General features: G+C 63.3%; 112 protein-coding genes, 1 tRNA gene and 1 pseudogene (2 of these 114 cut by a window edge). 66 read left to right on the forward strand and 48 right to left on the reverse strand.

Going from position 1 to position 112,337, the window contains the following annotated elements; translation table 11 throughout:
- Positions 1-795 carry the 3' end of an ABC transporter substrate-binding protein gene (locus RFM52_RS14160; RefSeq protein ID WP_320295740.1) on the forward strand. 930 nt of this gene lie to the left of the window's left edge, so only the last 795 of its 1,725 coding nucleotides appear in the window; its start codon lies off the left edge, out of view; the stop codon is at positions 793-795.
- 94 nt (positions 796-889) lie between these two features.
- Complete coding sequence (gene glpK / locus RFM52_RS14165) at positions 890-2,383, forward strand: glycerol kinase GlpK (protein ID WP_320295739.1); 1,494 nt, start codon at positions 890-892, stop codon at positions 2,381-2,383.
- A 74-nt stretch (positions 2,384-2,457) separates the two neighbouring features.
- On the opposite strand, the gene RFM52_RS14170 is transcribed toward glpK, so the two are convergent.
- Complete coding sequence (locus RFM52_RS14170; RefSeq protein ID WP_320295738.1) at positions 2,458-2,919, reverse strand: BA14K family protein; 462 nt, start codon at positions 2,917-2,919, stop codon at positions 2,458-2,460.
- Positions 2,920-3,210: 291 nt separating this feature from the next.
- On the opposite strand from RFM52_RS14170, the gene RFM52_RS14175 reads away from it, so the two are divergent.
- The 3 genes from RFM52_RS14175 (at position 3,211) to RFM52_RS14185 (ending at position 4,893) form a co-directional block, all read left to right on the forward strand.
- Positions 3,211-3,286 (forward strand) — tRNA-Lys (locus RFM52_RS14175).
- A complete protein-coding gene (locus tag RFM52_RS14180; protein WP_320295737.1) occupies positions 3,259-3,651 on the forward strand; it encodes a hypothetical protein in 393 nt (130 codons plus the stop codon). Before RFM52_RS14175 ends, RFM52_RS14180 begins: the two co-directional genes overlap by 28 nt.
- Positions 3,652-3,747: 96 nt before the next feature.
- Positions 3,748-4,893, forward strand: a complete 1,146-nt coding sequence (locus tag RFM52_RS14185) for a hypothetical protein (protein ID WP_320295736.1) — start codon at positions 3,748-3,750, stop codon at positions 4,891-4,893.
- Positions 4,894-4,924: 31 nt separating this feature from the next.
- Here RFM52_RS14185 and dprA read toward each other — a convergent pair whose 3' ends face one another.
- From dprA to RFM52_RS14205, 4 genes are all read right to left on the reverse strand, one after another.
- Positions 4,925-6,052 (reverse strand): DNA-processing protein DprA, encoded by a 1,128-nt coding sequence (dprA, locus tag RFM52_RS14190; RefSeq protein ID WP_320295735.1) that lies wholly within the window; start codon positions 6,050-6,052, stop codon positions 4,925-4,927.
- Positions 6,049-6,630, reverse strand: a complete 582-nt coding sequence (plsY, locus tag RFM52_RS14195; RefSeq protein WP_320295734.1) for a glycerol-3-phosphate 1-O-acyltransferase PlsY — start codon at positions 6,628-6,630, stop codon at positions 6,049-6,051. Before plsY ends, dprA begins: the two co-directional genes overlap by 4 nt.
- A 285-nt stretch (positions 6,631-6,915) precedes the next feature.
- Positions 6,916-8,202 (reverse strand): dihydroorotase, encoded by a 1,287-nt coding sequence (locus RFM52_RS14200; RefSeq protein ID WP_320295733.1) that lies wholly within the window; start codon positions 8,200-8,202, stop codon positions 6,916-6,918.
- Positions 8,199-9,164, reverse strand: a complete 966-nt coding sequence (locus RFM52_RS14205) for an aspartate carbamoyltransferase catalytic subunit (protein ID WP_126082627.1) — start codon at positions 9,162-9,164, stop codon at positions 8,199-8,201. The genes RFM52_RS14200 and RFM52_RS14205 overlap by 4 nt, the downstream gene beginning before the upstream one ends.
- Before the next feature lie 175 nt (positions 9,165-9,339).
- Here RFM52_RS14205 and RFM52_RS14210 point away from each other — a divergent pair, with 175 nt between their 5' ends.
- From RFM52_RS14210 to RFM52_RS14220, 3 genes are all read left to right on the forward strand, one after another.
- On the forward strand, positions 9,340-10,968 hold the full coding sequence (locus tag RFM52_RS14210) for a DNA alkylation response protein (protein WP_320295732.1): 1,629 nt from the start codon (positions 9,340-9,342) through the stop codon (positions 10,966-10,968).
- A gap of 212 nt (positions 10,969-11,180) precedes the next feature.
- Complete coding sequence (locus RFM52_RS14215; RefSeq protein WP_320295731.1) at positions 11,181-11,738, forward strand: hypothetical protein; 558 nt, start codon at positions 11,181-11,183, stop codon at positions 11,736-11,738.
- Positions 11,738-12,079, forward strand: coding sequence for a DUF6105 family protein (locus RFM52_RS14220; RefSeq protein WP_201410094.1), 342 nt, complete (start codon positions 11,738-11,740; stop codon positions 12,077-12,079). The genes RFM52_RS14215 and RFM52_RS14220 overlap by 1 nt, the downstream gene beginning before the upstream one ends.
- Here the strand turns inward: RFM52_RS14220 and ruvX are convergent.
- On the reverse strand, positions 12,021-12,503 hold the full coding sequence (ruvX, locus tag RFM52_RS14225; RefSeq protein ID WP_320295730.1) for a Holliday junction resolvase RuvX: 483 nt from the start codon (positions 12,501-12,503) through the stop codon (positions 12,021-12,023). The two genes, RFM52_RS14220 and ruvX, sit on opposite strands and share 59 nt — an antisense overlap.
- A gap of 115 nt (positions 12,504-12,618) precedes the next feature.
- Between ruvX and RFM52_RS14230 the strand changes: the two genes are divergently transcribed.
- From RFM52_RS14230 to RFM52_RS14255, 6 genes are all read left to right on the forward strand, one after another.
- A complete protein-coding gene (locus tag RFM52_RS14230) occupies positions 12,619-13,326 on the forward strand; it encodes a metal-dependent hydrolase (protein ID WP_320295729.1) in 708 nt (235 codons plus the stop codon).
- A 270-nt stretch (positions 13,327-13,596) separates the two neighbouring features.
- Entirely contained in the window at positions 13,597-14,178 is a 582-nt protein-coding gene (locus RFM52_RS14235) for a hypothetical protein (protein WP_320295728.1), read from the forward strand.
- Positions 14,179-14,272: 94 nt separating this feature from the next.
- Complete coding sequence (gatC, locus tag RFM52_RS14240) at positions 14,273-14,560, forward strand: Asp-tRNA(Asn)/Glu-tRNA(Gln) amidotransferase subunit GatC (protein ID WP_320295727.1); 288 nt, start codon at positions 14,273-14,275, stop codon at positions 14,558-14,560.
- A 3-nt stretch (positions 14,561-14,563) separates the two neighbouring features.
- Positions 14,564-15,022, forward strand: a complete 459-nt coding sequence (locus tag RFM52_RS14245) for a GNAT family N-acetyltransferase (RefSeq protein ID WP_320295726.1) — start codon at positions 14,564-14,566, stop codon at positions 15,020-15,022.
- Complete coding sequence (locus RFM52_RS14250; protein ID WP_320295725.1) at positions 15,022-16,587, forward strand: amidase; 1,566 nt, start codon at positions 15,022-15,024, stop codon at positions 16,585-16,587. The genes RFM52_RS14245 and RFM52_RS14250 overlap by 1 nt, the downstream gene beginning before the upstream one ends.
- 29 nt (positions 16,588-16,616) lie before the next feature.
- Positions 16,617-17,414 carry a YdcF family protein gene (locus RFM52_RS14255; RefSeq protein WP_320295724.1) on the forward strand — a complete coding sequence of 266 codons (798 nt, stop codon included), beginning with the start codon at positions 16,617-16,619 and terminating at the stop codon, positions 17,412-17,414.
- Here RFM52_RS14255 and RFM52_RS14260 read toward each other — a convergent pair.
- Positions 17,387-18,106 carry a DUF599 domain-containing protein gene (locus RFM52_RS14260; protein WP_320295723.1) on the reverse strand — a complete coding sequence of 240 codons (720 nt, stop codon included), beginning with the start codon at positions 18,104-18,106 and terminating at the stop codon, positions 17,387-17,389. The two genes, RFM52_RS14255 and RFM52_RS14260, sit on opposite strands and share 28 nt — an antisense overlap.
- Positions 18,107-18,284: 178 nt before the next feature.
- On the opposite strand from RFM52_RS14260, the gene RFM52_RS14265 reads away from it, so the two are divergent.
- From RFM52_RS14265 to RFM52_RS14275, 3 genes are all read left to right on the forward strand, one after another.
- On the forward strand, positions 18,285-19,688 hold the full coding sequence (locus RFM52_RS14265; RefSeq protein ID WP_320295722.1) for an L-serine ammonia-lyase: 1,404 nt from the start codon (positions 18,285-18,287) through the stop codon (positions 19,686-19,688).
- 84 nt (positions 19,689-19,772) lie between these two features.
- Entirely contained in the window at positions 19,773-20,210 is a 438-nt protein-coding gene (locus tag RFM52_RS14270; RefSeq protein WP_320295721.1) for a DUF1489 family protein, read from the forward strand.
- Between the two features lie 266 nt (positions 20,211-20,476).
- A complete protein-coding gene (locus RFM52_RS14275) occupies positions 20,477-21,175 on the forward strand; it encodes a J domain-containing protein (RefSeq protein WP_320295720.1) in 699 nt (232 codons plus the stop codon).
- Between the two features lie 43 nt (positions 21,176-21,218).
- Here RFM52_RS14275 and RFM52_RS14280 read toward each other — a convergent pair whose 3' ends face one another.
- A complete protein-coding gene (locus tag RFM52_RS14280) occupies positions 21,219-22,661 on the reverse strand; it encodes a D-alanyl-D-alanine carboxypeptidase (protein ID WP_320295719.1) in 1,443 nt (480 codons plus the stop codon).
- Positions 22,662-22,948: 287 nt separating this feature from the next.
- Here RFM52_RS14280 and RFM52_RS14285 point away from each other — a divergent pair, with 287 nt between their 5' ends.
- From RFM52_RS14285 to RFM52_RS14305, 5 genes are all read left to right on the forward strand, one after another.
- Positions 22,949-23,278: a phasin family protein gene (locus RFM52_RS14285; protein ID WP_320295718.1), complete on the forward strand. Its 330-nt coding sequence runs from the start codon at positions 22,949-22,951 to the stop codon at positions 23,276-23,278.
- Positions 23,279-23,554: 276 nt separating this feature from the next.
- The gene (gene clpS / locus RFM52_RS14290; protein WP_040972327.1) at positions 23,555-23,881 is read left to right on the forward strand and encodes an ATP-dependent Clp protease adapter ClpS; all 327 of its coding nucleotides are present in this window, start codon (positions 23,555-23,557) and stop codon (positions 23,879-23,881) included.
- Between the two features lie 6 nt (positions 23,882-23,887).
- On the forward strand, positions 23,888-26,353 hold the full coding sequence (gene clpA, locus RFM52_RS14295; RefSeq protein ID WP_320295717.1) for an ATP-dependent Clp protease ATP-binding subunit ClpA: 2,466 nt from the start codon (positions 23,888-23,890) through the stop codon (positions 26,351-26,353).
- 16 nt (positions 26,354-26,369) lie between these two features.
- The gene (locus tag RFM52_RS14300) at positions 26,370-27,296 is read left to right on the forward strand and encodes an AzlC family ABC transporter permease (RefSeq protein ID WP_320295716.1); all 927 of its coding nucleotides are present in this window, start codon (positions 26,370-26,372) and stop codon (positions 27,294-27,296) included.
- A 35-nt stretch (positions 27,297-27,331) separates the two neighbouring features.
- On the forward strand, positions 27,332-27,643 hold the full coding sequence (locus RFM52_RS14305) for an AzlD domain-containing protein (RefSeq protein ID WP_320295715.1): 312 nt from the start codon (positions 27,332-27,334) through the stop codon (positions 27,641-27,643).
- 12 nt (positions 27,644-27,655) lie between these two features.
- Here RFM52_RS14305 and RFM52_RS14310 read toward each other — a convergent pair whose 3' ends face one another.
- Together RFM52_RS14310 and RFM52_RS14320 are read right to left on the reverse strand one after the other, a co-directional pair.
- Positions 27,656-28,087, reverse strand: coding sequence for an HIT family protein (locus RFM52_RS14310; RefSeq protein ID WP_320295714.1), 432 nt, complete (start codon positions 28,085-28,087; stop codon positions 27,656-27,658).
- Between the two features lie 362 nt (positions 28,088-28,449).
- On the reverse strand, positions 28,450-29,142 hold the full coding sequence (locus RFM52_RS14320) for a helix-turn-helix transcriptional regulator (RefSeq protein ID WP_320295713.1): 693 nt from the start codon (positions 29,140-29,142) through the stop codon (positions 28,450-28,452).
- Positions 29,143-29,247: 105 nt separating this feature from the next.
- Here RFM52_RS14320 and RFM52_RS14325 point away from each other — a divergent pair, with 105 nt between their 5' ends.
- Together RFM52_RS14325 and RFM52_RS14330 are read left to right on the forward strand one after the other, a co-directional pair.
- Positions 29,248-29,715 (forward strand): YqfO family protein, encoded by a 468-nt coding sequence (locus tag RFM52_RS14325; protein WP_320295712.1) that lies wholly within the window; start codon positions 29,248-29,250, stop codon positions 29,713-29,715.
- A complete protein-coding gene (locus tag RFM52_RS14330; protein WP_320295711.1) occupies positions 29,712-30,590 on the forward strand; it encodes a DMT family transporter in 879 nt (292 codons plus the stop codon). The genes RFM52_RS14325 and RFM52_RS14330 overlap by 4 nt, the downstream gene beginning before the upstream one ends.
- Positions 30,591-30,842: 252 nt before the next feature.
- Here the strand turns inward: RFM52_RS14330 and RFM52_RS14335 are convergent, their stop codons facing one another.
- From RFM52_RS14335 to RFM52_RS14345, 3 genes are read right to left on the reverse strand one after another with little or no spacing between them, the layout of a single operon-like run.
- On the reverse strand, positions 30,843-32,057 hold the full coding sequence (locus RFM52_RS14335) for a GNAT family N-acetyltransferase (protein ID WP_320295710.1): 1,215 nt from the start codon (positions 32,055-32,057) through the stop codon (positions 30,843-30,845).
- A gap of 55 nt (positions 32,058-32,112) precedes the next feature.
- Positions 32,113-32,841, reverse strand: a complete 729-nt coding sequence (locus RFM52_RS14340) for a glycerophosphodiester phosphodiesterase (RefSeq protein ID WP_320295709.1) — start codon at positions 32,839-32,841, stop codon at positions 32,113-32,115.
- 8 nt (positions 32,842-32,849) lie between these two features.
- Complete coding sequence (locus RFM52_RS14345) at positions 32,850-33,314, reverse strand: RidA family protein (protein ID WP_320295708.1); 465 nt, start codon at positions 33,312-33,314, stop codon at positions 32,850-32,852.
- A 139-nt stretch (positions 33,315-33,453) separates the two neighbouring features.
- Here RFM52_RS14345 and RFM52_RS14350 point away from each other — a divergent pair, with 139 nt between their 5' ends.
- The 5 genes from RFM52_RS14350 (at position 33,454) to tsf (ending at position 37,239) form a co-directional block, all read left to right on the forward strand.
- On the forward strand, positions 33,454-34,284 hold the full coding sequence (locus RFM52_RS14350) for a cell envelope integrity EipB family protein (RefSeq protein WP_320295707.1): 831 nt from the start codon (positions 33,454-33,456) through the stop codon (positions 34,282-34,284).
- A 68-nt stretch (positions 34,285-34,352) separates the two neighbouring features.
- Positions 34,353-34,631 carry a DUF4031 domain-containing protein gene (locus tag RFM52_RS14355; protein WP_320295706.1) on the forward strand — a complete coding sequence of 93 codons (279 nt, stop codon included), beginning with the start codon at positions 34,353-34,355 and terminating at the stop codon, positions 34,629-34,631.
- Entirely contained in the window at positions 34,628-35,242 is a 615-nt protein-coding gene (locus tag RFM52_RS14360; RefSeq protein WP_320295705.1) for a LysE family translocator, read from the forward strand. The genes RFM52_RS14355 and RFM52_RS14360 overlap by 4 nt, the downstream gene beginning before the upstream one ends.
- A gap of 175 nt (positions 35,243-35,417) precedes the next feature.
- The gene (rpsB, locus tag RFM52_RS14365) at positions 35,418-36,197 is read left to right on the forward strand and encodes a 30S ribosomal protein S2 (protein ID WP_040994986.1); all 780 of its coding nucleotides are present in this window, start codon (positions 35,418-35,420) and stop codon (positions 36,195-36,197) included.
- 121 nt (positions 36,198-36,318) lie between these two features.
- Complete coding sequence (gene tsf, locus RFM52_RS14370) at positions 36,319-37,239, forward strand: translation elongation factor Ts (RefSeq protein WP_320295704.1); 921 nt, start codon at positions 36,319-36,321, stop codon at positions 37,237-37,239.
- Positions 37,240-37,293: 54 nt separating this feature from the next.
- On the opposite strand, the gene RFM52_RS14375 is transcribed toward tsf, so the two are convergent.
- Positions 37,294-38,220, reverse strand: coding sequence for a LysR family transcriptional regulator (locus RFM52_RS14375; protein WP_320295703.1), 927 nt, complete (start codon positions 38,218-38,220; stop codon positions 37,294-37,296).
- 114 nt (positions 38,221-38,334) lie between these two features.
- On the opposite strand from RFM52_RS14375, the gene RFM52_RS14380 reads away from it, so the two are divergent.
- The 13 genes from RFM52_RS14380 (at position 38,335) to lpxB (ending at position 51,468) form a co-directional block, all read left to right on the forward strand.
- Positions 38,335-38,862: a nuclear transport factor 2 family protein gene (locus RFM52_RS14380; protein ID WP_320295702.1), complete on the forward strand. Its 528-nt coding sequence runs from the start codon at positions 38,335-38,337 to the stop codon at positions 38,860-38,862.
- Positions 38,863-38,894: 32 nt separating this feature from the next.
- Positions 38,895-40,004: an aldo/keto reductase gene (locus RFM52_RS14385; RefSeq protein WP_320295701.1), complete on the forward strand. Its 1,110-nt coding sequence runs from the start codon at positions 38,895-38,897 to the stop codon at positions 40,002-40,004.
- A 166-nt stretch (positions 40,005-40,170) separates the two neighbouring features.
- Complete coding sequence (pyrH, locus tag RFM52_RS14390) at positions 40,171-40,893, forward strand: UMP kinase (RefSeq protein WP_040987265.1); 723 nt, start codon at positions 40,171-40,173, stop codon at positions 40,891-40,893.
- Positions 40,894-40,983: 90 nt separating this feature from the next.
- The gene (gene frr, locus RFM52_RS14395) at positions 40,984-41,538 is read left to right on the forward strand and encodes a ribosome recycling factor (protein ID WP_140642694.1); all 555 of its coding nucleotides are present in this window, start codon (positions 40,984-40,986) and stop codon (positions 41,536-41,538) included.
- A 31-nt stretch (positions 41,539-41,569) separates the two neighbouring features.
- Positions 41,570-42,289 carry an isoprenyl transferase gene (locus RFM52_RS14400; RefSeq protein WP_320295700.1) on the forward strand — a complete coding sequence of 240 codons (720 nt, stop codon included), beginning with the start codon at positions 41,570-41,572 and terminating at the stop codon, positions 42,287-42,289.
- 12 nt (positions 42,290-42,301) lie between these two features.
- Entirely contained in the window at positions 42,302-43,117 is an 816-nt protein-coding gene (locus RFM52_RS14405) for a phosphatidate cytidylyltransferase (protein WP_320295699.1), read from the forward strand.
- Between the two features lie 101 nt (positions 43,118-43,218).
- Positions 43,219-44,361, forward strand: a complete 1,143-nt coding sequence (gene rseP / locus RFM52_RS14410; protein WP_320295698.1) for an RIP metalloprotease RseP — start codon at positions 43,219-43,221, stop codon at positions 44,359-44,361.
- Between the two features lie 218 nt (positions 44,362-44,579).
- The gene (bamA, locus tag RFM52_RS14415) at positions 44,580-46,946 is read left to right on the forward strand and encodes an outer membrane protein assembly factor BamA (protein ID WP_320295697.1); all 2,367 of its coding nucleotides are present in this window, start codon (positions 44,580-44,582) and stop codon (positions 46,944-46,946) included.
- Between the two features lie 79 nt (positions 46,947-47,025).
- Positions 47,026-48,081, forward strand: coding sequence for a UDP-3-O-(3-hydroxymyristoyl)glucosamine N-acyltransferase (gene lpxD, locus RFM52_RS14420; RefSeq protein WP_320295696.1), 1,056 nt, complete (start codon positions 47,026-47,028; stop codon positions 48,079-48,081).
- A complete protein-coding gene (gene fabZ, locus RFM52_RS14425) occupies positions 48,074-48,535 on the forward strand; it encodes a 3-hydroxyacyl-ACP dehydratase FabZ (protein WP_320295695.1) in 462 nt (153 codons plus the stop codon). Before lpxD ends, fabZ begins: the two co-directional genes overlap by 8 nt.
- Before the next feature lie 15 nt (positions 48,536-48,550).
- Positions 48,551-49,387 (forward strand): acyl-ACP--UDP-N-acetylglucosamine O-acyltransferase, encoded by an 837-nt coding sequence (gene lpxA / locus RFM52_RS14430; RefSeq protein WP_320295694.1) that lies wholly within the window; start codon positions 48,551-48,553, stop codon positions 49,385-49,387.
- A complete protein-coding gene (locus RFM52_RS14435) occupies positions 49,374-50,291 on the forward strand; it encodes an LpxI family protein (RefSeq protein WP_320295693.1) in 918 nt (305 codons plus the stop codon). Before lpxA ends, RFM52_RS14435 begins: the two co-directional genes overlap by 14 nt.
- Entirely contained in the window at positions 50,281-51,468 is a 1,188-nt protein-coding gene (gene lpxB, locus RFM52_RS14440; protein ID WP_320295692.1) for a lipid-A-disaccharide synthase, read from the forward strand. The genes RFM52_RS14435 and lpxB overlap by 11 nt, the downstream gene beginning before the upstream one ends.
- Before the next feature lie 59 nt (positions 51,469-51,527).
- On the opposite strand, the gene gltA is transcribed toward lpxB, so the two are convergent.
- Both gltA and gltX read right to left on the reverse strand, forming a co-directional pair.
- A complete protein-coding gene (gene gltA, locus RFM52_RS14445) occupies positions 51,528-52,856 on the reverse strand; it encodes a citrate synthase (protein ID WP_320295691.1) in 1,329 nt (442 codons plus the stop codon).
- A gap of 183 nt (positions 52,857-53,039) precedes the next feature.
- On the reverse strand, positions 53,040-54,464 hold the full coding sequence (gene gltX / locus RFM52_RS14450) for a glutamate--tRNA ligase (RefSeq protein ID WP_320295690.1): 1,425 nt from the start codon (positions 54,462-54,464) through the stop codon (positions 53,040-53,042).
- A 101-nt stretch (positions 54,465-54,565) separates the two neighbouring features.
- Between gltX and RFM52_RS14455 the strand changes: the two genes are divergently transcribed.
- Positions 54,566-57,022: a ComEC/Rec2 family competence protein gene (locus RFM52_RS14455; RefSeq protein WP_320295689.1), complete on the forward strand. Its 2,457-nt coding sequence runs from the start codon at positions 54,566-54,568 to the stop codon at positions 57,020-57,022.
- A gap of 40 nt (positions 57,023-57,062) precedes the next feature.
- Here the strand turns inward: RFM52_RS14455 and lexA are convergent, their stop codons facing one another.
- Entirely contained in the window at positions 57,063-57,797 is a 735-nt protein-coding gene (lexA, locus tag RFM52_RS14460) for a transcriptional repressor LexA (protein WP_320295688.1), read from the reverse strand.
- 456 nt (positions 57,798-58,253) lie between these two features.
- On the opposite strand from lexA, the gene kynU reads away from it, so the two are divergent.
- Positions 58,254-59,501 carry a kynureninase gene (gene kynU, locus RFM52_RS14465; protein WP_320295687.1) on the forward strand — a complete coding sequence of 416 codons (1,248 nt, stop codon included), beginning with the start codon at positions 58,254-58,256 and terminating at the stop codon, positions 59,499-59,501.
- A gap of 15 nt (positions 59,502-59,516) precedes the next feature.
- Here the strand turns inward: kynU and RFM52_RS14470 are convergent, their stop codons facing one another.
- Positions 59,517-61,142 carry an AMP-binding protein gene (locus RFM52_RS14470; RefSeq protein ID WP_320295686.1) on the reverse strand — a complete coding sequence of 542 codons (1,626 nt, stop codon included), beginning with the start codon at positions 61,140-61,142 and terminating at the stop codon, positions 59,517-59,519.
- A gap of 247 nt (positions 61,143-61,389) precedes the next feature.
- On the opposite strand from RFM52_RS14470, the gene RFM52_RS14475 reads away from it, so the two are divergent.
- Positions 61,390-62,220, forward strand: a complete 831-nt coding sequence (locus tag RFM52_RS14475; RefSeq protein WP_320295685.1) for an alpha/beta hydrolase — start codon at positions 61,390-61,392, stop codon at positions 62,218-62,220.
- A gap of 73 nt (positions 62,221-62,293) precedes the next feature.
- Here RFM52_RS14475 and RFM52_RS14480 read toward each other — a convergent pair whose 3' ends face one another.
- Genes RFM52_RS14480 through RFM52_RS14500 form a run of 5 tightly spaced genes read right to left on the reverse strand, consistent with a single transcriptional unit; the run spans position 62,294 to position 67,701 of the window.
- Positions 62,294-63,499, reverse strand: a complete 1,206-nt coding sequence (locus tag RFM52_RS14480) for a molybdopterin molybdotransferase MoeA (RefSeq protein WP_320295684.1) — start codon at positions 63,497-63,499, stop codon at positions 62,294-62,296.
- Positions 63,499-63,978: a cyclic pyranopterin monophosphate synthase MoaC gene (moaC, locus tag RFM52_RS14485; protein ID WP_320295683.1), complete on the reverse strand. Its 480-nt coding sequence runs from the start codon at positions 63,976-63,978 to the stop codon at positions 63,499-63,501. The genes RFM52_RS14480 and moaC overlap by 1 nt, the downstream gene beginning before the upstream one ends.
- Positions 63,979-63,980: 2 nt before the next feature.
- Positions 63,981-64,793, reverse strand: a complete 813-nt coding sequence (gene trpC, locus RFM52_RS14490; protein WP_320295682.1) for an indole-3-glycerol phosphate synthase TrpC — start codon at positions 64,791-64,793, stop codon at positions 63,981-63,983.
- A 5-nt stretch (positions 64,794-64,798) separates the two neighbouring features.
- A complete protein-coding gene (gene trpD / locus RFM52_RS14495; protein ID WP_320295681.1) occupies positions 64,799-65,809 on the reverse strand; it encodes an anthranilate phosphoribosyltransferase in 1,011 nt (336 codons plus the stop codon).
- Positions 65,806-67,701, reverse strand: a complete 1,896-nt coding sequence (locus tag RFM52_RS14500; protein ID WP_320295680.1) for a peptidylprolyl isomerase — start codon at positions 67,699-67,701, stop codon at positions 65,806-65,808. Before RFM52_RS14500 ends, trpD begins: the two co-directional genes overlap by 4 nt.
- 143 nt (positions 67,702-67,844) lie before the next feature.
- On the opposite strand from RFM52_RS14500, the gene tpiA reads away from it, so the two are divergent.
- The 5 genes from tpiA to RFM52_RS14525 all read left to right on the forward strand — a co-directional run bounded on the left by tpiA (position 67,845) and on the right by RFM52_RS14525 (position 73,002).
- On the forward strand, positions 67,845-68,612 hold the full coding sequence (tpiA, locus tag RFM52_RS14505; RefSeq protein ID WP_320295679.1) for a triose-phosphate isomerase: 768 nt from the start codon (positions 67,845-67,847) through the stop codon (positions 68,610-68,612).
- 162 nt (positions 68,613-68,774) lie between these two features.
- Positions 68,775-69,266, forward strand: coding sequence for a preprotein translocase subunit SecG (gene secG / locus RFM52_RS14510; protein ID WP_320295678.1), 492 nt, complete (start codon positions 68,775-68,777; stop codon positions 69,264-69,266).
- 214 nt (positions 69,267-69,480) lie between these two features.
- On the forward strand, positions 69,481-70,611 hold the full coding sequence (locus tag RFM52_RS14515; RefSeq protein WP_320295677.1) for a L,D-transpeptidase: 1,131 nt from the start codon (positions 69,481-69,483) through the stop codon (positions 70,609-70,611).
- A 208-nt stretch (positions 70,612-70,819) separates the two neighbouring features.
- Complete coding sequence (pyrG, locus tag RFM52_RS14520) at positions 70,820-72,457, forward strand: CTP synthase (protein WP_140642644.1); 1,638 nt, start codon at positions 70,820-70,822, stop codon at positions 72,455-72,457.
- A complete protein-coding gene (locus RFM52_RS14525) occupies positions 72,457-73,002 on the forward strand; it encodes a DUF1697 domain-containing protein (RefSeq protein ID WP_320295676.1) in 546 nt (181 codons plus the stop codon). The genes pyrG and RFM52_RS14525 overlap by 1 nt, the downstream gene beginning before the upstream one ends.
- Positions 73,003-73,095: 93 nt before the next feature.
- Here RFM52_RS14525 and RFM52_RS14530 read toward each other — a convergent pair whose 3' ends face one another.
- A complete protein-coding gene (locus RFM52_RS14530) occupies positions 73,096-74,553 on the reverse strand; it encodes an NCS1 family nucleobase:cation symporter-1 (RefSeq protein ID WP_320295675.1) in 1,458 nt (485 codons plus the stop codon).
- 308 nt (positions 74,554-74,861) lie between these two features.
- Here RFM52_RS14530 and RFM52_RS14535 point away from each other — a divergent pair, with 308 nt between their 5' ends.
- Complete coding sequence (locus tag RFM52_RS14535; RefSeq protein WP_320295674.1) at positions 74,862-75,164, forward strand: DUF982 domain-containing protein; 303 nt, start codon at positions 74,862-74,864, stop codon at positions 75,162-75,164.
- A 553-nt stretch (positions 75,165-75,717) separates the two neighbouring features.
- Here the strand turns inward: RFM52_RS14535 and RFM52_RS14540 are convergent.
- Together RFM52_RS14540 and RFM52_RS14545 are read right to left on the reverse strand one after the other, a co-directional pair.
- A complete protein-coding gene (locus RFM52_RS14540) occupies positions 75,718-76,029 on the reverse strand; it encodes a DUF3303 domain-containing protein (RefSeq protein WP_320295673.1) in 312 nt (103 codons plus the stop codon).
- 79 nt (positions 76,030-76,108) lie between these two features.
- Positions 76,109-77,200: a helix-turn-helix transcriptional regulator gene (locus RFM52_RS14545; protein ID WP_320295672.1), complete on the reverse strand. Its 1,092-nt coding sequence runs from the start codon at positions 77,198-77,200 to the stop codon at positions 76,109-76,111.
- Between the two features lie 350 nt (positions 77,201-77,550).
- Here RFM52_RS14545 and RFM52_RS14550 point away from each other — a divergent pair, with 350 nt between their 5' ends.
- A complete protein-coding gene (locus RFM52_RS14550; protein ID WP_320295671.1) occupies positions 77,551-81,576 on the forward strand; it encodes a beta strand repeat-containing protein in 4,026 nt (1,341 codons plus the stop codon).
- Positions 81,577-81,821: 245 nt separating this feature from the next.
- Here RFM52_RS14550 and RFM52_RS14555 read toward each other — a convergent pair whose 3' ends face one another.
- Positions 81,822-82,142 (reverse strand): tyrosine-type recombinase/integrase, encoded by a 321-nt coding sequence (locus RFM52_RS14555; RefSeq protein WP_320327854.1) that lies wholly within the window; start codon positions 82,140-82,142, stop codon positions 81,822-81,824.
- On the opposite strand from RFM52_RS14555, the gene RFM52_RS14560 reads away from it, so the two are divergent.
- The gene (locus RFM52_RS14560) at positions 82,050-82,442 is read left to right on the forward strand and encodes a hypothetical protein (RefSeq protein WP_320295670.1); all 393 of its coding nucleotides are present in this window, start codon (positions 82,050-82,052) and stop codon (positions 82,440-82,442) included. The genes RFM52_RS14555 and RFM52_RS14560 overlap by 93 nt on opposite strands.
- Before the next feature lie 136 nt (positions 82,443-82,578).
- Positions 82,579-83,577, forward strand: coding sequence for a tRNA dihydrouridine(20/20a) synthase DusA (dusA, locus tag RFM52_RS14565; RefSeq protein ID WP_320295669.1), 999 nt, complete (start codon positions 82,579-82,581; stop codon positions 83,575-83,577).
- A gap of 89 nt (positions 83,578-83,666) precedes the next feature.
- Here the strand turns inward: dusA and RFM52_RS14570 are convergent, their stop codons facing one another.
- Both RFM52_RS14570 and RFM52_RS14575 read right to left on the reverse strand, forming a co-directional pair.
- Positions 83,667-84,371 carry a TIGR02281 family clan AA aspartic protease gene (locus tag RFM52_RS14570; protein WP_320295668.1) on the reverse strand — a complete coding sequence of 235 codons (705 nt, stop codon included), beginning with the start codon at positions 84,369-84,371 and terminating at the stop codon, positions 83,667-83,669.
- A 10-nt stretch (positions 84,372-84,381) separates the two neighbouring features.
- Positions 84,382-84,612, reverse strand: a complete 231-nt coding sequence (locus RFM52_RS14575) for a DUF1289 domain-containing protein (RefSeq protein WP_224667767.1) — start codon at positions 84,610-84,612, stop codon at positions 84,382-84,384.
- Between the two features lie 165 nt (positions 84,613-84,777).
- On the opposite strand from RFM52_RS14575, the gene RFM52_RS14580 reads away from it, so the two are divergent.
- Positions 84,778-85,773: a nicotinate-nucleotide--dimethylbenzimidazole phosphoribosyltransferase gene (locus RFM52_RS14580; RefSeq protein ID WP_320295667.1), complete on the forward strand. Its 996-nt coding sequence runs from the start codon at positions 84,778-84,780 to the stop codon at positions 85,771-85,773.
- Between the two features lie 17 nt (positions 85,774-85,790).
- Here the strand turns inward: RFM52_RS14580 and RFM52_RS14585 are convergent, their stop codons facing one another.
- Positions 85,791-87,314 carry a sensor histidine kinase gene (locus tag RFM52_RS14585; RefSeq protein ID WP_320295666.1) on the reverse strand — a complete coding sequence of 508 codons (1,524 nt, stop codon included), beginning with the start codon at positions 87,312-87,314 and terminating at the stop codon, positions 85,791-85,793.
- Between the two features lie 76 nt (positions 87,315-87,390).
- Between RFM52_RS14585 and RFM52_RS14590 the strand changes: the two genes are divergently transcribed.
- The 4 genes from RFM52_RS14590 (at position 87,391) to RFM52_RS14605 (ending at position 89,916) form a co-directional block, all read left to right on the forward strand.
- Positions 87,391-88,014 carry a thermonuclease family protein gene (locus RFM52_RS14590; protein ID WP_320295665.1) on the forward strand — a complete coding sequence of 208 codons (624 nt, stop codon included), beginning with the start codon at positions 87,391-87,393 and terminating at the stop codon, positions 88,012-88,014.
- Positions 88,015-88,058: 44 nt separating this feature from the next.
- Entirely contained in the window at positions 88,059-88,670 is a 612-nt protein-coding gene (locus tag RFM52_RS14595) for a glutathione S-transferase (protein WP_320295664.1), read from the forward strand.
- Positions 88,671-88,698: 28 nt separating this feature from the next.
- Positions 88,699-89,316 (forward strand): uracil-DNA glycosylase family protein, encoded by a 618-nt coding sequence (locus tag RFM52_RS14600; protein WP_320295663.1) that lies wholly within the window; start codon positions 88,699-88,701, stop codon positions 89,314-89,316.
- A gap of 108 nt (positions 89,317-89,424) precedes the next feature.
- Positions 89,425-89,916, forward strand: a complete 492-nt coding sequence (locus RFM52_RS14605) for an Lrp/AsnC family transcriptional regulator (protein ID WP_006205209.1) — start codon at positions 89,425-89,427, stop codon at positions 89,914-89,916.
- Positions 89,917-89,938: 22 nt separating this feature from the next.
- Here the strand turns inward: RFM52_RS14605 and RFM52_RS14610 are convergent, their stop codons facing one another.
- The 13 genes from RFM52_RS14610 to moaA form a co-directional block, all read right to left on the reverse strand.
- Positions 89,939-90,511 (reverse strand): DUF3299 domain-containing protein, encoded by a 573-nt coding sequence (locus RFM52_RS14610; protein WP_320295662.1) that lies wholly within the window; start codon positions 90,509-90,511, stop codon positions 89,939-89,941.
- A gap of 64 nt (positions 90,512-90,575) precedes the next feature.
- On the reverse strand, positions 90,576-91,154 hold the full coding sequence (locus RFM52_RS14615; protein ID WP_320295661.1) for a GNAT family N-acetyltransferase: 579 nt from the start codon (positions 91,152-91,154) through the stop codon (positions 90,576-90,578).
- A complete protein-coding gene (locus tag RFM52_RS14620; protein ID WP_320295660.1) occupies positions 91,114-91,818 on the reverse strand; it encodes a DNA alkylation repair protein in 705 nt (234 codons plus the stop codon). The genes RFM52_RS14615 and RFM52_RS14620 overlap by 41 nt, the downstream gene beginning before the upstream one ends.
- A 6-nt stretch (positions 91,819-91,824) precedes the next feature.
- Positions 91,825-92,694: an NAD(P)-dependent oxidoreductase gene (locus tag RFM52_RS14625; RefSeq protein WP_320295659.1), complete on the reverse strand. Its 870-nt coding sequence runs from the start codon at positions 92,692-92,694 to the stop codon at positions 91,825-91,827.
- Positions 92,695-92,873: 179 nt separating this feature from the next.
- Complete coding sequence (locus RFM52_RS14630) at positions 92,874-93,698, reverse strand: ABC transporter permease (RefSeq protein WP_320295658.1); 825 nt, start codon at positions 93,696-93,698, stop codon at positions 92,874-92,876.
- Positions 93,695-94,411 carry an ABC transporter permease gene (locus RFM52_RS14635; RefSeq protein ID WP_320295657.1) on the reverse strand — a complete coding sequence of 239 codons (717 nt, stop codon included), beginning with the start codon at positions 94,409-94,411 and terminating at the stop codon, positions 93,695-93,697. The genes RFM52_RS14630 and RFM52_RS14635 overlap by 4 nt, the downstream gene beginning before the upstream one ends.
- A gap of 77 nt (positions 94,412-94,488) precedes the next feature.
- Entirely contained in the window at positions 94,489-95,274 is a 786-nt protein-coding gene (locus RFM52_RS14640) for an ABC transporter substrate-binding protein (protein WP_320295656.1), read from the reverse strand.
- 151 nt (positions 95,275-95,425) lie between these two features.
- Positions 95,426-95,941: a molybdopterin-guanine dinucleotide biosynthesis protein B gene (gene mobB / locus RFM52_RS14645; RefSeq protein WP_320295655.1), complete on the reverse strand. Its 516-nt coding sequence runs from the start codon at positions 95,939-95,941 to the stop codon at positions 95,426-95,428.
- Positions 95,938-96,570, reverse strand: a complete 633-nt coding sequence (mobA, locus tag RFM52_RS14650; RefSeq protein WP_320295654.1) for a molybdenum cofactor guanylyltransferase MobA — start codon at positions 96,568-96,570, stop codon at positions 95,938-95,940. Before mobA ends, mobB begins: the two co-directional genes overlap by 4 nt.
- A 4-nt stretch (positions 96,571-96,574) precedes the next feature.
- Positions 96,575-97,495, reverse strand: coding sequence for a DMT family transporter (locus RFM52_RS14655; RefSeq protein WP_320295653.1), 921 nt, complete (start codon positions 97,493-97,495; stop codon positions 96,575-96,577).
- A gap of 119 nt (positions 97,496-97,614) precedes the next feature.
- On the reverse strand, positions 97,615-97,974 hold the full coding sequence (locus tag RFM52_RS14660) for a hypothetical protein (protein ID WP_320295652.1): 360 nt from the start codon (positions 97,972-97,974) through the stop codon (positions 97,615-97,617).
- Between the two features lie 88 nt (positions 97,975-98,062).
- Complete coding sequence (locus RFM52_RS14665) at positions 98,063-98,569, reverse strand: hypothetical protein (protein ID WP_320295651.1); 507 nt, start codon at positions 98,567-98,569, stop codon at positions 98,063-98,065.
- Between the two features lie 54 nt (positions 98,570-98,623).
- Positions 98,624-99,619, reverse strand: coding sequence for a GTP 3',8-cyclase MoaA (gene moaA, locus RFM52_RS14670; protein WP_320295650.1), 996 nt, complete (start codon positions 99,617-99,619; stop codon positions 98,624-98,626).
- A gap of 196 nt (positions 99,620-99,815) precedes the next feature.
- Here moaA and RFM52_RS14675 point away from each other — a divergent pair, with 196 nt between their 5' ends.
- Complete coding sequence (locus RFM52_RS14675; protein ID WP_320295649.1) at positions 99,816-100,169, forward strand: gamma-butyrobetaine hydroxylase family protein; 354 nt, start codon at positions 99,816-99,818, stop codon at positions 100,167-100,169.
- 94 nt (positions 100,170-100,263) lie between these two features.
- Positions 100,264-100,875 carry a pyridoxamine 5'-phosphate oxidase family protein gene (locus RFM52_RS14680; RefSeq protein WP_320295648.1) on the forward strand — a complete coding sequence of 204 codons (612 nt, stop codon included), beginning with the start codon at positions 100,264-100,266 and terminating at the stop codon, positions 100,873-100,875.
- A 290-nt stretch (positions 100,876-101,165) separates the two neighbouring features.
- Here the strand turns inward: RFM52_RS14680 and RFM52_RS14685 are convergent, their stop codons facing one another.
- Positions 101,166-101,618 (reverse strand): MarR family winged helix-turn-helix transcriptional regulator, encoded by a 453-nt coding sequence (locus RFM52_RS14685; RefSeq protein WP_320295647.1) that lies wholly within the window; start codon positions 101,616-101,618, stop codon positions 101,166-101,168.
- Between the two features lie 47 nt (positions 101,619-101,665).
- On the opposite strand from RFM52_RS14685, the gene RFM52_RS14690 reads away from it, so the two are divergent.
- A complete protein-coding gene (locus RFM52_RS14690) occupies positions 101,666-102,574 on the forward strand; it encodes an alpha/beta hydrolase (RefSeq protein WP_320295646.1) in 909 nt (302 codons plus the stop codon).
- Positions 102,575-102,582: 8 nt separating this feature from the next.
- On the opposite strand, the gene RFM52_RS14695 is transcribed toward RFM52_RS14690, so the two are convergent.
- On the reverse strand, positions 102,583-102,984 hold the full coding sequence (locus RFM52_RS14695; RefSeq protein ID WP_320295645.1) for a rhodanese-like domain-containing protein: 402 nt from the start codon (positions 102,982-102,984) through the stop codon (positions 102,583-102,585).
- Between the two features lie 205 nt (positions 102,985-103,189).
- On the opposite strand from RFM52_RS14695, the pseudogene RFM52_RS14700 reads away from it, so the two are divergent.
- Together RFM52_RS14700 and RFM52_RS14705 are read left to right on the forward strand one after the other, a co-directional pair.
- Positions 103,190-103,501 (forward strand): annotated as a pseudogene (locus RFM52_RS14700) (SDR family oxidoreductase); the annotation flags it as partial.
- Between the two features lie 220 nt (positions 103,502-103,721).
- Positions 103,722-105,605 (forward strand): L,D-transpeptidase family protein, encoded by a 1,884-nt coding sequence (locus tag RFM52_RS14705; RefSeq protein ID WP_320295643.1) that lies wholly within the window; start codon positions 103,722-103,724, stop codon positions 105,603-105,605.
- A gap of 64 nt (positions 105,606-105,669) precedes the next feature.
- On the opposite strand, the gene RFM52_RS14710 is transcribed toward RFM52_RS14705, so the two are convergent.
- The 3 genes from RFM52_RS14710 to RFM52_RS14720 all read right to left on the reverse strand — a co-directional run bounded on the left by RFM52_RS14710 (position 105,670) and on the right by RFM52_RS14720 (position 107,334).
- On the reverse strand, positions 105,670-106,119 hold the full coding sequence (locus RFM52_RS14710) for a hypothetical protein (protein ID WP_430699248.1): 450 nt from the start codon (positions 106,117-106,119) through the stop codon (positions 105,670-105,672).
- A gap of 137 nt (positions 106,120-106,256) precedes the next feature.
- Positions 106,257-106,985: a lysozyme inhibitor LprI family protein gene (locus RFM52_RS14715; protein WP_320295641.1), complete on the reverse strand. Its 729-nt coding sequence runs from the start codon at positions 106,983-106,985 to the stop codon at positions 106,257-106,259.
- A 91-nt stretch (positions 106,986-107,076) separates the two neighbouring features.
- A complete protein-coding gene (locus RFM52_RS14720) occupies positions 107,077-107,334 on the reverse strand; it encodes a PepSY domain-containing protein (protein WP_320295640.1) in 258 nt (85 codons plus the stop codon).
- Positions 107,335-107,754: 420 nt separating this feature from the next.
- Between RFM52_RS14720 and RFM52_RS14725 the strand changes: the two genes are divergently transcribed.
- Positions 107,755-109,536, forward strand: coding sequence for an adenylate/guanylate cyclase domain-containing protein (locus RFM52_RS14725; protein WP_320295639.1), 1,782 nt, complete (start codon positions 107,755-107,757; stop codon positions 109,534-109,536).
- 120 nt (positions 109,537-109,656) lie between these two features.
- Positions 109,657-112,337, forward strand: partial view of a cytochrome P450 gene (locus tag RFM52_RS14730; protein ID WP_320295638.1) — the 5' portion only. 1,546 nt of this gene lie beyond the right edge of the window; the window shows 2,681 of its 4,227 coding nt (coding positions 1-2,681); the start codon lies at positions 109,657-109,659; its stop codon lies beyond the right edge, outside the window.

Genomic DNA, 112,337 nt, shown 5'->3' on the forward strand with positions numbered 1-112,337 from the left:
AAATACCTCGACTGGTTGAAGGCCTATGCGCCGCCGGAAGCGCAAGGCATGACTTTCTCTGAATCGGGTCCGGTTCCGTCGCAGGGCAACGTCGCCCAGCAGATATTCTGGTACACCGCCTTCACCGCCGACATGGTCAAGCCCGGCCTGCCGGTGATGAATGACGACGGCACGCCGAAATGGCGTATGGCGCCGTCGCCGCACGGCTCCTACTGGAAGGACGGCATGAAGCTCGGCTACCAGGACGTCGGCTCGTGGACGTTGATGAAGTCGACGCCGACCGACCGCGCCAAGGCCGCCTGGCTTTATGCGCAGTTTGTTATCTCCAAGACCGTGGACGTGAAGAAGAGCCATGTCGGCCTGACCTTCATCCGCGACTCCACGATCCACGACAAGAGCTTCACCGAACGCGCTCCCAAGCTCGGCGGCTTGATCGAGTTCTACCGCTCGCCGGCGCGCGTGCAGTGGACCCCGACCGGCACCAACGTTCCGGACTATCCGAAGCTGGCGCAGCTCTGGTGGCAGAATATCGGTGACGCCTCGTCGGGCGCCAAGTCGCCGCAGGAAGCCATGAATGGCCTCTGCGCCGATCAGGAGAAGGTTCTCGAACGTATCGAGAAGTCGGGCGTCCAGGGCGATATCGGTCCGAAGATGGCCGAAGAGCATGACCTTGCCTACTGGAACGCCGACGCGGTCAAGAAGGGCAACCTCGCGCCGCAGCTGAAACTCGACAACGAGAAGGAAAAGCCGGTCACCATCAACTACGACGAGTTGGTGAAGAGCTGGCAGAAGTAACAACTGCATGACACGGGCGGGCGCGTCCGATTAGAAACTGTGGGGGAGGCGGCCTGCCGTCTCCCCCATTGCATGAATGGTGGAGGAAGTGGGAATGAGCGGTTTTGTGCTGGCCATCGACCAGGGAACGACCTCGACCCGGGCGATCCTGTTCGACGACAAGATGAAGGTCGCCGGCACCGGCCAGCAGGAATTCGCGCAGCATTATCCGGCTTCCGGCTGGGTCGAGCATGACCCGGAAGACATCTGGGCGAGCGTTCTCGTCACGGTGAAATCGGCGTTGAAGGCCGCCGGTCGCGCGGCATCGGATGTCGCCGCGATCGGCATCACCAACCAGCGCGAGACGGTCGTCATCTGGGACAAGGCGACCGGCAAGCCGATCCACAACGCGATCGTCTGGCAGGATCGGCGTACCGCGCCACTCTGCCAGAAGCTCAAGAAGCAGGGACTGGAAAAGACATTCGCGAAGAAGACCGGCCTGCTGCTCGATCCCTATTTCTCCGGCACCAAGATCGCCTGGATGCTGGACAAGGTGAAGGGCGCCAGGAAGCGCGCCGAGAAGGGCGAGTTGCTCGCCGGCACCATCGACAGTTTTCTCATCTGGCGGCTGACTGGCGGCCACGTACACGCCACCGACGCGACAAACGCCTCGCGCACGCTGGTCTACAACATCGAGAAGAATGTCTGGGACGACGAACTGCTTTCGATCCTGAAGATCCCGGCCGCGATCCTGCCGCAGGTGAAGGATTGCGCCGACGATTTCGGCGTCACCGAAAAGAGCCTGTTCGGGGCCGAAATGCGAATCCTCGGCGTGGCCGGCGACCAGCATGCGGCGACCATCGGCCAGGCGTGCTTCGAGCCCGGCATGATGAAATCGACCTACGGCACGGGCTGCTTCGCGCTGCTCAACACCGGCGCCGATCTGGTGCGCTCGAAGAATCGCCTGCTCACCACGATCGCCTACCGGCTCAACGGCAAGACCACCTATGCGCTGGAGGGCTCGATCTTCATCGCGGGCGCCGCCGTGCAGTGGCTGCGCGACGGCATCAAGGTGATCGGCAAGGCGGAGCAGAGCGGTGCCCTGGCCGCCGCCGCCGATCCGGCGCAAGCCGTCTATCTGGTGCCGGCCTTTGTCGGCCTCGGCGCGCCGCACTGGGACGCGGAAGCGCGGGGTGCCATCTTCGGCCTGACGCGCAATTCGGGCCCGGCCGAGCTCGCGCGCGCGGCATTGGAATCCGTCGCCTACCAGACGCGCGACCTGCTCGACGCCATGCGCAAGGACTGGAAAGGTGCTTCGGCCAAGACGGTGCTTCGCGTCGACGGCGGCATGGTGGCGTCCGACTGGACCATGCAGCGGCTCGCCGACATTCTCGATGCGCCGGTCGACCGTCCGACGATCCTGGAGACGACCGCGCTGGGCGCGGCGTGGCTCGCGGCATCGAAGGCGGGCGTGTGGCCGAAGGCAAAGGAATTCGCCAAGAGCTGGGCGCTGGAACGGCGTTTCAAGCCGGAGATGGACGCCGCGACGCGCGGCGCGAAACTCGCCGGATGGCGCGATGCGGTGCGCAGGACGCTGAGCACGACCTGAGATCGGAAAAGAGAGAGCCCGCGCCTCTCGAGGCGCGGGCTCAGTCAACGACCCTGGGTACTAACTGGAGGCCGTCAGTAGGGCGAGATGCACTGCTGACGCGGGCCGTTGTAAGGCTGGAAGGTGTTGTCCGAGGCGCGGTACGAACGGTAGCGGTCGTAGCACCACTCAACATGCGAGTTGCCGCGATACACGCGGTTGTTCTCGCTGTTGACGATCGCGCCGGTGATCAATGCGCCTGTCGCGAAAGCGGCAAGCGGGAACCAGTAATCGCCATGACGGCGATAGCCGTGGCGGTATTCGCGATAGCCGCGATGGCCATTCCAATACATGCCGTCATTGCGCGAAAAACGCTGACCGCCGCGCCAATGGTTATGCCGCCAGCGGAAATCGCGCTCGGCGACCGTCTGGACATCGGACGAAGCCGGCGAAGCCTGCGGGACGAACACCTGCGCGGCATTGGCGGGCACCGCCGCGGCGGCGGCAAACGAAACCGACAAGGTGGCGGCAAGCAAGCCCGACACGATCTTTTTCATGGATATTCTCCTTGAGAGGGTTGGTTTGACGTCCCTGTGCCGGAAAAACGGAAAATGATCGCGATGGTTCCCGTTTGATTCTCAAGCCGTTGTTATTTCAGCAACTTCTGAGATATCCGGGCGGTTGGAAACCGCTATCGGGGTCGACGCGACGGATGCATGATTGCCGGCCGTCAAAATTCGCCAGACCCGTTGATAACTCCGGCTGGCAGCCATCTTTTTCCGGTTGACCGGCCGCGGCACTCTCCCTATGTTCCGCGCAATTTCGAGGGCGGCGTTTCGAGCCCGCGGGAGCGCGTAGCTCAGCCGGTAGAGCAACTGACTTTTAATCAGTAGGTCATGGGTTCGAATCCCATCGCGCTCACCAGAATTTCAAAAATCAAAAAGATGCCAGCACCGACCCGTGGGCTGCCATATCCCGTGCGACCGAAGCGGGACATCTCGTCTGCGTTCCGGGCGATCGGAACAAAAACTTATGCGCGGCTGTTTCCCCTGGTGAAGGGACTGCAATTCGGGACGCGAATAGTGGACGTATTAAATCTGGAACTGGACAGAGCCAGGCTGCGTGTCAAGCGCGCGGAGATTTCGCTCAATCATGCAAAGGAAATGCTGGATGAAGAATGCGGCGTCGGGATCAATCTCGCGCTGTGCGACCGCATAAGGTCGGAGAAGAAGCGCGTGGCGGAGGCAAGAAAGCGGCTGATGAAGATCGCTTCGACCGCCTCGGCCTGACGGGGTGACTTTCCCCAGCCAGGGGAGATCCTGCCGCGTTGCCTTGTCCCTGGACAGGGTCGTGGTTAAACTCGGGCCTCCGAGGGAGGCTCCAGGATGACACTTGACCTTTCGGTAGACGCTCAGGTTCCCAAGGCAGCGCCCAAGCCTGGAAAATATCTTTTCGGTCCGGTCGCCGACTTCCTCATGCTTGGCGGCAGCGCGTTTCTGATCCTGCCCGTGCTGTTCTTCGTGCCGCGTGAATACGAAGGCCCGTTAGCCGCGACGATGGTGGTCGTGGCCTATCTGGTGAACTACCCGCACTTCGCCCACTCCTACCAGATTTTCTACCGCAATTTCGGCCGCAAGGCGCGTGGCGACGGCTACGACAGAAGCCTGCAGCTTCGCTACATTTTCGCCGGCGTCGTCGTTCCGGCGATCATGGCATTGTTCTTTGCCTATGGCGCGGCGACGTCGAACACGCGGCTGCTCGGCTTCGCGGCCAACGCGATGTTCTTCTTCGTCGGCTGGCACTACGTCAAGCAAGGCTACGGCATGCTGATGGTCGACGCCGTCCTGAAACGCAAATTCTTCGATGATCGGGACAAGAAGGTGCTGCTCGTCAACAGCTACGCGGTGTGGATCCTGGCCTGGCTGCAGACGAATACGGCCGTGACGCGGGGGCAGTATTACGGCCTTCAATATTACACCTTCGCGGTTCCGTCCTGGATCACCGATATTGCCGTGCTGGCGGCCGTCGGATCGACGGCGGCCACGCTTTTGATGCTGGTCAACCGCTGGCGGAAAAATGGCGGCGGACTGCCTTACAACGGCATCGTGGCCTATGTCGCCTCGCTCTATCTCTGGATCCTGATCGCCAGGATAAACCCGCTCTGGCTGCTCGTGGTGCCGGCGCTCCACTCGCTCCAATACCTGGCCGTGGTGTGGCGCTATCAGACCAATGTCGAGCGAGACGTCGCGGATGCCACGCGCGATCCGGAGCCGAAAATGCTATCCGTGCTTGGGCCCCGCTACAGGCTGCGGGTGCTGGGCTTCATCATCGGGGGCGCGGCGCTTGGCTATCTCGGCTTCTGGCTGATCCCCTTCCTGCTGACCGCCCTGATCCCTTACGACAGCCAGGTTCTCGGTTCCTCATTGTTTTTCTTCATCGTGCTGATCTTCATCAATGTGCACCACTATTTCCTCGACAATGTGATGTGGCGCCGCGGCAATCCGGAAGTGTCCAAATATCTCTTCCGATAGGGAAGTCAGTGTTGTGGCCGCAGGTGCCAGATCACGCGATCAGCGAGACATTCCCGCCAGCGTGACGCTCGAGCCGTCCCGCCAGGTCGAGTTCAAGCAGCACCATCGCGATCTGCGCGGCGCTTAATCCCGTGTGGCGGATGATCTCGTCTATGCCTGTCGGCGTCGGCCCGAGCGCTTCCAGCACATCGGCGCGGTCGTTTTCGCCGGGCGGTGGCATGGCGGATATGTCGGGGGCCTCGGCAATCGGGGCGGTTCTTGGAGCCCGGGTGCCGGCGAGCGGCGCCAGCGCGCCGAGCACGTCGGCGGCCTCAGTGACGAGCGTGACACCGTCCTTGAGCAACGCGTTGCAGCCGGCGGCGCGCGGGTCGAGCGGCGAGCCCGGCACGGCGAAGACCAGCCGGCCCATCTCGTTGGCGAGGCGGGCGCTGATCAGCGAGCCGGAGCGCTGCGCGGCCTCGACCACCACCAGTCCAAGCGCCATGCCGGCAACCAGGCGGTTGCGACGCGGGAAATCCTGGGCGCGCGGCTGCCAGCCGAACGGCATCTCCGACACGATGGCGCCGCCGCGATCGGCGATCTCGTCGCACAGGCCGGCATTTTCGGGCGGGTAGGGCACATCGAGCCCACCAGCGAGCACACCGATCGTTCCGGTCGAAACGCTGCCTTTGTGCGCGGCCGTATCGATGCCGCGCGCCAGGCCCGAGACGATGGCATAGCCGTCGAGGCCGAGATCTGTTGCCAGCATCCGCGCCATCTTGATGCCGGCAAGCGAAGCGTTGCGGGCGCCGACGATCGCCACCGCGGGCAAACGGAAGACCGCGCCTTCGCCTTTCACCGCCAGCAGCGGCGGCGGGTTGTCCAGCGTCTTCAGCAGGGGCGGATAGTCGGCTTCGCCAATGCCGACAAAGCGGGCGCCGGCGCGCCGGGCAGCGTCCAGCTCGGCTTCGGCTTCGGCAACGGAGGGGATACGGATTATGCGATTGGCGCCGCCGGAGATCATCAGCTCGGGCAGCATTTCAAGCGCCGCTTCGGCCGAGCCGAAGTGGTTGATCAGCTCGCGAAACGAGGCAGGGCCGACATTGGGCGTGCGGATCAGCCGAAGCCAGGCAAGCCGCTGCCGGTCGCTGAGGCGCGGGCCGGCGGCCGGCGCGCTCATCCCTTTGCCCCGATCTTGCCTTCGGTGCCGGCCAGCAGCCGCGAAATGTTGGCATGGTGCTTGACGATGACGATCAGGCTCATCACGGCGAACAGGCCGGCGATCTGCGGCGTGCTTATGAAATAAAGCGCGATCGGCACGACCACCGCGGCAGCCAGCGCCGCCAGCGAGGAATAACGGAATAGGAAGGCCATCGCGAGCCAGACGACGGCGAAGACAAGCATGCCCTGCCAGGCGAGGCCGAGCAGCACGCCGAGATAGGTTGCGACGCCCTTGCCGCCCTTGAAGCCGAGCCAGACCGGGAAGAGATGGCCGAGGAAGGCTGCGAAGCCGGCCAGAAGCCCGTAGTCCGGCGAAAAATGCCCGGCGATCAAAGCGGCGGTCGTGCCTTTCAGCGCATCGAGCAGCAGCGTGGCGGCGGCAAGGCCTTTGTTGCCTGTCCTCAGCACATTGGTTGCGCCGATATTGCCGGAGCCGATCTGGCGAACGTCGCCCAGCCCGGCCGCGCGAGTGATCAGGAGCCCGAACGGGATCGAGCCGAGCAGATAGCCGAAAATGAGCGCGATCACGTAACCCATTGTTTCCCCTACATTCCTGTCGCGCAGCTTGCTCTCTAGGATTGAGACAATGTGCGCGATACAACCCTAATTTGCAAGGGCTCGCCTTGCTCAAGCATCAGTTGGTCATAATGGTAGAGTCGGTAGGGTTCGCCAAGCAAGCCTGTGCCGGGCAGGTTCGGAAGGGCTCAAGGTGATAGGTGGTCTGGATCAGGATGACGTTTCGTTGAATCGCCATCCTGATCCAACTCTTTGTTGGAGCATGATCTTCTGCGCAAACCGGTTCCCACGTCTCGGGATCATGCTCTAGGCAGAAAACACCGTGCGGCCCGCGACCACCGTCTGCAGGACCTTGCCCTGCAGGCGCGCGCCTTCGAAACACGTGTTCTTCGAGCGTGAGTGCAAGCCGCTTTCGCTGACGATCCACGGCTCGTCGAGATCGACGACCGCGAGATCTGCCGATGCGCCCGGCTTCAGCGTGCCGCCCGGCAGGCCGAACAGTCTCGCCGGCGCGGTGGACAGCGTCTCGATCAGCCTCAGTAGCGGCACGTCGCCATTGTGGTAGAGCCGAAGCGCCGCTCCCAGCAGCGTCTCCAGCCCGATGGCGCCGGCGGCGGCATCGGCAAAGGGCAGGCGCTTGGTGTCGACGTCCTGCGGGTCGTGGGAGGAGACGATGATGTCGATCGTGCCGTCCTTGATCGCCTCGATCATCGCCAGCCGGTCGTCCTCGGCGCGCAAGGGCGGGGTCAGCCGGAAGAAGGTGCGGTATTCGCCGACGTCGTTCTCGTTGAGCGACAGGTTGTGGATGGCTACACCTGCGGTGACATTGGCACCGTCGGTCTTGGCCCTGTTCACCGCGCCGGCCGCCATGGCCGACGAGATCTTGGCTGCGTGATAGGCGCCGCCGGTCAGCCGGGCCAGCGCCAGGTCGCGCTCGAGCGGAATGAGCTCCGCCTCGCGCGGGATGCCGGACAGGCCGAGCCAGCTTGCGTAGAGCCCTTCGTTCATCACGCCGGACGAAGCGAGGTCGGCGTCTTGCGTTTCATGCGCGATCACACCGCCGAAATCGCGCGCATAGGTCAGCGCCCGACGCATCACCAGGGCGTTGGCGATCGTGTGGCGGCCGTCAGTGTAGGCGACGGCGCCGGCCTCACGCAGCAGGCCGAATTCGGTCATCTCGCGGCCTTCAAGGCCCTTGGTGATCGCGGCCGCCGGGAAAATGTTGACGCTTGCGGTGTCGCGCGCCGTGCGCAGTACGAATTCGACCAGTGCCACATTGTCGATCACCGGGTCGGTGTCGGGCATCATGACGATGGAGGTGACGCCGCCGGCCGCCGCCGCGACACTTGCCGAGGCGATGGTCTCGCGATGCTCGCCGCCGGGTTCGCCGATGAAGACACGCGCGTCGACAAGGCCTGGGATGATCCTCTTGCCGGCGCAGTCGACGACGGTGGCGCCTTCCGGCACGCCCTGGTTCAACGCCGCTTTTCCGGCCGCGACGATCTTGCGGCCGTCGACGACGACGCTGCCGATCTCGTCCACGCCGCGCGACGGGTCGACGATGTGCGCCTTGCTGAAGACGGTCACGCTCATGCGCCGCGCCCCTCATGGTTGCGGCGTGGATCGAGCAGCGCCTCCATGACCGCCATGCGTACGGCGACCCCCATTTCCACCTGTTCCTGGATGACGCTTTGCGGTCCGTCGGCGATTTCGGAGGCGATCTCGACGCCTCGGTTCATCGGGCCGGGATGCATGACCAGCGCATCGTCCTTGGCGGCTTTCAGCTTCTCGGCATCGAGGCCGAAATAGCGGAAATATTCGCGGATCGAGGGCACGAAGGCGCCTTCCATGCGCTCGCGCTGCAGGCGCAGCATCATCACCACGTCGGCGTCCTTCAGGCCCTCGGCCATCGAGCGCGCGACGATCACGCCCATCCTGTCGATGCCGGACGGCAGCAATGTCGAGGGCGCGACGACGCGCACCTGCGCGCCCAGCGCGTTCAGAAGCATGATGTTGGAGCGGGCGACGCGCGAATGCAGGATGTCGCCGCAGATCGCCACGATCAGCTTCGACAACGGTCCCTTGGCGCGGCGGATGGTCAGCGCATCGAGCAGCGCCTGCGTCGGGTGCTCATGCGCGCCGTCGCCGGCATTGACCACCGAGCAGCCGACCTTCTGCGCCAGCAGTGCCGCGGCCCCGGCCGACTGGTGGCGGATGATGAGGATGTCGGGGCGCATGGCATTGAGTGTCATGGCCGTATCGATCAGCGTCTCGCCCTTCTTCACCGAGGAGCTCGCCACCGACATGTTCATGACATCGGCGCCAAGGCGCTTGCCGGCAAGCTCGAAGGACGACTGCGTACGGGTCGATGCCTCGTAGAACAGGTTGATCTGGGTGCGGCCGCGCAGTGTCGAGGTCTTCTTTTCCGATTGCCGCGAGATCGCCACGGCCTGGTCTGCCCGATCAAGCAACAGCTCGATATCGGCGGGGGAAAGATCGCGGATGCCCAGAAGATGGCGGTGGGGAAAGAGCGGCAGGGACGAAGCGTCGGTCATCTCAAGGCGCTGCTATAGGGTGCGGTCCAGCCTGCCGCAAGCGCCAGCTTTGGATTGCGGGCGTTCTCCCCGGTATTTTCGCTGCGTGGCTTGGGCTATAAGGCGGCGATGGCTTCGGATTCGCGACCGCGGCCTTCAAGATGCAAGGACCCTTCTGCCAATTGAAGGATTGGGCGTGACCGACGACGTGATCAACCAGCCGCCGCCGCTGACGGGCGGCAACGCATGGCGGGGCGATCCGTTGCTCATCCAGCTCGCCGAGCGTTTTTCCGACCCCGTGCGCAAGGATCTCGACGGGCTTGGCCGTTTCGTGATGACGCAGGAGGCCCAGGAGCTCGCTCGCCTCGCCAACACCGACACGCCGAAATTGCGGACGCACGACCGCCAGGGCCGCCGTCTCGACCTGGTCGAATATCATCCGGCCTATCACGCCTTGATGCGCCGCTCCGTCGCCGGCGGCCTGCATTCTTCCGTGTGGGAAAACGGCGATGCCGAGATTGGCCGCCGCCACCAGGTGAGGGCGGCGCGCTTCTACCTGACCGCCGAGCTCGAGACCGGACATCTTTGCCCGATCACCATGACCAGCGCCTCGCTGGCGGCCTTGATGGCGAGTCCGAAGCTGTTCCGCGAATGGGCGCCGCGCGTGACGACGCGCAAATACGACCAGACGCAGAAGCCGCCGGTGCAGAAGACCGGACTGACGCTCGGCATGGGCATGACCGAGAAGCAGGGTGGCACCGACGTGCGCGCCAACACCACCAGGGCGGAGCGCACCGGAAGCGGTTTCTACCGGTTGACCGGACACAAATGGTTCATGTCGGCACCGATGTCGGACGCCTTCCTGGTGCTGGGACAGGCTCCGGAGGGACTGTCCTGTTTTCTCGTCCCGCGCATCCTGGGCGACGGTTCCGGCAACGGTTTCCGCTTCCAGCGGCTGAAGGACAAGCTCGGCAACCGCTCGAACGCCTCGTCGGAGGTGGAGTTCGTCAACGCGATCGGTGAGATGGTCGGCGACCCGGGCGCGGGCGTGAAGACGATCATGGACATGGTGACGCTGACCCGGCTCGACTGCGCGGTCGCTTCGTCGGCGCTGATGCGGGCGGGCCTCGCCGAGGCCGTTCACCACACGCGCCATCGCCAGGTGTTCGGCTCGAACCTGATCGACCAGCCGCTGATGCAGCGGGTTCTGGCCGACATGGCGCTCGACGTCGCCGCGGCCACGGCGCTTTCGTTCCGGCTGGCGCGTTCTTTCGACGAGGCGGCGAGCGATCGCGGCGAGGCAGCCTTTGCCCGCGCCATGACGCCTGTCGTCAAATACTGGGTCTGCAAGATCGCGCCGCAGCTGCTTTACGAGGCGATGGAATGCCTCGGCGGCAACGGTTACGTCGAGGAAGCGCCGCTTGCCCGCTACTACCGGGAGGCGCCGGTCAACGCGATCTGGGAGGGCTCGGGCAATGTCATGGCGCTCGACGTGCTGCGCGTGCTTGGCCGTGCGCCCGGCTTGTTCGATGAAGTGCTGGCCGGCATCGACCGCGACCTCGGCGCCGGCGGGCGCGGCACCATCGGCGTGCTGAAGGCGGCCATGCAGGTGGCGGCGACCGACCAGGGCTCGGCGCGCCTGCTCACGGAACAGCTCGCGCTTTCGGCCGCCGCGGCGGAGCTTCGCAGGCTGGGAGCAGGGCGGATCGCCGACGCCTTCGTCGAAACGCGGCTCGGCGGCCAGTGGCGCACCACCTACGGCATGCTCGATTCGCGCCACGACGCGCGCATGATCGTCGACACGCTCTATCCTCCGGTGACCTGATCCGGCTCTAGATCAAAGAGATAGAGCATAATGCCGAGAAACCGCTTCACACCTTTCCGCATCATGCTCTAACGGCACATTGCCGATCTGTGGATAGCTGTTAACCTTAACAAATGGTTTCCGTTGCGGCGAGCCGTTGCAAAGCCCAATCTCCGCTTTGGAGTAGGGAACGGTTAACCATGACCTCCTCGAGCTCCGCGAGCGGGAAGCGTATGCGGCACGTATTGAGCTCAGTTCTGGCCTTGCATTGGGCGGTGGTTTTCGCCCTGCTTGCCTATATCTGCATGGACGGCAGCCGCGGCATAGCGGCGGCGCTTGGTGTGCTTGGCCTCTCACTCCAGGGCAGCCGGTTTCCCGAGCTTGATAATGTTGCCGTGGTCGCACCGCTTTCGATCGCGCTTCTGACCGTCGCGGTGTTGTTCTGCTGGGCCTTCGTCGAAACGCTGTTGAACGCAACGGCAAGGCCGGACGCGGGCGAGAGCGTGGCGCGGATCGCCTTCATCTCGGCATCCTTCCTGCTTTCGGTGATCCTCATCGGCGGCGTGGCGCAGGGGATCGATGGCCTGTTCATGATCGTCGCCATCCAGATGACGGCGCTGCTTGCCTCCTACATCGCCGTGCTGGCCGAACGCCGCTCCACCTTCGCCGCAATGAATCTGCCCGAGGGCGATATTCGCGCCGCCTCGCGCATGGCGATGGGGGCCGCGCACAGTTCGCTTCTTTCCCGTATATCCGGCCGCCCGGAAAACAAGCCTGGAGGCAGGCGCTGATGCGCACGATATTCACACTCTGGGCTGCTCCGATGGCCATCTTCTGGGGATGGTTCTTCCTATCGGCCAATGACATGAATTTCGGCTACGCGATGCTGAGCCGACAGGTGCACGATTTCGCTTTCCAGCTCTATGGCCAGATGCTCGGCGTCGATCCGGCTATCATCCCGGGCATGGTGGCGCGGACCTGCGTTTTCGACTTTTTCCTGCTCATGGGGCTTTGGGCCTTCCGCCGCCGGCGCAACATCGCCGAATGGATCAGGCAGCGTCGGCAGGGCGATATCAGCTCCGATCGGCTCGGCCGAGCGACTGAAGCCGGTCCAACGCTCCCTGCAGAATAAAGGCGGCGGCCGCCGAATCGATCTTGCCGGCGCGCTTCTTGCGCGAGAAATCCATCTCGATCAGTGTCCGCTCGGCCGCGACCGTGGAAAGCCGCTCGTCCCACAGAACGAAGGGCAGGTCGCAAAGCGGTGCCATGTTGCGGACGAAGGCGCGCGATTTTTGCGCACGAGGCCCTTCCGAGCCGTCCATGTTGATGGGAAGGCCGAGCACGATGGCGCCGACGCCGTCCTTCTCGAGCTGAGCAAGCAGTTGGGCGGCATCGAGCGAAAACTTCTTGCGCAGGATGACCGGGCGCGGATGGGCGAAGGACAGCCCGCGATCGGAAACCGCCACGCCGATCGTCTTATCGCCGAGATCGAGCCCGGCGAGCGTCCTGCCGCCGGCGAGCCGCTCCGGCAGGTCCTCGATTGAAATAATGCCCAACGGCTTGTCCTGACATCCGGGCGTCACATCCTTTTGACGGTGGGACGCGCCGCGCTACTTTCAATTTGCCGCCAGCGTTCTATCTTCCGGCAACGGAAAAATCGAGGAAGCATTCATGAAACTGACCTGGTACGGACATTCGGCATTTCGCGTCGAGACCAAGGACGCCACCATCCTCATCGATCCCTATCTGGTCGGCAATCCGTCCTGGACGGGCGGGTGGGAAGGGCCGGCTGAGGGCGTGACCCATGTGCTCCTGACCCACGGCCATAACGACCATGTCAGCGGCGCGGTCGAAGTGCTGAAGAAAAGCGGCGCCATGCTGGTCGCCAATTTCGAGATCTGCATGTTTCTCGTCGGCCAGGGCGTCAGCGGCGACAAGATCAATCCGGGCAATATCGGCGGCACCGTCGATTGCGGCCCTTTCACCACGACCTTCGTCCAGGCGCTGCATTCGTCTTCCTTCGGCGGCGAAGGCGGCACGAACACCTATCTCGGCAATCCGGGCGGGCTCGTCCTGCACTTCCCCGGGGACAAGACGCTCTATCACATGGGCGACACCGACATCTTCTCCGACATGGGGCTGATCAACGAGCTGCATGAGCCGAAGATCGGCATCGTGCCGATCGGCGACCGCTTCACCATGGGCGGCGCGGTGGCGGCGCTTGCCTGCCGCCGCTTCTTCGGCTTCGACACCGTCGTTCCCTGTCATTTCGGCACCTTCTCGATGATCGACCAGACCGCCGACAAGTTCGTCGCCGGCATGGAAGGCTCCGGCGTCAAGGTGGCGCTGCCGGAAATCGGCAAGGCGATCGAGATCTAGGTCGCTCCATCAGGAATCTGGAACGAAACCATGGCCTTAGGATAGGCTCTTTGCGTTTCGATGCTGGTCGCGGCGACACCCGCGCCGGCCACCGATGATTTGATCTAGGCGTCTATCTGCAATCGGAGGAGCCCTGCCAAGAAGGATACGCTGCAGACCGTGATCGACGCCGGCAACATCGTTCTGTCGGCGCAAGGCCTGGAAAGCGTGGGGTATAACGGCGTTAATTTGCCTTGATCTTAGCCGACCGTCACTAACCTCTGAGACGGCATGGAGATCGGTGTGAGCAGGGCTTTTAGACTGAATGCAGTGCCGGTATGCGTGGTGTTTTTGAGCCTTTTGGAGCTATCGGAACCGGCAATAGCGTGCGCAACGTTTCACGAACGTGATCTGAATTACTTCAGCAATGCCCAAATCGTAGTCCGCGCCAGAATGATATCCTATCAACCAATATTCGATCCCGAACTCCAGGAGCGGCGCCGCCAGTTTCGGGAAGCTCTGAGCAAGAATGGCAATCACCAATCGGCAGACAGCTTATCGGATCGCTCCGTCGACAGCGCTCGTATGAAGTTTGAAGTCAAGGAGACGATTTCCGGTTTCCCCAGATTGGGCGATTGGGAGGCAATTTGGGTAAATTCAACATTTGAAATGGCTGACCAATGGACTGGGCCGGAAAATGTGATCGTAGGTTTGCGCGCCGCCATTGACCGTCACGGAGCGCCAATCATTGAGGTGATACAGCAACCTTGCGCGCCGGTAATGATCCTTGAAGACACCCGAGACAACCGGAACGCGATCACCAACGCACTTCGAGACCAAGGCCGCAGGCACGCTGGCTATGTTTTTCAGTGAGGTCTGCCCCGCTGAAGCGTCAAATGTTGCCCGATATGTTGCGCACGCCACGTCGCGCGGCTATAGCGCGGGCAGGCTTTTCTAAGGTTTCAAAATGTCCGTTGATCTTCAGACCGTGAAGCGCGTCGCGCACCTTGCCCGTATCGCGGTGAGCGAGGAGGACGCCGAGCGCATGACCGGCGAATTGAACGCCATCCTCGGCTTCGTCGAGCAATTGAACGAGGTCGATGTCTCGGGCGTCGAGCCGATGACCTCGGTCACGCCGATGGAGATGAAGAAGCGCCAGGATGGCGTCACCGACGGCAACAAGGCCGTCGACATCGTGGCCAACGCGCCGGCAACGGAAGAGAACTTCTTCCTCGTTCCGAAGGTGGTGGAGTAGGCCGTGGCTGTCGAGATCGCCGTCGAGACGCCTTTGCAGGACGACGTGCGCGCGCTGGTCGCCGAACTCAACTCAGCGCTGCTCGAACTGACGCCGCCCGAGCACTGCTATCATCTCACCGTCGAGCAGATGGCGGGCAAGGATACGACGGTGTTCATCGCCCGCGACAATGGCCTTGCCGTCGGTTGCGGCGCGCTAAAGCGTCATGGCGACGCGGTCGGCGAGGTCAAGCGCATGTATACGCGGCCTTCGCATCGCGGCCGCAAGATCGGCGCCGATATCGTCGGACGGGTCGAGGCGCTTGCCCGGCAGGAAGGGCTGAGGCGCCTTGTCCTTGAGACCGGCGACCGGCACCCGGCCGCCTGGACCGTCTATGAGCGCGCCGGTTTCTCGCGTTGCGGACCGGTGCTGGATTATCCCGACTCCGAATGGTCGGTGTTTTACGAAAAGAGCCTTGCCTGATGAGCGACCTCACACATCTCACCATTTCCGAGGCCCGCGCCAAGCTGCGTGGCAAGGAGATCACCGCGGCCGAGATCACCGAGGCCTATCTCGCGGCGATCGATCGCGCCAATCCGGTGCTCAATGCCTATGTGACCGTCACCGCCGACAAGGCGCGCGACATGGCGAAGAGCTCCGATGCCAGACTCGCCAAGGGCGAGGGCGGCGCGCTGGAGGGCATTCCGCTCGGCATCAAGGACCTGTTCGCCACCGAAGGCATTCACACCCAGGCCTGCAGCCACGTGCTTGACGGCTTCAAGCCGCGCTACGAATCGACCGTGACCAGCAATCTGTGGGCCGATGGCGCCGTCATGCTCGGCAAGCTCAACATGGACGAGTTCGCCATGGGCTCGTCGAACGAAACCTCCTATTACGGCCCGGTCATCAATCCGTGGCGCCGCTCGCGCCTGCAGACCACGGTCAAGCCAACCATCCATGATGGCGGCGGGGGCTTTGTCGTGCCAGGCGGCGTCGAGCAGAGCCGCACCTACGACAACATGCAGCTGGTGCCCGGCGGCTCGTCCGGCGGCTCGGCATCGTCCGTCGCCGCCTTCCTGTGCGCCGGCGCCACCGCGACCGACACCGGCGGCTCGATTCGCCAGCCCGCGGCCTTCACCGGCACGGTCGGCATCAAGCCGACTTACGGGCGCTGCTCGCGCTGGGGCGTCGTCGCCTTCGCTTCCTCGCTCGACCAGGCCGGGCCGATCGCACGCGACGTGCGCGACGCCGCCATCCTGTTGAAGTCGATGGCTTCCGTCGATCCGAAGGACACGACCTCGGTCGACCGTCCGGTGCCGGACTACGAGGCGGTGATCGGCAAGCCGATCAAGGGCATGAAGGTCGGCATTCCGAAGGAATACCGCGTCGAGGGCATGCCGGAAGACATCGAGGCGCTCTGGCAGAAGGGTATTGCCTGGCTGAAGGATGCCGGCGCCGAGATCGTCGACATCTCGCTGCCGCACACCAAATATGCCTTGCCGGCTTACTATATCGTGGCGCCCGCCGAGGCCTCGTCGAACCTCGCCCGCTATGACGGCGTGCGCTACGGCCTGCGCGTGCCCGGCAAGGACATTATCGACATGTATGAAAAGACCCGCGCCGCCGGTTTCGGCCGCGAGGTCAAGCGCCGCATCATGATCGGCACCTATGTGCTGTCGGCCGGCTATTACGACGCCTATTATCTGCAGGCGCAGAAGGTGCGCACGCTGATCAAGCGCGACTTCGAGAACGTCTTTGCCGCGGGCGTCGACGTCATCCTGACGCCGGCGACCCCGTCGGCCGCCTTCGGCGTCGCCGACGAAGACATGGCTTCCGATCCGGTCAAGATGTACCTCAACGACATCTTCACCGTGACCGTGAACATGGCGGGTCTTCCCGGCATTTCCGTGCCGGCCGGCCTGGACGGCAAGGGCCTGCCGCTCGGCCTGCAGCTGATCGGCCGTCCGTTCGACGAGGAAACGCTGTTCCAGACGGCGCACGTCATCGAAAGGGCCGCGGGCAAATTTCAGCCGGAAAAGTGGTGGTAGCGTCGTCCCTCATCGAGCAAAGGTGAGGGATGTTCTACTACCTTTCGAAAATATTCTGGTTTTTCATCCAGCCGGTCAACCTGGCGATCTTCCTCCTGCTCGCGGGACTGCTGGCCGCGCTCTTCCGTCGCCGGCGATTGGCCGCGACGGGTAGCGTGGTTGCTTTCCTGATTCTGGCCCTCTCGGCCTGGACGTCGGTTGGCGCGATGATGTTGACTCCCCTGGAAGAACGTTTCCCCAAGCCGCCGTTGCCGGAAAAGGTGGATGGGATCGTCGTGCTCGGTGGCGGCTTCGAAGGCGCCATCAACCTGGCGCGCGGCGGCTATGAGTTGAACAGCGGCGGCGACCGCATGGTCGAGACCGCGATCCTCGCGAGGCGCTTCCCTCAGGCGAAGATCGTCGTTTCCGGCGGCAACGGCTCGCTTTTCCTCGACGGCGAAGGCGACGCCGATACGGCGCCGCGGCTGCTCGGCGCGCTCGGCGTTTCGGCCGATCGCCTGATTCTCGAGGACAAATCGCGTAACACTTACGAGAATGCAGTGTTCTCGCGAAAGCTCGTCGAGCCGAAACCCGGTGAGACGTGGCTGCTGGTAACCTCGGCTTTTCACATGCCGCGCGCCAAGGCGCTGTTCGACAAGGCGGGCTTTGCGACCATTCCGTGGCCGGTCGACTACCGCACCTCGGGCAGGGAAGGCGTCGGTTTCTACCGCGACAATCCGGTCGACTCGATGCAGGCGACCACCATCGCGGTGCGCGAATGGATCGGGCTTCTCGCCTACCGGCTTTCAGACAGGATCGATCAGTTCTTCCCAGGACCGGGCGGCTGACCGAGCACCGCCTGTCTTGCCGCCGAGAAGAACTGGCGGCGCACCAGCACGGCCAGAAGCACCATCGTCGACATCACGAAGACGACCGGATCGACGAACCAGCCGAGATAGCCGATCGAGAAGAAGACGGCGCGCAGGCCGGAGTTGAAGTGCTTGCCGGCGAGCACGTTCATGCGCGTCGCTCGCCACACCGCCGTTTCGCTGACCGGGTTGCGCGAAGCCGGGCCATGCGGGGTCGGCACCGCGCCGATCAGGATCGAGCAATAGTTGAACAGCCGGTAGGCCCAGCCGAATTTGAAGAAAGCGAAGGCCAGGATAAGCACCAGGCCGAACACCTTGGTCTGGAACGCTTCGCGCGACGAAGCCGCGCCGAAGGGCAGTTCGGCCAGAACCTGAAGCACCCGGTCGGAGGCGCCGAGCAGGGCAAAGCAGCCGCCGAGCGCGATCAGTGAGCTTGAGGCGAAGAAGGCGGTGCCTTGCTGCAGGCCGCCCATGATGGCGGTGTCGACGATGCGGATCTCGCGTTCGGCCATGTTGCGCATCCAGGCCTCGCGCTGGGCGTTCATCGCGGTCGTCAGGGAGACGCGGCTGACCAGCCTGCCGTCGGAGGCGAGCGTGTGCAGCACCCAGACGAGCAGGAAGAAGGCCAAAGCCGCCAGATCTGCGGTCGAGAGGTGGAGTGAGTCGCCCATGCGTTCTTGTAACACAGGCCGAGCCGGCGCTTCGACCGGTGCCCGAGCTGCCGCATGGCGATGTCGCTGGCGGAGCAGACAAGGTCGGCAGCCGCCGAGCCGCGACATGCAAAACAGCGGAAACATCGCTGGAATTCCTATATGTAAGTTTCGAGCAGCCTCGGGAGACAGCGGCCCAGTGTTCCTTTCGGTTTTCGACCTGTTCAAGATCGGCATCGGCCCGTCGAGCTCGCACACGATGGGCCCGATGACGGCCGCGCGCCGGTTCCTCGACGAGATACTGGCCGGCGACTGGCCTCGCCCAGCCGGTGTCAAGGTCGATCGTATCGGCGCCAGCCTGCACGGCTCGCTCGCTTATACCGGCATCGGCCATGGCTCGGACCGCGCGGTGATCCTGGGTCTCGCCGGCCAGACGCCGCAGACGGTCGACCCGGATGAGGCCGACGGCATCGTCGCCCGCATCGGCGCGGAGAAGCGCATTTCGCCGCCCGGGCATCCGACCTATAGCTTCGATCCTGCAAAGGATCTCGTGCTCGACCGCAAGACGCCGCTGACCGGCCACGCCAACGGCATGGCCTTCTATGCCTATGACGCATCCGACCGGCTGCTGCTCAAGCGCATCTATTACTCGATCGGCGGCGGTTTCGTCGTTTCCGAGGAAGAGCTGCAGCGCATGAAGGCCAAGGGCTCGGTGACGACCGAGGGCAGACGAGTGCCGTACCCGTTCAAGAATGCCGTCGAGATGCTGGCGATGGCGGCAAAGAGCGGGCTTTCGATCGCCGAGATGAAGCGCGCCAACGAGGAAAAGCTCATGTCGCGCGAGGAGCTCGACGAGGGCCTCGACGCGATCTGGGGCGCCATGAAAGGCTGCATCGACCGCGGCCTGTCGCAGGACGGCATCATGCCGGGCGGGCTGAAAGTGCGCCGCCGCGCGCGGCAGCTGCACGACAAGCTGCAGGAACAGTGGCAGCAGAACCGGCCCAATCCCTTGCTCGCCAATGATTGGCTGTCGATCTACGCCATGGCGGTCAACGAGGAGAACGCCGCCGGAGGTCGGGTGGTGACGGCGCCCACCAACGGCGCCGCCGGCACGCTGCCGGCCGTGCTGCGCTACTGGCTGCATTTCCACCCCGAAGCCGATCAGCCGAGCATCCGCGACTTCCTGCTGACGGCGGCCGCCGTCGGCGGCATCATCAAGTCCAATGCCTCGATCTCGGGCGCGGAGGTCGGTTGCCAGGGTGAGGTGGGTTCGGCTTCGGCCATGGCAGCCGCAGGGCTGTGCGCCGTCATGGGCGGCACGCCCGAGCAGGTCGAGAACGCCGCCGAGATCGCGCTCGAGCATCATCTCGGCATGACCTGCGATCCGGTCGGCGGCCTGGTGCAGGTGCCCTGCATCGAACGCAATGCGCTTGGCGCGGTGAAGGCGGTGACGGCGGCCTCTTTGGCCATCAAGGGCGACGGCACGCATTTCGTGCCGCTCGACGCCGCGATCGAAACCATGCGCCAGACCGGCCTCGACATGAACGAGAAATACAAGGAAACCAGCCTCGGCGGTCTCGCGGTCAACGTCGTCGAGTGCTGAGGCCTCACCGAGACTCCGGGCTGGCCCTGTGGAGAAGTCACTCAAGGCGTTGACGCGTCAACCCTTGCGGCTAAATCTTGGAGCATGGCCCTTAATCTCCTAAAGCTCTGCGTCGGCTGCGACAGCGTCGAGGACCTCGAAGAGTGGATTGCCTTCCGCCTCGACGAGCGGCGACGCGCCGACGAGCCGGCCGAGCACTGGCACACCACCCGCATGGTGCCAACGCGCGGCGACGAGATCACCGATGGCGGCTCGCTCTATTGGGTGATCAAGGGCAGCGTGCAGTGCCGGCAACTGATCACCGAGATCCGGCCGTTCGTCGACGACGAAGGTATCGGCCGCTGTCATCTGGTGCTCGATCCCGAGGTCGTGCGCACCGAGTGGCAGCCGCGCCGCGCCTTTCAGGGCTGGCGCTATCTCAAGCCCGCCGATGCACCGGCCGATCTCGGCAAGGGCAGGGCGGCATTGGCCGAGATGCCGCCGAAGCTGAGGCTTGAACTCGCCGAACTCGGTCTGCTCTAGGGCGTGTTGATATTCAGGTGATGCCGGCCTGCAAATGCCGGCTTCCTGCGCTTCCGGTGCTCACGTGCTTTAGGTACGCTCCGCTCCGGTTCTCGGAACCCGCCATTTTCGGCTCGGCCTGACCTGAATCTCAACACGCCTTAGCACGGCTTTGTTTACCGCCCGCGGCGCTGGCCCTTCGGCTCGGCCGGTGTGGGACTTGCAAGCGCCGGACCTTGGTCCCATCCTATTTCTATGCTCGGTCGTCCCTATGGTGGTGCTAATCGATGGGCGTGATCCTTGCTTTGGCAGCGGTGCTCGTGGTGCTTTTCGGCGCCGCGATGCTCTTTGTGCGCGCGGATGCCGGAAGGATGGCAGACAGTCTGAGATCGCTTGGGCCAGCCCTCCTGGGGCTGGTCGGCGCGCCCATGCTGGTCTTCGGCCGCAGCCTTATCGGTGGACTGCTTTTGCTCGCGGCGCTGGCCTGGGTCGGCTGGATACGCACCAGGCGGCCTCCGGAACGCGCCGCCGCGTCCAGACATTCGACGGTGCGCACCGCGGCGCTTGAAATGGACCTCGATCATGACAGCGGCAGACTCGAGGGGCTCGTCCTGGCCGGGCGCTATGAAGGCAAGATGCTTGGAGCGATGGGGCTGACGGATCTGCGCCAGCTTTATGGCGAGCTCAGCCCCGATCCGGAGAGCCGTCAGCTCCTAGAGACGTATCTTGACGGCCGTTTTCCCGTCTGGCGCAAGGACGCGCAGCCGCACGGTGGCGAAGGGTTGGGTGTTGCGCCAGGTGCGGGCGCCATGACTAAGGAGGAGGCCTACAAGATCCTTGGTCTTGAAGCGGGGGCTGCCGCGGCGGATATCCGCAAGGCGCACCGCCGCCTGATGCAACGCCTGAACGCCGACGTCGGCGGCACGTCTGTCCTGGCGGCGCGGATCAATGAAGCCAAGGACGTCTTGCTCTCCAATCACGATTAGTCTCCTTCGACGCCGGTACCTTCCGGGAGATTTCAACAACCGCCTATTGCTGGACGGCGTAGCACGAGATTTTCTTGCGCTTCAGGGCATCGCAGGCCTTCCAGGCGGCGTCCTTCGAGCCGAAGCCGCCGAAGCGGGCGCGGTAGTAGGTGGCGCCGTCCTTGTCGAAGGCGACGGTGAAGCCGGAAGCGTCGGCCAGGATCCTCGGCGCCTGCTTGGCGGTCTGATCGAGGAGGCTCTGAGCCCCCGATTTGGTGGGCGAGGAGGCAACCTGAACCACCCAGCCGGACGGCACCGACGACGTCTTGACCGGATCGATCGCCGGCGCGGCCGGCGCGGGCTCGGCATAGGCGGTGACGACCTGGGGCGAGGCGTCCTGTGCCTTGGGAGCCGGCGCCATGGCGGCCACGGCGACCGTCTTCACCTTCTTAATCTTGACCACGGGCTTGGTCTCTTCGGCGACCTGCTGGGCGTCGTCCTGGACATCATCGGCAGCGGCAACGGTGTCGTCGGCCGAGGCCACGACAGTGTCATCCGTTGCTGGCTTGGCGTCCGGTGTCGGCGCGTCATGCTTGGGCAAGAAGACCTTGGCCAGCGTCTTGATCGGATTGTCGTTGCCCTTGGCAATGAGATCGCCGCCGCCGCGCGTCGAGGTGCGCGGCAGATAGGTGTTGATCAGCGCGGCCATCTGGTTGTCGCGGCTGCGGCCCGAAGCGCCGCCCATCACCACCGCGACAAGGCGGCGGTCGCCATCGGCGACGGAGGAGACGAGGTTGTAGCCCGAAGCGCGGGTATAACCGGTCTTGATGCCGTCGACGCCCTTGATGCGGCCAAGCAGACGGTTGTGGCCATTGATGCGCTGGCGGCCATACAGGAACGAGCGCTGCGAGAAATAGCCGTAATATTGCGGGTAGTGCTCACGCAGCGCGATGCCAAGCATCGCCATGTCGTGCGCCGTGGTGAACTGGCCGGGGTCGGGCAGGCCGTTGGCATTGCGGAAGACGGTGCCGTTCATGCCGAGCTGACGCGCCTTGGCCGTCATCATACGGGCGAAATTGTCTTCGCTGCCGCCGAGCATTTCGCCGAGCGCGGTGGCCGAGTCGTTGGCCGACTTCGTTACGATCGAGAGAATAGCGGTCTCGACCGGAACCGAGCCACCGGGGCGAACGCCAAGCTTGGTTGGCGCCTCGGCCGAGGCATGCGCGGAAAACGGAACCGGCGTGTTCTTGCTGATCCTACCCTTCGCCAACGCCTCGAAGGTCAAATAGAGCGTCATCATCTTGGTGAGCGAGGCGGGATAGCGCCGGCCGTTGGCGTCGGCCGAATAGAGCACCTTGCCGGTCTTGGCATCGACGACGATGGCCGAGGACCTTGCGGCCATCGCCGACGCCACGTCTGCGACGACAACCGTCACCGCGAGCGCGGCGATCATGATTGCCTTGAGGGAGAAAGATTTGGAGACCAGCCCCGACAACGCCTGACGCACCGCTACTACCCTGAATTTTCGTTGCCCCGGAGGCGGCTACGGGAATGCCTGCCTCGCTTCCGGCCAAGCTATCGCGGGCAGCGTTACCAATCCGTTTATGGTAACCGCCGCGTTCACTATTTTTCGGCAAATCGAGCCTCTCTTTAATCGAATTTTACCGGCCGCCGGCGCTGGACCCCCTGCTTACCAAGGGGATTCTTGACTTTTGTGCATCGCACAATATATTGAGGTGCATTGCACAAGGGCGCCCGGGGCAAAAAGGGCGTTTCAACCAAGGGAAGTATGAAATGACCCAGACCTATGAGGACTTCACGAAATACGGCAAGGAGTTTGCCGACACCGGGCTGAAGAGCTTTGCCTCGCTCACCAAGGGCGCGCAGGCGATCGCCACCGAAGCCGGCGAATACACCAAGAAGAGCTTCGAGGCCGGCAGCGCCGCCGTCGAGAAGCTGTTCGCGGCCAAGTCGGTCGAGAAGGCCATCGAGATCCAGACCGATTACGCCAAGCAGAGCTATGAGAGCTTCGTGGCCGAAGCCAGCAAGATCGGCAATCTCTATGCCGAGCTCGCCAAGGAAGCTTACAAGCCTTTCGAATCAGTGGTCGCCAAGGCGAAGTAATTTCGCCCGATCACAGCCGATACGGCCATCAGGCCTGCGGAAGGACCCGGTCGCGGAAACGCGGCCGGGTTTTTTCATGCGCGATCGCAACCCGATGCACCTTGCCGCATTCACGATTGAGAAATTCGCTGAGGTTTGCCCACCTAGCCATATTGTCAGCTAAACAGAAGGGCTTAAAATCGTCCATCGAGAACCTACATGTTGAACTCGCATGAGGATTCGAAAAGGCTGGACTACGTGACGATCGGTTTGACTGCCACGGCAGGCGTGGTGCGAATGCAAAGTGACGGAGACCGCAACGATCCCGGTCGCGGCACCGCTGTCATCACGCGCACCAAAACCAAGACCAAGAAGCCCAGCCTCTACCGAGTGCTCATCCTGAACGACGACTACACGCCGATGGAGTTCGTCGTTCACGTCCTGGAACGGTTTTTCCAAAAGGACCGCGAGGCCGCCACACGCATCATGCTTCATGTTCACAATCATGGAGTGGGCGAGTGCGGTGTCTACACATTCGAGGTGGCCGAGACCAAAGTGTCCCAGGTCATGGATTTCGCCCGACAGAATCAGCATCCGCTGCAATGCGTGATGGAGAAGAAGTGAGGTAACATGCCGGCTTTCTCCCAAGGCCTGGAAAAGGCGCTACATCAGGCGCTGACATTCGCCAACGAGCGGCATCATGAGTATGCGACGCTCGAACATTTGCTGCTCGCCCTGATCGACGACACCGAGGCGGCCGCCGTCATGCGCGCCTGCAACGTCGATCTCGATGAGCTCAAGCACACCGTTCTGACCTATATCGACACCGAGCTCGACAACCTCGTCACCGGTTACGACGAGGATTCGAAGCCAACCGCAGGCTTCCAACGCGTGATCCAGCGCGCCGTGATCCATGTGCAGTCGTCCGGCCGCGAGGAAGTGTCCGGCGCCAACGTGCTGGTCGCCATCTTCGCCGAGCGCGAGAGCCACGCCGCCTATTTCCTGCAGGAACAGCAGATGACCCGCTACGACGCGGTCAACTACATCTCGCATGGCATCGCCAAGCGCCCCGGCGCTTCGGAATCGCGCACGCCGCGCGGCGCCGAGGACGAGCAGGGCGGCCAGAACGGCGCCGAGCCACAGGAGGAAAACGGCAAGAAGAAGCAGCAGGACGCGCTGACGGCCTACTGCGTCAACCTCAACAACAAGGCGCGGGCCGGCAAGATCGACCCGCTGATCGGCCGCGACAGCGAGATCAACCGCACCATCCAGGTGCTGTGCCGCCGTTCCAAGAACAACCCGCTCTATGTCGGTGACCCGGGCGTCGGCAAGACGGCGATCGCCGAAGGGCTGGCCAAGCGCATCGTCGAAGGCGATGTGCCGGAAGTGCTGCAGGACGCCACCATCTTCGCGCTCGACATGGGCACGCTCTTGGCTGGCACCCGCTATCGCGGCGACTTCGAGGAGCGGCTGAAGCAGGTCGTGAAGGAGCTCGAGGATTATCCGGGCGCGGTGCTGTTCATCGACGAGATCCACACCGTGATCGGGGCGGGCGCCACCTCGGGCGGCGCCATGGACGCATCGAACCTCCTGAAGCCGGCGCTGTCGTCCGGCGCCATCCGCTGCATCGGCTCGACCACCTACAAGGAGTTCCGCCAGTTCTTCGAGAAGGACCGCGCGCTGGTGCGGCGCTTCCAGAAGATCGACGTGAATGAGCCGACCATCGAGGACGCCATCGAGATCATGAAGGGCCTGAAGCCCTATTTCGAGGAGTTCCACAAGGTCCGCTACACGAGCGAGGCGATCAAGGCTTCGGTCGAGCTGTCGGCGCGCTACATCAACGACCGCAAGCTGCCGGACAAGGCGATCGACGTGATCGACGAGACCGGCGCCTCGCAGATGCTGGTGCCTGAGGCCAAGCGCAAGAAGACGATCGGCATCAAGGAGATCGAAGCGACGATCGCCACCATGGCGCGCATCCCGCCGAAGACGGTTTCGGCGGACGACGAGAAGGTGCTGCAGGGCCTCGATATCGAGCTGAAGCGTGTCGTCTATGGCCAGGATACGGCCATCACCGCGCTGACCTCGGCGATCAAGCTGGCGCGCGCCGGCCTGCGCGAACCGGAGAAGCCGATCGGCTCCTACCTGTTCTCAGGTCCGACCGGCGTCGGCAAGACCGAAGTCGCCAAGCAGCTTGCCGCCTCGCTCGGCGTCGAGCTGATCCGCTTCGACATGTCGGAATACATGGAACGCCACACCGTCTCGCGGCTGATCGGCGCGCCTCCCGGCTATGTCGGCTTCGACCAGGGCGGCCTGCTGACGGACGGCGTCGACCAGCACCCGCATTGCGTGCTGCTGCTCGACGAGGTCGAGAAGGCGCATCCGGACCTGTTCAACATCCTGTTGCAGGTGATGGACCACGGCAAGCTGACCGACCACAACGGCAAGCAGATCGACTTCCGCAACGTGATCCTGATCATGACCACCAATGCGGGTGCGTCGGATGCGCAGCGCGCGGCGATCGGCTTCGGCTCGACCAAGCGCGAAGGCGACGACGTCGAGGCGATCAACCGGCTGTTTACGCCGGAGTTCCGCAACCGTCTCGATGCGATCATCCCCTTCGGCTCGCTGCCGGTGCCGGTGATCCATCAGGTGGTGCAGAAGTTCGTCATGCAGCTCGAGGCCCAGCTCTCCGAGCGTGGCGTCACCTTCGACCTGTCGCCGGACGCGATCGCCTGGCTGGCCGACAAGGGCTATGACGAGCGCATGGGCGCCCGTCCGCTCGGCCGGGTCATCCAGGAGCACATCAAGAAGCCGCTGGCCGATGAAGTGCTGTTCGGCAAGCTCAAGAAGGGCGGCACGGTGCGCGTCACCGTCGAGAAGAAGGAAACCGGTGAGTCCGGCCTGAAGCTCGAATCGCTCGCCGACGAGTCGCCCGTGCAGCCGAAGAAGGAAGAGCCGGAAGACGCGCCGAAGCCGAAAAAGGCGGTGGCCAAGAAGCCTGCGCCCAAGAAGGCGGTGGCGCAGAAACCGGAGCCGAAAGGCAAGGACGGCAACAAGCGCAGCCTGGTGCCGCAACTGCCCCGCAAGGGCTGATAGGCCTTATCCCGAATTGCAGAAAAGCCCCGGCGACGGGGCTTTTTTGTTGCAAGGAAAGACGTGGAAATCGGCCGGATTGTCCTCAACGGTGCGCGTGGCCGATGTCCTCCAACCGCCAACAGATTTTCGTGGATCAATGGAAAGGCGATGCGCCGCCTTCGGTGCGGTCGCATCCTATGGCCGCACATGCTATGGCCGGCATATGTCGACTTGGATCTCGGACGCCAAAGCGCCTCGTTCCACCTGGTTCCTGCGTGGTGTCCGCGCGGCCTTTTCCCTGCCTGGCCTGATCCTCATCAGCTCGTTCATTGGCTTTGCCGCCTTGGCGAAAGACGCCGGGGTCACGGTGGCACAGGCCGCTTTCATGACCGGAACGGTGTGGGCGCTGCCATCCATGGTCGTGCTGGTGGGCGCGATCGCATCGGGAGCGGCGCTGCCGGCGGCGATGTTCGCCGTCACGTTGTCCGCCATACGTCTGATGCCGATGGTGATGGCGCTGGCACCCGAGATGCGCGCCGGGAAAACCCGGCAATGCGTGCTCTATCTCCTGGCGCATTTCGTGGCCGTGACCTCCTGGGTGCTGGCCATGGAGCGCCTCAAGCGCGTCCCGCCTCAAATGCGTACGACTTACTATGCCGGCCTCGGCGGCGCGCTGGTGACGACGAATGTCATCGTCGTGACCGCCGTCTATGCAGTGGCGGATGCGCTGCCGTACGCCGTTTCGGCGGCGTTGCTGATGTTGACTCCGATGTATTTCCTGACCTCGTTGTGGGGGTCCGCACGCGAACGGGCTGGGCATGTCGCAATGGTCCTGGGCCTCGTCCTCGGACCGGTCTTCCACATAGTGTTGCCGCAGATCGATTTGCTGGTTGCCGGGCTGATCGGCGGCACGGTCGCCTATGGCTTGCAATTGCGACGGCGCAAGGTGCGCGCGGCGTGAGTTACTTTTCTAGCGGCGCCTGGTGGTGGCCATACATGTTCATTCTCGTCGCCGGTTTCGCCACGACGGACATCTGGCGCTTCCTTGGTGTCTATCTTGGCGGCAAGCTTTCCGAAGATTCAGACCTGTTGGTACTGGTTCGTACCATGGCGACGGCGCTTGTTGCCGCCGTCATCGGCAACCTGGTTGTCTTTCCAGGCGGCGCGCTTGCGCACACTTCGCTTGGCTTGAGGATAGCGGCGGCGGCCCTGGGTTTCGTCTCCTATCTGGTGTCGGGAAAGCGCATGGTCGTCGGCATCGCCACAGCCGAGTTTCTGCTGCTGGCCGGACTTTATCTGAACTTTTGATTTCGCCTGATCTCAGCCCGCTAGAGCCGCGCGGATCTTGCCGGCATTCTCGGCCAGCACCTCCGGCTTCTCCATCTGCCCGGAATGCGGCTTGAGCGGCACGCCCTCGAAGCGCGGCACGACGTGGACATGGAGATGGTAGACGGTCTGCCCGGAAGCCGGTTCGTTGAACTGCATCAGGGTGACGCCGTCGGCGTTGAAGGCCTTTTTCACCGCGACCGCAACTTTCTGCACGACGCCGAACAACGGGCCGAAAATTGCCGGGTCAGCGTCGAGCATGTTGCGCGACGGCGCCTTGGGCACCACCAGCGTGTGGCCTATGCCTTGCGGCATCACATCCATGAAGGCGACCACAGCGTCGTCCTCATAGACGCGGTGCGAGGGGATCTCGCCGCGCAGGATTTTCGCAAAGATGTTGCCGGGATCGTAGGCGGCTTCGGCCATGGCAGGCGCTCCGGATCGTGCTGACCCGCCTCGTGTAGCGAAGCCGCCGCCGTGCGGCAAGGCAAGTCGAGGGCATAGCGCTTGGTTTCCCGCTAACAACGCCAAGGGGGAACGAAGCTGGGACGGCATCGCCCGCCGCAAGGGCGAAGGGAAAGCAGCCGGGGCGCCAGCCTCTCGATATGACGAAGGTTGATGCTGCGATGAATCTGGTGAACGCCGAAATGTCGCCGGTGGCTGCTGCCAAACAGCTAAATCTAGGCCGCTCGACAATCTATCGGGAAATGCGCCGACTGGGGGGTTAGTCGAGCCGCTTGACGCCGGCTAAATCCGTCTTGCGGATCGCGTGCCCTTATCGAGGACACTCAGAAGGCAGAGAACAGTTGATGACGGGCTTGCCACTCGGATCGCAGGCGCTCTCTCTCACCTTTGAACAGGTTGTCTGTGGCTATACAGGCACTCATCCGGTCGACTCGGAAATGTCGGAAATCCTTCCGCAATTCGCACCACGCGGCAAGGACGATATTGTCTACGTAATAGACGAGCGCCAGCGGGCAGACGATGCGCTCGCTGCGCCGTGCCTCGGCATCCTGATAGTGAAGATGTAGTTTTCGCTCTTCCCTTATGCTCTGTCGCAACACGCGGTATTCGACCGCCGACGGAGGAATGGCGTTCCAGTGCGAGACATGCAGCGGCGAGCCTTCGATGTGGCTGTCGGCCGTGCTCGGAAGAACGGCGGCAACCTTGTGGCCAACGCGTGACGCCGCCGCCAAAAGATCGGCATCGCCGGTACGTCCGATCAGTGACAGGCCGACCACGATAGCCTCGACCTCCTCGGCCGTGAACATGAGCGGCGGCAAGTCGAAACCCACCTCCATGACATAGCCGACGCCGGCCTCCCCTTCGATGGGAACCCTCATGCCTTGCAGAGCAATGATGTCGCGATAGATGGTCCGCTGACTAACTTCGAGAGCGCAAGCGATCTTGCCCGCTGAGACCGGCGCGGTTGCGCGCCTCAGAATCTGGATAATCTCGAACAGCCGGCTTGAACGGCTCATCGTGGCGCTCCTGCAAACAATCGACTTTTATCACTTTGATGCTGACACAGGGTGTCAGCAGAAGGTCGGCTATTTTGACGATCATCTGTCTAACGGGAGAAACCGATGGTCGATCAGGAATTTGCAACAAAATCGGTGCGGATGGAGCGCTTATGCCTGCTGACGTTCCAGGCGCCGGCTGATGATGTGGACCGCATCATGGAGGCGGTGGTGAAAGTCACGCCGCTCGCCATGGGAAACTACGACAGCAATGCCTACCAGTCGGGGCTCGGTACCGAACGATATCGGCCGCTCGAAGGCGCAGTGGCTGGACCGGAAAGCGAGATACGCAAGCGTCCCGGTACAGTCGAAATATCGTTCGAACTCCCGGACGACCAGAAACTCATCCAGCAGGTAGTCGAGACTATCTTCCAGACCCACAGCTACCAGGAGCCGGTCATCAGGGTCTGGAGCATTCTCACCAGCCGATCCAAGGGCCTTGACGACAGCGCCAACTCGAACCGCTGGTGGAACACGACCGGCGACTGGAAAAAGAAGGCTTGCGAGCCGAATAAGAACACACCCCAGGAATGAGCACCACCGAATATCGGCTCGGCCTGGTGCTGGTCACGGCATCGGCCGTGGCCTGGAGCACAGCAGGCTTCTTCACCAGGCTAATTCCGCTGGATAGTTGGACCATGCTTGCTTGGCGCGGCATCTTCGGCGCAATCGGCATAGCGGTCGTGTTTATCGCGATGCAGCGCAGGGACGCGTGGCGAAGCGTCAAAAACATGGGTCGGCCCGGGTGGCTGTTCGCTATTGTCTCGGCGATTGGCATGGTTTTCTTCATCACCTCGCTTCGGCACACCACGGTCGCTCACGTCGCGGTGACCTATGCGACGGTGCCGTTCATCGGCGCTGCTCTGGGCTGGCTGGTGATGCGGGAAAGACCGTCAAAAAATGCGATCTTCGCCGGCCTTGCTGCTTTGGCAGGCGTTGCCCTGATGGTTGGCCTCGGTGCTGACGGCAGTTTGTTCGGGGATCTCATGGCGCTCGGCATGACCTTTTGCTTGGCTGCGATGATGGTGATTGCGAGACAGTTTCACAACATTCCCACCATGCCAGCCGCCTGCCTCTCGGCCCTACTGAGTGGCTTGGTCTGCTGGCCCTTCGGAGAGCCATTCGCCGTCTCTGGGCAAGATCTGTTCGTCTTGATGCTATTCGGCCTTGTGAACTCGGCAGCCGGTCTCGCTCTATTCACACTTGGCGCGCGGATGCTGCCGGTGATCGAAACCGCGCTGATAGGCTCCCTCGATGCACCGCTGGCCCCACTTTGGGTTTGGCTCGCGTTCAACGAGATACCCAGTATCAGCACGCTTGCGGGAGGCCTAATCGTGTTTAGTGCCGTTGGCCTCCATATCTTGGTCGAAGCGAGAAGGAAGGAAGCGGTCGCTCCACTCCCTGACTGAGAAGCAAGCCGAGTTCCCTGGACCTCTGAACTGAGAAGTTCAGGATAAAGCTCACGGTTCTCGATTTGATCTGCCTTAGCGTGTTTGGCGGGAACCAACGCTATGCCCTCAAATCACCATCACCGCCTCGACAAGGCGCGGTGAAAGCGCCTTTCTCGGTCGAGGCTATCTCGAAATAGGCTGCTGGCTGCTCCCTCAAAAAGCTGCGTGTGTGGCGAATTCTGGATCGAACGGCAGTCCTACGGCCTCAAGCTATTCCTGCACATCCTTGCGGAAGGGCGTGTGCTCCTCGAGATACTCGCCCATGCGTTCGACCTCACGCCGCTCGCGCCTGAGATAGTCGGCGACGGCGTTGCGCAGACCGGGGTGCGAAATGTAGTGCGCCGAATGCATGGTCACGGGCCGATAGCCACGCGCCAGCTTGTGCTCGCCCTGCGCGCCTGCCTCCACCACCTTCAGCTTGCGCTCGATGGCGAAGTCGATCGCCTGATGGTAGCAGACCTCGAAATGCAGGAAGGGGTGGTCCTCGACGCAGCCCCAGTTGCGCCCGTAAAGCGCGTCCGAACCGATGAAGTTGATGGCGCCGGCGATGTAGCGGCCGTTCCGCTTGGCCATCACCAGAAGAATGTCGTCGGCCATGCGCTCGCCGATCAGCGAGAAGAACTGCCGGTTGAGATAGGGCCGGCCCCATTTCCTGCCGCCGGTATCCATATAGAAGGCGAAGAAATCGTCCCAGGCGCTTTCGGTGAGATCCTTGCCGGTCAGCCAGTCGATCGAGATGCCGTCGGCAAGCGCCTCGCGGCGTTCCTTCTTCATCGCCTTGCGCTTGCGCGAGGCAAGCGTGGCGAGGAAGTCGTCGTAGCTGGAAAAGCCTTCGTTGAAGAAATGGAACTGCTGGTCGGTGCGATGCAGGAAGCCCGCCGCTTCCAGCGTCGCGACGTCGGGCTCGTTGGCGAAGGTGACATGCGCGGAAGAGACGCCGAGCTTGTCGGTCACGAGTTTCAGGCCTTCCGCCAGTCCGGCTCTCACGGCACCTTCATTCTCGCCTTTGCTGACCAGCAGGCGAGGGCCGGTGACCGGCGTGAACGGCACCGAGCATTGCAGCTTGGGATAGTAGCGGCCGCCGGCGCGCTCGAAAGCGTCCGACCAGCCATGGTCGAAGACGTATTCGCCCTGGCTGTGCGATTTGAGATAACAGGGGACGGCGCCGAGAAGCCTGCCTTGCGCCGTTTCCAATCTGAGATGATGGCCCTGCCAGCCGGTGCGCCGCACAGCGCATCCGGAGTCTTCCAATGCGCTTAGAAAAGCGAATGAAACCAGCGGGTTGTAGCCGTTTTCTTGGTCGCCACGCGTGGTTCCGGCAAAGCCGTTCCATTCCTCGCAGGTGAAGGCGCCGATACCCGCCGCGACGCGGATCGCATAGTCCGCGTTCGCTACCCGTCCATCGTCTTCGTCACCTTGATCCATGGGGCTTATTTAAGCTTCGCCAGGTTAGCTACAAGTCACGTTTGAGGCACCCGGCTCAAGCGACTTTCACCAGGCCAGGCTCGAAACCCTCGAAGGTCATCTGATCGGCATATTTGAAGGTGAGGTCGACCGCCGGCTGATCGTGCACGGTCCAGGTGATGACGGGCATTTTCAGCTTTTCGCGCACGAAGCTGACGAAGGGGTTGGGCAGGTCGCCTGCGGCGTAAGAGGTGAAGGCGAGGTCGTGCGCGAGCATGGCGAAATGCGCCTCGATCAACTGGTCGTCCCTGCCATAGGCGGTCAGCCCGCCGGGAATGCCAGGGGCGTCCTTGGCGAAGTCGCGGATCAGCCAGTGATCGAACGACATGATCGCCACCTTGCCCTTGTAGCGCTTGAGCAGCCGGCCGACGCTCGCCACCAGCCCGGCATCGTGGCCGGGAACGCCTTTCAGCTCGACCACCAGCGGCACGCGGCCGTCGATCAGGTCGAGCGCCTCCTCGAGCGTCGGCACGTGGTCCTTGGTGCCGCCGATCTTGAGCGTCGCCAGCTCGGCCGCGGTGCGTTGCCAGACGAAGCCGTCATGGCCGGTCAGGCGTTTCAGATCGCCGTCATGGATGATGACCGGAACGCCATCCGACGAGATATGCACGTCGCATTCGATGGCATAGCCGCGCTCGACCGCCGCGGCGAAGGCCGACAGCGTGTTTTCCCAGCGGGTCTTGTTCATGTCGTGGAAGCCGCGATGCGCGACGGGCTGCGCAATCAGCCAGGACAGATCGGTCATCTTAGGCCTCACTCGACTTCGAAGATCGCTTCGATCTCGACCGCGGCGTTGAGCGGCAGCGAGGCGGTGCCGACGGCGGAACGGGCGTGCTTGCCCCGCTCGCCGAGTGCCGCGACCAGGAAATCGGAGGCGCCGTTGGCGACAAGATGCTGTTCGACGAAATCCGGCGCGGAGGCGACGAAGACGGTGATCTTGACCACGCGCCTTATTTTTTCGAGATCGCCGAGGGCGGCCTTGGCCTGCGCCAGGATGTTGATGGCGCAGAATTTCGCACCTTCCTTGCCGGCTGCCGTGTCGATGTCGCGGCCGAGAAGACCGCTTGCCTGCAGCTTGCCGTCCTTCAGCGGCAGCTGGCCGGCGGTGAACAGCGTGTTGCCGGTGCGGCAATAGGGTACGTAGTTGGCGGCGGGCGCGGCGGCGGCCGGAAGGGTGACGCCAAGATCGCTTAGCCGCTTTTCGATTGTTTCGCTCATTGGTTTTCCCTATTGCTGGAAGACGCCGCGTTGGCCGGGCCGAAATTGCTATTTTTGCCTCGCTTCCGCCACGACTTTTTTTAAGCTGGACCATCTTTCCCTGCGGCCTGCCTCGCGGCCGTAACGATCGGAGTAACGCATGCGCGCAACGCGCCTTTTTCTTGCCGCCGCCTGTCTCTCGGCGGCGCTTCCGATGGCGCCGGCCTTTGCGGTGCCGGCGCTGCAGGCACATCGCGCGGTCTACGATCTGACGCTCAGCAAGGCCTCCGACCGTTCAGGCATTACCGGCATCACCGGCCGCATGGTCTATGAGTTCAACGGCTCCGCCTGCGAAGGCTATACGGTCAAGTTCCGCTTCGTCACGCAGATCGTCACCAACGACAACACCAGGCTGACCGACCAGCAGACGACGACTTTCGAGGACGCCGAGGGCAAGACCTTTTCCTTCGTGACGAAATCCTTTGTCGACCAGAATCTCGACAAGGAAGTCAAAGGCACGGCCACCAGGGAAGCGAAGGGCCTCAAGGTCGATATCGACAAGCCGGAGAAGAGCAGCCTCGAGCTCGCGGCGACACAGTTTCCGACCCAGCATCTGGTCGAGCTGATCGGCAAGGCCGAAAAAGGCGAGAATTTCTACCAGACCAATCTGTTCGACGGCTCCGAGGACGCCAACAAGGTGATGACCACCACCGTCATCGTCGGCAAGAAGACGGAAGCCAACAAGACGGATCCGGAAGCGCCGGCGCTGGCCAAGCTCGCCTCCGACAAATACTGGCCGGTCGACATCGCCTATTTCGACGATACCGACAAAAGCGGCGAGGAGGTGCCGGAATACCGGATCAGCTTCAAGCTGCACGAGAACGGCATCACCCGCGACCTCGTCATGGACTATGGCGACTTCTCGATGACAGGCAAGCTGGTGAACCTGTCGCTGTTCGACCAGACCAAGCCTTGCCCGGCGTCGAAATAGCAGCGCTTTCGCTTGCAACCCCAATCGCTAGACGTCGTGTGTGGGGATCATGGGATGCGGCAGGCCTGATGGCGGTTTATGTCGATGCGGCGATCTGGAAGTGGGCAGGCCGCCGCTGGTGCCATCTGCTCGCCGACGAAACCGAGGAACTGCACCGCTTCGCCGCCCAGCTTGGCCTCAAGCACTCGACCTATCAGGGACCGCCCAAGACCTCGGCGCCGCATTACGATATAACCAGTTTCGAGCGCACCCGCGCCGTGCGGCTTGGCGCTATCGAATGCAGCCGCGAGGAGATCGTTGCCGTCTTCCGCCGCGTTCGGGTGCCAAATGGGAAGGTGAAACGATGACCGTGACGGCATTTCTGGCTTATTGCGCCGCAATCACACTTGCCGCCGCCACACCTGGCCCTGCGATGTTCGCTGTCATCACCAATGGCATCTCGCGCGGCTTCGTGCGCGCGTTCATGGCCGGCGTGGGGGTCGCTGCGGGCGACGCCGTGCTGGTCACCCTGACGTTGGCCGGCCTGGTGGCCTTGGCCCAGACCTTCGAGTGGGTTTTTCTTTTGCTGAAATATGCCGGTGCTGCTTACCTGATCTTTCTCGGCGTCAGGATCTGGAGAGCCGCTGTTGCCGCGCAATCGGATGGATCCCATCAAACACCGGTCCGGCTGTCGCGGTCTTTCTTTCTCGGCGCATCGATCGCGCTCGGCAATCCGAAAGCGATGCTGTTCCACGCTTCCATCATGCCACTGATCCTGAACCTTGATGCGATGACTTTCGCCGATGGCCTGCTCGTGGTCCTTGTCGTGATCAGCGTCAACATCGTCGTCATGGGGCTCTATGCCGCGATGGCGGGGCGGGCGGCCGGATGGTTCCGGACCCCGAAGCGCATACGCCTCATGCACAGGCTTGCCGGCGGCGCGATGATCGGCACAGGTGCGCTGATTGCCGCACGTTGAGCCGTGAAGCGATGCATGGCTTGCGTTTATAACGCATCCCCTCTATATGCGCGCTCATTCCACACACGGACTTTGGTGTCTGCCCGGGAGAAATCCGGCTGAAACCTCCGGTGGCATCAGGACACATGTCCGAAATGCCTGTGTCCGTGGAGGCCAACCGGAAAGGAAATAAAGAATGGCTCTGCCAGATTTCAGCATGCGCCAGCTTTTGGAAGCTGGTGTTCACTTCGGCCACCAGACCCACCGCTGGAACCCGAAGATGGCGCCCTACATCTATGGCGCCCGCAACAACATCCACATCATCGATCTGTCGCAGACAGTGCCGTTGCTGCACCAGGCTCTGAAGCAGGTGTCCGACACCGTCGCCAAGGGCGGCCGCGTGCTGTTCGTCGGTACCAAGCGCCAGGCGTCCGACATTGTCGCCGACGCCGCGCAGCGTTCGGCCCAGTACTATGTCAACTCGCGCTGGCTGGGCGGCATGCTCACCAACTGGAAGACGATCTCGAACTCGATCCAGCGCCTGCGCAAGCTCGACGAGACGCTGGCCGGCGAGGCCCAGGGCCTCACCAAGAAGGAGCGGCTGAACCTCGACCGCGAGCGCGAGAAGCTCAACAAGGCTCTCGGCGGCATCAAGGACATGGGCTCGACGCCGGACCTGATGTTCGTCATCGACACCAACAAGGAAGCGATCGCCATCCTCGAGGCCAAGCGCCTCGGCATTCCGGTCGTGGCCATCATCGATTCGAACTGCGACCCGGACAAGATCGACTTCCCGATCCCCGGCAATGACGACGCGGCCCGCGCCATCCAGCTCTATTGCGACCTGATCGCCAAGGCCGCCATCGACGGCATCGCCCGCCAGCAGGGCGCGCTCGGCGTCGATATCGGCGCCTCGGCCGAGGCTCCGGTCGAGCCGGCGCTCGACACTCCGGCTGCCGAAGCTCCGGAAGCTTGATAAGGAAGGCCGGGTCCCGGCCTTCATCTTTCCAATAAATTGGCGCGCTAAAGCGCTTTTGCCGAGCGCATCACCCGAGTCCCGGTTGGTGCGTCGGCGCATTTTGAACCAAGAGGCGACAATGAGCATTTCGGCTGCACAGGTCAAAGAACTCCGCGACTTGACCGGCGCGGGCATGATGGACTGCAAGGCGGCGTTGAACGAAACCAACGGCAATATGGAAGAGGCCGTCGACTGGCTGCGCAAGAAGGGTATCTCCAAGGCCGACAAGAAGGCCGGGCGCACTGCCGCCGAGGGCCTGATCGGCGTTGACGCCGGCGTACGCGAAGCCGCCATCGTCGAGGTCAATTCCGAGACCGACTTCGTCGCGCGCAACGAGCAGTTCCAGGAACTGGTCCGCAACATCGCGAAGGTCGCGCTCGCCTATGGCACCACCGACGCGGTTGCCGCGGCCAAGTATCCGGGCTCCGACAAGACGGTCACCGAGACCGTCAAGGACGCTGTCGGCACCATCGGCGAGAACATCAATTTCCGCCGTTCGGCCAAGCTCACCGTGCCGCATGGCGCGGTGGCGACCTATGTCCACAATGCGGTTGCCGACGGCCTCGGCAAGCTCGGCGTGCTGGTCGCGATCGAGACCACGGGCAATGAACATGCAGCCAATGCGTTCGCTCGCCAGGTTGCCATGCATGTCGCTGCCACCAATCCGATGGCGCTGACAGCGGAACAAATCGATCCGGCAGCGGTCGAGCGCGAGAAGGCGATCTTTGCCGACCAGGCGCGCCAGACCGGCAAGCCGGAAGCGATCATCGAGAAGATGGTCGAGGGCCGCCTGCGCAAATTCTACGAAGAGGTCGTCCTTCTGAAGCAGGCCTTCGTGCTCAATCCCGACATCACCGTCGAGAAGGCGCTGAAGGATGCCGAGAAGGAGATCGGTGCTCCGGCCAAGATCACTGCCTATCTGCGCTTCGCGCTTGGCGAAGGCATCGAGAAAGAAACGACCGACTTTGCGGCGGAAGTCGCTGCCGCGGTCAAGAAATAGCTCTGATCCCAAGGGAGCGCCCAGCGTTTCCCTTAAGGTGACGAGCTCACGAGCTCAGGCGACTCGGCCGGGTGTCCGCATGGATGCTCGGCCGATTTCTTGTGCGGTGTCGATAAAAGCCCTGAGCTTCGGCGCCATCGATGCGCGGCGCGGGAAGTAAAGGAAGAGGCCGGGCTCCTGGATCGCCATCTGCGGCAGGATCTGGACGAGGCGGCCGGCCGCCAGGTCGGCGCGCACCAGCGGCTCGAACACGTAGGCGAGCCCGACCCCGGCCAGCGCCAGATCGATGGCGCCAAGCGAATCCGTGACGATGGCCGTGCCGCGCGTTTCGACGACGACATCCTTGCCGTTGTCGTTCAGGTCCCAGCGGTAAAGCGCGCCCGATCGGACCAGCCGGTAGCCGATGCAGTTGTGATTGGCGAGATCGGCCACGTCGCGCGGACGGCCGTGCTTAGCGATATAGGCGGGAGAGGCGACGATCACGGCTTTGAACGGCGGCGTCATCCTGACGGTGACCATGTCCTGCGCGATCATTTCACCCAGCCGGATGCCGGCGTCAAAGCCTTCGCCGACGATATCGATAAGTCCCTGGTCGGCCACGATCTCGACCGTCACGTCGGGGTAGCGTTCCGCCACCGCCGCAACCACCGGCGTCACCGCCAGGGGGATCGCTATGTTGGAGGCGTTGATCCTGAGCAGGCCGGCAGGCCTTCCCTTCACGCCGCGGATGCGGTCCATCCGCTCGCCGATGTCCTGCAGGGCCGGGGCCGCCGTCTCCACCAGCGCCTTGCCCGCTTCGGTCAGCGAGACGCTGCGCGTCGTGCGGGCAAAGAGCGGCTGGCCGATGCGCTCTTCCACCAGCCGCACCGCATGGCTGACGGCAGACGGACTCATGCCGAGCTCAGCCGCGGCGAGCGCGAAGCCGCCGCGCCGCGCCACGGCGACGATGACCGGCAGGTGCGTGAGCAAATCGCGATCCATTCATGAATGATATCGCACAGTCCATGCGAACAATGCAATCTTATCGACGCCTTTGAGCTGCTCCACATTATCGTCAACACGTCGGCGGCGGACTGATGCCCAAGGAGAGAAGAAATGAACGCATTGAGACATGTAACTTTTGCCGCTGGCATGGCGCTGGCGCCGATCGATGCCGGCGGCGCCGAGCCGGCCGGCTGGCAGGCGCTTACCGACGAGGGCGCCGTCATCCGCATCGCCGACGCCATCGACCGCGCGGTGGACGCGCAGGACTGGAAGCTCGCCCGCAGCTATTTCGCCGAGCGTGTCACCGCCGATTTCAGCAGCCTGTCCGGGCAGCCCGCAGCCAACATCGCTTCCGACGATCTGATCGGCGCCTGGGCGGGCAACCTCAAGGGCAGCAAGACCAGCCTGCATCTGCGCACCAACCATCAGGTCGCGCTTGAAGCCAACGCCGCGACTGTCCGTTCCAACGGCTATGCCTGGAACCGGATGGAAGGCAACGGCGACCCGCTGTGGGAAGTCTGGGGCACCTACGAGCACCACCTGACGCGCTCGGCGTCCGGCTGGAAGGTCGACGGCTTCACCTTCCGCATGACGCACGAGCGCGGCAATCCCTGGGTCAAGGCGACCCCCGGCCAGTAAGCGGCGGCAACCGGATCGAAACGGACACGACGATGACCATGACCTATTACACGTTGGGCAACAGCGGGTTGCGCGTCAGCCGGCTGGCTCTCGGCACCATGACCTTTGGCACCGAATGGGGCTGGGGTGCTGACAGGGACACCGCCCGCGCGATGTTCGACGCCTATGTCGAAGCGGGCGGCAATTTCTTCGATACAGCCGACCTTTACACCGGGGGCACCGCCGAGACCTGGCTCGGCGAGTTCGTCGCCGAGCGGGGCCTGCGCGACAGGGCAGTGATCGCCACCAAATTCACCATGAATTCCGAGGCCGGCAATCCGAATGCCGGCGGCAACGGCCGCAAGAACGTCATGCGCGCCGTGGAGGCGTCGCTGAAACGGCTCGGCACCGACTATATCGACCTCTACCTTCTGCATGTCTGGGACAGGATCACCCCGGCCGAGGAGGTGCTGCGCACGCTGGACGACCTCGTTCGCGCCGGCAAGGTGCGCCATATCGGCCTCTCCGACGTGCCGGCCTGGTATGCCGGTCGCGCCCAGGCGATCGCCGAACTGCGCGGCTACGAGCCGGTCTCGGCGCTGCAGCTCGAATACTCGCTGGCCGAGCGCGCCATCGAACATGAATACGTGCCGTTCGCCACCCGTCATGGCGCAGGCATCATGGCGTGGAGCCCTTTGGCCAGCGGCCTGCTCAGCGGCAAATACAGACCGACGCAAGCCGGAAACGCCGGGCGGCTCGACGGTTTCCGCAACACCACGCATCCCGGCTTCCAGAAGTTCAGCGACCGCAACTGGGCGATCGTGGCGGAACTCGAGAAGGTGGCCGCCGAGCTCGGCCGCAGCATGGCCCAGGTCGCGCTCAACTGGGCGGCGACGCAGCCGGGCATCGCTTCCGTCATCCTTGGAGCGACGAAGCCTGCGCAGATCGAGGATAATCTCGGCGCGCTCGATTTTTCGATTCCCGCCGAACTTCGCGCCCGGCTGGAAAAGGTCAGCGCCACGCCTGCGCCGTTCCCGCATTCCTATTTCGGCTCCGAGATTCAGGTCCGGGTGACCGGCGGCGCCGTGACCGGCGACAAGCCGGCCGGTTATTCGCCTCCCGTCATGATCGAAGGCGAGGCGGTCAGCATCTCAAGTAACTGATCAAAAGGCGGCAACTGACCCAAAAAGCCTGGAATTTTGCACGAGGGCGCGGCGTGACATCGCCGCGCCCTTCGTGTATCGGGTCAACCCGTCATGACAGCATCGCCGGATGAAGCGGGGGCGGTTTCGCCTCCAAAATTGCCGCGCCGAGATTTCGAGGAATGAGATGACGGTGAAGCCCCTCTATCGACGTGTCGTGCTGAAAGCTTCCGGCGAAGCATTGATGGGCGAGCAGCATTTCGGCATCGACGTCTCGGTCGTCGACCGCATCGCCGCCGACATCGCCGAGGCGCGCGCGCTAGGCGTGGAAGTGGGCGTCGTCATCGGTGGCGGCAACATCTTTCGCGGCGTCGCCGTGGCCTCGAAGGGCGGCGACCGCGTCACCGGCGATCACATGGGCATGCTCGCCACCGTCATCAACTCGCTGGCGCTGCGCACCTCGCTCAACAAGATCGGCGTCGACGCCGTCGTGCTTTCGGCGATCGCCATGCCGGAGCTCTGCGAGAGCTTTTCCCAGCGCCAGGCGACCGCCTACATGAACCAGGGCAAGGTCGTCATCTTTGCCGGCGGCACCGGCAATCCCTTCTTCACCACCGATTCGGCCGCGGCCCTTCGCGCCGCCGAGATCGGCGCCGATGCGTTGTTCAAGGGCACGCAGGTCGACGGGGTCTATTCGGCCGACCCCAAGAAGGACCCGAATGCGGTCCGTTTCGATCGTATCAGCCATGCGGAAGTCATCAAACGCGGGCTTGCGATCATGGACACCGCCGCGATTGCACTTGCGCGCGAAAACAACATTCCGATAATCGTCTATTCGATCCACGAAAAAGGTGGTTTCGGCGATATTCTGAGGGGCGGCGGCCATTGCACGGTCGTCACGGACAAGTAACAGGCGCCGGGATCCGTTACGCGGCTACGGAATCCTGGACCAAATAACGATAGAAGCAGTGAACCCGGCGAACGGGTCGAGGAGATGATCATGAGTGGCGAGTTCGAAGACCTGAAGCGACGCATGGACGGGGCGATCGCCGCCTTCAAGCACGATCTGGCTTCGCTGCGCACCGGCCGGGCGTCCAGCAACCTGCTCGACGCCGTCCAGGTGCAGGCATACGGTACGACGATGCCGATCAACCAGGTGGCCAATGTGACAGTGCCTGAGCCGCGCATGATTTCGGTCTCGGTCTGGGACAAGTCGATGGTCAGCGCGGTCGACCGCGCCATCCGCGAAGCCAATCTCGGCTTCAACCCGATCGTCGACGGCACCAATCTGCGGATTCCGTTGCCCGAGCTCAACGAGCAACGCCGCAAGGAACTGGTCAAGATATCGCACGGCTATGCCGAGAATGCCCGTGTCGCCGCGCGCCATGTCCGTCGCGACGGGATGGATTTCCTCAAGAAGGCGGAAAAGGACGGCACCATCAGCGAGGACGATCAGCGCAAGCGCTCCGACCAGGTGCAGAAGCTGACCGACGAGACGATCAGCACCATCGATCACCTGCTTTCCGATAAGGAAGCTGAAATCATGCAGGTTTAGGGGTCGGGTTTTCCGGCTCGAAAGCGAGACCATGGCAACGCCCGCGCATGTCGCGATCATCATGGATGGAAACGGACGCTGGGCCAAGGCGCGCGGCCTGCCGCGCCTTGCCGGACACCGCGCCGGCGTCGAGGCCCTGCGCAAGACGGTCCGCGCCGCGCCCGAGCTTGGCATCTCCTACCTGACCGTCTACGCCTTTTCCTCGGAGAACTGGTCGCGGCCGAAAACCGAGGTCAGCGACCTCATGGGTCTGTTGAAGCTGTTCATCCGCCGCGATCTCGCCGAACTGCACCAGAACGGCGTGCGGGTGAGGGTGATCGGCGACAAGGAGGGGCTGCAGCCCGACATCAGGGGACTGCTGCAGGAGGCCGAATCGCTGACCGCCGGCAACGAGTCGCTGACGCTAGTGATCGCCTTCAACTATGGCGGCCGTGACGAGATCGTGCGCACGGCGCGCAAGCTGGCGGATGCCGTCGCGCGCGGCGACATGGCGAGCGACGCGATCACGGCGGAAAGTTTTGCCGCGTCGCTCGACACAAAGGGCATTCCCGATCCCGAGCTGGTGATCCGCACCAGCGGCGAACTCAGGCTGTCGAACTTCCTTCTCTGGCAGGCGGCCTATAGCGAGCTCGTCTTCCTGCCTTGCTATTGGCCGGACTTCAGCCGCGAGCACCTGGCCGACGCCTTGCGCGACTTTGCCGGCCGCGAACGACGCTTCGGCGGGCTTGCCGCCCGCGATGTCGCGCTTTAGGCGCCGCCACGAATGAGCAACATCAAGCAGCGCGTCATCTCGGCAATCGTGATGGCGGCGCTGACGCTTGCGCTCACCTGGCTCGGCGGGTTGCCGTTCCGGCTGTTTAGCGCGGGAATCGCTGCGCTGATCTTCTATGAATGGACGCGCCTGGCGCGCGCCGGGAGCGGCGCGGCTCTCGGCTTCCTGCCGGAAACCCTGATTCTGGTCTTCATCGGCGCGCTGATCGCTGGGCTGCCAGCCTTGTGGCTGCTCTTGCTCGTCGCGATCCTTGTGGCGGTCGCGGCCATTGCCGCTCGGATCAAGGGGGCTGCGTCCTGGGAAGCCCCTGGACTTGCCTATGCGGCTCTTTCCGGCTTTTCGCTCGCTTTTCTCCGTGACGACAATCATTCCGGGCTGATTGCGATTCTCTTCCTGTTCGCCGTGGTCTGGGCGACCGACATTGGCGCCTATTTCGTCGGCCGCGCGGTCGGCGGCCCCAAGCTCGCGCCGTCGATCTCACCCGGCAAGACGCAGAGCGGCGCGCTTGGCGGCGCGGCAGGCGGCGTTGTTGCCGGATTGCTGCTGGCAGTTGCGGCCGGGGCCGGCAATCTCGTCCAGCTTGGCCTCGTGGCGCTCGCTCTTTCGATCGTTTCGCAGATCGGCGATCTGTTCGAATCATGGGTCAAGCGCCGGCACGGCGCCAAAGATTCGAGCAACCTCATTCCCGGCCATGGCGGCGTCATGGACAGGGTGGACGGGCTTGTCGCGGCCGCGTTCGCGCTGTACGTCATGGGCTGGATCGCGGCGGGCGCCGAGCATCCGGCATTGGGGCTGTTTCCGAACTGAACGACGCGGTAAGGCGAAAAATGGCGCGCGCCACGGATTCGCCCGGATTGATGCCACAGTCGCGGTGGAATGTCGCGCGTGGGCGAATTTGAGGGCATGACTTGAACGACATCTTTCACGCGGTCTTCAGCACACAAGGCTTCGTCCTTGGCACGCTGGTGCCGTTCCTGTTCGTGCTGACCGTGGTCGTGTTCGTCCACGAGATGGGCCACTATCTGGTCGGCCGCTGGTGCGGCATCGGGGTGAAGGCTTTTTCCATCGGCTTCGGCCCTGAGATCTTCGGTTTCTACGATCGCCGCGGCACGCGCTGGAAGCTTTGCGCCATTCCGCTTGGCGGCTACGTCAAATTCGTCGGCGATATGAACGCGACGTCGAGCCAGCCGAGCACCGAAGAGCTCGAATCGCTGACGGAAGCCGAGCGCGAGGTCGCCTTTCATACGCAACCCATATGGAAGCGGGCTGCTACCGTCGTTGCCGGGCCGCTGTTCAATTTCCTGCTGACGATCGCCGTGTTCACGGTGCTGTTTTCCCTCTATGGCCGTCCGGTCCTGGAGCCGACAGTCGCCGAAGTCACCAAGGGCAGCCCGGCGGAAAAGGCTGGAATCCTGCCAGGCGACCGATTCGTCAAAGTCGACGGCAGCAAGGTGGAGACCTTTGCCGACGTGCAGCGGCTGGTTTCGGGCCGGGCGGGCGACGCCATCACCTTCACCATGCTGCGCGACGGCAAGGAAATCGACGTTACGGCCACGCCGGAGCCCATGGAGCAGCAGGATGCGCTGGGCAACAAGATCAAGGTCGCGGTTATTGGCGTCGTCAACAACGCCGAACTCGGCCAGCCGCGCCTGATCTCCTATACGCCGGCCGGCGCCGTGGTGGCGGCGGTGGAGGAAACCGGGCATGTGATCGAGCGCACCGGCCAGTTCCTGCAGCGCTTTGCGCTGGGACGCGAGGACAAATGCCAACTGGGCGGTCCGATCAAGATCGCGAAGATGTCGGGACAGGCAGCCAAGCTCGGCTTCGAGTGGTTGGTGCAGCTTGTTGCATTTCTGTCAGTCGGGATAGGTTTTCTCAATCTCCTGCCGATTCCCCCTCTCGACGGCGGCCACCTCTTGTTCTACGGCGTGGAGGCCGTCATAAGGCGACCGGTTTCGGAGCGAATGATGGAGATGGCCTATAGGACCGGGCTGTTCCTGGTGCTGGGCTTCATGGGCTTCGTGTTTTGGAATGATCTGTTTGGATGCTGAAATCATGAAGAAATTTGGCTTCAGACCCGGTCGCATTGAGATGCCGTTTACCATGCGTGGGGATATGCGTGACGCGAAAGCCACGCGGTACGGTTAAGTAAATACAAATTAACCGGGAGCCTTGCGTGTAGGGAAAATCCGGTTAATACGGTAAGGGAAAATACCGCACGTCCGGTTTTCTCGCCGTGGGGACTACGAGAAAAAGGTACAAAAGCCCGATGAAGGCAGCATCCAAGTTTCTGAGCGCCGCTTCCGCGGCGGCTTTGTCCGCCGCTCTGGTCGTGCCAGGCGCGCTCGCAGTGCAGTTCGCTGCCACGTCTGTGGCTGAGGCCGCGGTCATTTCGCGTGTCGAGGTCAGCGGCAACCAGCGGGTCGATGCGGAAACCATCCGCAATTACATCTCGATCAAGCCGGGCAAGCCCTTCTCCAGCTCCGATATCGACGACGCCGTCAAGGCGCTGTTCGGCACCGGTCTGTTCTCGGACGTTCAGATCAACCAGGTCGGTTCGAGCCTGGTCGTCAAGGTTTCCGAGTACAAGGTCGTCAACCAGGTCCTGTTCCAGGGCAACAAGAAGCTGAAGGACAACGCGCTCCAGGCCGCCATCCAGCTGAAGCCGCGCGCGACCTTCTCTCAGCAGGCGCTTGATGCCGACGTCGAGGCGGTCAAGGCCGCCTACAAGCGCATCGGCCGCGACGACGCCGCCGTGACCACGCAGATCATGGATCTCGGCGACAACCGCGTGAACGTGGTCTTCAACATCAACGAAGGCGGTCGCACCCAGATCGCGGCAATCAATTTCGTCGGCAACCACGCTTATTCCAGCCGCCGCCTGTCGGATGTCATCAACACCAAGCGCTCGTCCTGGCTGTCCTTCGTGCTGCGCGACGACGTCTATGACGAGGACAAGCTGCGCGCCGACCAGGAACTGCTGCGCCGCTTCTACTACAATCACGGCTATGCCGACTTCCAGGTCGTCTCGGCCGTCGGCGAGCTTGATGACACCACCAACAAATACACGGTCACCATCACCGTGCAGGAAGGCGACCGCTATACGTTCGGCGACGTCAGCGTGGAAAGCACCATCCCGGAAGTCGACTCGAAGTCGCTGGAGTCCGCGGTCGAGACCCACAAGGGCGACGTCTACAACGCCAAGGACGTCGAGGATTCGATCGTCGCGTTGACCGAAAAGGTCGCGGGTTCGGGCTATGCCTTCGCCCAGGTGACGCCGCGCGGCGACCGTAATTTCGAGAACCATACCATTTCGGTCGTCTACACCATCGATCAGGGCACCAAGGCCTATGTCGAGCGTATCGAGATCCGCGGCAACGACCGCACGCGCGACTATGTCATCCGTCGCGAATTCGATGTCAGCGAAGGCGATGCCTTCAACCAGGTTCTCATCCAGCGCGCGAAGAAGCGGCTGGAAAACCTTGATTATTTCCAGTCCGTCGACATTTCGACCGTGCCTGGCTCGGCCCCTGACCAGGTCGTGCTCGTGGTCACCGTGGTCGAGAAGTCGACCGGCGAGTTCTCGGTCGGCGCCGGCTATTCGACCGGCGGCGACACGCCTGGCCCATCCATCGAGGGCTCGATCACCGAGCGCAACTTCCTCGGCCGCGGCCAGTACATCAAGCTGTCCGCCGGCGGCGGCAAGCATTCGCGCGACTTCGCCATCTCTTTCACCGAGCCTTATTTCCTCGGCCGGCGCATCGCGGCGGGTTTCGACATCTACAAGTCGACCCGCGAGTACAATCACTACAATACGGACACCACCGGCGCGACCGTCCGATTCGGTCTGCCGATCACCGACAACATTTCGACGCAGCTGGCGTACAATATATCGCAAGAGAAATATTCGATTGCCGATGGCTGTCTGGTAGGTGGCGTCTTCACCAATGGCAGCCCGTGCACGATCTCGCAGGCGATCGTCGACGGCGTTGCGGAAAGCCCTTGGCTCAAGTCGTCGGTCAGCCTCGGTCTGGTCTACAACACCATCGACGATATGAAGAACCCGCATGAAGGGCTTTATGTCACCGGCACGACCGAGTTCGCTGGTTTGGGCGGCGACGCCAAATGGGTGAAGGTGACCGGGCGTGCGAGCGTATACCAGACCTTGTCGGAACAGCTTGACCTTGTCGGCTTGGTCTCGGGCGGAGCAGGCTACATTGCGGGCTACGGCAATGGCGATCTCCGTATCTTCGATCTCTTCCAGAGCAACGATCGCATGATCCGCGGCTTCGAGTATGGCGGCATGGGTCCTGTGGCCAATGACAGCAGTGGTGATCACCTTGGCGGCACGACTTATTTCAATGCCTCGGCAGAAGCCCAGTTCCCGCTTCCGGTTATTCCGGAGAGCTTCGGGTTGCGCGGTGCTGTGTTCGCTGATGCGGCGACGCTCTATGGCAACAAACTTGCCGGCGTTAACCCGGATTCCGTCGGCATGAAGCTCCGCGCGTCGGTCGGTGTCGGCCTGATGTGGGCTTCGCCGTTCGGCCCGATCCGCATCGACTATGCGATCCCGGTCAAGAAAGAGTCGACCGACAACGTGCAGGAATTCAACTTCGGTATCGCGACCCGCTTCTGATTTCGTGGTTGCGAATGGTTCCGGGCCGGCTGACGGCCCGGAGTGGACTGATCCGACCCAGCTGGATATTGCTTCTGGAATGACCGATCCGGTGTTCTTCGCGCCTTCACGCCGGTATACGGCTGGCGAGGTCGCGAATCTGACCGGCGCCAGCCTGTTCGATTCCGCGCAGGCCGAAATTGCTATCGAGGCGCTGGCTCCCGCCAACGAGGGTGGCGATGGCGCGCTTGTCTTTGTCGACGGCAAGCGCAATTTCGCCTTGATGCAGTCGCTCAGGGCGGCCGCGGTCCTGTGCCCCGTCGATTTTGCCAGCAAGGCGCCGCCGGGCATCGCGGTGCTCATGCATCCACGTCCGCAACAGGCTTTCGCAATGGTCGGGCGGCTGTTGTTTCCGCAGGCCGCGACTCCGGGGCCAATGACCGGAGAAACCGGCATATCGGCGCATGCGTTCATCGATCCGTCGGCGCATGTCGAAGAGGGGGCGATCGTAGAGGCCGGCGCCGTGATCGGCCCCGGCGTATCCATCGGCAGCGGCACGGTCATTGCGCCTCACGCCGTTGTCGGCCGTTCCTGCCAGATCGGCCGCGACGGCTTCATCGGCCCCGGCGCCAGCATTCAATATGCGCTTGTCGGCAATCGCGTGATCATCCATGGCGGCGCGCGGATCGGCCAGGACGGGTTCGGCTTCGTCGGCGGCGCCAAGGGACCTGAACGCGTGCCGCAGATCGGCCGCGTCGTCATCCAGGACGATGTCGAGATCGGCTCCAACTCGACTGTCGACCGCGGCGCGATGTCCGACACCATCATCGGCCAAGGCACCAAGATCGACAATCTGGTGCAGATCGCCCACAATGTTCGCATCGGCCGCAATTGCATTATAGCCGGGCTTTCGGGTATTTCCGGTTCCGTGGTCGTCGGCGACAACGTCACCATGGGTGGCGGTGTCGGCCTCGCCGATCATCTGACCATCGGACCCGGGGCCAAACTTGCTGCGAGAAGTGGATTCATGAACAACGTGCCGGCAGGCGAGATCTGGGGAGGTTACCCGGCGCAGCCCATGGCGGAAGCCATGCGCGAGATAGCGATGCTGCGCAGGATGGCCAGGACGCGCAAGCAAGGCGACGGAAATGGCTGACATGGTGGCAACGACACTCGACGCAGTCGATATCATGGGGCTTATGAAGCTCCTGCCGCACCGCTATCCGTTCCTGCTGATCGACCGCATCGTCGACATAGATGGCGACGAGTCCGCTGTCGGCATCAAGAACGTGACCATCAACGAGCCGCATTTCCAGGGCCATTTTCCCCAGCAGCCCGTCATGCCCGGTGTGCTCATCATCGAGGCCATGGCCCAGACCGCAGGCGCGATCTGCATTCGCAGCCTCAACACCGAGAAGCCGTCGCTGGTTTATTTCATGACCATCGACAACGCGAAATTCCGCAGACCGGTCGTTCCGGGCGATCAGCTCAGGATCCACGTCAAAAAGATCAAGAAGCGCGGCAACCTGCTGAAATTCGCCTGCGAGGCGATGGTTGACGGCGCGAAAGCCGCCGAAGCCGAGGTTTCGGCCATGATGGTTACCGGCTGACGGTTCGAAATGCTCATGAAAGTCGAGACATCCATCCATCCTTCCTCGGTCGTCGAAGAAGGAGCCCGGCTCGGTGAAGGCGTCCGTATCGGACCCTTCTGCCATATCAGCGCCGATTCGATCGTCGGCGATCGCGTCGAACTGGCCAGCCATGTATCGGTGATGGGCGCCACGACCATCGGGGCCGGGACGAAGGTCTATCCGATGGCGACGCTCGGCGCGCCGCCGCAGAACACCAAGCACAAGGGCGGACGCACCACTCTGGTCATCGGTGAGAACTGCACCATCCGTGAAGGCGTCACGATGCATGTCGGCACCGACACCAGCCGTGGCGAGACAACTGTCGGCGACAACGGCAACTTCCTCGCCTACGCCCACATCGCCCATGATTGCGTCGTCGGCAAGAACGCCACCTTCGCCAACGGCGCGACGCTGGGCGGCCATTGCGAGATCGGCGACAATGTCTATATCGGCGGCCTGACCGCCGTTCACCAGTTCGTGCGCGTCGGCGACAATGCCTTCATCGGCGGCTGCTCAGCGGTTGTCGGCGATGTCATCCCCTACGCCATTGCCGTTGGCAACCGCGCCAGCCTGCGCGGCTTGAACATCATTGGCCTCAAACGCGCCGGTCTGCCGCGTTCCGAGATCTACCTGCTGCGCAAGGCCTATAGGACGATCTTCGATCGTTCCCACACCGTCGGCGAGAATGTCGAGCTCGCCAAGGCGGAGTTCGCCGGGTCGCCAACGGCCATGAAGATCATCGATTTCATCACCATTCGCGGCAAACGGCACTTTGCCGTGCCGTCACTCAAGGGTGACGACGACGATGACAATGGCGATGACGAGGGCTGAGCCGGCCAAGGCAGGCCTTGTACTCGCGCCTGGCTCCAGGGTCGGCATCATTGCCGGCGGTGGCAGCCTGCCCGTCGAAGTCGCGGATGGCCTGGTCAAGCACGGGTGTGTGCCCTTCATCATCATCGCCGCCGGTGAGGTCGACCGCGAGGCGGACTTCGCGGCCTACGATCAGGAAAAACTCGCGCTGGAAGAAATCGGGCTGCTGTTTCCATTGCTGAAGCGGCGGGGCATCACGCACCTTGTCCTTGCCGGCGAGATCAAGCGACGGCCGCGGCTGAGCAGGATAAAGCTGACACTTGGTCTGCTGGCGATAATTCCCGCCGTGGTCAGAGCTTTGCGACGCGGTGACGATGGCCTGCTGAAGATGTTGACCCAGGCGCTCGAAAAGCGAGGCGTCAAGGTCGTTGGCGCGCACGAGGTCGTTCCGGAACTGACGGCTGGCGAAGGCTCGTTGACGACGGCCGAGCCAAACCAGTCTGACTGGCGCGACATCGAGGCCGCCCGTAAGGCGGCGAAGGCCATCGGTGCGCTCGATATCGGCCAGGCAGCGATTGCGATTGGAGGCCGAGCCGTCGCGCTGGAAGGCATTGAAGGCACCGCCGGCCTGCTCGACAGAATGCGCGAGCTGCGCGGCCACGGCAGGTTGGCCGGCAAGGCGCGCGGCGTGCTGGTCAAATGCGCCAAGCCCGGCCAGGAATTGCGCGCCGACCTGCCAACCATCGGCCCGCAGACGGTCGAGGCTGCGCATGCGGCAGGCCTTGCCGGTATAGCCGTCGAGGCCGGCCGTTCGCTTATTCTCGAAGGGCCCGAAACGCTGGCGCGCGCCAATGCGCTCGGCCTGTTCGTCATCGGTCTGCCCGCAATGCAGCCGGCAAATGGGGAGCCGGCTAATGGTCGCTGACAAGCCGCTCAAGATCGCGATCGTCGCCGGCGAGGAATCGGGCGACCTGCTCGGCGCCGACATAGTCGAGGCGCTGAAACGGACGACAGGTCGCGACATCAGGCTTGTAGGCATCGGTGGCCGTCATCTGCAGGCACGCGGACTGGTATCTTTGTTCGACGGCAGTGAAATCGCGCTGATGGGGTTCAGCGACGTGCTGCGCGATCTGCCGCGCCTGGTCAGGCGAATCGGACAGACCGCGAGCGCGATCGCGGCTGAGAAACCCGATTGTCTCGTAACCATTGACAGCCCGGCCTTCTCGCTACGCGTGGCCAGGAAAGTGCGCGCCGCCGATCCGGCGATCCCCATTGTCCATTATGTCTGCCCGAGTGTCTGGGCTTGGCGGCCGGGCAGGGCGGTGGCGATGAAGCCTTATGTCGACCACATATTATGCATCCTGCCATTCGAGGTGAAGGCGCTCGCTCGTCTCGGCGGGCCACCCGGCACCTATGTCGGGCATCGCCTGGCGAAGGACCCTTTCGCGCTTGGCGCCGCCAAGGCGCAAAGCCTGTCGCGAGACCTTTCTAATGACCGTGTAAAGACGCTGCTCGTGCTGCCGGGCTCGCGACAGGGTGAAGTGCGCCGGCTGATCGAGCCGTTCGGCAAGACGATGTCGATCCTGCACCAACGCGGACATCGCTTGCGCCTGTTGTTGCCCACCGTGCCGCATGTCGCCGATCTGGTCAGGACATCGATCGCAAGCTGGGACGACAAGCCGGAGATCATCCTCGATCCCGAGCGCAAATGGCAGGCTTTCGGCAAGGCGGATGCCGCCCTCATCGCCTCGGGGACGGTGTCGCTCGAACTGGCTCTGTCCGGCGTGCCGATGGTGTCCTGCTACAAGCTCGATCCGATTGCGCACCTCCTTGTGCCGCGTCTGGTGACCGTCTGGTCGGCCCTGCTGCCCAACCTGATTGCCGATCGTGCTCTCGTTCCGGAGTTTTATGATCAGTATATCAGGCCGGAGAATCTGGCCCGGCACCTGGAAGCTCTGTTTGCCGACACCGGCATGCGCGCCTGGCAAAAAGCCGGCTTTGCCGAGATTGCCCGGCGCATGGCGACGGAGCGGCCCTCCGGCGAGATCGCCGCGGAGGTGGTGATGGGGTGTATCAGGAAGGCAGTAGGCAGTAGGCAGTAGGCAGTAGGCAGTAGGCAGTAGGTGTCATTTCCTATTGCCTACTGCCTACTCACTAATTCCTACCTTTTGGCAATCGGCACGTAATCGCGTTCCGTGGCGCCGGTGTAGAGCTGGCGCGGGCGGCCGATTTTCTGGTGCGGATCCTCGATCATTTCCTTCCACTGGGCGATCCAGCCGACGGTGCGAGCGACCGCGAACAGCACGGTGAACATGGTGGTGGGGAAGCCGAGCGCCTTCAGCGTGATGCCGGAATAGAAATCGACATTCGGATAGAGCTTCTTGGCGATGAAGTATTCATCGGTCAGCGCGATCTTTTCCAGCTCCATTGCGATGTCGAGCAGCGGATCGTCCTTGATGCCGAGCTCGCCCAGCACCTCATGCGCGGTCTTCTGCATGATCTTGGCGCGCGGATCGTAGTTCTTGTAGACGCGATGGCCGAAGCCCATCAGCCGAAACGGGTCGTTCTTGTCCTTGGCGCGAGCGATGAACTCCGGAATGTGATCGACATGGCCGATCTCGCCCAGCATGTTGAGCGCCGCTTCGTTGGCGCCGCCATGCGCCGGGCCCCACAGGCAAGCGATGCCGGCGGCGATGCAGGCGAAGGGGTTGGCACCTGACGAGCCGGCAAGGCGGACGGTCGAGGTCGAGGCGTTCTGCTCGTGGTCGGCGTGGAGGATGAAGATGCGCTCCATGGCGCGCGCCAGCACCGGATTGATCTTGTATTCCTCGCAAGGCACCGCAAAGCACATGTGCAGGAAGTTGGCGGCGAAGTTCAGCTCGTTCTTCGGATAAATGAAGGGCTGGCCGATATGGTACTTGTAGGCCATCGCCGCGATGGTCGGCATCTTGGCGATCAGGCGCATCGAGGCGACCATGCGCTGGTAGGGATCCGAGATGTCGGTCGAGTCGTGATAGAAGGCCGATAGCGCGCCGACCACGCCGCACATCACAGCCATCGGATGCGCGTCGCGGCGGAAGCCGGTGAAGAAGCGCGACATCTGCTCATGCACCATGGTGTGGCGCGTCACACGATAGTCGAAGTCTTCCTTCTGCGCCTTGGTCGGGAGTTCACCGTAGAGCAGGAGGTAGCAGACCTCGAGGAAGTCGCCATGTTCGGCAAGCTGGTCGATCGGATAGCCGCGATGCAGCAGGATGCCGGCATCGCCGTCGATGAAGGTGATCGCCGATTCGCAGCTTGCCGTGGAGGTGAAGCCGGGGTCGTAGGTGAAGGCGCCGGTCGTGCTGTAGAGCGCGCCGATATCGATCACGTCAGGCCCGGTCGACCCGCTTCGCACCTTGAATTCATGGGTCTTGCCGGCGAGTTCGAGCCTGGCGGTCGACTCATGCGCCTTGCCGCTCGGTTCCAGTTTTGTCGCAGCTTCGCTCATTCCCAAACTCCTTTATGTTTCCTCATGCCGGCAAGGCAATTCCTGCAAACGACACGTCGAAATCACCGGAATGCGCGAACTTGCCAATCGCATTTTAGGAGGTGCGTGCCAGATTGGGCCAAGGCCTAATGTTGCACTGCGAAACACACCTTTCAATGCCAATCTTCTTGGGCCAGTTCGCTCCTAATCGATTTGATCTCCAATCCTCGCCAGGCTTTCCTGGCGGCCCAGCACGGCAAGCACGTCGAACACGCCGGGCGAGGTGCTGCGGCCAGTAAGCGCGGCGCGGAGCGGCTGTGCCACGGCGCCGAGCTTGTGCCCGCCGGCCAGCGCAAAGTCGCGGATCGAAGCCTCGGCCGAGGCAGCGCTCCAGTCGCCTTCGATGGCTGACAATGCGCCATGCGCGCCGCGCAGGATCGCGCGCGCATCCGCGTTGAGCAGGCCCGCCGCCTTCTCGTCGAGCGGCAATGGCCGTTCGGCGAACAGGAACGCCGCGCCGTCGACCAGTTCCACGAGGGTTTTTGCCCGCTCCTTGAGGCCGGGCATGGCGGCAAGCAGTTGCGCCTTGCGCCCGCCGTCGAGCTTGGCCGCGAGCGCCGGCCCGCCTTCGAGATAGGGCAAGGTGGCGACGAAGATGTCGAACAGGGCCTGGTCATCCATCTTGCGCATATGGACGCCGTTCAGCGCCTCGAGCTTGGCGAAGTCGAAGCGTGCCGCGCCCTTGTTGACGTCGCCGATGTCGAACCAGGCGACCATGTCCTTGACCGACATCACCTCGTCGTCGCCATGGCTCCAGCCGAGCCTGGCCAGATAGTTGAGCAGGGCCTCGGGCAGATAGCCCATGGCACGATAGGCCTCGACGCCGAGCGCGCCGTGCCGCTTCGACAGCTTGGCGCCGTCGGCGCCGTGGATCAGCGGGATGTGCGACATCGACGGCACGTCCCAGCCCATGGCGTTGTAGATCACCGTCTGGCGCGCGGCGTTGGTCAGGTGATCGTCGCCGCGGATAATGTGGGTGATGCCCATGTCGTGATCGTCTACGACGACGGCGTGCATGTAGGTCGGGACGCCGTCGGAACGCAGGATGATGAAGTCGTCGAGATCCTTGTTCGGGAAGCGCACCTCGCCCTGCACGCGGTCGTTGACGATCGTCACGCCCTCGGTCGGCGCCTTGATGCGGATCGCACCCTTGACGCCTGCCGGCGCCTCGGACGGGTCACGGTCGCGCCACTGGCCGTTGTAACGCGGCGGCAGGCCCTTGGCGCGCGCCGCCTCGCGCATCGCCTCGAGCTCGGCCGGCGTCTCATAGGCGTAATAGGCCTTGCCTGCGCGCACGAGTTCCTCGGCCACCTCGCGATGACGCGGTGCGCGCTGGAACTGCGAGACGGCGTCGCCGTCCCAGGAGAGGCCAAGCCAGGTCAGCCCGTCGAGAATGGCGGCCGTGGCGGCTTCGGTGGAGCGCTCGCGATCGGTATCCTCGATGCGCAGCAGCATCGTGCCGCCGGTGTGCCTGGCATAGAGCCAGTTGAACAGCGCCGTGCGTGCCCCGCCAATGTGCAGGTAGCCCGTGGGCGAGGGGGCAAAGCGGGTGACGACCTTGTTGGACATGGAACTCTCGAGGAAGCACTGAAAATGCATGTGTCGCGCAGACTTCCACGCGACCGGCGTTCATGTAGCATAGGCGGTCTGGGGCGCAAGGGGCAGACCCGATGGCTGGACGTGGCCGGGGCGCGGAGGAGGGCGGGGGAACGACAGCTGGCGTCAGCGAACGCCTGATGTTTGTCCATGCCACGCCCAAAGAGACAGCGCCGGTTTCGCTTCCGGAGCCGCGCGCACCAGCCGTGTTGCTGCCGCCCGGTGACGGTGCAATACAACCGGTCCCGCCAACAGCCACCATCGGCCGGATCCGCAAACAGCTTGGCCGCGCCTCGCTTCCCGCACTGCGCCGAAGCATCGGCACCGCGGCGGCCACCGAGCTCGACCGCGGCATCGGCTTCCTGCTGGTGCCCGTGTTCCTGGCCGCTGGTGTCATCTACTACTTCTCGCTGAACACTGAGCCCGATCTCTACAGGCCGCTCGCGGCGGTGGCCCTGATGGCTGTTTGCGCGGCGGTTTCGCGTTCCCGGCACAGAACGCACCTTGTCTTCGTGGCGGCGTTTTTCTGCGCCTTGGGCTTTCTCGCGGCCAAGGTGGAGACCTGGCGGATGGCGACCCCGATGCTGGGTTCCGAAATCCAGACACGGCTGACGGGGCGCCTCGTCACCGCCGAGGCGATGGCCAACGGCCGCATCCGGCTGACAATCGATCTGATTTCCACGGAGCATCCCAAGCTGCGCTATGCGCCGGACCGCGTCAGGCTGTCGGCACGCAGGATCCCGCCAGAGATGATCGCCGGGTCGATGCTGACCGGCTATGCCAAGCTGCTGCCGCCGACAGGCCCGGTTCGGCCGGACAGCTATGACTTTTCCTTCGACAGCTACTTTGCCGGCATCGGCGGCAGCGGCTTTTTCCTGGGCGATCCAAAGCTGATTGCCCCGGCAGAAGCGCCATTCGGAGCGCGCGTCGCATCGGCTGTCGAAAACGCGCGCGAAGGCATTGCCGACCATATCAGGAGCGCCATCGGCGGGTCCGAAGGCGAGATCGCGGCGGCGCTGATCGTCGGCGTGCGCGCCGGCATTCCGGAAGCGATCAACGAGTCGATGCGGCGCACCGGCATCTACCACATCATCTCGATCTCCGGCCTGCACATGGCACTTGTCGCGGGCACGATCATGGTCCTTTTGCGCGGCACCTTCGCGCTGTTTCCGGATTTCTCGTCACGCCGACCGGTGAAGAAATATGCCGCTGCAATCGCGCTGGCCTCGATTGCCGCCTACCTCGTGATCTCCGGCATCGTGGTCGCGGCCGAGCGAAGCTTCATCATGCTGGCCGTGATGCTGGTCGCCGTGCTTTTCGACCGCGCGGCGCTGACCATGCGCAACCTGGCGATCTCTGCCATCGCCGTCATCCTGGTCTCGCCGCACGAAGTGGTCGGCCCGAGCTTCCAGATGTCTTTCGCCGCCACCGCTGCGCTTGTCGGCGCCTATGCCGGCTTTGCCGACTATCGCGCCGGCAAAACGACAGCGCCGCCGGCAAGGCGTTCGTTTCTCGGGTTCGTATCGCAAAAACTGGCGGTTGGCGTGGGCGGCGCCGCCATAACGTCGCTCATCGCAGGCAGCGCGACGTTGCTGTTTGCGATCTGGCATTTTCAGCGCGTGTCGCCGCTCAGCCTGCTGGCCAATCTGGCGGTCATGCCGATCGTTTCGCTGATCGTCATGCCGTTCGCCGTGTTGAGCGCGCTCGCCATGCCCTTCGGCTTCGACGGTCCCTTCCTCTTTGTCATGGGCAAGGGCCTGACGGCGATGATCGCCATTTCGGCGTGGATATCCGAGCGCTCACCGGTCGACGCCGTCGGGCTGATCTCGATCCAGTCGGTGCTGCTGGCGACGGTCGCGCTGGTCATCGCAACGATGGCGACCACGTGGCTCAGGCTTGCCGCGGTACCCTTCGCGCTCGCGGCGCTGCTGGCCATTCCCCATGTCCGCACGCCGGATGTGCTTGTCTCGGAGGACGCGCATCTGGTGGCGATGCCGATCGGAGGCGGCGAGCTTGCGATCAACCGCGCGCGCTCCAACGAGTTCACCACCGACAACTGGAAACGAGCGCTGAAAGCCGAGGATATCGTGCCGCCGGAGACGTTCGCCAAGGACGCCCTCGACATCGCCGATCCCGTCGACCTGCCGCCTGGCTCGCCCTTCTACTGCACCGGAGACCTCTGCATCGGCCGGCATCCTTCCGGCGCCATCGTCGCGCTTGCCGAGAACCGCGGCAGCGCCCGACCGGCCTGCGGGTTCGCAGATCTCATCGTCATCAACGATGCAACGGCCTACAACCCATGCCGCGATCCGCGCGTGCTCGTCGTCACCAAGCGGCAGCTGGCGCGCGACGGCAGCGCCGCCATCTTCTTCGATCCGCAATCGGCGACCGCCCGGCCAACCGTTCGCTACGCGGTCGACGAGCCATATCGTCCCTGGCACGAGCAGCGGAAATACACACGCGAGGCGAGGGGGCTGCCGCCCTATCAACGACCGGAAAAGCCGGCGGCCGCGCCGCAGCCGACAGAATAGATGTCACGCATTCCCGGCGAAGACCGCCGCGCGGTTCTGCTCAGTAGCGACGGATAAGTCCGACGAGCTTGCCCTGAACCTTGACCCGATCCGGTCCGAAGATACGGGTCTCATAGGCCGGGTTGGCGGCCTCGAGCGCGATCGAGGCACCCTTGCGGCGAAACCGCTTCAAGGTCGCTTCCTCGTCGTCGACCAGCGCCACCACGATCTCGCCCGGGCTTGCCGTATTGGCGTTGCGGATGATGACGGTGTCGCCGTCGAAGATACCGGCCTCAATCATCGAGTCGCCCTTGACCTCCAGCGCATAGTGCTCGCCGCCCATGATCATGTCCGGCGGCACCGAGATCGAGTGCGTCTGGTGCTGGATGGCGTCGATCGGCACGCCGGCGGCAATGCGGCCCATCACCGGAATGGATACGGCCGAAACAGCGTCGTCGTCATTGCTGGGTGTCGGCGTGCGCGAGGGCGCTGCCGGCTTGACCTGGCGGTTAAGATTGCCTTGGCCGCCCTGGATGACGCTTGGCGAGAACTTCTTCGCGGCATTCAGGCCAGGCGCGATCGAGTCGGGCAGGCGCAAGACTTCGAGGGCGCGCGCCCGGTTCGGCAGCCGGCGAATGAAGCCGCGCTCTTCCAGCGCCGTGATCAGCCGGTGGATGCCGGACTTCGAGGCAAGGTCGAGCGCCTCCTTCATCTCGTCGAAGGATGGAGGAATCCCGCTCTCCTTCAGGCGTTCATGGATGAACATCAGGAGTTCATGTTGTTTGCGCGTCAGCATTGGCGGCCCCCACGGGTTCTGAAACCAGAATCGGAAAAACAAACCCAGAACAAACACTATCTGTTCCAGTTGTGTTCCGCAACCGTTTAAAGTTTAATGAATTTCTTAAGGCTGCCGAAACAATGTTGCATTCGAGGACGCCAGCCGCCGCCAGTAGGGCGGTGGCATTGATTCCGCTCGATTTTGCAGCACTGCCTAAGTTGAAACAGCAGGCAGCGCCATCACGAAAGCGCGGGTCGGACCGCGTGGACCACCCTTTGCGCATGCTGCACCGTGAACGAAACGAACCCAAAATGCCAACTTCGGCGATTTGCCGGTTCTCTGTTCTCGCGGTCTATGGACCATCTAACACAGGACGAAAGGTTCTTGCCCCGACGCCGACTGGGGTGAGACAACCGCCGTTGGCCGTCTGGCGATTTGCGAGCGGCGCTGGGTCGAGATGGAGGCGGTAACGCGATGAGGGGAATTCCTGGCCGTGCTGAAGTCGAGGCGATGGATGCCGCGGATCCGCTGCGCGCCCTGCGCGATCGCTTCATCCTGCCGGAAGGGGTGATCTATCTCGACGGCAACTCGCTGGGTGCGGCGTCCTCCGAGGTTTTCGACGAGATCGAGAAAGCGGCAACGCGCGAATGGGCGCATGATCTTATCCGCGCCTGGAATACCGCGGGCTGGTTCCAAATGCCTGTCGAACTGGGCGACCGGCTCGGGCGACTGATCGGCGCGGCGGCCGGACAGACCGTCGTTTGCGATACGACGTCGATCAACATCTACAAGGTCCTGCATGCGGCGCTGGCGATGCGGCCCGACCGATCCGTGATCGTTGCCGAGGGCGACAGTTTTCCGACCGATCTCTACATGGCGGAGGGCGTGGCCTCCACGCGTCCTGGTACGGTGCTGCGGCTCGAAGGTGTCGACGCCCCGACGATCGAGGAACTGATCAACAGCCAAGTCGCGGTCATCCTGGTCAACCACGTCAACTACAAGTCCGGCCGGTTGCGCGACATGGCGGCCTTGACGCGCAAGGCCCACGAAGCCGGCGCGCTGATCGTCTGGGACCTCTGCCATACGGCAGGCGCGTTGCCGGTGGATCTTGATGGTTCGAGTGCCGACTTCGCTGTCGGCTGCACCTACAAGTATCTCAATGGCGGCCCGGGCGCGCCCGCCTTCATCTATGCCGCGAATCGCCACCACGGCGACATTCGCCAGCCGCTCAGCGGCTGGTGGGGGCACGCCCGGCCTTTCGCGTTCGAGCAGGGCTACGCCATCGGCACGGGCATCCGCCGGTTCCTGTGCGGAACACAGCCGGTGCTGTCGATGCGGGCGCTGAAGGGCGCGCTGGACCTCTGGGACAAGGTCGACATGAATGCCGTGCGCGACAAAAGCATCGCCCTGACGGACTTGTTCATCCGGCTTGTCGAAGCCCGATGCGGCGCCTTCGGCCTCGAACTGGAAAGCCCGCGCGATGGCGCCGAGCGTGGCAGCCAGGTGTCGTTCGCCCATCCGCACGGTTACCAGGTGATGCGCGCCCTGATCGAGCGCGGCGTGATCGGCGATTTCCGCGCGCCATACACCATCCGCTTCGGCTTCACACCGCTCTATGTCGGCTATCGGGATGTCTGGGAGGCCGTCGAAGTGCTGGAAGACATCCTGCGCACCGGCGTCTGGCGGGAAGCGCGCTTCGCGGTCAAGGAGGCCGTCACCTGAATCGGGCTTTCTCGCTCAATGGGGCTTTTCGGCGCGCAGGCGGAAGCGCTGGATCTTGCCGGTCTGGGTCTTGGGCAAGGCGGCGATGAACTTCACCGAGCGCGGGTATTTGTAGGGCGCGATCGTTGCCTTGACGTGATCCTGCAGACGCTTGACCGTCGCGGCATCCGGCGCCGCGCCCGGCGCCAGCACGACATGCGCCTCGACGATCTGGCCGCGTTCGGCGTCCTCGGCGCCGATGACGGCGCATTCCGCGACATCCGGATGCGACAGTAGCGCGGCCTCGACTTCCGGCCCGGCAATGTTGTAGCCGGCGCTGACGATCATGTCATCGGAGCGGGCGGCGAAATGGAAGAAGCCGTCTTCGTCCTGCACGAAGGTGTCGCCCGTCAGGTTCCAGCCATCCCGCACATAGTCCTTCTGGCGATCGTCGGCCATGTAGCGGCAACCTGTCGGCCCACGCACCGCCAGCCTTCCCGTCGCGCCATGCGGCAACTCGCGCATCTCCTCGTCGACGATGCGCGCCTCGTAGCCGCCCACCGGCTTGCCGGTCGATGCGGGCTTCATGTCGTCGAAGCGATTGGAGATGAAGATATGCAGCATCTCGGTGGCGCCGATGCCGTCCAGAATCGGCTTGCCGGTCTTTCGCGTCCACTCTTCGAAGACGGGAGCGGGCAACGTTTCGCCGGCAGACACGGCGACGCGCAGCGAAGACAGGTCGGCGCCTTCGTCCATGGCCTTGAGCATCGCCCTGTAGGCCGTCGGCGCCGTGAAGGAGATGGTCGCCCTGTAGGTCTCGATGATGTGGATCATGTTGGGCGGCGTCGCCTGCTCCAGCAATGTCGCCGCCGCGCCGAAGCGGAGCGGGAAAATGGCAAGCCCGCCAAGGCCGAAGGTAAAGGCCAATGGAGGGGAACCGACAAAGACGTCGTCGGGCGTCACCTGGAGGATCTCGCGGGCGTAGGCGTCGGCGATGATCATCAGGTCGCGGTGGAAATGCATGGTCGCCTTCGGCACGCCGGTCGTGCCTGAAGTGAAGCCAAGCAACGCCACGTCGTCGCAGCCGGTGTCGACAGCCTTGAAGGTCACGGGCTTGTCGAGCGCGGCGCGATCGAGCTCCGCGTCATGGTTGGCGGTGCCGTCGAAGCCGATGACCTGCTTGAGGAAGGCGCTCTCCTTGGCGCAGGCCGTCATCTCGTCCATCAGCCGCGTGTCGCAAAGCGCGATGCCGATCTCGGCCTTGTCGACGATCTTGGCCAGTTCGCCGGCGCGCAGCATCGGCATGGTGTTGACGACGACGGCGCCGACCTTGGTGGCGGCCAGCCAGCAGGCAACCATGGCGGGATTGTTCGCCGAACGGATAAGCACCCGGTTGCCCGGCCTCACGCCATAGTTTTCGACCAGCGCATGCGCCAGGCGGCTCGTCCAGTCGGACAATTCCTTATAGGTGCGGCGGCGGCCATTGCCGATGAGCGCGGTGCGATCGCCGAAACCTTTCTCGACCAGCCTGTCGGTCAGTTCGACGCCGGCGTTGAGACGCTCGGGATAGTCGAACCCATCCAGAAGGAAATCCGGCCACTGCTCGGGCGGCGGCAGGTGATCGCGCGTGAACGTGTCGGTATGCGCTGAAGGTCCAAGCATGTAGCCGTCATCCTCCCTGCTTTGCCCAAGGAGGTTGCCGTACCCGGCCGTACCTTCGTGACACCGCCTTGGGGCGAGCGTGGGCGGGCTTGGGCGTTCGGCAGACCTCCTGTCGTCGGCCGTTCGTAAGGCAGGATCGCACCGGCCCAAATTTGTTTCAAGCCTAAAATGTTTTGGTTCCGGAGCATTGACGTGATCCCTGCAGCCGGCCATTGCTGGATGAAGCTGCGCGTCTTGGGAGGCACGGTTGGTCGAACATCGCATCGCGGATTGGAACAATGCCTATGCCAATGGCGCGAACATCGCGGGTGGCGACCGCTGGCCGGCGGCCTGGGATGGCCCGGCTCAGCAATTCCGCGACAAGCTGGTGGCAGAAGGCAGGGCGCGGCTCGACATCATGTATGGCGAAGCGCCGCGCAACCGGTTCGATCTGTTTCTCCCGACCACCGCGCCAAAGGGGCTCGTCGCGTTCATCCACGGCGGCTACTGGATGGAGTCGCACAAGACCTCCTGGTCGCATCTGGCTGGAGGTGCTGTCGGCCGCGGTTTTGCAGTCGCCATGCCCTCCTACACGCTTTGCCCGCGGACCGGGATCAGTGGCATCGTCAACGAGGTTGCGGCCGCGATCGAGAGGGCGGCAGCGATGATCGATGGTCCGCTGATGCTGACCGGGCACTCGGCCGGCGGACATCTCGCCAGCCGCATGGTGACCGCGGCCTCGCCGCTGTCATCCGATGTGGCGCGACGCATACGCCAGGTCGTTTCGATTTCAGGTCTGCACGACCTTCGGCCGCTGATGTTCACCGCGCTGAACGAGACCTTGAACATCGACGAGCGGGAAGCATTGAGCGAAAGCCCCGCATTGCTTCGGCCCATGCAAGGAACCCGCATCACCTGTTGGGTCGGCGGCGGCGAGCGCTCCGAATTCCTGCGACAGAGCGCGTTGCTCGCCAACATCTGGACCGGGCTCGGCGCTGCAACCCGTTCAGTGGTCGAGCCGGACCGGCATCATTTCGATGTTGTAGATGGGCTCGCCGATCCGGATCATCCCCTGACCCGTACGCTGGTCGACGAGTAGAACTACGATCCACTGCGTCGATGGATCAACGATCGGCTTCGCCGACGTATCAATGGATCGACTTCGTCGACTTCTAGCGCAGCATCAGCACGCTGCATTCGGCGCCGGCTTCCGCGGCAGGCGCGAAGGGCTGGCGCACGATCAGGCCGTTGGCATCGGCGAGCATCCTGAGCATCGAGGAGTCCTGGATGCCGAAAGGAGTCGCGACCAGGGTGCCGGCGTCCTCGCGCACGACGGCGCGCACGTAGTCCTGCCTGAGATCGTTGGCCTGCATCGCGGCGCCCAGCCTGGCCGTTCGCACGTCCTGCCGGTGATCGCGGCCGCCGAGCCTGGCAAGGAGCGGCTTCAGGAAAAGTTGCGAGCAGACGATGCTTGCCACCGGATTGCCAGGCAAGCCGATGCAACGGACATTGCCAAGCCGGCCAAACATCAGCGGCTTGCCGGGGCGCATGGCGATCTTCCAGAAGTCGAGCTTCATGCCTTCGCCGGTCAGCACATCATGGATCAGGTCGTGGTCGCCGGCGGAAGCCCCGCCGAGCGTGACGATGACATCAGCTTTTGCCTCGACTGCTTTCCTGACCAGCGCGGCGATCGCCTCTTTCCGGTCGGCGGCGATGCCGAGGTCGAGCGCGCGCGCCTCGACCGACTGGGCGGCGGCGGCAACGCCGTAGGCATTCGACGAAATGATCTGGTCGGGGCCAAGCGTGCTGCCCGGCGGCAACAGTTCGTCGCCGGTGGCGATGATCGCAACCAGCGGCCGGCGCACGACGCTCAAAGCAGGGTGGTTGGCCGAGGCCGCCAGCGAAAGGGCCGCCGCGTCGAGCACGCGGCCCTTTTCGAGCAGCACGTCGCCTTGGCCGAAGTCGAGCCCGCGGCGACGGACATTGCGTCCTTCCGCGGTCGGCTCCGTCACTTCGATCCGGCGGTTGCCGAGATCGCGGACGTTTTCCTGGATGACAATGGTGTCGGCACCTTCAGGCAGCGGCGCGCCGGTAAAGATGCGCACGGCCTGGCCTTTTCCGACGGTTCCGGAGAAGCCGCGTCCGGCAGGCGCCATGCCCATGACCTCGAGCTCAGCCGGCGCCGAAGCGACATCGGCGAAACGAACGGCGTAGCCGTCCATAGCGGAGGCATTGAACGGCGGCTGCGTGCGCAGCGCCACAACCGGTTCCGCCAGAACCCGCCCAGCCGCTTCGGCGAGCGGAATGCTTTCGCCAGGCAAAGGTGCTGCGCCATCGAGCAGGCGTTCGAGCGCCTCGGCGACCGGGACCAAAGCCATCAGGCATCCACCTTGTAGTCGCCGGACTTGCCGCCGGTCTTCTCGACCAGCCGGATGCCGGAAATGACCATGCCGCGGTCCGCCGCCTTGGCCATGTCGTAGATGGTGAGGCAGGCAACCGAAGCGGCGGTCAGCGCCTCCATCTCGACGCCGGTCTTGCCGGTGACGCGGGCAAGCGCGGTGACCCTGAGGCCGGGCAGCGAACGGTCGGGCTCGATCTCGACGGCAAGTTTTGTCAGAAGCAGCGGATGACAGAGCGGGATCAGCTCATGCGTCTTCTTCGCGGCCATGATGCCGGCGATACGGGCCGTGCCCAGCACATCGCCCTTCTTGGCGTCGCCGGCGAGAATTATCTCCAGCGTTTCGGACCGCATCGAGACAAAACCTTCGGCGATCGCCGTGCGCGTCGTCTCGGCCTTGTCGCCGACATCGACCATGTTGGCTTCGCCCTTTGCGCCAAGATGGGTGAGGGCAGGCATCCTCAAACGGCCTCGGCCGGCGCCTTGCCCGTCAGCAGAAGCTCGGTCGCGGCAGCCACATCGGCCTGCCGCATCAGGCTCTCGCCGACCAGGAAGGTGCCGATCTTGCTCTTCTCCAGCCGGCGGCAGTCCTGATGCGTGAAGATACCGCTTTCGCTGACCAGCAGCCGGTCCGCCGGCACCATGGCCGCCAGCCGCTCCGAAACATCGAGGCTGGTCACGAAGGTCCGCAAATCGCGGTTGTTGATGCCGATCAGCCGTGACGAGAGGCGAAGCGCCCGCTCCATTTCCATTTCGTCATGCACCTCGACCAGCGCGTCCATGCCGAGCTCGAAGGCGGTCGCTTCAAGGTCCCTGGCCAGCGCGTCGTCGACGCTCGCCATGATGATCAGGATCGCGTCTGCGCCCCAGGCGCGCGCTTCGAATACCTGATAGGGATCGAACAGAAAATCCTTGCGCAGGGCCGGCAGGCGTACCGCTGCCCGCGCCGCCGTCAGGAATTCCGGCGCGCCCTGGAAGGACGGCGCGTCGGTCAGCACCGAAAGGCAGGCCGCGCCACCTTTCTGATAGGCCCTGGCCAGCGCCGGCGGATCGAAATCGGCGCGGATCAGGCCCTTTGAAGGGCTGGCCTTCTTGATTTCGGCGATCAGCGCGAAACCGCCCTCCCGGCGCTTGGCTTCCAGCGCCGCGAGGAAGCCGCGTGGCGGCTCGGCGTCCCTGGCCTTCATCTTGATTTCGGCCAGCGGCGCGGCGAGCTTCGCCGCGGCGATCTCGTCGCGCTTATAGGCTTCGATCTTGCGCAGGATGTCCGACAAGGGCCTTATCCGTTCGAAATCTCGATCAGCTTATCGAGCACGCCAAGCGCGCGGCCGCTATCGATCGCTTGCGCCGCCGCCGCAATGCCGTCGGCCAGCGTCGTCACCTTGCCGGCCACGACCAGCCCGGCGCCGGCATTCATCAGCACCGTATCGCGATAGGCGCCGGCGACGCCGCTGAGCATATCGCGCAGTTCCTTGGCATTGTAGGCCGCGTCGCCGCCGCGAAGCTCTTCCTTGGTGTGCCGCTTCAGTCCGACGGCTTCCGGTGTCAGGGTGAAGCTCCGGATCTCGCCGCCGGCAAGCTCGGCAACCTGGGTCTCGCCCGTCGTGGTGATCTCGTCATAGCCGTCGCCATGGACGACCCAGGCGTGGTCGGCGCCCAGTGCCTTCAACGTCTCGGCCACCGGCATGATCCACTCAGGCAGGAAGACGCCGACCATCTGGCGGCTGACGCCGGCAGGGTTCGACAGCGGCCCGAGCAGGTTGAAAATGGTGCGCGTGCCGAGCTCGACGCGGGTCGGCCCGACATGCTTCATCGCGGGATGATGCGCCGGCGCGAACATGAAGCCGACGCCGGCCTCGTGGATGCAGCGGCCGATCATTTCAGGCGAGATATCGATCTTGACGCCCAGCGCCGTCAGCACATCGGCGGAGCCGGTCAGCGAGGACAGGCCGCGATTGCCGTGCTTGGCGACCGGCACGCCGGCGGCGGCAATGACGAAGGCCGAAGCGGTCGAGATGTTGACCGAATGCGAATTGTCGCCGCCAGTGCCGACGATGTCGATGGCGTCTTGCGGCGCCTCCACCTTCAGCATCTTGGCGCGCATCGTGGCGACGGCGCCGGATATTTCGCCCACCGTCTCGCCGCGCACGCGCAGCGCCATCAGGAAGCCGCCGATCTGGCCGGGCGTCGCATCGCCCGACATGATGATGTCGAACGCCTCGCGCGCTTCGTCGAAGGAAAGCGCGGTGCCGGTGGCGACCTTGGCTATGTGTGTCTTCAGAGCGCTCATCGTGTCTGTGCTTGCGAAACGGCGTTCGGATCGATGCGAACGCCATATTGCGACTGCAACTGCGCCACCAACTGGTCGAGCAGGTCGTCGGACATGCCGGCGCCGAAGGATTTCTGCGCGTCGTCCGGGACCGCGCTGCCATCGGCGCCTGCCGGCTCGAAGACCTCGGCGACCTTGAACAGGATCTGGCCGTCGCCGGTGGGCGACGGGATCAAACCGGTGCCGCCTTCGCCGACGCCAAACATAGCCGCGGCGCCTTCCTTGCCGAAATCGGCATCGTCGGCTTCGCGCTTCAGGCCGCGCTTGGTCTGTTTGTCGAGCTTAAGCTCGCCGGCGATGACGTCGAGCGTGGTGCCGGCCTTGAGGCGTTTTTCCAGTTCCTGAGCCTTCGCGTCGAGCCGCTTGTCGGTCTCGGCCTCCGTCCAGTCGGCCGCGACCTTCTTGCGGACTTCGTCCAGCGTGCGGTCGCGCGCCGGCGTGATCGACTGCACTTCGTAGAAGACGAAGCCATTGTCAGCGGCGGTCAGGCCCTCGTTCTCGGTATTGGGCTCCGCCGCGAACACCGACTTGATCAGCTCGGCCGATTCCGGCAGGTCGTTGACGATGGTGCCGTCCGGCCGCTGGCCGGTACGGTCGATGGCGTCGATGGTGATGACCTTGAGCTTCAGCTTGTCGGCGGCCTGGGCAAGCGAGGCGCCTGAGGCGCGGGTGTCCTCATAGCTGTCATGCACGTCGAGCAGGATGCGGCTTGCTTCGCCGAGCGCCAGGTCCTTGCGGATCTGGTCCGACACTTCCGAAAGCGGCTTCACCACCTGCGGCTTGATCTCGGTGACGCGCAGGAGCACGGGACCGAAGGCGCCCTGGACGACGTGGCTCACCTCGTTTGCATTGAGCGAGAAAGCCGCATCGGCGACCGCCTTGTCGGCGATCTTGTCCTTGGCCAGCGTGCCGAGCACCGTGTCGGCCTGCGTCTTTCCTTCGGCGGTGACGAGCTTGTCGAAAGTGGCGCCTGCCTTCAGCGAATCGTAGGCCGCCTTGGCCGCATCCGGCGTCTTGAACACCAGCTGCTCGATGGTGCGCATCTCGGGCGTCGTGTAGCGCGCGATGTTCTTGTTGTAATCGTCCTTTACCTGCTGGTCGCTCACCGCGGACGGATCCATGATGTCCTGCGGCTCCAGCCGGACGTAGGAGAACTTGCGGTATTCCGGCGCGGCGTAGTTCTTCTTGTTGGCGTCGAAATAGGCGTTGAGGGCGCTGTCGGACGGCGCCTCGATCGGCTGCGCCAGCGTCTTCGGCAGCACGAGATAGTCGATGGTGCGATCCTCGCCGCGATAGAGCGAGACCGCCTTCAGGAAGGTCTGCGGAACCTTGAGTCCGTCGGAAATTGCCTCGACGATCTGCTGACGCACGGCCACCTGCGCACGGTTCTTGAGATAGTCTTCAGGCCGCATGCCCAGCTGACGCAAGAGATATTCGAAGGTCCGGCGATCGAACTGGCCGCTGGGCCCTTTGAAAGCCGGATCCTCACGCGTCAGTTCGGCCAGCCGGTCCTTGGAAAGGCCGAGCCCGAGCTTGCGCGCCTGCTCGTCGAGCACGGCGCCCGAAACGAGCTGCGCCAGCACCTGGTTGTCGACACCGAGCAGCTTGGCCTGTTCCTGGGTGACGCGCTGGCCATATTGCTGCGACAGAAGGCTGAGCTGGCGGTCATAAGCGAGGCGGTACTCGTTGATCGAGACCTCCGTGCCGCCGGCGGTGATCACCGCGTGATGGCCTCCCAGCACGCCGCCCACCATGCGCGTGGTGGCGCCCCAGGCGAGGAAACTAACCACCAGCAAGGACAGCAACGCCTTCGCGACCCAGGTGCCCGCCGCGCTTCTCAATATACCAAGCATGCATACTTCCGATTTTTGCGCATTTTCGCGTGCGCCGAGTTTGAAACAAGCGCAATAGCGCCCTTCCGGTCCACTGTCGATTGCTTTGTGACCTGATTTTGGTAGTGAGGGCGCTGCTTAATGTCGCTCGGAGAACGCGCCCCATGACCCCTGGAATCCGCCCGCTTGTCGCTGGCAACTGGAAAATGAATGGCACCAGCGCCTCGCTCAATGAGCTGCGGTCGATCGGCAACGGGTTCATGAGCGGACTCGACGCGGAGACCGAAGCGGTGGTGTGCGTGCCGGCGACCTTGCTCCAGCGCGCCGCCGAGATCCTGTCGCGCACGCCGGTGCGGGCCGGCGGAGAGGATTGCCATCCCAAGGAGAGCGGCGCCTTTACAGGCGAGATTTCGGCCGAGATGCTCAAAGATGCCGGCGCGAGCCACGTCATCGTCGGCCATTCCGAGCGCCGCGAGCTGTTCGGCGAAGACGATGCAATGGTCCATGCCAAGGCATCGGCGGCCTGGCGGGCAGGGCTGGTTGCCATCATCTGCATCGGCGAGACGCGCGCCGAGCGCGAGGCAGGCGCCACGCTCGATGTCCTGTCGCGCCAGCTTGACGGCTCCGTGCCGGCGAGCGCCACTCCCGCCAACACCATCATCGCCTACGAGCCGGTCTGGGCCATCGGCACCGGCCTGACCCCGACCGCCGCCGATGTCGCCGAGGCACATGCGCATATCCGGGGCAAGCTGACCGGGTTGCTCGGCGATGCCGCGGCCAGGATGCGCATTCTCTATGGCGGGTCGGTCAAGCCGTCCAACGCGGTGGAACTGCTCGGCGTCGAGAATGTCGATGGCGCGCTCGTTGGCGGCGCCAGCCTCAAGGCAGCGGACTTCCTAGCCATCGCGGAAGCTTACATGAACATGGCTTAGAGACCGTCTCCGCAGGCTGGCGCGGCCTAAATCGTTGTAATGGCCGCATTGCTTCCCATATTCCCGGCCACGGGCTTGGAAATGCCGCCAAAGCATTGTAAGGAGCCGCCTCCAAATCATCGGTCGTATGCGCGGTCGCGCAAGGCCTCGCCAGGATAAATTATGGAAACCGTACTGATCGTCGTCCACCTCATGGTCGTGCTCGCCCTAGTCGGCGTGGTGCTGCTGCAGCGCTCCGAAGGCGGCGGCCTGGGCATCGGCGGCGGTTCCGGTTTCATGACGGCGCGGGGTGCCGCCAACGCGCTGACCCGCGCCACCGCGATCCTGGCGGCGGCCTTCTTCGTGACGTCGCTGGCGCTGTCGATCATTGCCCGCTACGGCGAGAAGCCGATCGACATCCTCGATCGTCCGGCGACGTCGAGCCAGGGCAACGGCGTGCTCAACCAGCTGCCGGGCTCCAATGGGCCGGTGGGCACCTCCAAGCCAGCGGCTCCGGCCGGCGGCACGACGACCACCACGCCGCTTGCCAACGGCACCGCGCCGGCTCCGGCCACAACGCCTGCCCCGGCAGCACCGGCGACCGCGAATCCAACCACGCCGCCGGCGACCAACGGCGTCACCTTGCCGGTCACCCCGCAGGTTCCGAACCAGTAGCCGGTAAAGCACCGGGCCGCGATCTGTTGTTCTTTGAACACAGTCGGGGCAAATGCGCGTCCGATCACGAAGATTCAACCGGGCGTAGCGCCTGCCTCAGCTTGAGGCGATGACGGCTAATCGATTATAGATTGCGCGCGGCACTTTTCGGCGTCCTTGGGGGGCGCCGGGCGACGCCGTGGGCAACTTGCTTTTGAACGATCGGATCTTCGCCATGCAGCTTCGCAGCTTCATCCTTCTGGGAGTCTGTGCCGTCCTCGGCATGGGTTCCGCGGCCATCGCCGGACCGGCAAACATGGTCTCTTCACCGTCGGTAGAGAAGACCGACGCAATTCCCGTTGTCGCCGCCAAGAGCGACGCGTCGCAGCTGAAGCTTCTCAAGAAGAAGAAAACCCCTTCCTCGGACGATCTCGCGCAGATCAGCAAGCTCGAGGCCAGGATCGCCGCCGACAAGCAGGCGGCGCAGGATAAGGCGCTCGAGGCTCGCAAGTTGGCAATGCGCGAGGCTGCCAAGGCCAAGGCTGACGCGGCGCGCCAGGAATGGCTCGCGAAGAAGGGTACGGCCGCGCCGGCTGAAGTCGCCGATGCCAAGCCGGCCAAGAAGACCACCAAGATCATCGCGCCGCTGGAGCCGGTCGCGCCGGTCATCCCGGTCAATGCCGAGGAGACTATCCCGGCTGAGGCCATGAACATCGCCACCACCGGCAACGATGGTGAACTGCGCAGTGAGCAGCCCGGCCAAAAGCAGACGAGCAGCGGCGGCCTGTTCGACGGCCTCTTCGGCGGCGGCGCCCGGACGACTTCGATCAGCTACCTGCCCGAGACCCGCGCGCTCGATTCGGCGCTGGCCAAGAAGGACGCCAAGCGGCCTTTCAAGGTGAAGCCGGAATTCGTGCCGCAGGACGTTGCGTTCTCGGGTTATGAGCCGGGCACGATCGTCATCGATACCAGTGCTCGTCGCCTCTACCTCGTCGAGAGCTTTTCGACGGCGCGGCGCTATGCCATCGCGGTCGGTCGCGAAGGCCTGCAGTTCAAGGGCACCGTGGCTGTCGGCGACAAGCAGGAATGGCCGCGCTGGATCCCGACGCTCGACATGCAGAAGCGCGAGCCGAAGCATTACGGCCAGTACAAGGACGGCATGAACGGCGGTGGCCAGAACCCGCTCGGCGCACGTGCCATCTACCTCTATGACGGCAAGAAGGACACGCATCTGCGCATCCATGGCACGATTGCTCCCCAGTCGATCGGAACCAGCGCCTCCAACGGCTGCTTCCGCATGATCAACGAGCACGTCATGGACCTCTACAGCCGCGTCAGGATCGGCACCAAGGTTGTGATTATCTAACGACCTTCATCAAACTGCCGAAAGGGCCGGCATCGCCGGCCCTTTTGTTTTGAATCTTGTTTTGATGCATGTCGTTCCCCCAAACCGCTTTGTGCTTTTGGGCAACATGCTTCGCAAAGGCTCCTCTCGGGAGCACCGGCGCCATTTTTGGGAAAAAGCCTTCGCGGCGGTTTTTTCTCTGGCGGAATCAATCAGGCCGCGTTAAGCGATGACTCCCATGGCGCGATATGTATTCATCACAGGCGGCGTGGTTTCCTCACTCGGAAAAGGCATCGCCGCAGCAGCTCTTGGGGCTCTTCTGCAAGCGCGGGGCTATCGCGCGCGGATCAAAAAGCTCGATCCTTATCTCAATGTCGACCCCGGGACGATGTCGCCATACCAGCATGGCGAAGTGTTCGTGACCGATGATGGCGCCGAGACCGATCTCGATCTCGGCCATTACGAGCGCTTCACCGGGCGCTCGGCAAACCAGCAGGACAACATCACCACCGGCCGCATCTACAAGAACATCATCGAGCGCGAGCGGCGCGGCGACTATCTCGGCGCGACCGTGCAGGTGATCCCGCACGTCACCGACGAGATCAAGCATTTCGTGCTGGACGGCAATGACGACTACGACTTCGTGCTGTGCGAGATCGGCGGCACGGTCGGCGACATCGAGGCGATGCCGTTCCTGGAAGCGATCCGTCAGCTCGGCAACGACCTGCCCCGCAACAACGCGGTCTATGTGCATCTGACGCTGATGCCCTACATCCCGACGGCCGGCGAATTGAAGACAAAACCGACGCAGCATTCGGTCAAGGAACTGCGCGGCATCGGGATCGCGCCCGACATCCTTCTGGTGCGCGCCGACCGGCCGATCCCGAAGGAAGAGCGCCGGAAACTCTCGCTGTTCTGCAACGTGCGCGAAAGCGCCGTCATCCAGGCGCTGGACGTGCCGCATATCTACGACGTGCCTTTGGCCTATCACCAGGAAGGCCTCGATTCGGAGGTGCTGGCGGCCTTCGGCATCGACCCGGCGCCGAAACCGCGCATGGAGCCGTGGCAAAAGCTCTCCAACCACATCCACAATCCGGAAGGCGAGGTGACCATCGCCATCGTCGGCAAATACACCGGCCTCAAGGACGCCTACAAATCGCTGATCGAGGCGCTGTCGCATGGCGGCCTCGCCAATCGCGTCAAGGTCAAGCTCGACTGGATCGAAAGCGAGATCTTCGAGAAGGAAGATCCCGCGCCGTGGCTGGAGAAGGTGCATGGCATCCTCGTTCCCGGCGGTTTTGGCGAGCGTGGCTCCGAAGGCAAGATCCTAGCGGCAAAGTTCGCGCGCGAGCGCAAGGTGCCTTATTTCGGCATCTGCTTCGGCATGCAGATGGCCTGCATCGAGGCGGCCCGCTCGCTGGCTGGTGTCGACCATGCTTCGTCGACCGAGTTCGGCCCGACCGACGAGCCGGTCGTCGGCCTGATGACCGAGTGGCTGAAGGGCAATATGCTCGAGAAGCGTAGGGTCACCGGCGATCTTGGCGGCACCATGCGGCTCGGCGCCTACCAGGCCGAGCTCGCCAAGGGCTCGAAAATAGCTGATATCTACGGCGACACGCAGATTTCCGAGCGCCACCGGCACCGCTACGAAGTCAACATCGACTACAAGCAGCGGCTCGAGGATTGCGGTCTGGTGTTTGCCGGCATGTCGCCCGACGGCGTGCTGCCGGAGACGGTCGAATATCCTGATCATCCCTGGTTCATCGGGGTGCAGTATCACCCCGAGCTGAAGAGCCGTCCGCTCGACCCGCATCCGCTGTTCGCGAGCTTTATTTCGGCCGCCGTGGATCAGTCCCGCCTCGTTTGATGCAAACCTATGTCGCGCTGCTCTACAGCATCATCCTGAGCGAGGGGCGGCGCGTGGTCATGGCCGACCTGAAGGCCATGGCTGAAAGCCTCGGGCTGAAAAACGTCCGCACGCTGGTCGCGACCGGCAATGTGGTGTTCGAAGCTCGGGCGGGCGAAATCCCGAAGCTCGAGCAGCGGCTGGAAAAAGCCTTCGAAAAGACCTTCGGCCGGCATGTCGACATCATCGTGCGCGGCGCCGAGGACTGGCTGAAGCTTGCCGCCGGCAATCCATTCCCGGTTGAATCGGCGGAAGCTGCCGATCAGGTCGCGGTGCGCGTGATGCGCGAGAGTGTGCCTGAGGAAGCTGCAGCCAGTCTTGCCGCCTACGCCGCCAAAGATGAAAAAGTGCTTTTGGTCGACGGCGATATCTGGCTCGTCTTTTCGCGCGAACGGCCGAGCTCGCGGTTGCTTGCCGCTTCCAATCACAAGCGCATGGGCGTCGGCACGTCGCGCAACTGGAACACGGTGCGCAGGCTAGCGGAGATGGTAGGCAGTAGGCAGTAGGCAGTAGGCAGTAGGCAGTAGGCAGTAGGCAGTAGGCAGTAGGCAGTAGGTGGCATTCTCTATTGCCTAATTCCTACTGCCTACTGCCTTGTTTCAAGCCTTCGCCATCTTTGCCCCGGCACCGAGCGCCATGGTGCGCAGCACGTAGTAGACGGCGCCAGCGATCGCCACGCCGAAGAACCAGCCATAGACACCCCACCAGGACGGCAGCCAGTTGGTGAAGTTCGGCAGGATCGAGGAGAAGATGGCGCCGATGCCGGCGGCGATGAAGGCGTTGACGTGCCAGCCGCTCTGGAAGCGGAATTCGCCGTCCTCGCGATAGAGCGCCTCGACGTCGACCTCGCTTTTGCGGATCAGGTAATAGTCGACCATCATGACGCCGAAGATCGGGCCCATCGTCGCGCCGATGATGTTGACGAAGGAGGCGGCGCTGCCTTCCCATGGCGCGAAGGGATAAAGCACCAGGGCGATCAGCGCCGCGATATAGCCGCCCTTCTTGAAGTCGATCTGGCGCGGGAAGACGTTGGAGAAGTCGAAGGCCGGCGAGACGAAATTCGCCACGACATTGATGCCCAGGGTCGCAACCGCGAAGGTCAACGCGGCGAGAGCGGCCAGGAACCAGCTGTCGAACTTGGCCGAGATCTGGTCGGGGTGGAGCAGCACCTCGTGGTAGACGTCATAGGCGGCAATCGTGGTGACGCCGGCGACGAGCGAGAACAGGATGAGGTTGACCGGCAGGCCCCAGATGTTTCCCTTGCGCAATGACGCCTGGTCGGGCGCGTAGCGGGCGAAGTCGCAGAAATTGAGATAGAGCGCCGAGAAATAGGTCACCCAGATCGCCGCCACCGCGAACAATGACGTCCAGGAGCCCGGCGTTCCCGGCACGCCTGCATCCTTGGTCTTTTCAAGAAGCACGTCCATCGGGATGTCGCTGGTGAAGGCGAACGTCCCCGACTTCACGCAGAGATATATGGCCAGAAGCAGCATCATCACCCACACAGCGGGGCCGGCCCAGTCCTGGAAGCGGCGCACGGTTTCCATGCCCTTCTGGATGATCAGCAGTTGCAGCGCCCAGATGATGACGAAGCAGATCACCTCCAGGGTCGAATGTCCCAGAAGATGCGAGCTCTTGTTGAACTCGTCGAACCATGGCAGGCGCGTCAGCAGGGCCACGATGGCGCCTGACGCCGCGGCCGTCTGGGCGCCGTACCAGAAGCAGGCGACGATGGCGCGCACCAGCGCCGGGACGTTGGCGCCCCAGATGCCGAAGGAGGCGCGGGCAAGCACGGGGTAGGGCACGCCGGTCTTCACGCCGGCATAGCCGACCATGTTCATCAGCGCGTAGATGATCAGCGAGCCGATGCCGATGGCGATGATGAAATTGACGAAACCGCCGCAGAACAAAAACAGGCTTGCCGCCAGGTAGTAGCCCCAGAGGCTGTGGACGTCCGATGTCCAGACGTTGAAGATCGAAAACGGTCCCCAGTTCCTGACCGTTGCGGGAGCCAGATCCTCATTGTAGAGGTCAGGCGATGCGCCTTGAATGGTCATTGCAAGTGTTCCCCTTTTTGCAAAACGCGCCCTCACGCGTTTGACCGGGGAGGTTAAGCCTGACCCAGGGGAACCGGCAAGCAACCCATTTGCCGGCTTTCGCCTTAAAGATATTCAATGAGAATCGCCGTTATCGCCGATCCGAGGCTCATCGATTTTGAGTCGCTGTGTTGCTCTTTCCCGCATAGCGGGCGCTGGTTGGTCGATTCCAAAACTTTTCCGACAGCAACCAAATTTGTTTGGAACCGATCCGCGAGACGTGCGTTTAATGAAGTTCGGCTGCTCTGCGGCCGACCGGGAGGATAATCATGGATCGCTTGCATTTCTTTACCCCAGTGCGAATTGCGCGTGGGCAGGGATACCCTGTGGAGGAAGTCGATAGCGTCTCCGAGGCGATGGTGTTCCTGCGGAAGTGGCCAACGGGAAGACGCGGCCCGGTGTATCAATGCGCCCTGAATTGCTGCGCGGCGGCTATGTCGGGCAAGATGTCGGCCGAGGAAGCGCGGAAAGCCTTTGTCGGCTTTGCCCGTATCACCCGACTGCTCGACGACGACATGGCGCTGCCGCTGGGCGGCGCGTCGACGGATAATGTCTACGCCTTGAGGCGGTAGGGCAGCCGGTATTCGCAAGATCGACAACGCCGCGCCTGACTGGCGCGGCGGGTATTCTGTTGTTCTGCACCGGTCCTGACAGGGCCGGGATGTCTCCCAGCGCTTTGTCTGTTCCGTGCAGTTCCTGGGCACCCGGTAGGAAATCGCCGCGAAATCGCTTATGTGAGCGCGATGCCCATCAACAGCACCGGGGCAGTCGCCTGAGCATTCTGTTCAGCACACCCGACCCGCGATACAGTCCGAAACAAAGGGCACACTGGTGGGCGATATGAGCCAAGACACCGATTCGGGACCCATTGCCGTCGATATGACGGCCACGAACCGACTGCCGGCGCGGCGTCCGGAGTTGATGCGGGTCGTAACGCGCTGAACGCATGCAGGCTCTTCTCCGCTCCACGATGTGATGGGCATAAGATGACAGTCGCGCCCGGTGGTCAGACCCAGAATGTCTGCAATGCGCGTCATGTCAGCTGTAGAACCGAGTCCTGCCCGCCACTGAAAGCAGACACTAGGAGAAGCGTGCGGTCAGAATGCGCCGCCTCGTTGTCACCGCTCATGAAGGAAGTTCATCCCGCCATTTGATGGCTTCCATCTCGACGCGGACCGCGTCCTGAACATCAATGACCTGATGGACGTCGAATTGGAACGCCGGGAAGGTCGAACACATTTTGTGGACTATCAACGGGTCATCTGCCTCGATCAGCATGCTACCACCCCATTCGCCCACCCGCGCCACGAAGGCATGCACGTTGACTTCGCTGGGTATCTCCCAGTGCTGGAAGATTTTCAGGATGCGCTTTTGGACGTTCTCGTATTCAACCGCCGATCCCTGTGGCCTCTCGCTCCAATTTACGAGGTATTTCATAATCTCCTCCTCTCTCTAGTGTTGGTGTGTTAGCTTCTGTTTGGAACGCATGTTTGCAGCTTGTGCCGGACATACCTTCTCAGCTCGGCACAAGCCTTGCCAGCAGCGACACCAGTTCGGACTGTCGATGAGTTCCGGTTTTCGCAAAAACCGCTTTCAATTGGTTGCGCGCTGTCTGGTACGAGATCTGGCATTTGGCGGCTGCAGCCTCCAGCGTGTCGCCGCTTGAAAGCATGGCTGCCAGCCTCGCTTCCGCCGATGTCAGCGAGAAGGACGTCTGAAGGTGAATCTCCGGCGGCTGTCGCTTCGCGTCTGGATCCACCAGGATTACGACCGCTTGGCATGGAGCGAGCGAATTGTACGTGACGTTCGCCACGCGGAGGGGGTAGGCAATCAGCGGGCGCCCTCGCGCCCTTGGCAACGATGCAGGAGGCATTGATGAGGCGAGATGGGGACTCCGCAAGAGCACATGGAGCGCCGCGTTCAGGGCGTTCGTCGCATCTTTGTCGATCGAGGCCAAATGGCGGCCGTTGGTCACGAGGTCGCGGGCCTGCAGGGACTCCGCAGCGCCGTTCATGCGCAGCACAGTCCCGTCGTTGCCAATCATGACGGCGGCCGTGCCGCTCGCGCTGAAAGCGTCCAGTGCCGCGTCCGCGCGCGCAAGGCCGAGCATCGTGGCAAGCGCAGCAACAGATCCGATACGATCAGACAGGACCTTCAGGCCTTGAAGTTCCTCTCGAGAGAACGGCCCTTGCGCGATGGATCTCTGCAAGGACAGAGACCAGAAGGCGTCGCCGGCCGCGATCTTGACGAGGGCGCACCACCGCAGCCCGCACGGGGCGAGGAATTCCTGGAAATACGGATGCCTGGCGACATCGTCCGACGTCATAAGATCCTCGTCCGTCGCCACTCCGCGGGAACGCAGAAACGGGACCAGACGGAAGCGCTCGTCGCGTTCAAGCCATCCGTCCTTGACGTAAACCTCAAAAGACCGAGCAACCGAGCGGGTGCGCGGCAGGATCGGCAGATGACGATCTACATCGAACAGCAGCGCGCCGAAGCTTCCGGTGGCCTGTGCGACCCGTTCCATCGCCTCGTCCCAGCGCGTCGGATCGACAGCCGCCTCGACCAGGCTGGCTTCGATCGCCGCAAAATCGAAAGCTGCAGACATCACCACTCCCGGCCACGGGCCTCGTGCATGGCGCCACTTAAGAATGCGCTAATATTTTGGGCTCCGCCTCCTCCATTCAGTTGAGAAATCGGCGAGTTTTTTCTGCCCATAGCCCATTTGGGTCATGAGCATTCCCCCTGAAGCGCTATCCTCTCAGGCACAGGTTTGGAGCGGTGCGCCTTGGGAGAGGCTGTGATGCACGCTGTGGCCGTCACCGGTCATAGACCCAGTTTCCCGCTCTGATCGTTAACGCAGATCGGGGGCTACGCCCATGGCCGTGAAGATGATGCCCAATTCTTCGCAGCGAGCAAAGATTTCGCCGCGGTGACCATGGCCGCCGGAGGATAGTCATGACAACCTATAGCTACGCCGCGCTGATTGATCCAGAGCAGGACCCGAATGTAGGGGCGACATACCCCTACTCGATCAATGCCGCGGGGCAAGTCACTGGGTATTTCTGGAACGGCAGCACTTACGAGGGCTTCGTCCACAGCAACGGCGGCTACACCACATTGATCGAGCCGGAGCAGGACACCAATGGATCAACGTATCCGATCTCGATCAATGCCACGGGACAAGTCACCGGATATTTCAACACTCGGACCGGGCCTCACACGATGCCTGAGGGCTTCATCTACAGCGATGGTGTTTACACCACATTGAAAGACCCCGAGCAGGACCCCAATGGATACACTCAACCCGTCTCGATCAATGATTCGGGACAGGTCACAGGGTATTTTCTCGACGGCAGCACCAACGCTTGGGAGGGCTTCGTCTACAGAAACGGCAGCTACACCACGCTCGTTGATTCGGGGCAGGTCTCCAACGGATATACATTCCCGACCTCGATCAATAATTCGGGACAGGTCACCGGCTACTTCTTCAACGGCACGTATGACGTGGGGTTCATCGCCACACCTGTGAATGACGATGACAGCGGTGAGCAGGCTGCGCTTTCGCTGACGGTCAACGGCAACGCGGCGACGCCGATCGGGTCGTCGGGTGCTGGCGCGCTGGAATTCACGATCGCCGGGCTCGATTCCGAGGACACCGGAACCGTGACGTTCACGGACGTGAACAGCAATACGGTCACGGTCAGAGTCAATGGCGGCCAGGCTGACTACACGGCCAATCTGACGTCGCTCGCCGACGGCGCGATAGCCACGTCCTTGGCGGTCGCCACCGATCCGTCCGGCAATAGCTTCACGCCGGTCAACGGCAACGCCGTAACCCTGGACACCGCGGACCCGACCGTGTCCGGTATCGCGCAGACGGATCCGGCGACAACGAACGCATCGACGGTCGACTACATCGTGGCCTTTTCGGAAGCGGTGACCGGCGTCGACACCAGCGAGTTCGTGATCGACCCTTCTACCGCCGTCCAGGGGGCATCAATCGCGGGTGTCACGGCGATCGATGCCACCCACTACACGGTCACGGTCAATACTGGGACGGGTGACGGGACGCTTGCCCTCGATTTCACCGGAAGCAACGTTCACGACCTCGCCGGCAATCCCATGTCAGGAGGCATCTTCCAAACTGATCAGACTATTTCTGGAGTGTCCGGCCACGTGACTGCCACCGACCTCAACGGTGACGGCCATCCAGACCTTGTTTCCGAGACACCAAGCGGTGCATTGGCCGTTATGATCGGCAACGGTGATGGTACGTTCCAAGCGCCTGTAACATATGCCGTTGGAGACAATCCGAACGGTATTTCCGTCGGCGATTTGAATGGCGACGGCGTTCCGGACCTTGTCGTTTCTGATTACGTCGCGAACGGAACAGATTCGGCCCTTCTCGGCAATGGCGACGGGACTTTTCAGCCGGCAATCGTTTCGGCAACCGACAGCGGCTATCCAGCGGCGTCTGCACTTGCTGACCTCAATGGGGATGGCAAGCCAGATCTTATCGTCTCCAACACCGCCAACCGCGGCGGCGTCTCGATCCTGCTCGGCAATGGCGATGGGACTTTTGCCCCAAAGACAGTACTTCCATCTGATGGCGACCCGGGCGGCATTGCGGTGGGCGACCTCAACGGCGACGGCATCCCCGATGTAGCATTTACAAACGTTGCCAACGGCGCACAGGACGTTCAGGTTTACCTTGGAAAAGGCGATGGTACCTTCGTTGAGGCACCGAGCGTCTCATCGTCCACAACGACCTATTCAGCCTCGATTGCCGATCTCAACGGCGATGGCAGCGAGGAGCTAATATTCACCAGCACCAGTGGCAGCGTATCGGTGGCGCTCGGCAAAGGTGACGGCACATTCCAGGCGCCCATTTCCTACGCGTTTGGCAGCAGTAGTGGCGAGGCCATCGTCACCGATGTCAATGGCGACGGAAAATTGGATGTTGTGGTCACTAACGGGGCCGCCAATGCTGTCTCGGTTCTGCTGGGCAATGGCGATGGGACACTCCAGCCGGCGCAGCCATTTGCGGCGGGAGTTGGCGCGGGTTGGGTTACGGCTGCCGATTTTAACGGCGACGGCAGCGCTGACCTGGCTGTGGCGGTTTTTGGCTCCAGTTCGCTTTCAGTCTTGATCAATACACCGCCAACCCTAGCAAGCCCAACTTATACCATCGACAAGATCGCACCCCAGGTCACGGTGTCGTTAGATCACAACCAGCTGAACCTCGCGGCCGAAACGGCTGTGGTGACGTTCGCGTTCAGCGAGGCGGTCACGGGTTTCGGCCTGACCAGCGTCACAGCGAGCGGAGGCTCGCTCAGCAACCTGCAGACCAGCGACGGAGGCAAGACCTATACGGCGACATTCACCGCCGCGAACGGCGTCGACGTCGCCAACGCGGATGTGGGCGTCAACGCCGGCGGATACCAGGACCTGGCGGGCAACGCGGGCAGTGCCGGCGACATCGGCAGCTTCACGGTCGACACGGTAACCCCGACGGTGGCGGTGTCGGTCAGCAGCAGCAACCTCACCCTGTCCGCGCGGACAGCGACGGTCACCTTCTCCTTCAGCGAGGCGCCTGTTTCCTTCGCGCTGGCGAACGCGGCAGTCGTCGGCGGCGCGTTGAGCAACCTGCAGAAGGTCAACGCCACGACCTATACGGCGACGTTCACCGCCGCCGCGAACACCCAGACAGGCAACGCCTCGGTGAGCGTGACCGGGAACAGCTGGCAGGAAGGCAACGGCAATCCCGGGACGGGGGGCACCACCGGGAATTTCAGTGTCGATACCTACGACCACTGGGCCAACGCCGCGGGCGGAAGCTGGAGCACGGCTTCGAACTGGGGGAACGGCGTGCCAACGGCCAGCGTCGCCGCGGAGATCGACCGAGCCGGAACCTACACCGTCACGATTTCCGGTCCAGCGGCCGCATACGGGCTGATCGTCAATGACGCCGGTGCGACTGTGTCGGACAAGAACAGCGCGCTGACGCTTGCTGGGGCGGGCGGTTCGAACGGTGCGCTGACGATCACGGCTGGCACCTTCGCACTCAACGGCGGGAGCCTGAACGCAGGTGCAGTCTCGATCGGCAGCAGCGGTACGTTCTTGGTCGGGAGTTCGGCCGCGCTCGCGGAGACGTTCTCCGACAACGGTTCGCTGATCGTAGCCAATACGAGCACGGTGAGCTTCACCGGAGGGCTTAGCGGATCGGGCTCAGTGACCGTCAAGAACAGCTCCGTCGCCACATTCAGCGGCACGATCACTGGATCCGAGACATTCACCGTTGACAACAGCGCCAAGGCCATCATCACGAAGGCGATCGGCGGCACTGGTTCCTTTACCTTGATGAAGGGGGGCGGTCTGGAATTCGTCTCGTCCGACTCGGAAAACGTCACGTTCGCGAGCGGGGCATCCGGAACGCTCAAGCTCGACAACAGCTCGACGTTCACCGGCAAGATATCCGGACTGACACCGAACAACGCAGTGGACCTTGCCGATCTTGCATATACCAAGGCTAAGAACATGCTCGCCTCTTACACGGGCAACACGGCGGGCGGCGTGCTGACGGTCGGCAACGGGAGCAAGAGCGTCAGCCTCAACCTCCTTGGGGACTACACCCATTCCACTTGGACGCTTTCGAAGGACGCCAGCGGGGGAACATTAGTGGTCGACCCCGCAACCGAAACTCCATGGCCTGAGCCGGGTCTTGTCGCATCTAGCACGCTCGATCTCCTAAGCAATGCCTCGGGGCCGAATTCAATCCTGGGCTTCGCGAGACACGGCGACAGTATCCTGGACACGCTGGCAGGCGCGAACGAGCACATCGGCCCGGATGTCGCACTGCTGGTGAACTACATGGCTTCGGCCTTCCCGATGAGCAGTGGCGGCTATGGGGGCGCGTTGACCGATCCGTCGCAGCCGGCGATCAGCCAACACATGCTGCTCAGCCTGCCTCAACACACGTGAGGGCTCTCGAGTAATGAAGAACGTTTGCGCCTCATTATGACGACGACTTGGATCACTGTTTCTCTAGCTGGCCCGGCGGCGCCGCACTGAACGGTGCCGCCCTTCACCGCAGTTCTCCATCGTCTTTCGATGCCGCACGCGCCGGGCAAGAGTATGGCTTGGTGCGGGCGGTGGCTTTGCATGATGCCATCCATCGGATGGCGTTCAACTCCGCCCGAGATTTCGGACTGATACTGCCACTCGCCTCAACTATGCAACCTTCGCCGTGTGGATAGTGTGGAGCATCTCTGGCTTAAGTGCGTATAGCGCCGCAACATCTTCCAATCCTTGTGCCCTGTAACCAGCGCTACCTGTTCAATTGTGAACCCAGCTTCGAAAAGGCGGCTCGTTCCCTCATGCCGCAAATCATGAAAATGAAGGTCGCGGATATCTAGGTCACCACAACCTCGACGGAAGGCGGTGCGGACCGACTTGTGGTTGAACAGGAAAATTCGATCATCGTCATTGCTGCGCTTTGTCCGCCGCTCCTCGGCACCTTGGGCGGCGCGGTCACGACCAAAACGAATGAGCCGTTCGCGATCGAGCGCTGCGAGGTTGCACTTCCCCAGGTGTCATTGAAGCATATCGAGGGCCGCAGCCTTGGAGCGGCGAGGGGACTTGCCTACATCGCACATGTCGTCGATATGGAGGTCGATAAGTTCGCCGAAGGTTTTAAGGCGCGCTATGCGGGACTTGGTCGGCGTCTCACCCCGATCGACCTGGCCCTCGGTTTCGGTTGCCCAGCGCCGTGCGTCGTCTCGGCGCAGGAAGGTCTCGCTGACGTAGCGACCCTTGCGACGAACTTGGACACGCCAGGAGCCGGATGAGAGCTTTGTGTAGGTGGCCATTTTTTCGTGTGCGCTCCGTGTGCACTGAGAGATCGAAACGTGGCGAAAAGGGTCGTATTCTGGCGTAAGTTCGTGTGCACTCGGCAGGTTCTAACGATTTGATGTTAAAGAAAAAATGCTGAAAAATCAAGAGCATACGGTGGCCGTGGCCCCGATGATGGACTGGACGGATCGGCATTGCCGATTTTTCCACCGCCAGTTGACCCACCGCGCGCTGCTCTACACCGAGATGGTTGTGGCGGACGCGGTCATCCATGGCGCGCGTGAACGGCTGCTCGGCTTCGACGATGTAGAGCATCCGGTTGCCCTGCAGCTTGGCGGGTCGGATCCGGCGAAGCTCGCGGAGGCAGCGCGCATCGGCGAAGCCTTCGGCTATGACGAGATCAACCTCAATGTCGGCTGCCCGTCCGACCGCGTCCAGTCCGGGACGTTCGGCGCCTGCCTGATGAAGACGCCGGCTCTGGTCGCCGAATGCGTCGCGGCAATGAAGGCCTCGGTGAAAATCCCCGTCACGGTCAAATGCCGCATCGGCGTCGACGATCAGGACCCTGAGCCCGCTCTCGACACGCTCGCCGATGGCGTGCTCGCCGCCGGCGCCGACGCGCTCTGGGTGCATGCCCGCAAGGCCTGGCTGGAAGGACTGAGCCCCAAGGAGAACCGCGATATCCCGCCGTTGGACTATCCGCGCGTCTACCGGCTGAAGGCCAGAAAACCGAACGATTTCATAGGTATCAACGGCGGCATTCAATCGCTCGGCGAGGCATCGGCGCATCTCGGCCATGTCGACGGCGCGATGCTCGGCCGCGCCGCTTATCACATGCCCGGCATCCTTGCCGGCGTCGATGCCGCCTTCTACGGCGAGGCGGCTGCCGTCTTCGACTACGCGGCGCTGATCGACGCCATGGCCGGTTATGCCGCGCGCCATATCGAGCGGGGCGGGCGGCTCGGCCACATCACCCGCCACATGGTCGGACTGTTCCACGGCCTGCCTGGCGCGCGCCGCTTCCGGCAGATTCTTTCCACCGACGCCAACAAACCGGGGGCGGGGCCGGAGGTGCTGCGGACCGCATTCGCGGCGATCGATTTCGCGGCGGCGGAAGCCGAGGCGGCCTGACTATAAGTCTTTGTTTTGACGCAATTTCGGACGGAAGGCTACGGCGAAGGCGCCGAGCCTGACCCTTTCACACTTTCCCTGAAATTGCTCTAGTCCCGCAGGATCATGCGGTCCCCGCGCACGTCGAAGCCCGACAGTGAGCCGATGAAGTTCATGCCGAGCAGGCTCTGTTCCAGCATGCCGGGCGCGGCGACCATCACGGACATGTCCTTGCGCACGATGCCGCCGATCGCCACCTCGTCGGTCTTGACCATCGCCGCGCGCGCCATGCCGTTGGCGGTGGAGACGTCGACGCTGTAGCTGAGCGCCGCCGGGTTGAAACCCGCGGCCTGCGCATCCTCGGACGTCAGCACCGTGCTGGTCGCGCCGGTGTCGACCACGGCGCGTATCGGCGTGCCGTTGACCAGGATGCGGGCTTCGAAATGGCCGTTGTCGGCTTTGTCGAGCGTGACGGTCGGGCGGCCATTCTCCACGCCGAGCGCCAGCGGGCTGCCCGGAACGAGGCCGGCAGTCACGCGGCTCGCGACGTCCTGCAGTTCGTAGCGATACTGGTAGCCGGCGATCAGCACCAGCACGAACGCGGCCCAGACGCCGAGGTTGCGCGCCATGTCGCCCATCGGCCGGCCGGAGCGGAGCAGGCTTGCACCGATCACCATCACCAGCACTCCGACCCAGATCAGCCGGCCGAAATCATTGTTGTCCATGCCGAAAGTGCGGCCGGCCGAATTGTTGAGCATGAGCAGCACGACGCCGACGCCGATCACCGCCATGACGATCCAGAACAGCCGGTTCATCGATTTTTTCTCACAAAACGCCGCGCTCGCGCGCCATGCGGGTGCGCCGGGTTTCGCGGCGCGGCCGCCGCTCGACCGTTTCGAGCCGTGCCGGCAGTTCGGACATCACCGCCCGGCGCGTTTCGGGGGTCATCGTGAGCCAGCCGGAGATCTCGTCGCGCGTGCGGCCGCAACCGAAGCAGAAGCCGGTTTTCATATCGATCGAACAAACCAGGATGCAGGGGGATTCGATGGCGGTCATGCTGTTCTCTTGCCTTTATTCCACATGGTGCAACCGCCGGAGCAATGCAAGCCCTCCGCAATGCGCCGCATGGCAACGCGTTCGCGGCATCGCCAAGTGGTTGTGCCGGCTGGGGAAGGCGGCTATGCCGCTTGCGATTTCCGCAACGAACCGCGACCGACATAGATGACCACAACGCCTTTCGACGATTTCAGAAACCTTCTGGCGGCGTTGCCGCCTGCCGATCACGCGGCGGCGACCCGTGTCCGCGCGCTGTTTGCCAAAGCGGACAAACCGAAAGAATCGCTCGGGCGCATCGAGGACATCGCGGCCTGGATTGCCGCCTGGAGCGGGCGCGCGCCGCCGGCGATCAACCGGCCGCTGACGGCGATCTTCGCCGGCAACCACGGCGCGGTGCGACACGGCATTTCGCCGCGGCCAGTGGCGGCGACCGCCAATGAAGTCGAGCTCTGCGCCGCCGGCGGCGCCGCGATCAATCAGGTCTGCGTCGCCAACGATCTCGGCCTGAAGGTCTTCGACCTCGCTTTGGATATCCCCACAGGCGACATCACCGAGGAAGCCGCGCTCGACGAGCGCGGCTGTGCCGCGACCATGGCCTTCGGCATGGAAGCGGTCGCGGGCGGCGCCGATCTCCTGTGCCTGGGCGATCTCGGTGTCGGCAATTCGACGATCGCTGCCGCTCTTTGCGCCGCGCTGTTCGGCGGCGAGGGGGCCGATTGGGTCGGGCCGGGGTCCGGCGCCGATGCGGCGATGATCGTGCGCAAGGCCGAGGTCGTGGATCGGGCGCTGGCATTCCATGGTTCCAGCCTGGGCGATCCGCTCGAGGCCTTGCGCAGGGTCGGCGGACGCGAGTTCGCGGCGATCTGTGGCGCCATTCTGGCGGCGCGCATGGAGAAGATTCCTGTGCTGCTCGATGGGTTCGCGGCGACCGCGGCGGCCGCCGCCCTTCATGCGGCCAATCCAGGCGCGCTCGATCACTGCCTGCTTGCCAGCCTGTCGCCGGAGCCTGGCCACGCCAAGGTGGCCGAACGTCTCGGGCTGCGGCCGCTGCTCGATTTCGGCATCAGCCATGGCGAAGGGGTCGGGACAGCTCTCGCCGCCGGCATCGTCAAGGCCGCTGCATTGACCAGTTCGGGCATGGCGATGGCTGTCCGGCTCTAGAGCCGACGGAACTTGCTTCAGCGGCGCCCACGCGCCACGACCGCATTGGTCGGCAATGCCGGCAGTTCCTCCATCACCCGGCTCAACGGGAAGATGGCGATCGCCTCGGTGCCCTCACGCAGCTTGGAGTGCAGCTCGAACTCGCCGCCATGCATGGCAAGCAAGCCCTGCACGATCGGCAGGCCGAGGCCGGTTCCCTGTTCGGCGCTCTTGATGGCGATCGAGCCTTGGCCGAAAGCGGAAAGCACCACCGGGATTTCCTCTTCCGGTATGCCTGGGCCGTTGTCCTTGACCGAAATGTACTGGCCGCCGCCAGCGGTCCAGCCGACACGCACGCGCACTTCGCCACCGGACGGGGTGAATTTGATCGAATTGGACAGGAGGTTGAGCGTGATCTGCCTGACGGCGCGTTCATCGGCGAAGAGACGCGGCAGGGTTTCCTCGAACTCCTGGATGACACGGATGTCCTTGTTGCGGGCGCGCAGCTCCATCATGTGGCAGCAGTCTTCGACGATGGTCACCAGCACGACCGGCTCCTCGTTGAGCTGGTAGCGGCCGGCCTCGATGCGCGACAAATCGAGGATCTCGTTGATCAGGTCGAGCAGGTGCTGTCCGGACTCGTGCACGTCATGGGCATAGTCGCGGTAGGTCGGATTGTTCATCGGCCCCAGCACTTCATTGGCCATCACCTCGGAGAAGCCAAGGATAGCGTTGAGCGGCGTCCTGAGCTCGTGGCTCATGGAAGCGAGAAAGCGTGACTTCGCCAGATTGGCGTCCTCGGCGCGCCGCCTTGCTTCGTCCGACATCGATTTCGCCGTCTCCACCTCGGCAATCAGCGCATCCTTCTCCGAGCGGAACGAGAGCACCATCAAGGACGCCTGATTGAGATGACGCGCGACGTAGCCGAAGAAGGGCAGTGCGGCGATAAGCAAGGCCGCCATCGTGGCTTCGATCGGCGTCCACAGGCGCAGGATGGTGTAGAGGTAGACGGCAACGGGAATGGCAAAAGTCGCGAACAAGGCGCCGCCAAGCGAGGAGGCCATCACGGCGGTCGTCGCCATGGCGATCAGCAGCACCATGGCCTTGGCCACATGGAACTGGTCGATCTGGCAGGTGTCGCAGCCGATCCAGGCGCACCAAGCCCAGCCAAGGCCGCACAAGAAATGGCCGATCAGGAAATCGCGGCGCGTCTGCGCAGGGTCGAGTTCGGCCGCTTCCGTTCGCTCGACGCGGCGCGACATGAAAGCGACGATCGCGTAGCAAAGCAGCATCGCCAAGGCCCAGATGGTGATCTGGTTGCCGAGTCCCGCCAGCCGGCCGATGCCGGCCACGGCAAGCACGAGCAACGGGATCGCAACCGCGCTGACCACCATGGCGCGCGCATGCAGCTTCAGCAGTTCACGGTCGAAATCGAGGCTGCCCGCCTGCTGCGAAAGGCGGTCGCGCGTCTTGCGCACCGCGCGCGCCACATCGCTGTTGCGGTGCGGTTTACGGCGGTCCACAATAAATTTATCCGCTGTGTTCGAGCGTTGCAAAGGCATACAGACTTCAATTTCTGCGCGCAGCGACTGTCAGTTCGTTAAGCTACGTTCGAATGATTAAGAGACTGTTTGCCATATGAGCCGTTTCGGGCCGCGAGGACCGCGCCGACGCTATGCGGCAAGTGCGCCGCGAAGCCTCTTGCGCAAGCTGCTGGACTACGGGCTCGCCATCCTTTTGCTTGGGTTGCTCATCCTGGTGGCGGCGCGCCTCGACCGCTTCGAGACACGCAAGGAGCAAGGCACGGCGATCGTCAATGACGGCGATTCGATCACGCTCGGGGCCGAGCGCATTCGCATGCGCGGCATCGACGCTCCGGAGTATCAGCAGGCCTGCCAGAAGGCCGGCGCCGACTATCCCTGCGGCAAGCTGGCGCGGCAGTCGCTGGTGCGCCTGGTCGCCGGCAGGCCTGTTTCCTGCAGCGGCTGGCAACGCGACCGCTACGGCCGTCTGCTCGGCGATTGCAGGGCAGGCGACACCGACCTGAACCGGACCCAGGTGCAGGCCGGATGGGCGGTTGCGTTCGGCGACTTCGAGACCGAGGAGGCGGTGGCGAGAGCAGCCAAGGCCGGCATCTGGGCTGGCACCTTCGAGGAGCCGCGGCAATGGCGCGACAGCCATCACGATGCGCCGGTCGAGAGAAAGCACGGCACGCTGGCCTCGTTCGGGGACGCGTTGCGCGAATTTGTTCGCTTCTGGTGATGGGCGGAGCCGCCTATGATCCGGTGGAGAAGCTGGAGGATGGAATGAAGTTGTTCGATGGCGGCCGTGCGCCCAACCCCCGGCGCGTGCGCGTCTTCCTTGCCGAGAAGGGGCTGACGGTTCCGCTGGTGCCCGTTGACATGGGTGCGCTGGAGCATCGCGGCGAGCAGGTCGCGCAGCGCAATCCGCTGCGGCGCCTGCCGGTGCTCGAGCTCGACGACGGTACCGTCATCACCGAATCGATCGCCATTTGCCGCTATTTCGAGGAATTGCACCCCGAGCCCGCGCTGTTCGGCACGGGCGCGCTCGGCAAGGCAAAAGTCGAGATGTGGCAGCGACGCATGGAACTGAACCTGATGGCCAGCGTCGCCGCCGCGTTCCGGCATATCCATCCGGCGATGAAGGAATGGGAAGTGCCGCAAATCCCGGAATGGGGCGAGGCCAACAAACCGAAGGCGATCGAATTCCTGCACCTCCTCGACCGCGAGTTGGCGGAGCGGGAATTCGCCGCCGGCGATGCCTATTCGGTTGCCGACATCACCGGCATGATTGCCATCGATTTCATGAAGCCGGCCCGCATCAAGGTGCCGGAGGAGTGCACGAACGTGTCGCGCTGGTACGCGGCGCTGACGAGCCGGCCGAGCGCGACAGCCTGAGCGACAACGATTGGATAGTCCGCCTGATATGACAGATGCGCTGGAGCGCCTCACCGCGAGGGTGCGGACCTGCCGCATCTGCGTCGAGGAGCCGCTCGGCCGGCCTTTGCCACATGAGCCGCGGCCGGTGCTGCAGCCGTCCTCCACCGCGCGGATCCTGCTTGCCGGTCAGGCGCCGGGCACAAAAGTGCATGTGTCGGGCATGCCGTTCACCGACGCCTCGGGAGACCGGCTGAGAAGCTGGCTCGGCGTGAGCAGCGATGAATTCTACGACACCGAGAAATTCGCCATCGTTCCGATGGGCTTTTGTTTTCCCGGCCAGGACGCCAAGGGTGGCGACCTGCCGCCGCGCCGCGAATGCGCGCCGGCCTGGCGCGCCCAATTGATGGCGCTGATGCCGCGGATCGACCTGGTGCTGACCATCGGCGGCTATGCGCAGGCCTGGCATATGGGCACGACACGCCTGCCGTCGCTGACCGAGACGGTCAGGAACTGGCGCGCCATATGGGATGGACCGGCCGCGCCGAAAGTGCTGCCGCTGCCGCATCCGTCCTGGCGAAACACCGGCTGGCTGAAGAAGAATCCCTGGTTTGAAATGGATTTGCTGCCCTTCCTGAGGTCGGAAATCCGCTATCGCATCGATTAGGCATCCTGCAAGAAATCACTCGCTTTTGCCGCCATCGGCAGAATTTCTTTCTTGTGAAAGGCTTCGATAAAAGGGATTATAGCGAAACTATTCCCCTGGAGCTTCCCCATGGATCGCCTCGACAGAAAAATTCTCCGCCTCCTGCAGGAGGACGCGACGCTCGCGGTCGCCGATGTCGCCAAGAAAGTCGGCCTGTCGACCACACCGTGCTGGCGGCGTATCCAGAAGCTCGAGGAGGAGGGCGTCATCAAGCGCCGTGTTGCCATCCTCGATCATGAGAAGGTCAATGTGCGCGTCACCGTCTTCGTGTCGATCCGCACCAATTCGCACAGCCATGAATGGCTGCGGCGCTTCTCCGAGGTCATCCAGGAATTCCCGGAAGTGGTCGAATTCTACCGCATGAGCGGCGACGTCGATTACCTGCTGCGCGTGGTGGTGCCGGACATCGCCGCCTACGACGCCTTCTACAAGCGGCTGATCGCCAAGATCGAGATCCGCGACGTGTCCTCGTCCTTCGCCATGGAGCAGATCAAGTACACGACCGAGATCCCGCTCGACTATATGGTGCTGGACAAGGAATCGGGCGCGAACGCTGCGTGAGCGCCGTGCCCGATCACAGGCCTTAGTTCTTCTTCTTGTTGAGGAAACTCCACGGCGAGTTGACCGGCAGCGTGACCGTGTCCCGCACGCTGTCGACGCGCGCTACCTCGGCCTTGCGCACCGTGTAGCCCGACTGGACGATCGAGACGCCGTCGAGGATGAAGAGCTGGCTCTTTTCCATGCCGGGCTTCAGCACGCCGGTGACGGCGACCGGCTCGTAGGTCTCTTTCATCTTGTAGGGATGAACCGGCGTCACCAGCACGATCTGGTTCGGCGGCGGCGTCGGCATGTGGCTGCAGGCGCCCGTCCATGGCACCAGCAGAAACTGGTAGACGGTCTCGCCGTCACGATCGACCGGCAATGCATAGCCGGCTAATTGTATCGTCTTGTCCTGCAGATTGAGTGACAAGGTCTCGCCGTGGTCGGGCAGTTTTGCCGCGATCATCGGCAGGTTTGCGTCCTCGGCAACGGCCTGCGTCGTGGGGCGCAGATCCTTCCAGAAGATATGCGCCACATCGGCCGCGGCATCGGCTCCCGAGGCAACGAACAGGAACCCGACCGCCAGCGTCGCGCATGATTTGAAACGTTTGCTCATGGTCGCTCCATCCTCCGCCTGTCCATTCGCGGAATCGAGTAAAAGCGTCGTGACCGATGCATGCTCAACGGTTCAGCCGCATCACATGCCGGCGCGTGCCGGCGGTGCCGACCTCATCGAAGCCTCGCGCGACGAACATGTCGCGAAAACCCATGAAGCGATAGCTGGGTGCTGCCTCGTCGACGGGATAGGCCTCGATTATATGCGCACCCTTGCTGAAGGCATGGTCGATCGCGGCATCGAGCAAAGCGGAGGCCAGCCCGCCGCCGCGCAAGGCCCTCGGCACATAGAAGCAGACGATCGACCATATGCGGGTTTCAGCGTCGTCCTGCTGCTTTGACAGTTTTCGATAGGTCTCGCGCGGCGCGACCGAGCACCAGCCGACTGTCCTGCCGTCCAACTCGGCGACGATGCCGACCGGGGTGCCGGCATCGATAAGCGCCATCATCATGCGCTTTTTCTCGTCGTTCTGGATGTGCTCGCGGCTGGAATGGCGCCATGCCATGCACCAGCAATATTTCGGCGCGCCCGGCTGCTCGAACAGGTTTTCGAAGTCGGCGCGTGTCTTCGGCGTCACCTCGACAAAGCGGATGCCTGCAAGGTCAGGCTTTTGCGGCTGCGAGGCGTTCGAGCTGTCTGGCATCCGTCAGTTCCTTCACCGCATCCTTGCCGATCCAGCGTGCCGTCTTGTCCGGCGATGCGGCCAGTTTTTCCGCCAGCGCAAGGGCAGGGGCGTGCAAGCTCATCGACCGCTTGCCGATCTGCCGCAGCGCCCAATTGACCGCCTTGCGGACGAAATTACGCGGGTCGCCGGCATGTTTTTCGATCAGCGGCAGATAGGCAAGGAAGGTCGCGTCCGGCTCCTTCTTGAGGTGCACCGCGCTCCAGGCCAGCATGGCGAAGGCGGTGCGGCGGACGAATTCGCGTTCGTCTTCGGCAAACTCGTCGACCAGTTCGCGCCAGAACGGCGTTTCTGCAAACAGGTCGGCAACGGTGTCGACGATCTCCCAGCTGTCGAAATCGGCGGCCCAGCGCCGGCATTGATCGATGCCGACCTTCTTTGGCTCGCCGGTGAAGGCCGCCATCAGCCGCGCCTCCCGGATGCCGCTGTCCCACAGCAGAAGCGATCGCTCGTGGTTCTTCTTCAGCTTGCGCGCCAGCGGTCGCAAGTCGGAATTGCCGATGCCAAGCGCGGTCGCCGTGTTGATGCCGAAGCGCGCCATGCCGGCCCGGTTTTCCTCAATGCCGATCGCGCGCAAATGAGCGACGATGTCGTCGGCGCTCCAGCTTGGATCGGGCAGGGTCATCGTCGCCTATTTTTCCAGGCGCGCAAGCAGCGAGGACGTATCCCAGCGCTTGCCGCCCATGTCCTGCACGTCCTTGTAGAACTGGTCGACAAGCGCCGTCACCGGCAACTTGGCGCCGTTGCGGTTGGCCTCCGCCAGGCAGATGCCGAGATCCTTGCGCATCCAGTCGACAGCGAAGCCGAAATCGTATTTGCCGGCATTCATCGTCTTGTGGCGATTTTCCATCTGCCAGGAGCCGGCCGCACCCTTGGAGATCACCTCGATCACCTTCTCGATGTCGAGCCCCGCCTTCTTGCCGAAATGGATGCCCTCGGCCAGCCCCTGGACGAGGCCGGCAATGGCGATCTGGTTGATCATTTTCGTTAACTGGCCGGCGCCGGCCGAGCCCATCAGGCCGACCATGCGGGCGTAGGCGTCGATGACGGGCCGCGCCTTGTCGAAGGCGGCCTCATCGCCGCCAACCATGACGGTCAGCACGCCGTTCTCGGCGCCGGCCTGGCCGCCGGACACCGGCGCGTCGAGGAAGGAGAAGCCTGCCTTGCGCGCAGCTTCGTCCAGCTCGCGCGCGACCTCGGCCGAGGCGGTGGTGTTGTCGATGAAGACGGAACCCTTCTTCATCGCGGCGAAGGCGCCGTTGGCACCGGTGGTGACCGAGCGCAGATCATCGTCATTGCCGACGCAGGAGAAGACGAAGTCCTTGTCCGAGGCCGCTTCGGCCGGCGTCAGCGCCAGCTTGCCGCCATGCTGGGACACCCACTGTTCAGCCTTTGCCTTGGTGCGGTTATAGACGGTGACGTCATGGCCGCCCTTGTTTCTGAGGTGCCCGGCCATCGGATAGCCCATGACGCCAAGACCGAGAAATGCAACCGATGCCATAAGCCTGCCTTCCAACAAAACAGAGACTTCAGTGGCGGAAGGTCTAGGCCATGCGAAAAATTCGTCAAGGCACGCAGCGCCGCATCGACTGGTGCAGGCGGCCGGAGCGCGGCGATCCAAGTCTTTGTTTTATGCATGTCGTTTCCCTAAAACCGCTGCGCACTTTAAGGCGACATGCATTATCGATGCAGGTGGATGGTGATACGCCGCTCGATCCATTCTACGCCGTGGCGCAGGATCTCGACCATCACCAGATAGACGATCGCCACCCAGATATAGGCCTGGATGTCGAAGGATTTCGCATAGGCGAGCTTGGCATTGCCCATCAGGTCGTAGACCGTGATGATGGCGACGATCGCCGAGGCCTTGATCATCAGGATCAGCTCGTTGCCGTACGGTCTGAGCGCGACGATGATCGCCTGCGGCAGGACCACTTTGCGTAGCGTCTGCAATGTGTGCAGGCCGAGCGAGGCCGCACCTTCCCATTGGCCGCGCGGCACGCTTTCGATGGCGCCGCGCAGGATTTCCGCCTGATAGGCGGCGGTGTTGAGCGAAAAGGCAAAGACGCCGCAATAGAAGGCTTCGCGGAAGAACCACCACAGCCCGACCGTTTCAAGCTCTGGCCGGAAAGAGCCGACGCCGTAATAGACCAGGTAGGTCTGCACGAGCAGCGGCGTGCCGCGGAAGAAATAGACATAGCAATAGGCAAGCGCGGACAAAATCGGGTTCTTCGACATACGGCCATAGGCGACCGGCAGCGAGAGGATCGCGCCGAGGACCATTGAAATGCTCACCAGCGACAGGGTGGTTCCCAGGCCCTGCAGATAGGCCGGGGCGTATCTGGCGAAGAACTCGGCGTTCCACGCATAGACCAGATAGGCCACGATGCCGGCGCCGAAGAGAATCCAGATGCCGACCAGCGCATAGCCGAGGACGCGGGCTCGCGGCCAGCCGCGCGCTCGCGGCGGCGGCTTGTCGATGGCGATAGACTGGCTGACGCTCATCGCACCGCCCTCCGCCCGAGATGACGGAGGATGTAGCTGGTGGCGATCGACGACAAGACGGCGAGCGCCAGGAAGATCAGCGCCGCGACGCTGTAGAAGAGGAAGGAATGCTTGGTGACGCGCGCCGCGACGCCGGACTGGCGCAAGGTCTCGGCGAGATTGACCACTGAAACCAGCGAGGTGTCCTTGAGCAGGCTCAGCCAGCAATTCTCGAGGCCCGGAAAGGCGATGCGTAGCAGTTGCGGCAGGATCACCAGCCGCATCGTCTGCCATTTCGACAGGCCAATGGCGTAGCCGCCCTCATATTGGCCTTTCGGAATGGCACGGAACGCGGAGAGGAAGACCTCGCTGGCGTAGGAAGAGAAGATCAGCGCCAGCACGATCATGCCGGCGACGAAGCTGTTGACGTCGATCGTCGCGTCCGGATTGAACAGCCGGACAAGGTATTGCAGCAGAAGCGGCATGCCGAAGAAGAACAGGAACAGCGTCACCAGTTCCGGCAGGCCGCGAAAGACTGTGGTGTAGATGTTGCCGGCCAGGCGCAGCGACGGCTCTTCATGCTGCTTGGCGAAGGCGACGAAGAAGCCGATCACCAGGCCGATCGGCAATGTGGCGAGCGCCAACGCAATGGTGACCAGAACGCCTGACGCAATGTCGTCACTCCAGCCGTCCGGTCCCCAGCTGAGAAGTGTCCAAATGCTTTGGGCCGGCATTGACGGGTCGTGTCTCCGTGGCGATCCCGGAAGAAGGGGAGGGCGGCGAGGGGTACCTCACCGCCCTGGCGTAGCTGTCAGGATTCGGCGCCGTAGACGTCGAACTTGAAGTACTTGTCGTTGATTTCCTTGTACTTCCCGTTCTTGCGGATGGCGTCGATCGCGGCATTCAGCTTGTTGACCAGATCGGTCTCGCCCTTGCGCACAGCAATGCCGGCGCCCGGTCCGAAGATCTCGACCGGCTGCGGCGAAGGCTGACCGAGGATCTTGCAGCAGGCGCCGTCCGGCGAATCCAGCCACTGCTGCAGCACGACGATGTCGTCCTCGATGGCGTCGAGACGGCCATTGGCGAGGTCAGCCTGTTCCTCGGGGCTGCTCGGATAGCCCTTGATGGTGCTGTCAGTGAAGGTCTTCGACGCGTAGTTGTAGTGCGTGGTCGTGGTGGCGACGCCGATGTTCTTGCCGGCGAGGTCTTCCTTGGTCACGCCCTTGAGCGGCGAATCCTTCGGCACGGCGATCGCCGACGGGGTGTTGTAGTATTTGTGGGTGAAGTCGACCTTTTCCTGGCGCTCCGGCGTGATCGACATCGAGGCGACGATGGCGTCGAACTTGCCGGCCTGGAGCGCCGGGATGATGCCGTCCCAATCTTGCGCGACGAAGGTGCACTTCACCTTCATTTCGTCGCAGAGAGCCTTGGCGATATCGATGTCGAAGCCGACCAGCTGGCCGTCCGAGGTCAGGTTGTTGAAGGGTGGGTACGCGCCTTCGGTGCCGATCCTCAGGGTCTTCTCCTGAGCCTGGGCGACGCCAAGTGTCAGCAGCGCGGCCGAAGCGGCAAGCGCGATACGCAGTGCAATACGCATGATAATCCTCTCATATTGTCATGGCCGCTGTCCCATGCGGCTCTTGTGGGCGGTGCTTCTTTACCGCCCGCTGAGGCGGATACTCCCACTCTTTCCAAGAAAAAAGCAACTGCAAATCAACGGCAAACGACAATCGGGATGTGCCGCTGCGTTACTTGGCTTGAGCCACGAGACCTGTGCTGCGCTCGACAAAGTCGGCGATCGATTTGGTGTCGTTGAGGTCGAAAACCGGCAGGTCTTCGCCTTCGACTGTAAAGTCGGCGGCGACCGCGACAATGTTGGGATCGTTGGCCGAAAGCGGGGTCCTGTCCTTGGCCTCGATCCGCCTTGCTTCGATCTTCTTGTGCGCTTCGCGCTTGTAGCCTTCGACTAGCACGATGTCCGAGGGCGCCAGGCGCGCCAGGATGTCGTCCAGCGTCGGTTCGTTCTCGCCGCGCAATTCGTGCATCAGCGCCCAGCGCCGGTCGGAGACGATTGCGACCTCGGTGGCGCCCGCCTGACGGTGGCGGAAGCTGTCGGCGCCCGGCTTGTCGATGTCGAAGTCATGGTGGGCGTGCTTCACCGTCGAAACCGTCCAGCCGCGCGCCACCAGTTCGGTGACGAGCTTTTCCGTCAGGGTCGTCTTGCCGGAGTTCTTCCAGCCGGTGATGCCGAATACGCGTCTCATGACCCGAGGCTTTGCAACAGACGCTCCGCCGCCGCAAGATCGTCCGGCGTATTGACGTTGAAGAACGGATCGATCTTCTGATTGCCGGCCTCGATCATGGGGAACTCGACCTCGACATGGCCTTGGCGCTCCATAAAGGCCGAAACCCGCCGGTTGTCCTCGTCGACCAGGAAATGACGCAGGGCGTCGCGCAGGCCGAGCGGCCAGAGCGCGAAGGTCGGGTGCCATCTGCCGTCCGAACTGGCGACGGCGATCGCGCCTGGCCGGTCGTGAACCGCTGCGACCAGGCGCTCGACGAGATCGTCGGGGAAGAACGGCGTGTCGCCGGCGGCGCTCATCAGCCACCGGCAGCTTGTCTGGCTTGCCGCCCATTCGAGGCCGGTCAGAATGCCCGCCAGTGGCCCGGCATGGCCCGGCACCGTATCTTCGAGCACCGGCAGGCCCATGGCGGCAAATCGCGCTGGATCGCCGTTCGCGCTGAGCCCCAGTGTGGCGACCTGCGGATTCAATCGCGCGGCGACACGATCGATCAACCTGTCTTTGCCCAATGAAAGCAACGGTTTGTCGCCGCCGCCCATCCGGCGCGACTGGCCTCCCGCCAGGATGATCCCCGCAACATCTCGGTCCATCGGCCTATATGCCGTCCGGCGCCATGTCGGGTCCAGCGCTTTCGGCGGCAGGTTGCCGCCTGCCGACGACGCGTTCGCGGTAGAGCGCATAGAGGCCGGAGCCGATGATGATGGCGGCGCCGGCGATCATGGGCAGGTCGGGGACGTCGCCGAAGATGACGAGGCCGAGCAGGATCGACCAGAGCAGGGCGGTGTAGCGGAAAGGCGCGATGAAGGAGATGTCGCCCGAGCGCATCGCCATGATGATGAACTGATAGCCGATGAGCACCAGCACCGCCGCGAGCGCCAGCAGCGCTGTCGCCCGGCCGCTGATCGGCGTCCAGCCGCCCATCGGCGACAAAAGTAGCGCGCCCAGCACGGTCATGGCAAGCGCGGTCGCTGTCGACACCAGCATGGTAGGGATCGCCTCGGGGATGCGCTTGGTGGAGAGGTCGCGCACCGCGCAACAGGCAACACTGGCCAATGCCACCAGCGAATAGACGCTGAACCCCTCGAAACCCGGTCGCACGATGATGAGCACGCCGACGAAACCAGCGGCAATCGCAGTCCAGCGTCGCCAGCCGACGCCTTCGCCGAACACCAAGGCAGCGCCCATGGTCACCGCCAGCGGCAGCGCCTGCATGACGGCGGAGACATTGCCGATCGGCAGATGCGCAAGCGCGATCAGGAACGACACCGTGGCGCCGGCTTCGCCGGCGACTCGCATGGCCACCATCGGCTGCAGCATGGCCGCCGGATGGGCGAGCGCGCCGCGCTTCCAGGCGAGCAGGCCGACGAACAGGGACGCGAAGGCGCCGCGCACCAGCATGACCTGCGCCATGTTCATCGATTCGGAAGAGAATTTGGTGATGGCGTCGTTCAAGGTGAAGCCGACCATGGCCACGATCATGAACAGCGCGCCGCGCAGATTTGGCGAGAGGGGCAAAGGCGTTTCCGGATTTACTTAGATCAAGCCTCTAACAGGTGACCGGGAAACAGCAACGCCAAAGAAATGGGCCACGGATCTTTCCGCGGCCCATTTGTCAGCCGACCAGTGTTTCAAGGTTATTTTTTCGGTGTGAGCGTCTCGGTGCCGCTGCCGTCCTTGCCGGCGATGGTCCACAACCCGCTCAGCGTGCCGTCTTCTTCCACCTTGTAGACGACAAGGCCGATCTCCTTGCCCATCACGTAGCCGGCGGAAAAGGCGTTGTCGTTGCGCATGCAGATACCGTCGGAGGATGAGCCACCGGTTTCCCAATGGATGGTACAGGTCGTCTCGCTGGTCACCGTGATGGTCGCTTCGCCGTCATATTTCGAGCCGTCGAAGTTGGTGCCGGCGACGGTGTAGGTGCCGCCAATCGATTGAGCCGCCGCATGTATCGAGGCAACCCCAAGCATTGCAAGTGAAAGCATGAATGTGCGCATGGCACTCCCCCTAGAGCGAAAATCGCGCTTCGAAGGCTAGGCCGGAAAAGGCTGGTGGTAAATCGGGCGGAAGGCGGCGCAAAAGGGTTTATTTCGAGTGTTGCCCGGACGCCTCGTGAAGGCTGGCGGCAATGGCGCCGACCAGCGGGTCGTATTTCGCCTTGAGCGCCGCGGGATACTCGATGAAGACGCTGTGGATCACGTCCTCCTTGCCGAACACGCTTCGTCGATAAAAGATCTTGTCGCCCTTCGTGCCCGACAGCACCGCCCAGTTCTTGCCGGTCCTGCTGTAGGTCACTTTCTCGCCTGGCTCGAGGCTCGACTTTTCGTTCTCGACGAGGCTCTTGGGCGTGTCGTCGAGCGCATTGTAGCTGCCGTAACAGGCCACGCTGGCGCCGTCAGCGCTGTGCCACTCCAGGCCGTCGCCGTTCTCCGGCTCGGGCATGCGTTCCGTGAAGATCTGATCCGGGAAAGTGCACACCGTGCTGAAGCGCGCGTTGACGTAGGTGAATGGCTTGGCCGTCGCCGGCGCAATCACGACCAACAGCGCAGACAATGAAATCGCCGCAGACGACACCTGAATGAGACGTTGCATGATACCCCCACGGCCGCTGGCCGGAGGCGATCATGCACCAACGCGAAGAAAAAATCAGCCGCCGGTAACGCTCATATGCCGCGACACCGATGGGCGGCTGGTGCGGCGGTCGATGATGAAGTCATGGCCCTTCGGCTTGCGGCCGATGGCCTCGTCGATTGCCGCGTCGAGCAGTTCGTTGCCCTCGGAGGCGCGCAGCGGCGCCCTCAGATCGGCTGCGTCCTCCTGGCCAAGGCACATATAGAGCGTGCCGGTGCAGGTCAGGCGCACGCGGTTGCAGCTTTCGCAGAAATTATGCGTCATCGGCGTGATGAAGCCGAGCCGACCGCCGGTCTCGGCGACATGGACATAACGGGCGGGGCCGCCGGTCTTGTAAGGAATGTCGGAGAGCGTGAACTGGCGCTCCAGCGAGGCGCGCAGCAGCGACAACGGCAAATACTGGTCGGTGCGGTCGACCTCGATCTCGCCCATCGGCATTGTCTCGATGAGGGTGAGGTCCATGCCGCGGCCATGCGCCCAGCGCATCAGCTCGGGGATCTCGGCATCGTTGAAGTCGCGCAGCGCAACCGCATTGAGCTTGATCTTCAGCCCGGCCTTTTGCGCGGCATCGATGCCTTCCATCACCTTGCCGAGATTGCCCCAGCGCGTGATCTGGTGGAATTTTTCGGCATCGAGCGTATCGAGCGAGACGTTGATGCGCTTGACGCCGCAATCGGCGAGCTCCGCGGCGAAGCGTGAAAGCTGCGAGCCATTGGTGGTCAGCGTCAGCTCTTCCAGGGCGCCGCTTTCCAGATGCCGGGAGACCTGGCGCACCAGATGCATGATGTTCTTGCGCACCAGCGGCTCGCCGCCGGTCAGCCGCAGCTTCTTCACGCCCTTTTCGATGAAAACGGTGCAGAGCCGGTCAAGCTCTTCCAACGACAGCAGATCCTTCTTCGGCAGGAAGGTCATGTCCTCGGCCATGCAATAGGTGCAGCGGAAATCGCAGCGGTCGGTGACCGACACGCGCAGGTAGCTGATGGTGCGACCGAAGGGGTCGATCATGTCCATTTGCAAGCGTTTCCCATGGCCTGAGCGGCGTCGTTATATACAGCTATGTGATACGATCCAATGCCGCATTCAAGATAGAGGGTCTTGATCTTTGGTAACATTCCCCGACCGACATCGCGTGTCGGCTGCTTCCTAATGGTCCTTTTCGGATCGAGCGAAGCGGCGTAGGGAAGGGCGCAACCCAGACAGGACAGCCATGACCGCGCCAAAGGAACTCAGGGTCTCGAAGGACCGCAAGCTCTTGACCGTGACCTTCCCCGGCCACCAACCGTTCGAATTGCCGGCGGAGTTGCTGCGTGTGGCCTCGCCATCGGCGGAAGTGCAGGGCCATTCGCCGGAACAGCGAGTGACGGTCCCCGGCAAGCGCAATGTCGCGATCCTCAAGATCGAGCCGGTCGGCAATTATGCGGTGCGCATCACCTTCGACGATTTCCACGACACTGGCATCTTCACCTGGAACTACCTGCATACGCTCGGCCATGAGCGAGAGGAGCGCTGGAACGCCTATCTCGCCGAGTTGGCCGAGAAGGGACTGAGCCGGGACCGTTAGCCTGGTGCGTTGCAATCCAATTTCGGCAGTCGGCTGTCGTCAAGACGTCATCGAGATGGGGTAGCGCCCGACAAAAGGTCAGGAGGCGAAAAAGATGTCGCTCATCACATCCGTCGAACAGCTCGAGGCGCTTTACGGGCTGCCGGGCGAGGCCTCGGTCGTCAAGGAACTCGACCATGTGATTCCCGAATATGCCGCCTTCATCGAGGCCTCGCCCTTCGTGGCGCTGGCGACCAGCGGACCCGAGGGGCTCGACTGCTCGCCCCGCGGCGATCTCGCCGGCTTCGTGCGCATCGTCGACGACAGGACGCTGATGATGCCGGACAGGCGCGGCAACAACCGCGCCGATTCGCTGAAGAACATCATTCGCGATCCGCGCGTCGGGTTGCTCTTTCTGGTGCCAGGCTCCGGCACCACGCTGCGCGTCAACGGCCGCGCTCATATCAGGACCGATGCCGGGCTTTGCGCATCCTTCATGGTCGACGGCAAGCCGGCTCGCTCGGTTACCGTTGTCGATGTCGACACGGTCTATTTCCAATGCGCCCGCGCCATCGTGCGCTCGGAATTGTGGAACCCGGCCAAGCATGTCGATCCGAAGTCGCTGCCGACGCCCGGCCAGATCCTCGAGATAACCAGCCGCAAGAACATCGATGGCCAGAAGTACGACAAGGAATGGCCGGAGCGGGCGAAGAAGACGATGTGGTAGGCGTATTGATATTCAGGTGAGGCCGGCCTGCAAACGACGGTTTCCTGCGCTTCCGGCCTTCGCCGGCCGAAGCACTCATGGTGGCGTGGCGGTCAAATTAGGGCTACGGCCGGCGTAGGCCGGTGCTCACGTACTTAAGTACGCTCCGCTCCGGCCTTCGCCGGCCGAAGCCCTCGTAAGTGTCTCCGCTCTATGAAGGCTACGGCCGGCGTAGGCCGGTTCTCGGAAGCCATCGTTTTCGACTCGGCCTGACCTGAATCTCAATACGCCTGGCGACGCGGGTTCCCGCCTCAGGCTTCCTTCAGCACGTCGTAGATCTTGCGCATCTGCTCGCCGATCAAGTCGCACTGTTCCGGCGTCGACTGGCTCATCGCCTTCTCGATCAGCGCCATGTGCACCTTCAGCGCCTTCATCAGCAGGGCCTCGCCGGCCTCGGTGAGGTTCAGCCGCAGCACACGCTTGTCCTTCTCGTCGCCCTCGCGGCGCAGCAGGCCGCGTGCCTCGAGCTGCGGCAACAGCATGGTGATGTTGGAGCGGCCGACCAAGAGCTTGCGGGCAAGATCGTGCTGCGACATGCCGGGGTGGCGATAGAGGTTCATCAGCACGTCGAGCTGCGCCGGCTTGAGGTCGAGCGGGGCGAGCTTTACCGCCAGGGTGCGCTCCAGCACATGGCAGGCGCGCGCCACCGCAACCCAGTTGCGAAAGCGAGGATTGTCCCAAGGCAGCTCTTGTTTAATGTTCATGTTTGAACTATTATGTTCATGCTTGAACGAATGAATGGATCGCCAATATGGCATCATTTGGATTGAAGGTCATCCGCGGCGTCTTTGGCGCGGCCGAGCATGTCATGCCACGTCTCGGCGGCCGCGCCGCATTCGAACTGTTTTGCCGCACACCCAATGTCAAATCCTTGAGTGACGGCGAGCGCCGAGCGGTCGAGCGGGCCGCCGACTTCATGGCCGAGGCGCGCCACCACCGGCTGAAGACCAGGACAGACTGCGTGGCGGTGCATGAATTCCGCCCGGAGCCGGGCAGGGAATCGCGTGGGACGGTGCTCGTCATCCATGGCTGGCGCTCGCGCACCGAATATATGCGCGCCCTGATCGAAGGGTTTCGCGGGGGCGGCTACAAGGTCGTCTCGCTCGACCTGCCCGGGCATGGCCATTCGCTCGGCCGCCATCTCAACATGGTGAATGCAGTGGACGCGGCGCGGGTCGCGGGCGAATGGTTCGGTCCCTTTGCCGCCGTCGTCGGCCATTCCTTCGGCGGCGCGATTGCCGCCAATGCCGTCGCGGCGTCGGTCAAGGGCATGCCGCCGCTTAAGGCGCAGAAGCTGGTGCTGATTGCCGCGCCGAGCTCGCTTCCGGCGATCTTCGACGATTTCAGTCGCATGATGAATGTCGGGCCGCGCTCCCGCGTCGCCATGGCGGACAGGGTGAAACACCTTTCGGGGCGGCCGCTCAATGAATTCACCGGCGATCGCCAACTTGCGGAGGCGCCGGTGCCGACGCTGATCATCCACGCGCCCGACGATCGCGAAGTCCATGCCGACCATGCCAAGCGCTATGCGGGCGCCGGCGAGCATGTCCACCTGCACTGGGCCGACGGACTTGGCCACCGCCGAATTCTCGCCGACAGGGATGTCGTCGCGCGCGCGGTCGGTTTCGTGACCGGGCAGCGCGAAGCGACCCTACACTGATCGAAAGATCAGTCGGCCTTTTTCTTCTGGCCGGGCTCGATCGGCAGGCCGGCCGCTTTCCAGGCGGTGTAGCCGCCGAGGATGTGCTTGACCGGCGTCAGGCCCATGTCCTGCGCCGTCTTGGTGGCCAAAGCCGAGCGCCAGCCGCCGGCGCAGAAGAAGACGAAGGTCTTTCTGCTGGCGAAGAACGGTTTGTGATACGGGCTTTCGGGATCGATCCAGAATTCCAGCATGCCGCGCGTCACATGCTTGGCGCCGGGGATCTTGCCATCGCGCTCGACCTCGCGCGGATCGCGCAGATCGACGAAGATGGTGTCGTCGTGCTCCAGCAGCCCCGCTGCCTCCTCCGGCGAAACCACTTCGATCTCGGCGTTCGCCTCGTCGAGAAGCTGGCGATAACCTTTCTTCACGGCAAATCCTCCCGGCCGCGCTTGCTGCGGCCGCCGAAATTTCGATCACAAAGCCCGGCGTTTGTCACGGGGGCGGGCGCTAGATCGTGATGGCGTTTCGTTGAATCGCCATCACGACCTAACTCTTTGTTGGAGCATGATCTTTCTCCGAAGACCGCTTCCCGCTTTTCGGGATCGTGCTCTAGCGCCGGCCATCGTCGCCCACGCCGCCATGGCGCCGGCAACGGTCGCCAGCGCCTATTCGACCAGCAAGGCAGCGCTGTTCGGGCTGACGAAGGCGCTGGCGCGCGACCTCGGCCCACGCGGCATCACCGTCAACATCGTGCATCCAGGCTCCACCGACTCCGACATGAACCCCGCCAACGGGCCGCATGCGGAGCACCAGCGTCGGAAGATGGCGACGCCGCGTTTCGGCGAGGCCGAGGAGATCGCGGGAATGGTGGCCTGGCTGGCGAGCCCGCAGGGCCGTTTCGTCACGGGCGCCTCGTTGACCACAGATGGCGGGGCCAACGCCTGATTGTTTTCCGCGCCTTGGCAGGCGCGTGAGGCCCGGAGCAAATCGCTGCCCCGGGCCTCACAACGATGTGAAACTGTTCTGCAACACGGCCGCGAAAATTTATGGAAGCTTAACGAAATCGGTATGAATCGGTATAGTCACGTCATACATCCGCCATGCGGAGGGCGGGACCGTCCAGCGGCGCGGAACGGGAACCGGTTACAACCGGTGCGGGTGAAGCATGAAAATCCTTGTGAACAAGAAAACCGTCCTGCCGATCGCCATCGCGGCGACACTGGCCTTCGGACAGCAGCCGGCAAGCGCGCAAGGGCTGTTCGACATGCTGTTCGGCGGCGGCATCCGGCACAATCCGCAAGGCGAATTTCCGCCACCGCCCAAGCCACGCAAGATACGACCCTCGCCTGACGGAGAGGGCGGCGGCAGTGTCAGGATCAGCAGCCCAACCTACAACACCTACAGGGCCGACAAGCTCGTGCGTGTCGATTTCAAGTCGCTTCTGCCGGCACCGCAACCGGCGACCGCGCAGGACGCCGCCTTTGTCCCGTCGGTGACGGGCAACAGCTTCCGCGATGCCGTCGCAGGCTTGAGCGATTACGAGCTGTTTGCGGAGCCCGATATCGCCAAGGCGCTGATCGCCTATTATTCGGCCAATCCGGATTTCATCTGGGTCAGCGACAACGCCGCCAACAGCCGGGCGCAGGATGCAGTCCGCGTGTTGGGCGAGGCGGCGAGCTACGGCCTGACGCCGGCCGACTATTCTGTCGATATTCCGGCTACTGCGACTGCCGCTACGCCGGAAGAGCGGACCAAGGAACTGGTCCGCTTCGAGATGGCGCTGTCGGCACGCGTGCTGCGCTATGCGCAGGATGCCCAGAACGGCCGCGTCGATCCCAACCGGATGACCGGTTACTATGATTTCCCCGCCAAGCCGTTCGATCTCGAAGGCGCGCTGAAGACCCTGGCGCATACCCAGGAGGTGCGCACCTATCTCGAATCGCGCCACCCGCAGAATCCCGAGTACCAGGCGCTGCGCGTCGAACTGGAAGCGCTCGAGGCGAGCGAGGAAAACGAGATCGTCGTCGATCCCAAGCTCCTGCTCAAGCCCGGCGAAAGCAGCCCGGAACTGCCGAAGTTGCTGACGCTGATTTCCCGCAACCTCGATGACGAGATGGGCGGCAGCTACGGCGAGGTGCTCGGCAGGCTGGGCAAGAGCGAACTCTACGATCCCGAGCTGGTGCCGGTGATCAAGGCCGTGCAGCAGCGCGCCGGCATGAAGGGCGACGGCGTCATCGGCCCGCGCACCGTGGCCTCACTGGCCGGCACGTCGAAGGCCGACAGGATCGAGAAGGTCAAGGTGGCGCTCGAGGAACTGCGCTGGATGCCGTCGGATCTCGGCAGCCCGCGCGTCTTCATCAACCAGCCGGCCTTTACCGCGAGCTATATCGACAATGGCGCGGAGAAGCTGAAGACCCGCGTCGTCATCGGTCGGGTCACCAATCAGACCGCCTTCTTCTACAACCAGATCAAGCAGGTCGACTTCCATCCCTATTGGGGCGTGCCGCAGTCGATCATCGTCAACGAGATGCTGCCGCGGCTGCGCAGCGATCCAGGCTATCTCGACCGCGCCGGCTACGAGGTGACGGATTCGCGCGGCAAGAAGATCCCGTCCTCGGCGGTCGATTGGGGTGCGTATGGCGCCAATATCCCCTTCAGCGTGCGGCAGCAGCCGAGCGAGGCCAATGCCTTGGGCGAATTGAAGATCCTCTTCCCCAACAAGCACGCCATCTACATGCACGACACGCCGCAGAAGTCGTTCTTCGCCCGCGACATGCGCGCGCTCAGCCATGGCTGCGTGCGGTTGCAGGATCCGCGCGGCATGGCCGCCGCTGTGCTCGGCACCACGGTCGACGATGTCGCCGAAAAGTTGAAGCACGGCCATTCGACCGAGAATGTCACGCGTGTCATCCCGGTCTATGTCGCCTATTTCACCGCTTGGCCGGACACGTCGGGCAAGGTCGAGTATTTCGATGACGTCTATGACCGCGATTCCAAGCTGATGCAGGCGCTCGACGCGACCGAAGCGGTGCGCACGCCGTCAAGCTGAGGGCGGTCTGGTTTCAAGCGATTCCTGACGGAAGGCCACGGCGAAGCCGACGAACCTGACCGCTTCACACGTTTCTTGGAAGTGCTTTGATAAGCGGTCGGCGGAAGCCGGCGTCGCGCCCGGCGATAAGCCAGTAGACCAGGCCGGCCACGAGGCCGGCGGCGGCGATGATGCCTGTGTCGGCCCAACGTTCCGGGTCATCGGCCGCGTCGGGCCAGATCAGCATGAAACCGGCAGCGGCGGCAGCAGCGCCGAACAGCATGTGCAGCCAAAAGCTTCGCAACGAAAAGAACTCAGCGATCAGGGCGAAAACCAGCGTCTGCATTCCGGTCAGGATGATCGTCAGGAAGTAGACGAACATGGCGAGCGGCGGCACCACCAACACGGCGACGGGCGTGAACTCCATGAGCTCGAAGTAGCCCGGCGCGTTGGGCAGCGCGCTCAATATCGCGTAGATCACCACCACCGCGATCAACCCGACAAGCACCGCGACCAGATAGCCGACGAGCACCATCAGGATGCGCTTCAGGACGTAGCCAATCATTGCCATGCACCCCCGTGCCCGCAATCATGGCGGGCAGTCAGCCACCAAAGTTGTGACGATGCAAGGGCGGTCCGTCGCGCCGGTTCCGCAACGAGTGGTCAGGGTCTTCAGGCGCCGCCGCACAGATGCTGGGAGTCGGGCAGGGCCCATGTGCCTTTGGCGGCGAGGTCGACGGCGTAGTAAACCCTGCCGCGCAGATCGTCTTTCGGACAGTCGCGCGGCATCGCGATCAGGCACATGACGACCGGATCACCGACCTTGGAGCTCGCCAGTCCCGGCTCGCGGTCATAGGAAACCGCCGTGCCGCCATTGGTAAATCTCGCCGCGCTGCCGGCTTCCGGGCTGGCGGTTTCCAGCGGGTCGTCGCCCAGCCTCGTCGTCAGCGCCTTGATGTGGGTGAAGCCGCATTGTCCGATCGACGCGGGCAGGGGCTGATCTGCCGGCTTCGGCGTCCTTGCCGCAAGGTCGAGCGCCTTCTTGCCGATCAGCGCTATATTGTAGTCCTGCACCCAAGGCGGTGCATTGCCGTAAGTCTGCAGCGCATTGTTCTGCGCGCTGACGATACAGGCTGCGTCCGTCTTGCAGGCATTCCGATCGGCGACCAGTCCGCGGGCGATCCCGCGTTTGTCGCCGCCGAAGGCGGGCTCAAAACCGGCATAGGCCTTGGTGACCAAAGCATCGATGGCCGACATTTGCGGATCGGCGCAGATCGCCTTCTCGGCGGGCAACCGCGCCTTTCGGCAATCGAAGGAGGGGCCATCCGCGCGTGCCTGGCCCGATGTCCCAAGCATCGATGCGGCTAGCAGCAAGGCGGTTGCGCAGATGTGAAGCCGCATGTCTGTCCTCCCGGTCCGGCCTGTTTCGGCGATCGAGTCTATGCCGAACGCAGGCCCCGGGGAATGGCGGAGCCAAGCAACCGACCGAGGTCTATTTGGGTTCGCCGGTCACGGGATCGTAGGTGATTTGGACCTTGGCCTTGTCCGTCGTGTAGTAGGTGATGGTGTAGCCGTCGCTATCCCAGGCGACCTCCTTCACATAGTGGAAGTCGGCGCGGTGCTCGACCTTGGCGACGATCTCCGAGAGTTTCTTGGCATTTTGCGGCGGCAGCGTCTGGTTGTCCGCCGCGAAGGCTTGTCCACTGATCAGGAATAAAGCGATACCGGTTGCCAAAACGAACGTGCGCATGAGAGCCCTCAAATCTCGTCGGCGTAAGTGCCGTCAGAAACTCGTACCCAGGCGGGTTGGTTCCGCAAAGGCCGCAATAACGCATTTTGCAGGAGCATGCGTCGATGCGATGGATCCTTGGCAAGAGGAGCAAGGGGAGCATTAGTTGCGGGTGAAAAAGCTAATAATTTCAGATTGTAACGACGCGATGCGAGTGTGTCACCCGACGTAACGAGCGACTAACCATGCGCCGGATGGAGAGTTCGTCATATTAGCTGTTCGTGGTAGAGCTTTCGGCAAGACCCTGATAGAATTCTGGTCATAACAGGGTGGCAACGGCGCGCCGGACCTGCCGGGATATCCGTCGGCAGACGGCGACGCGTTTCTTTTGAGCGCAGGTCGCCTGTTCTGGACTGGAAGCAGGGGACTGGGGGCTCGACCATGGCTGAACGGAACTATACCCGTCAGCTTGCGACAATCATTTCGATCGACGCCGTAGGGTTCTCGAGGCTTATGGGCATCGACGACGAGTTGGCTGTCGCCGCCTTCGAGGAAAGGCGCGACATCATCGCCGGCAGTTGCGGCGCATTTGGCGGGCGCACGTTCGGCGATGCCGGCGACAGCATCATGGCCGAATTCGGCAATCCGATCGAAGCCTTGCGGGCGGCCTTCGACTTCCAGGCCCGGATCGTGGCGCTGAATGCGGCGGTCACCGAGAACATGCGCATGCAGTTTCGCGCCGGGATCAACACGGGCGACGTCATCGTCCGGGAGGGTCGGCTCTACGGCGACGACGTGAATATCGCCGCCAGGCTTCAGGAATTCGCGCCGCATGACGGCGTCGCCATCTCGGCGACGACATGGCACCATGTGAGGGACAAGACGGCGGCGGTCTTCACCGATCTCGGCGAATTCAGCCTGAAGAACATCGCCCTGCCGGTGCACGTCCTGATCGCCGGTCGTGGCGGCAACGGCCCCATCGCGGCGGCTTCGTTCGCCTCTATCCCCGCCGCGTCCGGTCACTATAGGCCGATCACCAAAGGTCCACCGGCAATCGCCGTGCTGCCGTTCCAGGGCAACGGAAGCGATCCCGATGTCGGCTATATGGCCGACGGTATCGCCGAGGACATCATCTACGGCCTTTCCAACACGCGCTGGCTTTCGGTCATCGCCAAGGGCTCGAGCTTCCAGTTTCGCGACGACAGCCTCGGCACAAGGCTGATCGGCAACGCGCTGGGCGCCCGCTACATCGTCAGCGGCACGTTGGCGCGCTCCGACAGGCAGATTCGCCTCAACGCATCGCTCACCGACACCTCGAACGGACGCCTGGTCTGGTCGCAACGCTTCGACCGCGATCTCGTCGATATCTTCAGCCTGCGCGACCAGATCGGCAGCGAGATCGTTTCCATCCTCGACAAGGAGGTCGATCGCGCCGAGCAGGCGCGCACGTTCCAGGTGCCGTGGGAAAGCCTCGAAACCTGGCAACTGGTCAGGCGCGGCCGTTGGCATATGAACAGGCGCACGCGGCGCGACACCGAAATCGCCCTCGACTTCTTCGACAAGGGCTACCGGGAAGATCCGAATTCGAGCGCCGTGCTCAACGAGCTCGCGTGGTGGTACTTCTGGCGGGCCTGGCTGCGTTTCGGCGACAGTGACGATCTGGAGAAAGTCGAGACGCTTGCGCGCAAGGCGCTGTTGATGGACAGCCTCGATGCGCGTCCGCATGCCTATCTCGGCGCGGCCGACATCATGCGCGGCCTTCCGGCATTGGCGGCCGAGCATCTTGCTGAAGCGATCCACATCAATCCGAGCTTCGCCTTCGCCCGCTCGGCCATGGGCAGCGCGCATCTTTTGCTTGGCGATGCCAAGGGCGCGATATCGTTCTTCCTCGACACCGAGCGGTTGAGCCCGTTCGACCTCTATCGCTTCCACAATCTGGGGGAACTGGCCGCCGCCTATTGCTTCGTCGAAGACTGGCCGGCCGCGATCGCGACCGCCGAGCGCTCGCTCAACCTTTCGCCAGGTTACTTTTACGCGAGGTTCCTGAAGATAGGCGCCCTGATGAGAAGTGGCCGATGCGACGAGGCGGCGCGTGAGCTTGCGATCTTCATGACCAGGCACCCCGACTTTTCGGAGCAGAGGATACGCTGGATACCGTTCGTCGACCCGGCCAAGAACAATTTCCTGATCGGCAATTTTGATCTGGCCAAGTCCGCAGCATGATCGCCGGGGCCGACAGCAAATGACTGTGACCGAATTCACATACGCCGGATCGATGCAAACCTAGGCCAAACAGGATGCCGGCATCGCATTGACGTGGACAGCCGGGGGGCTTGAACGCGCATGATCATGTTGAAGTACTTTGCCGCAGTCCGGGCCGCTCAGAAGAGCCAGCGTCCGGTTGCGGAAATGCCGCCGTTCGACATCGACCGGCTGCGTTCCAAGAGCAGCGTTGCTTCGCGCATCGCTGGTTTTCTTCTTGGCGATCCGCGCTGGCTGCTGGCGCTTCTGCGCCGTTTCTGGCCGAATCTCGGCTTCGGCAATTTCCTGCTTGTCACCAAGGGCGCGGATGTTCGCGACATATTGGAGCGGGGCGACGAGTTCGAGACGCCCTACGGGCCGGAGATGACCGAGCTCGCCCGGGGCTCGAATTTCATTCTCGGCATGCAGGACGGCGCCGCGTACCGGCAGATGAAATCGGCGGTGCTGAGCGCTTTCCCGCCGGCGGAGGTCGAAGCCACCGTCAGGCCGATCGCCGAGCGCCATTCGCGTGACATCATGACCCGCGCCAGCCCTGGCTTCGATGCCATCGCCGGATTGATGAAGATCGTGCCGGTGCGCATCTGCCGCGATTATTTCGGCCTCGAGATCGATGATGAAAGCGAGTTCGCCGACTGGTCGATCGCGCTCAGCGCGCTGTTCTTTTCCGACCCGACGGCAAGTCCCACCACGCGTCAGCTCGCCGTGGTCGGCGGCGATCGGCTGATCAAAATCATAGACCGCTCGATCACGGCTGTAAGGGAAAAGGCGGGCAGGGACGACCGGCCGCTTGCCCGCCTCGTCGCGTTGATGGACCAGGGGCGCCTGTCGCTGCCCGACATTCATTCCATCATGCTCGGCATGGTCGCCGGCTTTGTGCCGACCAATGTGCTTGCCGGCAGCAATTGCCTGGATGTGATCCTGTCGCGAACCGACGCACGGCAAGCCGTCGATCGGGCAATTGCTGCCGGCGATACCGGCAAACTCGACCGGGCGATCATGGAAGCCATGCGGTTCAAACCGATCTGGATCGGGCCCTGGCGCTATACCAGGCGTGACGCGGTTATCGGCAAGGGCACGCGTCGCGAGCGGCTGGTGAAGGCCGGAACCGTGGTGATGCCGGCGACGCTTTCGGCGATGTTCGATCCGGAGATCGTGCAGCGGCCGAACGACTTCGATACGTCGCGCCCGCATCGCGACTACATGGTTTTCGGCTACGGCATCCATCTGTGCATCGGCGCCGAGATCGCACGCATCCAGATCGGCGAATGCATCCGCGCCCTGTTCAGCAAACCGAAGCTTGGCCGCGCGCGGGGCAGGGCCGGCAAGATGGTCAATGTCGGCGCCTATCCGGCAAGCCTCAAGGTCGATTTCGAGCGCTCGCCGCTTTGCCGCACAGCCGACCAGTCGATGGTGACGGTGGTCTGCCCGATCACCCGCTCCTTGCCGCTCGATGCGGTGCGCGACAAGGTCGCCGATCTCGGCAATCCCGCGATCGGCGAGCTCAGTGCCGCGCTCGACAAGGTCGGCACCATACATTTCACCAGCCTGGCCGTCGCTCCGACCGGCAAGGATGAAAAAACGGGGATCGAGACCGGCGCGCTGGTGTTTGAAATCTCCGGCGACGGCAGCACCGACGATGTCATAACCGCCATCGCGCAATCGATCGGGCACCGGCTACGGCCGATCTTCAGGGATGTCTGCGGCCTGCCGGACGGCGGCTCGCTGGAGGACTTCCTGAAGAAGAACCATATCGAGATATCGCCGTCCTTCGGCAGCGCCGCGGGGCTGGTTTTCGCTGGCACGCCCGGCCATTCCGTGCGCCGCATCCTTGCAGAGGCCAAGCTTGCCGACAGCGTGCGCGAGATCGCCGAAAAGCCGCGCGCTGGGGCCGGCAACGCGATGGACGTGCTGGCCGAGGCGCGCCGGCATGTCCGCTGCCTCGGGCAATTCGGTTGGGCGTTCGAGCCCGCCGAAAGCCTGCTGGAAAAGCCGCCTGGCCACTGGTCGAGCGCGCTGACCACGACGCTGCTGACGCCGGCGATGTTCGCCACTGTCGCGATCGTCGTTCTTGCCTTTTGGCGCCTGACTTATGTGCTCGTGTTCGGCAACCCGCATGGCGTCACCTTCGCCAACATCGCGATCGCCGGTGCCGCGCTCCTGCTTACGGTGCTCGGTCTGCTGGCCATTCTCGCCCTGTTCGTGGGCCTTTGCTTCCTGGCGTTGCGGCGGCTCGAGGACAAGGACCAGCCGGCGAACACGCCCGTCGACATCGGTGCTCTGGAAAAGATCCTCGCCAATGAGGACCATGCCGCGCAGAACAACCTGACGGCGATCTCGACCATGAAGGCGGGCATCTTGCGACGCCTGGCGCTGCGGTTGTCATTCTACCTGATCTCGATATCGGCGCAGAAAGTGTTCAGGCCGGGCTTTCTCGCCACCATCAACACCATTCATTTCGCCCGCTGGGTGCTTTTGCCCGGCACCGATAGGCTGGTGTTCTTCTCCAACTATGGCGGCAGCTGGGAAAGCTATCTGGAGGATTTCATTGCCAAGGCCTCGGCAGGCCTGACTGGGGTATGGAGCAACACCGAAGGCTATCCGCGCACGCGCTGGCTGTTCCTGGACGGCGCGCGCGACGGCGATCGTTTCAAGCGCTGGGCGCGACGCCAGCAGGTGCCGACGTTGTTCTGGTACAGCGCCTATCCGCACCTCAACACACCGCGCATCCGCATCAACTCCAGGATCAGGCGCGGCATCGCTTC

Source organism: Mesorhizobium humile, from assembly GCF_033977215.1.
In the GTDB taxonomy this organism is placed as follows: Bacteria; Pseudomonadota; Alphaproteobacteria; order Rhizobiales; family Rhizobiaceae; genus Mesorhizobium; species Mesorhizobium humile.

Bases quoted from the DNA above. Each gene is read 5' to 3' on its own strand.
- RFM52_RS14205 (WP_126082627.1), bottom strand. From the start codon at position 9,164: ATGACCGACGCTTCGTCCCTGCCGCTCTTTCCCCACCGCCATCTTCTG.
- lpxD (WP_320295696.1), top strand. From the start codon at position 47,026: ATGACCGATCCGGTGTTCTTCGCGCCTTCACGCCGGTATACGGCTGGC.
- RFM52_RS14635 (WP_320295657.1), bottom strand. From the start codon at position 94,411: ATGCCGGCCCAAAGCATTTGGACACTTCTCAGCTGGGGACCGGACGGC.
- RFM52_RS14320 (WP_320295713.1), bottom strand. From the start codon at position 29,142: ATGAGCCGTTCAAGCCGGCTGTTCGAGATTATCCAGATTCTGAGGCGC.
- RFM52_RS14455 (WP_320295689.1), top strand. From the start codon at position 54,566: ATGGCTGGACGTGGCCGGGGCGCGGAGGAGGGCGGGGGAACGACAGCT.
- RFM52_RS14350 (WP_320295707.1), top strand. From the start codon at position 33,454: ATGCGCGCAACGCGCCTTTTTCTTGCCGCCGCCTGTCTCTCGGCGGCG.
- RFM52_RS14260 (WP_320295723.1), bottom strand. From the start codon at position 18,106: ATGGGCGACTCACTCCACCTCTCGACCGCAGATCTGGCGGCTTTGGCC.
- RFM52_RS14685 (WP_320295647.1), bottom strand. From the start codon at position 101,618: ATGAACATTAAACAAGAGCTGCCTTGGGACAATCCTCGCTTTCGCAAC.
- RFM52_RS14620 (WP_320295660.1), bottom strand. From the start codon at position 91,818: ATGACCCTGCCCGATCCAAGCTGGAGCGCCGACGACATCGTCGCTCAT.
- RFM52_RS14375 (WP_320295703.1), bottom strand. From the start codon at position 38,220: ATGGATCGCGATTTGCTCACGCACCTGCCGGTCATCGTCGCCGTGGCG.
- RFM52_RS14305 (WP_320295715.1), top strand. From the start codon at position 27,332: ATGTTCATTCTCGTCGCCGGTTTCGCCACGACGGACATCTGGCGCTTC.
- RFM52_RS14725 (WP_320295639.1), top strand. From the start codon at position 107,755: ATGGCTGAACGGAACTATACCCGTCAGCTTGCGACAATCATTTCGATC.
- RFM52_RS14570 (WP_320295668.1), bottom strand. From the start codon at position 84,371: ATGAACCGGCTGTTCTGGATCGTCATGGCGGTGATCGGCGTCGGCGTC.
- RFM52_RS14640 (WP_320295656.1), bottom strand. From the start codon at position 95,274: ATGCGTATTGCACTGCGTATCGCGCTTGCCGCTTCGGCCGCGCTGCTG.
- clpS (WP_040972327.1), top strand. From the start codon at position 23,555: ATGCAAAGTGACGGAGACCGCAACGATCCCGGTCGCGGCACCGCTGTC.
- RFM52_RS14550 (WP_320295671.1), top strand. From the start codon at position 77,551: ATGACAACCTATAGCTACGCCGCGCTGATTGATCCAGAGCAGGACCCG.
- RFM52_RS14200 (WP_320295733.1), bottom strand. From the start codon at position 8,202: ATGAGCGTGACCGTCTTCAGCAAGGCGCACATCGTCGACCCGTCGCGC.
- RFM52_RS14705 (WP_320295643.1), top strand. From the start codon at position 103,722: ATGAAAATCCTTGTGAACAAGAAAACCGTCCTGCCGATCGCCATCGCG.
- trpD (WP_320295681.1), bottom strand. From the start codon at position 65,809: ATGAGCGCTCTGAAGACACACATAGCCAAGGTCGCCACCGGCACCGCG.
- RFM52_RS14610 (WP_320295662.1), bottom strand. From the start codon at position 90,511: ATGAGCAAACGTTTCAAATCATGCGCGACGCTGGCGGTCGGGTTCCTG.
- RFM52_RS14340 (WP_320295709.1), bottom strand. From the start codon at position 32,841: ATGACCGATCTGTCCTGGCTGATTGCGCAGCCCGTCGCGCATCGCGGC.
- RFM52_RS14310 (WP_320295714.1), bottom strand. From the start codon at position 28,087: ATGGCCGAAGCCGCCTACGATCCCGGCAACATCTTTGCGAAAATCCTG.
- fabZ (WP_320295695.1), top strand. From the start codon at position 48,074: ATGGCTGACATGGTGGCAACGACACTCGACGCAGTCGATATCATGGGG.
- gatC (WP_320295727.1), top strand. From the start codon at position 14,273: ATGTCCGTTGATCTTCAGACCGTGAAGCGCGTCGCGCACCTTGCCCGT.
- glpK (WP_320295739.1), top strand. From the start codon at position 890: ATGAGCGGTTTTGTGCTGGCCATCGACCAGGGAACGACCTCGACCCGG.
- RFM52_RS14625 (WP_320295659.1), bottom strand. From the start codon at position 92,694: ATGGCATCGGTTGCATTTCTCGGTCTTGGCGTCATGGGCTATCCGATG.
- frr (WP_140642694.1), top strand. From the start codon at position 40,984: ATGAGTGGCGAGTTCGAAGACCTGAAGCGACGCATGGACGGGGCGATC.
- RFM52_RS14335 (WP_320295710.1), bottom strand. From the start codon at position 32,057: ATGGATCAAGGTGACGAAGACGATGGACGGGTAGCGAACGCGGACTAT.
- RFM52_RS14580 (WP_320295667.1), top strand. From the start codon at position 84,778: ATGACCACAACGCCTTTCGACGATTTCAGAAACCTTCTGGCGGCGTTG.
- RFM52_RS14185 (WP_320295736.1), top strand. From the start codon at position 3,748: ATGACACTTGACCTTTCGGTAGACGCTCAGGTTCCCAAGGCAGCGCCC.
- RFM52_RS14615 (WP_320295661.1), bottom strand. From the start codon at position 91,154: ATGCCAGACAGCTCGAACGCCTCGCAGCCGCAAAAGCCTGACCTTGCA.
- secG (WP_320295678.1), top strand. From the start codon at position 68,775: ATGGAAACCGTACTGATCGTCGTCCACCTCATGGTCGTGCTCGCCCTA.
- RFM52_RS14380 (WP_320295702.1), top strand. From the start codon at position 38,335: ATGAACGCATTGAGACATGTAACTTTTGCCGCTGGCATGGCGCTGGCG.
- RFM52_RS14405 (WP_320295699.1), top strand. From the start codon at position 42,302: ATGAGCAACATCAAGCAGCGCGTCATCTCGGCAATCGTGATGGCGGCG.
- moaA (WP_320295650.1), bottom strand. From the start codon at position 99,619: ATGGACATGATCGACCCCTTCGGTCGCACCATCAGCTACCTGCGCGTG.
- RFM52_RS14345 (WP_320295708.1), bottom strand. From the start codon at position 33,314: ATGAGCGAAACAATCGAAAAGCGGCTAAGCGATCTTGGCGTCACCCTT.
- RFM52_RS14605 (WP_006205209.1), top strand. From the start codon at position 89,425: ATGGATCGCCTCGACAGAAAAATTCTCCGCCTCCTGCAGGAGGACGCG.
- RFM52_RS14590 (WP_320295665.1), top strand. From the start codon at position 87,391: ATGAGCCGTTTCGGGCCGCGAGGACCGCGCCGACGCTATGCGGCAAGT.
- dusA (WP_320295669.1), top strand. From the start codon at position 82,579: ATGCTGAAAAATCAAGAGCATACGGTGGCCGTGGCCCCGATGATGGAC.
- RFM52_RS14470 (WP_320295686.1), bottom strand. From the start codon at position 61,142: ATGCTTGGACCTTCAGCGCATACCGACACGTTCACGCGCGATCACCTG.
- RFM52_RS14215 (WP_320295731.1), top strand. From the start codon at position 11,181: ATGCGGCACGTATTGAGCTCAGTTCTGGCCTTGCATTGGGCGGTGGTT.
- RFM52_RS14575 (WP_224667767.1), bottom strand. From the start codon at position 84,612: ATGACCGCCATCGAATCCCCCTGCATCCTGGTTTGTTCGATCGATATG.
- rpsB (WP_040994986.1), top strand. From the start codon at position 35,418: ATGGCTCTGCCAGATTTCAGCATGCGCCAGCTTTTGGAAGCTGGTGTT.
- RFM52_RS14715 (WP_320295641.1), bottom strand. From the start codon at position 106,985: ATGCGGCTTCACATCTGCGCAACCGCCTTGCTGCTAGCCGCATCGATG.
- RFM52_RS14325 (WP_320295712.1), top strand. From the start codon at position 29,248: ATGGTCGATCAGGAATTTGCAACAAAATCGGTGCGGATGGAGCGCTTA.
- dprA (WP_320295735.1), bottom strand. From the start codon at position 6,052: ATGAGCGCGCCGGCCGCCGGCCCGCGCCTCAGCGACCGGCAGCGGCTT.
- RFM52_RS14680 (WP_320295648.1), top strand. From the start codon at position 100,264: ATGTCGCTCATCACATCCGTCGAACAGCTCGAGGCGCTTTACGGGCTG.
- RFM52_RS14285 (WP_320295718.1), top strand. From the start codon at position 22,949: ATGACCCAGACCTATGAGGACTTCACGAAATACGGCAAGGAGTTTGCC.
- pyrH (WP_040987265.1), top strand. From the start codon at position 40,171: ATGACGGTGAAGCCCCTCTATCGACGTGTCGTGCTGAAAGCTTCCGGC.
- RFM52_RS14385 (WP_320295701.1), top strand. From the start codon at position 38,895: ATGACCATGACCTATTACACGTTGGGCAACAGCGGGTTGCGCGTCAGC.
- lpxA (WP_320295694.1), top strand. From the start codon at position 48,551: ATGAAAGTCGAGACATCCATCCATCCTTCCTCGGTCGTCGAAGAAGGA.
- RFM52_RS14710 (WP_430699248.1), bottom strand. From the start codon at position 106,119: ATGGTGCTCGTCGGCTATCTGGTCGCGGTGCTTGTCGGGTTGATCGCG.
- RFM52_RS14545 (WP_320295672.1), bottom strand. From the start codon at position 77,200: ATGTCTGCAGCTTTCGATTTTGCGGCGATCGAAGCCAGCCTGGTCGAG.
- RFM52_RS14355 (WP_320295706.1), top strand. From the start codon at position 34,353: ATGGCGGTTTATGTCGATGCGGCGATCTGGAAGTGGGCAGGCCGCCGC.
- RFM52_RS14525 (WP_320295676.1), top strand. From the start codon at position 72,457: ATGCAAACCTATGTCGCGCTGCTCTACAGCATCATCCTGAGCGAGGGG.
- RFM52_RS14595 (WP_320295664.1), top strand. From the start codon at position 88,059: ATGAAGTTGTTCGATGGCGGCCGTGCGCCCAACCCCCGGCGCGTGCGC.
- RFM52_RS14235 (WP_320295728.1), top strand. From the start codon at position 13,597: ATGGAGATCGGTGTGAGCAGGGCTTTTAGACTGAATGCAGTGCCGGTA.
- RFM52_RS14250 (WP_320295725.1), top strand. From the start codon at position 15,022: ATGAGCGACCTCACACATCTCACCATTTCCGAGGCCCGCGCCAAGCTG.
- gltX (WP_320295690.1), bottom strand. From the start codon at position 54,464: ATGTCCAACAAGGTCGTCACCCGCTTTGCCCCCTCGCCCACGGGCTAC.
- clpA (WP_320295717.1), top strand. From the start codon at position 23,888: ATGCCGGCTTTCTCCCAAGGCCTGGAAAAGGCGCTACATCAGGCGCTG.
- RFM52_RS14535 (WP_320295674.1), top strand. From the start codon at position 74,862: ATGGATCGCTTGCATTTCTTTACCCCAGTGCGAATTGCGCGTGGGCAG.
- RFM52_RS14360 (WP_320295705.1), top strand. From the start codon at position 34,628: ATGACCGTGACGGCATTTCTGGCTTATTGCGCCGCAATCACACTTGCC.
- RFM52_RS14275 (WP_320295720.1), top strand. From the start codon at position 20,477: ATGGGCGTGATCCTTGCTTTGGCAGCGGTGCTCGTGGTGCTTTTCGGC.
- lexA (WP_320295688.1), bottom strand. From the start codon at position 57,797: ATGCTGACGCGCAAACAACATGAACTCCTGATGTTCATCCATGAACGC.
- RFM52_RS14585 (WP_320295666.1), bottom strand. From the start codon at position 87,314: ATGCCTTTGCAACGCTCGAACACAGCGGATAAATTTATTGTGGACCGC.
- RFM52_RS14500 (WP_320295680.1), bottom strand. From the start codon at position 67,701: ATGCTTGGTATATTGAGAAGCGCGGCGGGCACCTGGGTCGCGAAGGCG.
- RFM52_RS14660 (WP_320295652.1), bottom strand. From the start codon at position 97,974: ATGCGCACATTCATGCTTTCACTTGCAATGCTTGGGGTTGCCTCGATA.
- RFM52_RS14690 (WP_320295646.1), top strand. From the start codon at position 101,666: ATGGCATCATTTGGATTGAAGGTCATCCGCGGCGTCTTTGGCGCGGCC.
- pyrG (WP_140642644.1), top strand. From the start codon at position 70,820: ATGACTCCCATGGCGCGATATGTATTCATCACAGGCGGCGTGGTTTCC.
- bamA (WP_320295697.1), top strand. From the start codon at position 44,580: ATGAAGGCAGCATCCAAGTTTCTGAGCGCCGCTTCCGCGGCGGCTTTG.
- RFM52_RS14540 (WP_320295673.1), bottom strand. From the start codon at position 76,029: ATGAAATACCTCGTAAATTGGAGCGAGAGGCCACAGGGATCGGCGGTT.
- RFM52_RS14180 (WP_320295737.1), top strand. From the start codon at position 3,259: ATGGGTTCGAATCCCATCGCGCTCACCAGAATTTCAAAAATCAAAAAG.
- RFM52_RS14665 (WP_320295651.1), bottom strand. From the start codon at position 98,569: ATGCAACGTCTCATTCAGGTGTCGTCTGCGGCGATTTCATTGTCTGCG.
- RFM52_RS14170 (WP_320295738.1), bottom strand. From the start codon at position 2,919: ATGAAAAAGATCGTGTCGGGCTTGCTTGCCGCCACCTTGTCGGTTTCG.
- plsY (WP_320295734.1), bottom strand. From the start codon at position 6,630: ATGGGTTACGTGATCGCGCTCATTTTCGGCTATCTGCTCGGCTCGATC.
- RFM52_RS14480 (WP_320295684.1), bottom strand. From the start codon at position 63,499: ATGGCTTTGGTCCCGGTCGCCGAGGCGCTCGAACGCCTGCTCGATGGC.
- moaC (WP_320295683.1), bottom strand. From the start codon at position 63,978: ATGCCTGCCCTCACCCATCTTGGCGCAAAGGGCGAAGCCAACATGGTC.
- RFM52_RS14220 (WP_201410094.1), top strand. From the start codon at position 11,738: ATGCGCACGATATTCACACTCTGGGCTGCTCCGATGGCCATCTTCTGG.
- RFM52_RS14330 (WP_320295711.1), top strand. From the start codon at position 29,712: ATGAGCACCACCGAATATCGGCTCGGCCTGGTGCTGGTCACGGCATCG.
- gltA (WP_320295691.1), bottom strand. From the start codon at position 52,856: ATGAGCGAAGCTGCGACAAAACTGGAACCGAGCGGCAAGGCGCATGAG.
- RFM52_RS14400 (WP_320295700.1), top strand. From the start codon at position 41,570: ATGGCAACGCCCGCGCATGTCGCGATCATCATGGATGGAAACGGACGC.
- RFM52_RS14515 (WP_320295677.1), top strand. From the start codon at position 69,481: ATGCAGCTTCGCAGCTTCATCCTTCTGGGAGTCTGTGCCGTCCTCGGC.
- RFM52_RS14530 (WP_320295675.1), bottom strand. From the start codon at position 74,553: ATGACCATTCAAGGCGCATCGCCTGACCTCTACAATGAGGATCTGGCT.
- mobB (WP_320295655.1), bottom strand. From the start codon at position 95,941: ATGAGACGCGTATTCGGCATCACCGGCTGGAAGAACTCCGGCAAGACG.
- RFM52_RS14255 (WP_320295724.1), top strand. From the start codon at position 16,617: ATGTTCTACTACCTTTCGAAAATATTCTGGTTTTTCATCCAGCCGGTC.
- RFM52_RS14675 (WP_320295649.1), top strand. From the start codon at position 99,816: ATGACCGCGCCAAAGGAACTCAGGGTCTCGAAGGACCGCAAGCTCTTG.
- RFM52_RS14435 (WP_320295693.1), top strand. From the start codon at position 49,374: ATGACGAGGGCTGAGCCGGCCAAGGCAGGCCTTGTACTCGCGCCTGGC.
- tpiA (WP_320295679.1), top strand. From the start codon at position 67,845: ATGACCCCTGGAATCCGCCCGCTTGTCGCTGGCAACTGGAAAATGAAT.
- RFM52_RS14720 (WP_320295640.1), bottom strand. From the start codon at position 107,334: ATGCGCACGTTCGTTTTGGCAACCGGTATCGCTTTATTCCTGATCAGT.
- lpxB (WP_320295692.1), top strand. From the start codon at position 50,281: ATGGTCGCTGACAAGCCGCTCAAGATCGCGATCGTCGCCGGCGAGGAA.
- RFM52_RS14630 (WP_320295658.1), bottom strand. From the start codon at position 93,698: ATGAGCGTCAGCCAGTCTATCGCCATCGACAAGCCGCCGCCGCGAGCG.
- mobA (WP_320295654.1), bottom strand. From the start codon at position 96,570: ATGGACCGAGATGTTGCGGGGATCATCCTGGCGGGAGGCCAGTCGCGC.
- kynU (WP_320295687.1), top strand. From the start codon at position 58,254: ATGAGGGGAATTCCTGGCCGTGCTGAAGTCGAGGCGATGGATGCCGCG.
- RFM52_RS14230 (WP_320295729.1), top strand. From the start codon at position 12,619: ATGAAACTGACCTGGTACGGACATTCGGCATTTCGCGTCGAGACCAAG.
- RFM52_RS14270 (WP_320295721.1), top strand. From the start codon at position 19,773: ATGGCCCTTAATCTCCTAAAGCTCTGCGTCGGCTGCGACAGCGTCGAG.
- tsf (WP_320295704.1), top strand. From the start codon at position 36,319: ATGAGCATTTCGGCTGCACAGGTCAAAGAACTCCGCGACTTGACCGGC.
- RFM52_RS14600 (WP_320295663.1), top strand. From the start codon at position 88,699: ATGACAGATGCGCTGGAGCGCCTCACCGCGAGGGTGCGGACCTGCCGC.